General features: G+C 37.8%; 120 protein-coding genes (1 of these 120 only partly in view). 32 read left to right on the top strand and 88 right to left on the bottom strand.

Annotated elements, in window-relative coordinates; translation table 11 throughout:
• From ACVYAD_RS05905 to ACVYAD_RS05885, 5 genes are all read right to left on the bottom strand, one after another.
• Window positions 1-52: the beginning of an NCS1 family transporter gene (locus tag ACVYAD_RS05905; protein ID WP_349660799.1), read on the bottom strand. It extends 1,469 nt beyond the left edge of the window; only the first 52 of its 1,521 coding nucleotides appear in the window; the start codon lies at window positions 50-52; its stop codon lies beyond the left edge, outside the window.
• Between the two features lie 236 nt (window positions 53-288).
• On the bottom strand, window positions 289-1,551 hold the full coding sequence (gene preA / locus ACVYAD_RS05900) for an NAD-dependent dihydropyrimidine dehydrogenase subunit PreA (RefSeq protein WP_476425216.1): 1,263 nt from the start codon (window positions 1,549-1,551) through the stop codon (window positions 289-291).
• A 61-nt stretch (window positions 1,552-1,612) separates the two neighbouring features.
• On the bottom strand, window positions 1,613-2,989 hold the full coding sequence (locus ACVYAD_RS05895; RefSeq protein WP_476425215.1) for an NAD(P)-dependent oxidoreductase: 1,377 nt from the start codon (window positions 2,987-2,989) through the stop codon (window positions 1,613-1,615).
• 524 nt (window positions 2,990-3,513) lie between these two features.
• The gene (gene hydA, locus ACVYAD_RS05890) at window positions 3,514-4,917 is read right to left on the bottom strand and encodes a dihydropyrimidinase (protein WP_476425213.1); all 1,404 of its coding nucleotides are present in this window, start codon (window positions 4,915-4,917) and stop codon (window positions 3,514-3,516) included.
• A 59-nt stretch (window positions 4,918-4,976) separates the two neighbouring features.
• Complete coding sequence (locus tag ACVYAD_RS05885; protein WP_476425211.1) at window positions 4,977-6,221, bottom strand: allantoate amidohydrolase; 1,245 nt, start codon at window positions 6,219-6,221, stop codon at window positions 4,977-4,979.
• Between the two features lie 138 nt (window positions 6,222-6,359).
• Between ACVYAD_RS05885 and ACVYAD_RS05880 the strand changes: the two genes are divergently transcribed.
• Window positions 6,360-7,529 (top strand): PucR family transcriptional regulator, encoded by a 1,170-nt coding sequence (locus ACVYAD_RS05880; RefSeq protein ID WP_386827899.1) that lies wholly within the window; start codon window positions 6,360-6,362, stop codon window positions 7,527-7,529.
• 197 nt (window positions 7,530-7,726) lie between these two features.
• On the opposite strand, the gene ACVYAD_RS05875 is transcribed toward ACVYAD_RS05880, so the two are convergent.
• On the bottom strand, window positions 7,727-8,083 hold the full coding sequence (locus tag ACVYAD_RS05875) for a DUF378 domain-containing protein (protein ID WP_476425209.1): 357 nt from the start codon (window positions 8,081-8,083) through the stop codon (window positions 7,727-7,729).
• A gap of 581 nt (window positions 8,084-8,664) precedes the next feature.
• Here ACVYAD_RS05875 and ACVYAD_RS05870 point away from each other — a divergent pair.
• Window positions 8,665-10,470 (top strand): sensor domain-containing diguanylate cyclase, encoded by a 1,806-nt coding sequence (locus ACVYAD_RS05870; RefSeq protein WP_476425207.1) that lies wholly within the window; start codon window positions 8,665-8,667, stop codon window positions 10,468-10,470.
• A gap of 858 nt (window positions 10,471-11,328) precedes the next feature.
• On the opposite strand, the gene dinG is transcribed toward ACVYAD_RS05870, so the two are convergent.
• Window positions 11,329-14,100 carry an ATP-dependent DNA helicase DinG gene (dinG, locus tag ACVYAD_RS05865; RefSeq protein ID WP_476425205.1) on the bottom strand — a complete coding sequence of 924 codons (2,772 nt, stop codon included), beginning with the start codon at window positions 14,098-14,100 and terminating at the stop codon, window positions 11,329-11,331.
• Between the two features lie 246 nt (window positions 14,101-14,346).
• Here dinG and ACVYAD_RS05860 point away from each other — a divergent pair, with 246 nt between their 5' ends.
• Window positions 14,347-14,595 carry a hypothetical protein gene (locus ACVYAD_RS05860; protein WP_476425203.1) on the top strand — a complete coding sequence of 83 codons (249 nt, stop codon included), beginning with the start codon at window positions 14,347-14,349 and terminating at the stop codon, window positions 14,593-14,595.
• A complete protein-coding gene (locus ACVYAD_RS05855; protein WP_476425201.1) occupies window positions 14,579-14,938 on the top strand; it encodes a hypothetical protein in 360 nt (119 codons plus the stop codon). Before ACVYAD_RS05860 ends, ACVYAD_RS05855 begins: the two co-directional genes overlap by 17 nt.
• Before the next feature lie 411 nt (window positions 14,939-15,349).
• Here the strand turns inward: ACVYAD_RS05855 and panD are convergent, their stop codons facing one another.
• From panD to ACVYAD_RS05830, 5 genes are all read right to left on the bottom strand, one after another.
• Window positions 15,350-15,733 (bottom strand): aspartate 1-decarboxylase, encoded by a 384-nt coding sequence (gene panD / locus ACVYAD_RS05850; protein WP_349660811.1) that lies wholly within the window; start codon window positions 15,731-15,733, stop codon window positions 15,350-15,352.
• Between the two features lies 1 nt (window position 15,734).
• Window positions 15,735-16,589: a pantoate--beta-alanine ligase gene (gene panC, locus ACVYAD_RS05845; protein ID WP_476425199.1), complete on the bottom strand. Its 855-nt coding sequence runs from the start codon at window positions 16,587-16,589 to the stop codon at window positions 15,735-15,737.
• Window positions 16,589-17,425 carry a 3-methyl-2-oxobutanoate hydroxymethyltransferase gene (gene panB, locus ACVYAD_RS05840; RefSeq protein ID WP_476425259.1) on the bottom strand — a complete coding sequence of 279 codons (837 nt, stop codon included), beginning with the start codon at window positions 17,423-17,425 and terminating at the stop codon, window positions 16,589-16,591. The genes panC and panB overlap by 1 nt, the downstream gene beginning before the upstream one ends.
• 576 nt (window positions 17,426-18,001) lie before the next feature.
• Window positions 18,002-18,763: a CPBP family intramembrane glutamic endopeptidase gene (locus ACVYAD_RS05835; RefSeq protein ID WP_349660813.1), complete on the bottom strand. Its 762-nt coding sequence runs from the start codon at window positions 18,761-18,763 to the stop codon at window positions 18,002-18,004.
• Window positions 18,764-18,765: 2 nt separating this feature from the next.
• The gene (locus tag ACVYAD_RS05830; protein ID WP_476425197.1) at window positions 18,766-19,437 is read right to left on the bottom strand and encodes a TetR/AcrR family transcriptional regulator; all 672 of its coding nucleotides are present in this window, start codon (window positions 19,435-19,437) and stop codon (window positions 18,766-18,768) included.
• Between the two features lie 353 nt (window positions 19,438-19,790).
• Here ACVYAD_RS05830 and ACVYAD_RS05825 point away from each other — a divergent pair, with 353 nt between their 5' ends.
• The 3 genes from ACVYAD_RS05825 to ACVYAD_RS05815 are packed head-to-tail and all read left to right on the top strand — an operon-like array spanning window position 19,791 to window position 21,533.
• Window positions 19,791-20,111 (top strand): PadR family transcriptional regulator, encoded by a 321-nt coding sequence (locus tag ACVYAD_RS05825; RefSeq protein ID WP_349660815.1) that lies wholly within the window; start codon window positions 19,791-19,793, stop codon window positions 20,109-20,111.
• Window positions 20,101-20,703: a DUF1700 domain-containing protein gene (locus ACVYAD_RS05820; protein ID WP_349660816.1), complete on the top strand. Its 603-nt coding sequence runs from the start codon at window positions 20,101-20,103 to the stop codon at window positions 20,701-20,703. Before ACVYAD_RS05825 ends, ACVYAD_RS05820 begins: the two co-directional genes overlap by 11 nt.
• Window positions 20,703-21,533, top strand: coding sequence for a DUF4097 family beta strand repeat-containing protein (locus tag ACVYAD_RS05815; protein WP_476425196.1), 831 nt, complete (start codon window positions 20,703-20,705; stop codon window positions 21,531-21,533). Before ACVYAD_RS05820 ends, ACVYAD_RS05815 begins: the two co-directional genes overlap by 1 nt.
• Window positions 21,534-21,703: 170 nt before the next feature.
• On the opposite strand, the gene ACVYAD_RS05810 is transcribed toward ACVYAD_RS05815, so the two are convergent.
• The gene (locus ACVYAD_RS05810; RefSeq protein WP_476425194.1) at window positions 21,704-21,922 is read right to left on the bottom strand and encodes a hypothetical protein; all 219 of its coding nucleotides are present in this window, start codon (window positions 21,920-21,922) and stop codon (window positions 21,704-21,706) included.
• A 423-nt stretch (window positions 21,923-22,345) separates the two neighbouring features.
• On the opposite strand from ACVYAD_RS05810, the gene ACVYAD_RS05805 reads away from it, so the two are divergent.
• Window positions 22,346-22,975: a DUF7010 family protein gene (locus ACVYAD_RS05805; RefSeq protein ID WP_476425192.1), complete on the top strand. Its 630-nt coding sequence runs from the start codon at window positions 22,346-22,348 to the stop codon at window positions 22,973-22,975.
• A gap of 303 nt (window positions 22,976-23,278) precedes the next feature.
• Window positions 23,279-23,803 carry an N-acetyltransferase family protein gene (locus ACVYAD_RS05800; protein ID WP_476425190.1) on the top strand — a complete coding sequence of 175 codons (525 nt, stop codon included), beginning with the start codon at window positions 23,279-23,281 and terminating at the stop codon, window positions 23,801-23,803.
• A gap of 301 nt (window positions 23,804-24,104) precedes the next feature.
• Here ACVYAD_RS05800 and ACVYAD_RS05795 read toward each other — a convergent pair whose 3' ends face one another.
• The 6 genes from ACVYAD_RS05795 to ACVYAD_RS05770 all read right to left on the bottom strand — a co-directional run bounded on the left by ACVYAD_RS05795 (window position 24,105) and on the right by ACVYAD_RS05770 (window position 29,655).
• Window positions 24,105-25,088 carry a biotin--[acetyl-CoA-carboxylase] ligase gene (locus ACVYAD_RS05795; protein ID WP_386827885.1) on the bottom strand — a complete coding sequence of 328 codons (984 nt, stop codon included), beginning with the start codon at window positions 25,086-25,088 and terminating at the stop codon, window positions 24,105-24,107.
• Window positions 25,089-25,754: 666 nt separating this feature from the next.
• On the bottom strand, window positions 25,755-26,933 hold the full coding sequence (locus ACVYAD_RS05790) for a CCA tRNA nucleotidyltransferase (RefSeq protein ID WP_476425187.1): 1,179 nt from the start codon (window positions 26,931-26,933) through the stop codon (window positions 25,755-25,757).
• The gene (gene bshA / locus ACVYAD_RS05785) at window positions 26,920-28,065 is read right to left on the bottom strand and encodes an N-acetyl-alpha-D-glucosaminyl L-malate synthase BshA (protein ID WP_349661206.1); all 1,146 of its coding nucleotides are present in this window, start codon (window positions 28,063-28,065) and stop codon (window positions 26,920-26,922) included. Before bshA ends, ACVYAD_RS05790 begins: the two co-directional genes overlap by 14 nt.
• Window positions 28,066-28,098: 33 nt before the next feature.
• Complete coding sequence (mgsA, locus tag ACVYAD_RS05780) at window positions 28,099-28,503, bottom strand: methylglyoxal synthase (RefSeq protein ID WP_197141460.1); 405 nt, start codon at window positions 28,501-28,503, stop codon at window positions 28,099-28,101.
• A gap of 19 nt (window positions 28,504-28,522) precedes the next feature.
• Window positions 28,523-29,320 carry a 4-hydroxy-tetrahydrodipicolinate reductase gene (gene dapB / locus ACVYAD_RS05775; RefSeq protein WP_349661205.1) on the bottom strand — a complete coding sequence of 266 codons (798 nt, stop codon included), beginning with the start codon at window positions 29,318-29,320 and terminating at the stop codon, window positions 28,523-28,525.
• The gene (locus ACVYAD_RS05770; protein ID WP_349661204.1) at window positions 29,320-29,655 is read right to left on the bottom strand and encodes a nucleotide pyrophosphohydrolase; all 336 of its coding nucleotides are present in this window, start codon (window positions 29,653-29,655) and stop codon (window positions 29,320-29,322) included. Before ACVYAD_RS05770 ends, dapB begins: the two co-directional genes overlap by 1 nt.
• Window positions 29,656-29,770: 115 nt before the next feature.
• Here ACVYAD_RS05770 and ACVYAD_RS05765 point away from each other — a divergent pair, with 115 nt between their 5' ends.
• Window positions 29,771-30,640, top strand: coding sequence for a YitT family protein (locus ACVYAD_RS05765; RefSeq protein ID WP_349661203.1), 870 nt, complete (start codon window positions 29,771-29,773; stop codon window positions 30,638-30,640).
• A gap of 124 nt (window positions 30,641-30,764) precedes the next feature.
• Here the strand turns inward: ACVYAD_RS05765 and ACVYAD_RS05760 are convergent, their stop codons facing one another.
• The 36 genes from ACVYAD_RS05760 to sleB form a co-directional block, all read right to left on the bottom strand.
• On the bottom strand, window positions 30,765-31,439 hold the full coding sequence (locus ACVYAD_RS05760) for a zinc metallopeptidase (RefSeq protein WP_197141491.1): 675 nt from the start codon (window positions 31,437-31,439) through the stop codon (window positions 30,765-30,767).
• Between the two features lie 60 nt (window positions 31,440-31,499).
• Window positions 31,500-32,096, bottom strand: a complete 597-nt coding sequence (gene lhaT, locus ACVYAD_RS05755; protein ID WP_476425183.1) for a lipoprotein heptaprenylglyceryl N-acetyltransferase LhaT — start codon at window positions 32,094-32,096, stop codon at window positions 31,500-31,502.
• Between the two features lie 235 nt (window positions 32,097-32,331).
• On the bottom strand, window positions 32,332-33,126 hold the full coding sequence (locus tag ACVYAD_RS05750; protein ID WP_349661201.1) for a menaquinol-cytochrome c reductase cytochrome b/c subunit: 795 nt from the start codon (window positions 33,124-33,126) through the stop codon (window positions 32,332-32,334).
• Window positions 33,127-33,168: 42 nt separating this feature from the next.
• A complete protein-coding gene (gene qcrB, locus ACVYAD_RS05745; RefSeq protein WP_049666761.1) occupies window positions 33,169-33,843 on the bottom strand; it encodes a menaquinol-cytochrome c reductase cytochrome b subunit in 675 nt (224 codons plus the stop codon).
• A 14-nt stretch (window positions 33,844-33,857) separates the two neighbouring features.
• Window positions 33,858-34,364: a Rieske (2Fe-2S) protein gene (locus ACVYAD_RS05740; RefSeq protein ID WP_349661200.1), complete on the bottom strand. Its 507-nt coding sequence runs from the start codon at window positions 34,362-34,364 to the stop codon at window positions 33,858-33,860.
• 154 nt (window positions 34,365-34,518) lie between these two features.
• Window positions 34,519-34,968, bottom strand: a complete 450-nt coding sequence (locus ACVYAD_RS05735; RefSeq protein ID WP_349661199.1) for a DUF2487 family protein — start codon at window positions 34,966-34,968, stop codon at window positions 34,519-34,521.
• Window positions 34,969-35,132: 164 nt separating this feature from the next.
• Window positions 35,133-35,690 carry a ReoY family proteolytic degradation factor gene (locus ACVYAD_RS05730; protein WP_079559925.1) on the bottom strand — a complete coding sequence of 186 codons (558 nt, stop codon included), beginning with the start codon at window positions 35,688-35,690 and terminating at the stop codon, window positions 35,133-35,135.
• A gap of 14 nt (window positions 35,691-35,704) precedes the next feature.
• Window positions 35,705-36,973, bottom strand: coding sequence for a tetratricopeptide repeat protein (locus ACVYAD_RS05725; RefSeq protein WP_349661198.1), 1,269 nt, complete (start codon window positions 36,971-36,973; stop codon window positions 35,705-35,707).
• A 317-nt stretch (window positions 36,974-37,290) separates the two neighbouring features.
• Window positions 37,291-38,577, bottom strand: a complete 1,287-nt coding sequence (gene aroA / locus ACVYAD_RS05720) for a 3-phosphoshikimate 1-carboxyvinyltransferase (protein ID WP_476425179.1) — start codon at window positions 38,575-38,577, stop codon at window positions 37,291-37,293.
• A 92-nt stretch (window positions 38,578-38,669) separates the two neighbouring features.
• Entirely contained in the window at window positions 38,670-39,770 is a 1,101-nt protein-coding gene (locus tag ACVYAD_RS05715) for a prephenate dehydrogenase (protein ID WP_476425177.1), read from the bottom strand.
• Complete coding sequence (hisC, locus tag ACVYAD_RS05710) at window positions 39,767-40,867, bottom strand: histidinol-phosphate transaminase (protein WP_476425175.1); 1,101 nt, start codon at window positions 40,865-40,867, stop codon at window positions 39,767-39,769. The genes ACVYAD_RS05715 and hisC overlap by 4 nt, the downstream gene beginning before the upstream one ends.
• 18 nt (window positions 40,868-40,885) lie before the next feature.
• A complete protein-coding gene (aroH, locus tag ACVYAD_RS05705) occupies window positions 40,886-41,254 on the bottom strand; it encodes a chorismate mutase (RefSeq protein ID WP_349661194.1) in 369 nt (122 codons plus the stop codon).
• Window positions 41,251-42,342 (bottom strand): 3-dehydroquinate synthase, encoded by a 1,092-nt coding sequence (gene aroB / locus ACVYAD_RS05700; RefSeq protein ID WP_476425173.1) that lies wholly within the window; start codon window positions 42,340-42,342, stop codon window positions 41,251-41,253. Before aroB ends, aroH begins: the two co-directional genes overlap by 4 nt.
• Window positions 42,343-42,345: 3 nt before the next feature.
• Complete coding sequence (aroC, locus tag ACVYAD_RS05695; RefSeq protein ID WP_476425171.1) at window positions 42,346-43,527, bottom strand: chorismate synthase; 1,182 nt, start codon at window positions 43,525-43,527, stop codon at window positions 42,346-42,348.
• A gap of 359 nt (window positions 43,528-43,886) precedes the next feature.
• Entirely contained in the window at window positions 43,887-44,657 is a 771-nt protein-coding gene (locus ACVYAD_RS05690; protein WP_476425169.1) for a CheR family methyltransferase, read from the bottom strand.
• 84 nt (window positions 44,658-44,741) lie between these two features.
• Entirely contained in the window at window positions 44,742-44,972 is a 231-nt protein-coding gene (locus tag ACVYAD_RS05685; RefSeq protein ID WP_386827872.1) for a hypothetical protein, read from the bottom strand.
• A 226-nt stretch (window positions 44,973-45,198) separates the two neighbouring features.
• Complete coding sequence (locus ACVYAD_RS05680; RefSeq protein WP_476425167.1) at window positions 45,199-46,824, bottom strand: long-chain fatty acid--CoA ligase; 1,626 nt, start codon at window positions 46,822-46,824, stop codon at window positions 45,199-45,201.
• Window positions 46,825-47,030: 206 nt separating this feature from the next.
• Window positions 47,031-47,792, bottom strand: a complete 762-nt coding sequence (locus ACVYAD_RS05675) for a 3-hydroxyacyl-CoA dehydrogenase (protein WP_476425166.1) — start codon at window positions 47,790-47,792, stop codon at window positions 47,031-47,033.
• Between the two features lie 15 nt (window positions 47,793-47,807).
• Window positions 47,808-48,956: a thiolase family protein gene (locus ACVYAD_RS05670; RefSeq protein WP_476425164.1), complete on the bottom strand. Its 1,149-nt coding sequence runs from the start codon at window positions 48,954-48,956 to the stop codon at window positions 47,808-47,810.
• A gap of 353 nt (window positions 48,957-49,309) precedes the next feature.
• Window positions 49,310-49,726: a nucleoside-diphosphate kinase gene (gene ndk, locus ACVYAD_RS05665; protein ID WP_053482577.1), complete on the bottom strand. Its 417-nt coding sequence runs from the start codon at window positions 49,724-49,726 to the stop codon at window positions 49,310-49,312.
• A gap of 86 nt (window positions 49,727-49,812) precedes the next feature.
• Window positions 49,813-50,787 (bottom strand): heptaprenyl diphosphate synthase component II, encoded by a 975-nt coding sequence (hepT, locus tag ACVYAD_RS05660; RefSeq protein WP_349661186.1) that lies wholly within the window; start codon window positions 50,785-50,787, stop codon window positions 49,813-49,815.
• Window positions 50,788-50,806: 19 nt separating this feature from the next.
• Entirely contained in the window at window positions 50,807-51,511 is a 705-nt protein-coding gene (locus ACVYAD_RS05655) for a demethylmenaquinone methyltransferase (protein WP_349661185.1), read from the bottom strand.
• 15 nt (window positions 51,512-51,526) lie between these two features.
• Window positions 51,527-52,294, bottom strand: coding sequence for a heptaprenyl diphosphate synthase component 1 (locus tag ACVYAD_RS05650; RefSeq protein WP_476425160.1), 768 nt, complete (start codon window positions 52,292-52,294; stop codon window positions 51,527-51,529).
• Between the two features lie 514 nt (window positions 52,295-52,808).
• Window positions 52,809-53,027 (bottom strand): trp RNA-binding attenuation protein MtrB, encoded by a 219-nt coding sequence (gene mtrB, locus ACVYAD_RS05645; RefSeq protein ID WP_197141420.1) that lies wholly within the window; start codon window positions 53,025-53,027, stop codon window positions 52,809-52,811.
• A 63-nt stretch (window positions 53,028-53,090) separates the two neighbouring features.
• Window positions 53,091-53,660 (bottom strand): GTP cyclohydrolase I FolE, encoded by a 570-nt coding sequence (gene folE / locus ACVYAD_RS05640; RefSeq protein ID WP_079559906.1) that lies wholly within the window; start codon window positions 53,658-53,660, stop codon window positions 53,091-53,093.
• A gap of 561 nt (window positions 53,661-54,221) precedes the next feature.
• Window positions 54,222-54,494, bottom strand: coding sequence for an HU family DNA-binding protein (locus tag ACVYAD_RS05635; RefSeq protein ID WP_004232618.1), 273 nt, complete (start codon window positions 54,492-54,494; stop codon window positions 54,222-54,224).
• A 199-nt stretch (window positions 54,495-54,693) separates the two neighbouring features.
• Window positions 54,694-56,172 (bottom strand): stage IV sporulation protein A, encoded by a 1,479-nt coding sequence (spoIVA, locus tag ACVYAD_RS05630; RefSeq protein ID WP_349661183.1) that lies wholly within the window; start codon window positions 56,170-56,172, stop codon window positions 54,694-54,696.
• A gap of 91 nt (window positions 56,173-56,263) precedes the next feature.
• The gene (locus ACVYAD_RS05625; RefSeq protein ID WP_476425157.1) at window positions 56,264-57,043 is read right to left on the bottom strand and encodes a hypothetical protein; all 780 of its coding nucleotides are present in this window, start codon (window positions 57,041-57,043) and stop codon (window positions 56,264-56,266) included.
• A gap of 21 nt (window positions 57,044-57,064) precedes the next feature.
• Window positions 57,065-57,277, bottom strand: a complete 213-nt coding sequence (locus ACVYAD_RS05620; protein ID WP_079559903.1) for a DUF2768 domain-containing protein — start codon at window positions 57,275-57,277, stop codon at window positions 57,065-57,067.
• Window positions 57,278-57,723: 446 nt separating this feature from the next.
• Window positions 57,724-58,740, bottom strand: a complete 1,017-nt coding sequence (locus tag ACVYAD_RS05615; protein WP_349661181.1) for an NAD(P)H-dependent glycerol-3-phosphate dehydrogenase — start codon at window positions 58,738-58,740, stop codon at window positions 57,724-57,726.
• A gap of 141 nt (window positions 58,741-58,881) precedes the next feature.
• Window positions 58,882-60,192 (bottom strand): ribosome biogenesis GTPase Der, encoded by a 1,311-nt coding sequence (gene der / locus ACVYAD_RS05610; RefSeq protein ID WP_349661180.1) that lies wholly within the window; start codon window positions 60,190-60,192, stop codon window positions 58,882-58,884.
• 288 nt (window positions 60,193-60,480) lie between these two features.
• A complete protein-coding gene (gene rpsA, locus ACVYAD_RS05605) occupies window positions 60,481-61,617 on the bottom strand; it encodes a 30S ribosomal protein S1 (protein WP_349661179.1) in 1,137 nt (378 codons plus the stop codon).
• A 103-nt stretch (window positions 61,618-61,720) separates the two neighbouring features.
• Window positions 61,721-62,395 carry a (d)CMP kinase gene (gene cmk / locus ACVYAD_RS05600; protein WP_349661178.1) on the bottom strand — a complete coding sequence of 225 codons (675 nt, stop codon included), beginning with the start codon at window positions 62,393-62,395 and terminating at the stop codon, window positions 61,721-61,723.
• Window positions 62,396-62,730: 335 nt separating this feature from the next.
• Entirely contained in the window at window positions 62,731-63,390 is a 660-nt protein-coding gene (locus tag ACVYAD_RS05595; protein WP_349661177.1) for a flagellar brake protein, read from the bottom strand.
• Between the two features lie 85 nt (window positions 63,391-63,475).
• The gene (locus tag ACVYAD_RS05590) at window positions 63,476-64,759 is read right to left on the bottom strand and encodes a PepSY1/2 domain-containing protein (protein ID WP_349661176.1); all 1,284 of its coding nucleotides are present in this window, start codon (window positions 64,757-64,759) and stop codon (window positions 63,476-63,478) included.
• A 15-nt stretch (window positions 64,760-64,774) separates the two neighbouring features.
• Window positions 64,775-65,599, bottom strand: a complete 825-nt coding sequence (sleB, locus tag ACVYAD_RS05585) for a spore cortex-lytic enzyme (protein ID WP_476425152.1) — start codon at window positions 65,597-65,599, stop codon at window positions 64,775-64,777.
• Between the two features lie 118 nt (window positions 65,600-65,717).
• On the opposite strand from sleB, the gene ACVYAD_RS05580 reads away from it, so the two are divergent.
• Window positions 65,718-65,957, top strand: a complete 240-nt coding sequence (locus tag ACVYAD_RS05580) for a hypothetical protein (protein ID WP_476425150.1) — start codon at window positions 65,718-65,720, stop codon at window positions 65,955-65,957.
• Between the two features lie 280 nt (window positions 65,958-66,237).
• Here the strand turns inward: ACVYAD_RS05580 and prsW are convergent, their stop codons facing one another.
• Entirely contained in the window at window positions 66,238-66,912 is a 675-nt protein-coding gene (gene prsW / locus ACVYAD_RS05575) for a glutamic-type intramembrane protease PrsW (protein WP_079559895.1), read from the bottom strand.
• A 338-nt stretch (window positions 66,913-67,250) separates the two neighbouring features.
• On the opposite strand from prsW, the gene ACVYAD_RS05570 reads away from it, so the two are divergent.
• Complete coding sequence (locus ACVYAD_RS05570) at window positions 67,251-68,219, top strand: asparaginase (RefSeq protein WP_476425148.1); 969 nt, start codon at window positions 67,251-67,253, stop codon at window positions 68,217-68,219.
• Window positions 68,220-68,637: 418 nt separating this feature from the next.
• Here the strand turns inward: ACVYAD_RS05570 and ACVYAD_RS05565 are convergent, their stop codons facing one another.
• The 7 genes from ACVYAD_RS05565 to ACVYAD_RS05535 all read right to left on the bottom strand — a co-directional run bounded on the left by ACVYAD_RS05565 (window position 68,638) and on the right by ACVYAD_RS05535 (window position 75,134).
• Window positions 68,638-68,880 carry a hypothetical protein gene (locus tag ACVYAD_RS05565; RefSeq protein ID WP_476425146.1) on the bottom strand — a complete coding sequence of 81 codons (243 nt, stop codon included), beginning with the start codon at window positions 68,878-68,880 and terminating at the stop codon, window positions 68,638-68,640.
• Window positions 68,828-69,028, bottom strand: a complete 201-nt coding sequence (locus tag ACVYAD_RS05560) for a glycerol-3-phosphate acyltransferase (RefSeq protein WP_349661171.1) — start codon at window positions 69,026-69,028, stop codon at window positions 68,828-68,830. The genes ACVYAD_RS05565 and ACVYAD_RS05560 overlap by 53 nt, the downstream gene beginning before the upstream one ends.
• A gap of 287 nt (window positions 69,029-69,315) precedes the next feature.
• Window positions 69,316-70,281: a YpdA family putative bacillithiol disulfide reductase gene (locus tag ACVYAD_RS05555; protein ID WP_476425144.1), complete on the bottom strand. Its 966-nt coding sequence runs from the start codon at window positions 70,279-70,281 to the stop codon at window positions 69,316-69,318.
• Between the two features lie 350 nt (window positions 70,282-70,631).
• A complete protein-coding gene (locus tag ACVYAD_RS05550; RefSeq protein WP_349661169.1) occupies window positions 70,632-71,387 on the bottom strand; it encodes a metallophosphoesterase in 756 nt (251 codons plus the stop codon).
• 160 nt (window positions 71,388-71,547) lie between these two features.
• Window positions 71,548-72,297, bottom strand: a complete 750-nt coding sequence (locus tag ACVYAD_RS05545) for a LysM peptidoglycan-binding domain-containing protein (RefSeq protein WP_476425142.1) — start codon at window positions 72,295-72,297, stop codon at window positions 71,548-71,550.
• A gap of 365 nt (window positions 72,298-72,662) precedes the next feature.
• Window positions 72,663-74,105 carry a RecQ family ATP-dependent DNA helicase gene (locus tag ACVYAD_RS05540; RefSeq protein WP_476425141.1) on the bottom strand — a complete coding sequence of 481 codons (1,443 nt, stop codon included), beginning with the start codon at window positions 74,103-74,105 and terminating at the stop codon, window positions 72,663-72,665.
• A complete protein-coding gene (locus ACVYAD_RS05535) occupies window positions 74,106-75,134 on the bottom strand; it encodes a YpbB family protein (protein ID WP_476425139.1) in 1,029 nt (342 codons plus the stop codon). It lies immediately after the preceding gene.
• Window positions 75,135-75,244: 110 nt separating this feature from the next.
• Here ACVYAD_RS05535 and ACVYAD_RS05530 point away from each other — a divergent pair, with 110 nt between their 5' ends.
• The gene (locus ACVYAD_RS05530; protein ID WP_004232564.1) at window positions 75,245-75,493 is read left to right on the top strand and encodes a ferredoxin; all 249 of its coding nucleotides are present in this window, start codon (window positions 75,245-75,247) and stop codon (window positions 75,491-75,493) included.
• Window positions 75,494-76,057: 564 nt separating this feature from the next.
• Window positions 76,058-76,840: an enoyl-ACP reductase FabI gene (locus ACVYAD_RS05525; RefSeq protein WP_337991027.1), complete on the top strand. Its 783-nt coding sequence runs from the start codon at window positions 76,058-76,060 to the stop codon at window positions 76,838-76,840.
• A gap of 66 nt (window positions 76,841-76,906) precedes the next feature.
• On the opposite strand, the gene ACVYAD_RS05520 is transcribed toward ACVYAD_RS05525, so the two are convergent.
• Entirely contained in the window at window positions 76,907-77,548 is a 642-nt protein-coding gene (locus ACVYAD_RS05520) for a peptidylprolyl isomerase (RefSeq protein WP_476425135.1), read from the bottom strand.
• A 130-nt stretch (window positions 77,549-77,678) separates the two neighbouring features.
• Window positions 77,679-78,884, bottom strand: coding sequence for an MFS transporter (locus tag ACVYAD_RS05515; RefSeq protein WP_349661164.1), 1,206 nt, complete (start codon window positions 78,882-78,884; stop codon window positions 77,679-77,681).
• 286 nt (window positions 78,885-79,170) lie between these two features.
• Here ACVYAD_RS05515 and ACVYAD_RS05510 point away from each other — a divergent pair, with 286 nt between their 5' ends.
• Together ACVYAD_RS05510 and ACVYAD_RS05505 are read left to right on the top strand one after the other, a co-directional pair.
• Window positions 79,171-79,995: a methyl-accepting chemotaxis protein gene (locus tag ACVYAD_RS05510; protein ID WP_476425133.1), complete on the top strand. Its 825-nt coding sequence runs from the start codon at window positions 79,171-79,173 to the stop codon at window positions 79,993-79,995.
• Window positions 79,996-80,011: 16 nt separating this feature from the next.
• A complete protein-coding gene (locus ACVYAD_RS05505) occupies window positions 80,012-80,563 on the top strand; it encodes a GNAT family N-acetyltransferase (RefSeq protein ID WP_349661162.1) in 552 nt (183 codons plus the stop codon).
• Window positions 80,564-80,615: 52 nt separating this feature from the next.
• Here ACVYAD_RS05505 and ACVYAD_RS05500 read toward each other — a convergent pair whose 3' ends face one another.
• Together ACVYAD_RS05500 and ACVYAD_RS05495 are read right to left on the bottom strand one after the other, a co-directional pair.
• Complete coding sequence (locus tag ACVYAD_RS05500) at window positions 80,616-82,181, bottom strand: flotillin family protein (RefSeq protein ID WP_476425131.1); 1,566 nt, start codon at window positions 82,179-82,181, stop codon at window positions 80,616-80,618.
• 15 nt (window positions 82,182-82,196) lie between these two features.
• Window positions 82,197-82,727: an NfeD family membrane protein gene (locus tag ACVYAD_RS05495; protein ID WP_079559881.1), complete on the bottom strand. Its 531-nt coding sequence runs from the start codon at window positions 82,725-82,727 to the stop codon at window positions 82,197-82,199.
• Between the two features lie 562 nt (window positions 82,728-83,289).
• Here ACVYAD_RS05495 and ACVYAD_RS05490 point away from each other — a divergent pair.
• Window positions 83,290-84,363 (top strand): beta-propeller fold lactonase family protein, encoded by a 1,074-nt coding sequence (locus tag ACVYAD_RS05490; RefSeq protein WP_476425128.1) that lies wholly within the window; start codon window positions 83,290-83,292, stop codon window positions 84,361-84,363.
• Window positions 84,364-84,872: 509 nt separating this feature from the next.
• Here the strand turns inward: ACVYAD_RS05490 and ACVYAD_RS05485 are convergent.
• From ACVYAD_RS05485 to ACVYAD_RS05465, 5 genes are all read right to left on the bottom strand, one after another.
• Complete coding sequence (locus tag ACVYAD_RS05485) at window positions 84,873-85,607, bottom strand: hypothetical protein (protein ID WP_079559879.1); 735 nt, start codon at window positions 85,605-85,607, stop codon at window positions 84,873-84,875.
• A 180-nt stretch (window positions 85,608-85,787) separates the two neighbouring features.
• A complete protein-coding gene (locus ACVYAD_RS05480; RefSeq protein WP_476425126.1) occupies window positions 85,788-85,919 on the bottom strand; it encodes a hypothetical protein in 132 nt (43 codons plus the stop codon).
• An 18-nt stretch (window positions 85,920-85,937) separates the two neighbouring features.
• Window positions 85,938-86,729, bottom strand: coding sequence for a GNAT family N-acetyltransferase (locus ACVYAD_RS05475; RefSeq protein WP_476425125.1), 792 nt, complete (start codon window positions 86,727-86,729; stop codon window positions 85,938-85,940).
• Complete coding sequence (gene abc-f / locus ACVYAD_RS05470; protein ID WP_476425123.1) at window positions 86,722-88,524, bottom strand: ribosomal protection-like ABC-F family protein; 1,803 nt, start codon at window positions 88,522-88,524, stop codon at window positions 86,722-86,724. Before abc-f ends, ACVYAD_RS05475 begins: the two co-directional genes overlap by 8 nt.
• A 103-nt stretch (window positions 88,525-88,627) precedes the next feature.
• Window positions 88,628-88,768 (bottom strand): RAxF-45 family protein, encoded by a 141-nt coding sequence (locus ACVYAD_RS05465; RefSeq protein WP_166672191.1) that lies wholly within the window; start codon window positions 88,766-88,768, stop codon window positions 88,628-88,630.
• Window positions 88,769-89,078: 310 nt separating this feature from the next.
• Between ACVYAD_RS05465 and ACVYAD_RS05460 the strand changes: the two genes are divergently transcribed.
• The gene (locus ACVYAD_RS05460; RefSeq protein WP_476425121.1) at window positions 89,079-89,345 is read left to right on the top strand and encodes a hypothetical protein; all 267 of its coding nucleotides are present in this window, start codon (window positions 89,079-89,081) and stop codon (window positions 89,343-89,345) included.
• Window positions 89,346-90,454: 1,109 nt separating this feature from the next.
• Here the strand turns inward: ACVYAD_RS05460 and ACVYAD_RS05455 are convergent.
• Together ACVYAD_RS05455 and ACVYAD_RS05450 are read right to left on the bottom strand one after the other, a co-directional pair.
• Window positions 90,455-90,748 carry a DUF4306 domain-containing protein gene (locus ACVYAD_RS05455; protein ID WP_476425120.1) on the bottom strand — a complete coding sequence of 98 codons (294 nt, stop codon included), beginning with the start codon at window positions 90,746-90,748 and terminating at the stop codon, window positions 90,455-90,457.
• A 204-nt stretch (window positions 90,749-90,952) separates the two neighbouring features.
• Complete coding sequence (locus ACVYAD_RS05450) at window positions 90,953-91,981, bottom strand: AbrB family transcriptional regulator (RefSeq protein WP_476425118.1); 1,029 nt, start codon at window positions 91,979-91,981, stop codon at window positions 90,953-90,955.
• Between the two features lie 224 nt (window positions 91,982-92,205).
• Between ACVYAD_RS05450 and ACVYAD_RS05445 the strand changes: the two genes are divergently transcribed.
• The 6 genes from ACVYAD_RS05445 to ACVYAD_RS05420 all read left to right on the top strand — a co-directional run bounded on the left by ACVYAD_RS05445 (window position 92,206) and on the right by ACVYAD_RS05420 (window position 96,099).
• On the top strand, window positions 92,206-92,655 hold the full coding sequence (locus tag ACVYAD_RS05445; protein WP_049666943.1) for a LytTR family DNA-binding domain-containing protein: 450 nt from the start codon (window positions 92,206-92,208) through the stop codon (window positions 92,653-92,655).
• Window position 92,656: 1 nt separating this feature from the next.
• Window positions 92,657-93,061, top strand: coding sequence for a DUF3021 domain-containing protein (locus ACVYAD_RS05440; RefSeq protein ID WP_476425115.1), 405 nt, complete (start codon window positions 92,657-92,659; stop codon window positions 93,059-93,061).
• 5 nt (window positions 93,062-93,066) lie between these two features.
• A complete protein-coding gene (locus ACVYAD_RS05435; RefSeq protein WP_349661150.1) occupies window positions 93,067-93,987 on the top strand; it encodes an ABC transporter ATP-binding protein in 921 nt (306 codons plus the stop codon).
• Complete coding sequence (locus ACVYAD_RS05430) at window positions 93,987-94,862, top strand: ABC transporter permease (protein WP_476425113.1); 876 nt, start codon at window positions 93,987-93,989, stop codon at window positions 94,860-94,862. Before ACVYAD_RS05435 ends, ACVYAD_RS05430 begins: the two co-directional genes overlap by 1 nt.
• A gap of 123 nt (window positions 94,863-94,985) precedes the next feature.
• Window positions 94,986-95,741 carry a DUF2087 domain-containing protein gene (locus ACVYAD_RS05425; RefSeq protein ID WP_476425112.1) on the top strand — a complete coding sequence of 252 codons (756 nt, stop codon included), beginning with the start codon at window positions 94,986-94,988 and terminating at the stop codon, window positions 95,739-95,741.
• A gap of 16 nt (window positions 95,742-95,757) precedes the next feature.
• The gene (locus ACVYAD_RS05420; protein WP_079560350.1) at window positions 95,758-96,099 is read left to right on the top strand and encodes a GIY-YIG nuclease family protein; all 342 of its coding nucleotides are present in this window, start codon (window positions 95,758-95,760) and stop codon (window positions 96,097-96,099) included.
• A gap of 222 nt (window positions 96,100-96,321) precedes the next feature.
• Here ACVYAD_RS05420 and ACVYAD_RS05415 read toward each other — a convergent pair whose 3' ends face one another.
• Entirely contained in the window at window positions 96,322-96,690 is a 369-nt protein-coding gene (locus ACVYAD_RS05415) for an MmcQ/YjbR family DNA-binding protein (protein ID WP_476425110.1), read from the bottom strand.
• Between the two features lie 132 nt (window positions 96,691-96,822).
• Window positions 96,823-97,638: a YitT family protein gene (locus tag ACVYAD_RS05410; RefSeq protein WP_476425108.1), complete on the bottom strand. Its 816-nt coding sequence runs from the start codon at window positions 97,636-97,638 to the stop codon at window positions 96,823-96,825.
• 107 nt (window positions 97,639-97,745) lie between these two features.
• On the opposite strand from ACVYAD_RS05410, the gene ACVYAD_RS05405 reads away from it, so the two are divergent.
• The gene (locus ACVYAD_RS05405) at window positions 97,746-97,919 is read left to right on the top strand and encodes a hypothetical protein (RefSeq protein ID WP_476425106.1); all 174 of its coding nucleotides are present in this window, start codon (window positions 97,746-97,748) and stop codon (window positions 97,917-97,919) included.
• A gap of 12 nt (window positions 97,920-97,931) precedes the next feature.
• Here ACVYAD_RS05405 and ACVYAD_RS05400 read toward each other — a convergent pair whose 3' ends face one another.
• On the bottom strand, window positions 97,932-99,257 hold the full coding sequence (locus tag ACVYAD_RS05400; RefSeq protein WP_476425257.1) for a M48 family metallopeptidase: 1,326 nt from the start codon (window positions 99,255-99,257) through the stop codon (window positions 97,932-97,934).
• Window positions 99,258-99,312: 55 nt separating this feature from the next.
• Between ACVYAD_RS05400 and ACVYAD_RS05395 the strand changes: the two genes are divergently transcribed.
• The 3 genes from ACVYAD_RS05395 to ACVYAD_RS05385 all read left to right on the top strand — a co-directional run bounded on the left by ACVYAD_RS05395 (window position 99,313) and on the right by ACVYAD_RS05385 (window position 100,653).
• A complete protein-coding gene (locus ACVYAD_RS05395; RefSeq protein ID WP_476425104.1) occupies window positions 99,313-99,813 on the top strand; it encodes a hypothetical protein in 501 nt (166 codons plus the stop codon).
• Between the two features lie 121 nt (window positions 99,814-99,934).
• A complete protein-coding gene (locus ACVYAD_RS05390) occupies window positions 99,935-100,384 on the top strand; it encodes a PTS sugar transporter subunit IIA (RefSeq protein ID WP_349661143.1) in 450 nt (149 codons plus the stop codon).
• 5 nt (window positions 100,385-100,389) lie between these two features.
• Window positions 100,390-100,653, top strand: a complete 264-nt coding sequence (locus ACVYAD_RS05385) for a PTS sugar transporter subunit IIB (RefSeq protein ID WP_476425102.1) — start codon at window positions 100,390-100,392, stop codon at window positions 100,651-100,653.
• A gap of 106 nt (window positions 100,654-100,759) precedes the next feature.
• Here ACVYAD_RS05385 and ACVYAD_RS05380 read toward each other — a convergent pair whose 3' ends face one another.
• Window positions 100,760-101,278, bottom strand: coding sequence for a DUF3841 domain-containing protein (locus ACVYAD_RS05380; protein WP_349661141.1), 519 nt, complete (start codon window positions 101,276-101,278; stop codon window positions 100,760-100,762).
• A 114-nt stretch (window positions 101,279-101,392) separates the two neighbouring features.
• Between ACVYAD_RS05380 and ACVYAD_RS05375 the strand changes: the two genes are divergently transcribed.
• The 3 genes from ACVYAD_RS05375 to ACVYAD_RS05365 all read left to right on the top strand — a co-directional run bounded on the left by ACVYAD_RS05375 (window position 101,393) and on the right by ACVYAD_RS05365 (window position 105,633).
• On the top strand, window positions 101,393-102,661 hold the full coding sequence (locus tag ACVYAD_RS05375) for a PTS ascorbate transporter subunit IIC (RefSeq protein WP_476425100.1): 1,269 nt from the start codon (window positions 101,393-101,395) through the stop codon (window positions 102,659-102,661).
• A gap of 324 nt (window positions 102,662-102,985) precedes the next feature.
• Window positions 102,986-103,975, top strand: a complete 990-nt coding sequence (locus ACVYAD_RS05370) for a BMP family lipoprotein (RefSeq protein WP_476425099.1) — start codon at window positions 102,986-102,988, stop codon at window positions 103,973-103,975.
• Window positions 103,972-105,633, top strand: a complete 1,662-nt coding sequence (locus tag ACVYAD_RS05365) for a methyl-accepting chemotaxis protein (protein ID WP_476425097.1) — start codon at window positions 103,972-103,974, stop codon at window positions 105,631-105,633. The genes ACVYAD_RS05370 and ACVYAD_RS05365 overlap by 4 nt, the downstream gene beginning before the upstream one ends.
• Before the next feature lie 153 nt (window positions 105,634-105,786).
• On the opposite strand, the gene ACVYAD_RS05360 is transcribed toward ACVYAD_RS05365, so the two are convergent.
• Window positions 105,787-106,359, bottom strand: coding sequence for a helix-turn-helix domain-containing protein (locus ACVYAD_RS05360; protein ID WP_349661137.1), 573 nt, complete (start codon window positions 106,357-106,359; stop codon window positions 105,787-105,789).
• Between the two features lie 90 nt (window positions 106,360-106,449).
• Between ACVYAD_RS05360 and ACVYAD_RS05355 the strand changes: the two genes are divergently transcribed.
• On the top strand, window positions 106,450-107,415 hold the full coding sequence (locus ACVYAD_RS05355; RefSeq protein ID WP_476425095.1) for a DMT family transporter: 966 nt from the start codon (window positions 106,450-106,452) through the stop codon (window positions 107,413-107,415).
• Window positions 107,416-107,603: 188 nt separating this feature from the next.
• Here ACVYAD_RS05355 and ACVYAD_RS05350 read toward each other — a convergent pair whose 3' ends face one another.
• The 9 genes from ACVYAD_RS05350 to ACVYAD_RS05310 form a co-directional block, all read right to left on the bottom strand.
• On the bottom strand, window positions 107,604-108,044 hold the full coding sequence (locus tag ACVYAD_RS05350; protein ID WP_349661135.1) for a GNAT family N-acetyltransferase: 441 nt from the start codon (window positions 108,042-108,044) through the stop codon (window positions 107,604-107,606).
• A gap of 368 nt (window positions 108,045-108,412) precedes the next feature.
• Complete coding sequence (locus tag ACVYAD_RS05345) at window positions 108,413-108,826, bottom strand: DUF350 domain-containing protein (RefSeq protein ID WP_476425094.1); 414 nt, start codon at window positions 108,824-108,826, stop codon at window positions 108,413-108,415.
• 68 nt (window positions 108,827-108,894) lie between these two features.
• Window positions 108,895-110,160 carry a glutathionylspermidine synthase family protein gene (locus ACVYAD_RS05340; protein WP_476425093.1) on the bottom strand — a complete coding sequence of 422 codons (1,266 nt, stop codon included), beginning with the start codon at window positions 110,158-110,160 and terminating at the stop codon, window positions 108,895-108,897.
• 2 nt (window positions 110,161-110,162) lie between these two features.
• The gene (locus ACVYAD_RS05335) at window positions 110,163-110,471 is read right to left on the bottom strand and encodes a hypothetical protein (protein ID WP_100544670.1); all 309 of its coding nucleotides are present in this window, start codon (window positions 110,469-110,471) and stop codon (window positions 110,163-110,165) included.
• 17 nt (window positions 110,472-110,488) lie between these two features.
• A complete protein-coding gene (locus ACVYAD_RS05330) occupies window positions 110,489-110,950 on the bottom strand; it encodes a hypothetical protein (RefSeq protein WP_476425090.1) in 462 nt (153 codons plus the stop codon).
• A 347-nt stretch (window positions 110,951-111,297) separates the two neighbouring features.
• Entirely contained in the window at window positions 111,298-111,702 is a 405-nt protein-coding gene (locus ACVYAD_RS05325; protein ID WP_476425088.1) for an ANTAR domain-containing response regulator, read from the bottom strand.
• An 88-nt stretch (window positions 111,703-111,790) separates the two neighbouring features.
• On the bottom strand, window positions 111,791-112,657 hold the full coding sequence (gene eutC / locus ACVYAD_RS05320; protein ID WP_476425086.1) for an ethanolamine ammonia-lyase subunit EutC: 867 nt from the start codon (window positions 112,655-112,657) through the stop codon (window positions 111,791-111,793).
• Window positions 112,658-112,672: 15 nt separating this feature from the next.
• The gene (locus tag ACVYAD_RS05315; protein ID WP_476425255.1) at window positions 112,673-114,034 is read right to left on the bottom strand and encodes an ethanolamine ammonia-lyase subunit EutB; all 1,362 of its coding nucleotides are present in this window, start codon (window positions 114,032-114,034) and stop codon (window positions 112,673-112,675) included.
• Window positions 114,035-114,240: 206 nt separating this feature from the next.
• Entirely contained in the window at window positions 114,241-115,323 is a 1,083-nt protein-coding gene (locus ACVYAD_RS05310) for a sensor histidine kinase (protein ID WP_476425085.1), read from the bottom strand.
• Between the last annotated feature and the right edge of the window lie 20 nt (window positions 115,324-115,343).

Raw genomic sequence — 115,343 nt, 5'->3', positions numbered from 1 at the left:
GTGTCACTGGAAGTAAATCTGGGGATTTTAAATAATTCCCTTCACGTTCCATCTAATCTCTCCTTCTTTTATCAAATTTCCGTGACAACTTACATGAGGTTATTCCTTCCTTCAACGATGCTAAAGGAAGTTGGAATTTCAGTTATCTTCATTCGGCAAAGTGCACCCACCTTAGAAGGTAATGAGATGAAAACAGATATGGCTCCATTTAGTTAGTGTCCCAGCACATACGAATGAAGATTTAGCCTCCGAACACATTTACGCAAAGGCGAAATTGATTTTAGAGGTTTACTTAGATAGACTACTAATCAGAGTTTGACGTTCATTCCAAGTCATAGATGGAACTGTAGATGGACGTTCAACCATTGTAATAGCACCCTCTGCAGGACAAACGATTGAGCATAAATTACAGCCTACACAGTCCTCTTCTCGAACTTTCAGCATTGGGCGACCATCTTCTGTATATAAGTCGATACATTGATGCGATGTGTCCTCACATGCAATATGGCACTTGTTACAGTTAATGCAAACATCATTATTAATTTCAGCTACGATTTTATAATTTAAATCTAAGTCACCCCAATTAGAATATCTGGAAACTGAGCGACCTACTAAATCCATAACAGAGGCAATCCCTTTATCGTCTAAATAGTTATTGAGTCCATCAATCATATCCTCAACGATACTAAAACCGTGATGCATCGCTGCTGTACAAACTTGTACGCCCGTTGCTCCCATTAATATAAACTCAGCAGCATCTTGCCAGTTGGAAATACCACCAATACCCGAAATCGGAACATTGATTAATGGATTACGAGCACATTCTGCAACCATATTGAGTGCAATTGGTTTAACAGCAGGACCGCAATAGCCACCATGCGCACCCTTTCCTGCTACATGAGGCACTGTATTCCATGTATCTAAGTCAACACCCGCTAAGCTGTTAATCGTATTAATCATACTAATCGCATCTGCTCCACCTCTTGTGGCCGCTTCTGCTGTTACCGTTATGTCGGTAATATTTGGCGTTAGCTTCACTATTACTGGTGTTTTTGCTGCCTCTTTCACCCAATACGTTTGCTTTTCCACCAATTCAGGTACTTGACCAGAGGCAGAGCCCATTCCTCGTTCTGCCATCCCATGTGGACACCCAAAGTTAAGCTCAAGACCATCAACACCCACATCTTCGACTCGTTTAACAATCTCATGCCATTTTTCTTGCTTAGGCTCCACCATTAAGGAAGCGATTATCGCGTGATCTGGAAACCTTTTTTTCGTTTCATAAATTTCTTTTAAATTTACCTCTAGCGGACGATCCGTAATCAGTTCAATATTATTGAAGCCCGCTACTCTTTGTCCGTTAAAGCTAACTGCTGCAAAGCGTGAAGAAACATTTAGAATCGGATCTCCTAACGTTTTCCAAACAGCACCGCCCCATCCCGCTTCAAATGCGCGTTGTACCTGATAGCCTGAATTCGTTGGTGGTGCTGATGCTAGCCAAAATGGGTTCGGCGATTTGATGCCCGCTAAGTCAATGCGTAAGTCTGCCATATTAGTTCCTCCCTTATGCAATCTCACTTGGATTTCATAAAATCTGCATTCATCTCACCAACTATGGATGTGGGAGACTTTTGCTGAAAGAAGTTAAACGTTCATGGATCTTGTATGCTGCTTCTTTTCCTTGCTGTACAGCTGTTACGACCATCGCCTCGCCCTGGCCATTTCCGAAGACGACATCTCCACATGCAAATACTTTGTTATTCGAAGTTTGCATTGTCGTTTCATCAATATCGACAACGCCATTTGTATGCTGGAGCCCAAAAGCTTCAATCAGTGACACAAAACGTGTTTGCCCAATTGCCTTAATAACAGTATCCACTTCAATAATAAAATTGGAGCCTTCCACCTCTTCAGGCCTTTGTCGACCATCAGCACCCGCTTCACCGAGCTTCATTTTTACACATTCAATACCTACAACCTCACCTGACTCATTACCGACAATTTTTTTCGGTGCTGTCAGCCACTTAAACTCCACACCATCCTGCTTGGCAAATTCATATTCAAATTTGTACGCAGTCATTTCTTTTTGGGTTCTTCTGTAAAGAATTTGAACATTGTCAGCACCTAAACGCATTGCAGATGTAGCACCATCAATTGCGGTATTACCAGCACCAATGACAGCCACTCGCTTCCCAACAACATCTTTTGTAAGAGGTCCCATTTTTGTCTTTCTGACAAACTCTATCGCATCATGTACACCTTCTAAACCTTCTCCTTCAATGCCTAGATTCGGAACAGCTCCCATACCAACTGCTAAAATAATACTGTCATATTGCTCCAAGATCTCTTCAGCAGAAACATCAACGCCGACAGTTGTGTTTGTTTTGATTTCTACGCCAAGCTTTTCAATCTGTTCAATTTCCCAATCAACGACTTCATTCGGTAAACGGAACGACACTATACCATAGTTACCTAAACCGCCAGCTTTTGCTTCAGCCTCATAGATTGTGACATGATAGCCAAAACGACTAAGTTCTCGAGCAGCCGATAAACCAGCGGGACCTGCACCAATTATCGCTACCTTCTGCCCATTACTTTGCCCTTGCTTAAATAGCTGAGCATTCGTTTCCATTGCCCAATCTGTTGCATAGCGCTGTAGCTCTCCAATTTTAATAGGCTTTGTTGAGGAATTTAACACACACGCCCCTTCACATAGTTCCTCCGTTGGACAAACCCTTGCACAGCTTGCACCAATTGGATTTGCTTCTAATATAGTCGTAGCAGAGCCCTTCATATTACCAGAAGCAATTTTTTTTATGAAATTCGGTATTTGAATACTCGTTGGACAAGCTTTAATACATGGTGCATCGTAGCAATAAAGGCAGCGATTTGATTCCTCAATTGCCTCATTCTTTGTCATCCTGTTAGTCAATTCCATAAAATTACGTTTTAACTGTTGGGACATTGTATTTTCTTGATTCAGAACCATTTCTACATCCCCCTCATGTGTTCATTTTTTCCTTCATATAATGGCTCGTCACCGTAACGAGTGGTTGATTTCTGTTCCGGCTAGGCGCTTTGTTGTTGTTACGCTTTCGCACAGAAAATATCCGCTGCGCTGCAGGGTCTCGGGCCAACAGATGTTTTTTGCGCGAAAGCGTAGTGCTAACGTAGCGACAGCAGAGGATTTTGATTAAAAGCGCAGCGACAGCAACAGCACGATGTTGGTCACGAAGGCGTTTTCACAGGACGTGATGGTTTTAGCCTTCGTTCCTCTTTCGCTGATCCCCAAGGAGTCGCCAGCCTTCACTTCAATCAACCTATATACATGGCATAAACTTGAACATATGTCATCCATAACTTTTGGTAATGAGCTTTATTAATTACACTATTGAAAAAAGAGCTACATTCAACATTCACCCCACCATTAAAAAGGAAGATAGTCTTCAGTAGCTAAATGAAGATATTACGAGACCGATTGCTCTGTTCTCCACCAAAGCAATCGGTCATAAGCTAAATATTAAGTGCTTCGGCAGCAGTTGTTTTTAATGGGCGTTTTATATATTGCCCACTACCTAGTACACCAACAAATTCTTTATTTTTAATGACATATTCCCCACGAACTAGTACACTTACTGGTTCACCTGTTACTTCCCATCCTTCATATGGGTTGTAATCAACGTTCATATGATGGGTTTTAGCCGAAATTTCTCGTTTTACCTCTGGATCAAAAATAACGATATCGGCATCGGAACCGATTGCAATCGTTCCTTTTTGTGGGAATAAGCCAAATATTTTTGCTGCACTTGTGGAAATCATATCGACAAACTCATTGATAGAAATCTTTCCTTTTGCTACACCTTCTGAATATAAAATGCTGAAACGTTCTTCGATAAAAGGCCCTCCGTTAGGAATTTTTGAAAAATCATTTAATCCTAACTGTTTTTTACCTTTGAAACTAAACGAGCATTGATCAGAGCCAATTGTTTGTAGTTGTTTTGCTTTTAGAGCATTCCATAAATGATCCTGATGGTATTTCGGGCGAAGTGGTGGGGACCAAACATATTTTGCCCCTTCAAAACCAGGTTGTGCCAAAGCAGATTGATCCAAAGTTAAATATGGTGGACATGTTTCTCCGTAGACGTTATAACCCTTTTCACGGGCAGCAATGATCTCATCTACTGCCTCTTTACAAGTTACATGTACTACATAAAGGGTAGCGCCAGCAATATGGGCTAACTCTATTGCACGTTTTGTCGCTTCACCTTCTAATTCAGCTGGGCGAGTGAGCGCATGATAAATTGGCTCCTTATGACCTGCACGTCGCGCCTCTTCCACAAGCTCATCAATAACAGAACCATTTTCACAGTGCACCATAACAACAGCACCGAGGTCCTTTGCTATTTTAAAAGCTTTAAAAAGGGTGCGATCGGTTGCTTGAAATTCTTTCGCATAAGCCATAAACACCTTTACAGAAGTAATGCCCTCCTGCTCTAAAATTTGTGGCAATTCAGCTTCTGTTTCAGGCGTTAAATCACCAATCATTAAGTGGAATCCATAGTCAATAGCTGATTTCCCCTTCGCCTTGTCATGCCATTTTTCAACTGCAGCTGAAAGTTTTTCTTCGCCAGCCGTTAAGCAGAAATCCAAAATAGTAGTCGTCCCACCAAATGCCGCTGCAATGGTACCAGATTTCCAATCATCATCAGTCACAGTATTGTTAAATGGCATATCTAAATGAGTATGCGGATCAATCCCACCTGGCATCACGATCTTACCAGTAGCATCAATAATTTCTGCGCCTACTTCGGATAAATCTTTACCTATTTGAACAATTTTTCCGTTTTCAATTAAAATATCTGCCTCAAAAACATCTGCAGCTGTTGCTACTCGTCCACCTTTAATAATTTTTTTCATTCTGCCCCTCACCCTTCGTAAAATAATGGAGAATGCTCAATTAATTCATAAAACCTACTTTAATGTAACGTGTAGGTCTCCCCCATACTGAACTTTGTTTGCAGTGTCAACACGGTTTCAAGTAATACATCTGCTCCTTTCGCACAATCCTCAAACGTTGTTTCTTCTTCCTCACAATGACTCTTACCATGAATACTAGGTACGAAAATCATCGCTGATGGAACAATACTTGCCATATATTGCGCATCATGTCCCGCTCCGCTAAACATTCGATGAGCAGTATAGCCAAAGCTCTGACAAGCCATTGCCACTTCATTACAAATATGAGTATCAAAATAAACTGTATCTCTCCCCCAAAGCTTAACTGGCTTAATGTTACAGCCCATATCCTCTGTAGGAAGATGTTTCAGTATATCTTCAACTTTTTGCATAATCTCTGGTTTTTGATGACGTGAATCAATCGTAAACGTCACTTTGTTCGGTATAACGGTATGGATATTTGGAGATACATTCATTCGACCAAAAGTAAATACTAACTGTTCATCAATTTTTCCGAGTTCTTCATGTAAATACGAAATGATTTTTGAAGTTACGATCATTGGATCTTGACGCATTGTCATCGGCGTCGTTCCAGCATGATTGGACTGCCCTGTAACCGTAATTTCATAGCAAACCATTCCTAATACACCTTCAACAATCCCTATTTCAAGTTGCTTCGCCTCTAGAACAGGTCCTTGCTCAATATGCAATTCGATATAAGCAAGTGCATCCTTTAAACGATTTTCTTGATCTCCTTCATACCCACTCTCTCGCAGCGCTTCTTTGAAACTAGTGCCATTCTTGTCAACAGATTGCAGCATTTTTTCTTTTTCAAATTTAGATGAAATGACACCAGAGCTCATCATTGCTGGATCAAAACGAGCACCTTCTTCATTCGTAAAATTAACAATCATTATAGGGATATCTAGTTCAATCTCGTTTTCCTTTAACGTTCTAATGGCTTCTATAGCCGTTAAAACGCCTAATACACCATCAAACTTACCACCCTTTTCAACGGAATCTAAATGCGACCCCATAACAATTGGAGGGACATCCTTTTTCCCAGGGAGAATCGCATAAATATTACCCATATCATCGACTTTGATGTCCATTCCTAATTCATCACAACACTCACAAAAATAGTTTCTTGCGAGTACATCCTCATTCGAAAGAGACAAACGAGTTACGCCACCATTTTCGGTAGCTCCAAATTGACTAAATTGTTCAATTAACTCTTGCAATCGTCTACTATTACACTTATACATATGCAATTCCTCTCTTTCACAGTAGTTATTCACATTCTATAAAAGATAAAAATTATGAGATATAGCTAGCAAACTAAAAAAATATGTGCATCTGCACATAATATATGGTAAGTTATGTTCATAATAAGGGGGGAATAAATGGGGACAATTCGCAAAATTGTAGAGGGAGTTCAATTCCCAATGCTAACATTAGTAGCTGGACATAACGGAACGTATCGAAGAGTTACAGGGATTAACGTAGTAGAAAGCATCGATTTAATTATGTTTTGTAGACCTAATGAATTAGTCGTTACTACAGGTATTAATTTATCTTCTGGGGGAGATTCCTTAGAGCAGCTTGTAAAACTAGCGTTCTCTAAAAAGGTAGCAGGTTTTATCATTAATACTGGTCCATACATTCCAAAAATACCAGATTCAGTCATATCTTTTGCTAACGAATATGATTTCCCTATTTTTCTCATGCCATGGAATTATCGAATAGCCGATCTATTAAAAACAACATTTCAATTTATTGCTAATCACCATCAAGAGCTGTCTATCGAAGAAAAGGTTCTTTATAACTTACTTTTTCACTACAAACAAAACGCCAACTATATTAAGGATCAATTAGCACTACTAGGATTTCCACAAAGTAGAGAACTAGCCATCATTTCATGTACAACACATAGTGTACAAGCTAACATTGACCGTTACGAGGTCATGATCCAATTTGCATTTCAAAATAGATATAAACGCTTCTTAAAACTAAAGCATAAAAATCACCTCATCTTTTTAATCGACAAAGCACAAATCAATACACCTAATACTCCCTTCTCAAAAATTGTTGAAGAAATTTACGACAAAATTACACAAAAAAATGGTTACTTAGATATTATCATTGGTAAAGGAAATTTTCATAAAGAGCTTGAAAATGTTCGCAAAAGCTATGATGAGTCATTAACAGTAATCCAATTAGCAAAGCTTCATAACAACCGCTTCCTATATAAATATAAAGAAATTGGTGCCTATAAAATTATTATGGCTGTGCAAAATCAAACATTGATCAAATCATATAGCCAAGATATTTTAGGTCAGCTTTATCGCTATGATGAATTGCATAACACAGATTACGTACAATTTTTACGCATTTTTCTCGAGGAGAATGGTAGTACTCGTAGGATAAGTGAACGACAATTTATTCATCGCAACACAGTACTTTATAAACTAAAAAAAATAGAGACTCTTTTAGATATGGACCTAAGTAATCCATTTACAAAAACAAATCTCTATATCGCATTTTTGATTGAAGATATATTGGCACACCAATAAATAGTCAGCAAAAGACTTCCTTTTTGAGCAATCCATCGCCTAGTCCTTCGCCTTTCTAAGTAATAGCTAATATCCCCTTCACTGCCCTTCATAACCACGAACAAAAAAACCCCCGTAAAAATTAGATTGATGTCTAACTTTTACGGGCAGTTCACATTGTTCATAAGTTTTTTGGAGTAATATCATTAAACTAGGAGTTATTTTCTGTTATGGTGTTTATTTTTGCTATGTGAATCCTTTTTTTCTTCTTTTAGCACATCCGTTGTGTTGAATGCAGTAAAATCTTCTTCTTCACCAATCTCCATGCCATAGCTTGGATTCCTGTCTATGCGCGTATGAGGATCAAGGTCTTCATCCTCATCAAATCGCATAATTAGAATCGGAATAGATATTAGCCCTGCTAACCCGATAATAGCATAAATCCATCGAGACAATACTGCTGTTTGTCCACCGAATAAATAGGCAACTAAATCAATTCTAAAGAATCCAATAAGTCCCCAGTTGATTGCTCCAATAATGACTAACACTAGAGCGACTCTATATACTACGCTCACGTTTACACCTCCCTTATTTGTAAATATGAAGCCAGTTATACACTTGAAGTTCATTCTTCACATGTATGAAAAGCGTCGTTATTGCAAAAAAACTGTCATAACAAGCGAGAAAATAACAAATACTTATTGTAATTAAAACGCTCATTTTGACGGTCTTATTTTTAGCAATAACCGTTGTTTTATACAAAGTGCGTAGCAGGCTACAAACAAAAGGGATGCTAGTGAATCATATATAATAAATTGCTTTTTAAGGCTTAGCAGCATAACTAAATCCCACGTATTACCTATATATAAAAGCTCTTCAGCTGAATGTAGTTCATTGAATTCCTGAATTTTTCGTGTTCATTCTTGCTCTTATGGTCTTTGATAATCAAGGAATTCTAACCAATCTATCTTCCTTCGGTACCAATTCATTTAATTTTTTATTTTAAACCTTTATTTAGCACTTAAAAATCCTAAATATAGAATAAAGTGTGATATATTTACATAACACTCTATTTTTACAGCACTCTATTTAACTTTTCATCAGCATCCTTACAAATGACTGAAGAAAGGGATTGAGATAGGAGAAAGATTGAATGATGAAAAATAAAATTAAGAAAACCAAGCTGTTATTTTATTTTTTTATCGTACTTATATTTACTTTTACACAATTCAGCTTACCAGGTCATGCTGAAGAACGATCTGAACCTATTATATTAGGAAAACATTATGATATTTTTCGTGACCCTTCAAAAAAAATTACAATAGAAGATTTATTAAGTGGGACATATAACAAATCATTTGTCGCTAGTAAGGACGATTATGTATTTTTGGGGCATACGAATGATACAATTTGGCTTCGATTGGATACTGAAAAAATACTAAAAGATAAACAGAAGTCTTACTGGTTAGAGGTAACAGACAAACTAGATAGCATTGAAATGTATTTAGTGAAAGAAGATGGCTCCTATCGTGTTCAAAAAAGAGGAATATCAAATGTGGACGATCAAAACATTCATTATCGTTCGAATTTATTTCAAGTCCAAGAACCTTCCGTCAAAGAAATTTATTTAAAATTAGATGGAGAATTACCATTAAGTTCAATTTCTTTTCTTTTTGCAACGGATAGCTTCATCAATAAGATTATTGACTATAAATATTTAACAGGAATGTTTTATGGTTTCTTATTCGCTTTATTAATTTACAATTTATTTTTATTCTTTTCGTTAAAAGAAAGGGCTTACTTTTACTATGTTTTGTATATTTTTAGTTTTATCCTCTATCAGGCTACATTGAATTCTTTAGATGTTGAGCTATTAGGACAATTTTTGCCTAAATTGTTTTTTATAAAATCCTCCGCTATAAGTGGGAATCTTTTACTTTTGTTTATGATTCTATTTTGTAAAGAGTTTCTTGAACTTAAAAAATATTTACCTCGATTCCACAATTTCGGAAATTTACTATTATGGGGCACTGTACTTTCTTTAATTGCTTCATTCATTATCCCTGATGTGGCAATTACTAATAATGTCACAATTATTTTGGCTGTAGTTGTCTTTATTTTCCTTTGGTTATCAGGAATTTTTGTATTGTTAAAAGGTCAGAAAATGGCTAGATATTATATGGTAGGTTGGACTGTTTTACTTGGTTCTATCATTGTGCAAGCATTGGCTTTTTTAAGTATAATTCCATTCCATCCAGTTATATTTGAGGAAGTTCCTGCAGTTGGTGCTATTTTTGAATCTATATTTTTGTCATTAGCATTAGGTGATAAAATCAATATTATTAAAAAAGAGACTCAGGAAATACAACAAATACTAAATGAATCACTCGAATATAAAGTTAAAGAACGAACACAGGAGCTAGAAAATGCTAAACTTGAGCTTGAAAAATTAGCAAATACCGATCGACTTACTCAAGTTCCAAATCGTGTAAGGTTAGATTACGTGTTAGAAGAAGCATTTGAACAAGCTCAACATCATGAGACCACGTTTTCTATTATTCTTCTAGATATTGATTATTTTAAAGAAGTCAATGATGAGTTTGGCCATCAAGTAGGAGACTTAGTTTTAATGAACGTAGCCCAGATGTTACAAAATACGATTCGAGAGCAAGATACTGTCGGAAGATGGGGTGGTGAGGAGTTTTTAGTTATTTGCCCTCAAACTACACTCGATGAGGCTGTTAAGATTTCTGAAAAAATTCGTCAACAATTAGAAAATTATCAATTCCCTATTGTGCAGCGAAAAACTAGTAGCTTTGGCGTAACTAGCTATGTAAATGGAGATACACGAAATACATTATTATCAAGATGTGATAAAGCGTTATATCAAGCAAAAGAACAAGGCAGAAACTGTGTTGAATTTTTAATAGATGATGTCAATGATAAGATTTCTTGTACGTAATAGATCACTCATTATGAGTGGTCTATTTATTTAACTAAAGAACTTCACTACATTGAATAACAATATTTCACTTCACACTGACATTGGTCCAGATACCAATTGAAGTGTATATGTAATCGCAATTTTAGGCGCAATACAATATCGACCTTTGCAAAAATTCCAAACCTGTGTCTTAGTCTAAGCCATTTCATTGATTGAACATAGCCTATACTATATCAATTGAAGGGAGTTATAAAAATGGTAAATCCAATGCGTTTTAATGACGGACGTCGATTTTCCCCAGGCATGGGCCCATTTTTCCCAGGCAGAGGCCCATTCTTCCCAGGAAGACCGTTTTTTCCTGTTAGCCCATTTTTTCCAGTAAGCCCGTTTTTCCCAATAAGCCCATTTTTCCCGTTTGGGAGACCGTTTTTCCCCGGCTTTAGACCTGGTTTCCGTAGATGGTAGGAATCCTTTTTTGAACTACCGGTTTATTAGACAAAAATTTAAAACAAAGCTATAGAACTAGACTTTGTAAAAGCCCAAGAGAAGATACAAAAGATTCTATAGCAATTATTAGTGGAAAGATCAATAACATTACTGATGAAGGTATGATGATTACGGGATGTCTAGTCCTTTCGGCAGACCAAAGAAGTTTTATAACAGCAACTAGCCCCCGCAAACGTCGAGGGCTTTTTTAATGAGTAAATCTTATTCTCTGCTTGCAGACTATAGAGCTCAGAATCTCTGTTTTCTACTTTATATCCGCTCGAGTCACCTGGCTTTTACTTTCTTCAAAATTCGCTCAGGTAGCCTTTCTTTCGGGATAAATCCCACCAAAAAAATCCCTTTTAGCAAAACTACTAAAAGGGATTTCAACTATTTCTGCCAATTATTAAGTTCCTTTAACAACTCCGGTAGCTGCAATTTCTTCACATCAATCGGTGGTAATGCCTTAACAAATTCCTTGCCGTACGACTTTGTTGAAATACGGCGGTCCAAAACTATAAAGGCTCCTTTATCCTGTGATGAACGGATTAAACGACCAAAGCCCTGTTTAAAACGCATGATGGCTTCTGGTAATGAAAGCTCATTGAAAGAATTGCGACCTTGTGCGGTAATATGTTTTGCTCGCGCTTTAAATACAGGCTCTTCCGGTGAGGAGAATGGCAGGCGTACAACGATCACCGATGCAAGAGCATCACCCGGAACGTCTACACCCTCCCAGAAGCTGTTTGTACCAAAAAGAACGGCATGGCTAAACTTTTGGAATGATTTCAGAATTCGCATACGGCTACCACCCGTAACTCCTTGTGCAAAGAGCATATAGTCATCAAGGAGTTCACTATCTTGAATAAGCTCCACTGTTTTTCGAAGCATGTCCTGAGCGGTAAATAGGACAAAGCAACGTCCTTCAGTCATTCTCACGGTACGTGTAATTGCATGAGCGACCGCTTCAATATATTCGTCCTGAGTCACATGTTGAATTTCAGGCATATCGGTGACAATAAATGCCTTCGCACCTGCATAATAGGATGGTGGTGCTTGGAGCTTTATTACTTGCACACTATTAGAAATACCAAGTTGACTCGTTACAAAACGCTCATTACCTGGCACCGTTAAAGTACCTGAAGTCCACACAATACTTGCCTGCTTACGAAGAGGCGTAAGTACTTTTTCAATGATAGATGTGACATTAACAGGCTTCTTATAGACGTGTAAGCTGCCAGGAACGCTCCTTACATCAAATTCTAGCCAAACTGAATTATCATCCTGTGACGATAGAAAAATTTCTTCCCATTCCGCGATTTTTACTTTTAATTCACGAATCCAATAATGCCAATCAGATAAAATAAAGAGCTCATTTTTATCTAATTGCTCAATATTATTTTCAAAGGCCTGCCCTACTTCTGTAGCAAGATCAAGCCATTGCTGTGTAAGCTTACTCACTTGTAGAAGCGGTTCTTTTGCTAGTGTTACATCCTCTAAAAACAAAGTACATTTACTACTAACTTGCTTCCCTTTTATTTGTTGCTGCATTTTTTGTACAGCCCGTTGCATAGTTTCATCGAATGTCCGTTGTAGACGTATAAATTGTGCATCTAGTCGCTGCAAACTTTGCATAGAAACACGGTGTTTTTTCTTAGCGGCCTGACTAAATTGCTGGAACAAAGCAGTTTCCTCCATCGTTCCGATTTGGCCGAAAATGTACTTCCACTGCGTATAGGAGAAGACAACTTCATCTTGCTGCATAGCAGATTGTATAAATTGATGTGCTTCGTCAATGATCCATCCGTCAATTTGTGTAAATATTGGTGTTTGACGGACTAAATCACTGAGTACCATAGAATGATTCGTTACAATACAATCAGCAAATTCACTATTTTTTAACGCTTGCTCATAAAAATCAAAGCCCTTTGAAGGTTTTTCATCAGGCATTTTACGGATTTTCTCTAAAAATAGTTGCCCGCCCCCTGATACATTGAGCTCACTTAGCACACCTGTTTCAGTTTTAGTCAGCCAGACAAGAATTTGCAAAATCGTAAATGTATCATCATAAGTTTCATCAGCATATGCCATACATTGCTCAAAGCGTGCAACATCAATATAATGCTGCATTCCCTTAAGCACAGCGATATTTACTTTAGTGCCAAGGATTTTTTCAATCTTTGGTAGCTCTTCCTCAACAAGTTGCTCCTGCAAGTGTGACGTATATGTGCTAATTGCAATTTTTTTATCGACTGCTCGAGCATACAAAATCGCTGGAAGTAGATAGCCTGCTGTTTTACCAATACCTGTTGAGGCCTCTATAACGCATTCCCTTTTGTCATTGAGCGCTTGCCAAATCGTGTCCATCATCTCGAATTGCGCTGGTCGTTGCTCAAAATTCGACATGGCTTTTGTCATTAATGCAGTTTTGTCCGCTGCTGTTTGTGGATATGATACAACCTCCGCATGATTTGTATACTTTTTTCGTCCATCACAAATAGCCAAATTGCGGTAGTAGGAGACATTCTCATTAGCAGTTACATGCTGTCGTTTAATTTGAAGAGCCTCGAAGAAAAGCTGAGATAAATTTGACTTCAATCTGAATGAACGTTTATGCATTTGTTCTAGGGTTAGCTGAGGGAGACCGAGTAACTCCTTCCAGCATCGTTTAAAGAGCTCCGCTGTTGCACGGGCATCGTCATCTGCTCGGTGTGCATTTGTAAGCTCTATATTTAAATCTGCCGCTAAATCACCTAACTTAAAGCTGAGTGACATTGGGAACAAAATTTTGGCAAGCTCAACAGTGTCCATCTTTTTACCCTGCCATTTTGATAAACCCGCACGCTTGAACTCTGCTTGTAAAAAGGATAAGTCAAAATCTGCATTATGTGCGACGAATACACAATCGGCAAGCAGTTCATATATGTAGTCGGCATGTGCCTCAAACGGCAAGGCATCCTTTACATCCTCATCCGTAATATGCGTTAAATCCTGAATGAAAATTGGAATAGCTTTACCTGGATAAATAAACTTCGTATACGTTTGTTCAATTTCCCAATCTTTCATAATAACAATTGCTATTTGAATCATTCGGTCCCCATTTGCCGGTGAATGACCGGTCGTCTCTAAATCAACAATTGCATACTTTTGACTTTCCATCATACATCTCAACTCACAGTTCACATTAGATAGATGAATTTTATCACATATTTGGCTCAGCGGCATCCCTTCACCACTGTTGATTGTTCATAAAAAAAGACTTCTGAACGATTATCAGGATTCACAGTAAGAATTTTCAAATTAATTCATAAGATGTGCCCATCACCATAGCGTGTAGTTGATTTCCGTTCAGACTGGCATCTTCCTGTGGACGTCCGATGAGCCACTTCACTCCAATAAACTTCAGAAATGAAACAAATTTTCGCATATGAAAATATAGAACAATATCAAAATAATATACAACCAACTCCATTTTTTATTGAAAAATTAGAGAATTATCGTCAACTATTAGAAAAAGAATATGACCTCCATGATATCCCTAAGGCGATTGTATGGACTTCAGAAGAAATTGCGACAAACATCTTTTCAGCTGTACCTATTCCTGCTTATACAAAAAAAGATATTATCTATATGAACCCGAATGAACCCGAACCTTGAGAGTTGGAGACAGTTATTTTTAAGACAATTAGAAGGTCTACAACACGTTGAAATTGAGGAATACTATAAAACGATTAGCAATGATCATATTTTTTGCATTTTAGCCCATGAACTAACACATCATTCGGATTTATTTCTCGATGAATTTGATGATGATCGACTGGATAGCATTTGGTTTGAAGAAGGGATGTGCGAATATTTATCAAAAAAATTAACTCTCATTGAAAATCAATTCGATGAAATTGCCAAGAAAGAATTAGAATTGATTCATTTGTTTAAAGATAAATACGGTAAACATTTATTAGATGATTTGGTACTGCTAGTTATGAAGCAAAAAATTTAACGAGTATTATGTATGACTACTGGCGTAGCTTCCAAACCATCAAATACTTAGTTGAGGAACGTTCAAATAACAATATACATCTTGTATTTGAAGTCTATCATCGCTGGCACAAAGAAGGTAGGAAGGTATCGTTAACGCATTATTTTAATTTGGACAACTTTCTAAATTCTCTAGAGTGTTCATAGGAAATCAATGAAACACAGATTTTTTCATTTCAAATCTATGATACGCCTTTTCTTTAACATTTTTTGACATAATAAAAAGTGTACATCACCTAATTATGCCTCGGCATAATGGCGTCCGAAGGCTTTAATTTAGTAATGTACACTTTCAAATTTGATGCATTCAATCATCTTATAAAAAAATTATCTTTAAAGTTTCAGTTTCAAAGAAGTAGCCACTTTTATCACACTACATCACTGTTGCTTCTGGCTCAAAGGCAATCATTTCTTTAATTGAATTACCCTCGCCCATAATAGCTACTGTTGGCTTATGATCTTTTGCCTCTTCGTTATCTACATACACGTAAGAAATAATAATTACAATATCTCCACGTTGTACTAGGCGCGCTGCTGCTCCGTTCACACAAATAACGCCTGATCCACGTTCCCCTGCAATAATATACGTTTCAAAGCGTGCGCCATTATTGTTATTAACGATATGCACCTTTTCGTTTGGTAGCATTCCTACTGCATCTAAAATATCCTCATCAATCGTAATAGAACCAACATAGTTTAAATCTGCTTGTGTCACTGTAGCTCGGTGGATTTTACTGTTCATCATCATTCGTAACATTTTACAATCCTTCTTTCACATTAAAGATACAATTATCAATTAAACGAGTTTTACCAATATAGACGGCTGCCGCTATAAGCACTTGCTCCGTTTTAGGAAATGCGGGTGTTAAATCTGGATACGCTAACAGTTCAATATAGTCAATTTCCCCATGTGTACGTGCTGTAATGTGTGCCTTTGCTATAGCAAGCGCACTCGCTGCATCACCATTTGCTAAAAAGCTATTACGAGCAAGCTGTAGCGCTTCATTAATGGCGGGTGCCTCAAGACGCTCCACTTCACTTAAATACACATTACGAGATGATTTCGCTAAACCGTCCTCCTCACGTACAATGGGTACTACTCGCATTTCCAAAGGGAAATTAAAATCGCGTACCATCGTCGCAATAATTGCCACCTGCTGTGCATCTTTTTGTCCGAAATAAGCTCGTGTCGGCTGTGCTAAGTGAAATAATTTTGCTACAACCTGTAAAACGCCATCAAAATGTCCTGGACGACTCGCCCCACAAAGAATGGTTGCCTGTTCACCCGCATGTATACGAATACCGCCATCATGAGGATACATTTCTTCCACACTCGGTGCGAAAACAATATCTACACCGACAGACTCTGCTAAAGCAGTATCGCGTGGCAAATCACGCGGATAACTTTCAAAGTCTTCGTTTGGTCCAAATTGAGTTGGGTTGACAAATATACTCATGACGACTAAATCATTTTCGTCGCGAGCTGTTTTTGCAAGGGTTAAATGGCCCTCATGTAAATAGCCCATCGTTGGCACGAGTCCAATTGTTTTTTGAGCTTGTTTTGCTGCTTGAATTTCTATAGTTAGCGCTTGGATAGTAGTGACGACTTTCATTACTTTACGCCTCCGTATAACTGGTCCAATGTTTCTTCTTTCATCGTAAAGAAATGCTTCGGTGCAGGGAATGTACCCGCCTTTACAGCTTCTACGTAACTAGCAATTCCATGGCTTGCTTCTTGGCCCATATTCGAAAACTGTTCCACAAATTTTGGTACATGATGTGAACCATAGCTTAACATGTCATGATAAACCAATACTTGTCCATCAGCCTCCACTCCAGCTCCAATACCGATCGTTGGAATAATAAGATTAGCGGATACCATCTCTGTTAGCTGATGCGGAATACATTCTAAGACGACAGCACACGCTCCAGCCTCTTGACATTTTTTTGCATCTTCAATGAGTTTCGTTGCCTGTTCGGCTGTTTTACCTTGAACCTTGTATCCGCCAAGCACGCCTGCTGATTGAGGTAGTAAACCTAAATGAGCAACCACTGGAATGCCAGCTGACGTTAATTTACGAATTGCTGGTAGAACATCGTCTGCTCCCTCTAACTTTAGTGCATCTGCTCCTGTTTCTTGCATCATGGATACAGCCGTTTTCAACGTCTCATGTACATCACCATGGTATGAACCAAATGGCATATCAACAACAACAAACGTATCCTTTGCGCCTCGGCGCACTGCTTTTGCATGATGGACCATGTCTGCTACTGTTACTGGCATTGTAGAATCATAGCCTAGTACTACCATACCTAGTGAGTCTCCCACTAGAATCATATCGACATTTGCTTCCTCGGCAAATTTTGCAGCAGGATAATCATATGCCGTCAGCATAACGATTTTCTCCCCTGCTACCTTCATCTTTAAAAAATCTGAAGTTGTTTTCATCATGTAGTCCTCCTTTTTTTAAGGAAAGAAAACAGAAAAACCCTTCTGTTCTTTAAATAGACAGAAGGGTAGTGTTTCGTTCGTTATCAAAAATCACCTCTAATTCTTGAATAGAGGCTATAACTTAATAAAAGAATCGTAATCAAATCTCATTATGAGAATTGCCCATTCCATTGAATTAAGTTACATTTTTGAACGCTTGTTTTCTTCCGTCCCTGTCATTAAAAGATCAAGGCAGATATTTATTATCAATTATGCCCCGGCATAATTGCGTCCGGAATCGGCTTTGTGCTTAGGCCTGCACGATGCAGGTCAGTTAGCCGTTATCGCATGGATGCGATGATTTTAGGCTAACATCCCCTAAGAACTCCTTTCCGATTCCGTGACAACCGCCGGAGGCTTTACCTTCTTTCAGCGGGTGTTTTTGAACACCTGCTGAAAGAAGGTAAATTGTTCTAACGTTTTGAAGGTGCCGTTCACAAAAGGATACTGCCCTTCGCACATACTATAACAGATTCCCCTAGTAATCTTCAAATATTATTTTCTAATAATTACGATCAATCAATAGTACCAAATTCAAACCATTCGTTTCTGAAAGTTTGATTTTCGATAAACTTCAAATACCGTAAATAGGAACAGGGCAAATAAAAATGTGAATAAACCAGATGATACATGTGTAACCGGTACAAAGACAACCCAAAATGAATTAATTAAAGCGTGGAAAATAATACAGAGAAAAATACTTTTAGTGGATAGGTAAATGATTGTTAATAAAAAAGATAGCGCTAAAGATGTTAAAGAAAACCAAAGGAAGTTCATGTTTATTTGGTTTGATCCAAGAACAAACCATAATGGCAAATGCCAGACTGCCCAAATAATACCCACAATAATTGTACTCGTGAAGGGAGACCATCTTTTTTGTAATGTCGGCTGTAAAAAACCACGCCAGCCAATCTCTTCCAATCCTCCTCCGATAATCATGATTGGGAATTCAAGTAAGACCAGATACATTGGATTCTCCATAGTTGCTCCGCCCCAGAGAGTTGGTAAAAAACAAGCTACAAATGCTAATCCGATTGCAAATATGTACCAAGATACAGGATGCTTAGGATTTTTCACATTATGGATAAATGATTTGAACTCTTCTTTAGTTGAATATTTCTTTTTCAACCAAATCTCACAAATTGCCGGAGTAATTCCGCCTAGAATAAATAAAAGCATTGATGTTGCATTTCCAAACTTCAGCAAATTTAGTTGCGTTAATAACGCTAAACTGCCCCATATTATCCAAGACGTTGCAAAGGTATAAAATAGAAATCTTCTAACCTCTATTGCCAACTTTAATCCTCCCCTTCTCTTGTACCCAATAGTAATAATACGGATTTGCAAAGTGTATTCATCAAACGAATCTCATCCAACTGCACTTGATCATTCGAGAACACCCCATAACATTTTTGCAAGACAACGTCCCTCACAATGCCATCAATGGACGTCATTACAAAAGTAGATAGATCCTTTATCGATATCTCAAGCTGAAAACATCCTGAAGAAATACCCTTTTGGATTGAATGAAAAATTTGTTGCATCAAATATTGCCCACTTTCATTCTCATAAATGTTCGATAAAATTTTCTTTTCTCTATCTGGTTTGTTAGCAAATAAAATCGTAAGCTCAAATTGAATTTTGCCAACTGTTGATATATTTTCCTTCATGTACTCTCCAAGAAAATTAAATAACTTAATGATTGTCTTTGTGGGAGAATTACTCGTATCCATAATTTCATCGATAATATGTTTATAGTCTGCATTAATATTTACATGATTAATAACCTCAATAAGTATTTCATCTAAGTCTGAATAATAACGATAGATCCCACCCTGACTTACTCCTGACGCTTTAATAATATCCCTCATCGAAATGTCATAAAGTGGCTTAACTTTACATACTGCTATAGCTGCTTCTAAAATGCTGTTTTTCTTTTCCTGCACATATTCATGGCTTACCTTTGGCATTATCTTTACCTCCAAAAATTTAAAATGACACTATTGTCATTTTTATCATACTTAACATACCTTTTATTGTCAATTAAAAAATGACACTATTATCATCTTTATTTTCCGCTTGAACTTTTTAACTTCTTTCAGCAAATGTATAAACATCCGCTGAAAGAAGTTAAAGCCTCGGATGTCACGGAAATCGGAAGGAAGTTCTTGTGCAGGCACAAAGCCGATTTCCGACGCAATTATTCCGAGGCATTATTGATTAAAATTTGACAATCCAACGTGATATGTAATATACTTCCACCATACTATACAGCATATAATATAAAATCTTGTATAGGTATAACATTGTGAGGTGAGAAAAGATGACATTTCAGCTTGGCTCAGCTTTACTTGACGCTTGTGTACTTGCCATCGTCGATAAAGAGGATGCATACGGCTACTCGTTAACACAGCAGATACAATCTGTAATGGATATATCAGAATCTACGCTGTACCCTGTATTACGTCGTTTACAAAAAGCAGATTGCTTAACAACCTACGATCAGCCCTACCAAGGGAGGAATAGACGCTATTACCAAATTACTGAACAAGGTCGGATACGATTACTGGAGCTATTAAAAGAATGGCAAAAGTATAAAGAGATGGTTGATTGTGTACTTATAGGAGGGAAATATGATGAATAGAGCTAGCTTTCTGAAAAAGCTACGGGGGAAATTACAACGTCTTCCAGCGCATGAGATTGATATTGCGCTTGCCTATTATGAGGAATATTTCGATGAAGCAGGAGAAGAAAACGAACAGAAGGTCATTCAACAGCTAGGTTCTCCTTCTCATGTTGCATCACAAATAATGACGGATTATGCATTAAAAGATTTAGAAACAACTTCAACTTCGACTAAGAAAAATATATCTGCGATTTGGATTATCATTCTAGCAATATTATCTGCCCCACTTTCATTACCATTACTTGCAGTTGCTATAGCACTTATTTTTTCATTTGGAGCAGTTATATTTAGCGTTATCATTGCGATTATTGCAATTGTATTAAGTATCTTTTTTGGTGGAATCGTTGCACTTATTTCAGGCTTCTTCATTTTAACTCAGCACTGGCCGACAGCGATTCTCTTTATGGGGGTTGGCTTTATTGTAACTGGTCTCGGTATCCTGCTATTCCCAATTTTTGCTCGTTTGATCAAAACAATCGTTGTTGTTTGTGTTGAAGTATTAGGTAAACTATTCCATAAAATAACGAAGAAGCGGAAGGAGGGATACTAATGACGTCTCGACATACCCATATCGCCATTACTATGATTGCTTTCGGTATACTGCTAGCTCTCGTCGGTTATTTCTCTGGTGGAAAATGGAGTTTTGAGTTAACTGATGAAGGCATTCAATTGCCAGAAAACAATACACTAGTAAATAATTCCTATAAACTAGATGATTTCACTAACATCAATGTTATCAATCACTATGGAGATGTTGAAATTGTTACTAGTGATCGTTTTGCATTAGAAACAAATGTTATTAAAAATGATGATGTGACGTACAGTGTTAAAGATCATACATTAACTGTTGAAACAAAGAATCAGAAAAAGAAATTACAATTCGGATTTGGTAGCTTCAGAACTCCTTCCATCAAAATCTATGTTCCTTCAGATGTAAAATTGAAAAACGTCGTCCTTAATAGTAATTTCGGGGATACAACCATTCGGGGTCTAAACTATCAGGAGTTAACTATAATTGAAGATTTCGGGGACATTATAATTAAAGACACTACTGGTGATAAAACAGAGATTACACAATCTTTTGGTGATATAAAGCTACAACAATTTTCAAGTAATGGCTTCGTTGTCGAAAGTGAACATGGTGATATTAACATAGATGGTACATTAAATGGTCAATCCACTATTACGTCTAACTTTGGAGATACTACGCTTCGCTTACAAAATAAAAAAGATGAGCTTGGCTATGAATTACAAACTGACTTCGGGGATCTTACAGTTGATAAGAAGGAACAAAACAGCAAAGTATTACAATCTTTTAAAGGTGATAACCAGTTAAAAGTAACTGTTTCTCATGGTGACTTACAGTTAAAGTTGAAATAAAGTTGACTACAAGATTCATCTATTTTAGGTATTAGAGTGAGTTCCTCTTTTTCAGCGGGTGTCCAAACACCCGCTGAAAAGTAGTTTAAATCCGCATTCATCTCACCATCTTTAGAGGTGAGAGACTTCTGTAACTGCCGAAAACATTTGTAGCTGACATTTCACTTTCGCTACGAACACACTTGTAGCTGACATTTCACTTTCGCTACGAACACACTTGTAGCTGGCGTTTCACTTTCGCTACGAACACACTTGCTGAAAGAAGTTAAACATACGACTCCTCCACTTTCATACTCCCTTTCATCCCCCTTTATAATAAAACCTATTCCAGTAAATAATTTGTGGGTTACATCTTCGATAATTTCAATTTGTACATATTCATTTTTCATTTTTTCCGCTTCCTGAATATAAATGCTAATTTAACTATGTACATGCCTGCTTGAACAAAGATGTACAAAAATTGCTCATCCATTTCATACTATTACTGAGGTGTTAGTATACATATTCTATTAGAGATTCGTCTTGAACTACCCACCACTTATCCAAAACTTGGCTTAGGCAATTCCTACGAATACCAGTGTATCCACTTGTTATTGAGTAGGCCAAACCTGTAGTAAATATTTTGAACGTTTACGTGACTTCCACTACACTGTAACTCGGGCGTTTTTACAGGATGTGAAGGTCTTAGCCTGTGTTCCTCTTGCTCAGAGGACGTTTGGGCACCTGCTGAAAAGTAACTGACGTTTCACTTTCGCTACTAAAACATTTGCTGAAAGGGGTTAAAATGAAATTGAAAGAGGAGGGTTCATGATATGTCGCAAACCATCATTCCTAGAGCAGCTGTGCGCGGGACAGCTTCTGGCGTTATCTTCATGGCATTTTTCGGTACTCTGTGGGCAGGAATTGGAATTAGAGGAATGCAGGGCTGGGGATTTCTCTGGCTGTTGATCTTATCCTTGTTAGTTGGTGTTGTACTGCTTGTTGGAGGAATCGTATTGATAATGAAATCTAAAAGATTATCAAACGAGATGATGGGAGAGGATTCCCATCGTTGGAAACGAAAAAATAAGTGGTTTGGTATTATTTTCGGTTTAGAAGGCGTTTTGATAGCCATTGCCGCCGTAATTTGTCAATCTACTAATCACTTGGATTTGTTTGTTCCTGTTATGGCTCTCATTGTTGGTGCTCATTTCTTTCCCCTAGCCCACCTTTTCCAGGTCAATCTCTATTATATTTCGGGTTCATTTCTTTGCCTGCAATCGGCAATCACATTGTTTACTTTACCTGTAAGAGTTACCTGGGGAGATCACCAAATTATGGTCTGGTGGACATCTGTGGGTTTTAGCTCAGCTCTAATATTATGGGGGACCGGGGTAGTAGTTTGGATTACCGGCCATAGATTACTGATCAGGGCTGGGAATAATGGATCCAAAGTAGCTTAGACCAAAGGCTTGGACAGAATTCCTCACTCCTAAAAGCAGTACAACATCCATAAATATTTCCTTCCTTGACCATTTTGTTTTTCTATACCTAGAAGGTAGAATTATACCCTTGTAATAATACCTTTTTAGTAAGAATTTTATATGATTACCCCTTGTATTATTAATTAATTCCCATTAATTGTATAACAGTCATGCTACTATGTAGTGCTAAATTTTTTGTAAGTTAAAGAGGAATCAAAGATGAACCGGGTCAGAAACGTCCGTAATCATTGGAAATAAAGTGCGACTTTCGAGGTGATCAATATGAAGATTAGAAAAGCAAACATTCAAGACGCTCAAAGTATTGGAAAAGTACATGTTGACAGTTGGCGAACAACTTATAAAGGCATTTTGCCAGATGATTTTTTGAATAGATTATCTTACGAGCAGCGAACAGAGCTATGGAAGAATAATATTTCAGATGCTACAAAATATGTATTGGTAGCTGAAAATGAACAAGGAGAAATAATCGGCTTTGCAACTAGTGGTACACGAAAGAGAAATTCAGTAGTAAATTCAACTGATTTAACTTCTATATATCTTTTAGAAGAATATCACGGAAAGGGCATCGGGAAACAACTACTCAAAGAAATATTCACCTATTTTAATCAAAAAGGATACGAAAAAGTATTTGTCGAAGTATTAGCAGAAAATAAAACACGTTATTTCTATGAATATTATGGTGCACAATATGTAAATAACATCGAAGTAAAAATTGGCGGAAAAATAGTAGAAGAACTTATTTATGTATGGAATGATATTGATAAATTAATAGAAAAAATAAAATAAGCGTTTTTGGGAGGCATGTAATGAAAACTATAGCGGGAACGATCTCTTTATCCGTCTCTTTTACATTATTCATTTACTTGTTCGGGCTAAAAATGGAGCATTCAGTTAAATATGACTCTGGGTTGTTTTTTCTTCCAATAATTTTACTAATACTTTCTCTGTTCTTCTTTAGACAAGACTACAAACGAGAAAAAAATATATAGAACTAAATGTATTCGAAAAATATGAAAGAACGTATACTTTCAGATTCGAAAATATACGTTCTTGCTAGATAAGTGAATGCACATTGTAGTTTATGTTCCTATAAAATTCTTATATCTCCAGCATAAATTGTCCGAACTGTGCCATTATCCTCTGTTAGCTGTAATACACCTTCATCCGTTATCCCACTGGCAATACCTTCAAAGCGCCCACGTAAAGTCGTTACTTCAATACGTTGTCCAATCGTACATGACATTTGTTCCCATAGCTTTTTAATGCTGACAAAACCTTCCTTCACGTATAATTCCGTGAATTGTTCTAAGTATTGTAAAATTGATGCGACAAGGGCAGCTCGATTAATTTCTTCACCCGCTTCTAAACGTAAAGATGTAGCAATATCCGCGATTTCTGGTGAGAAATCTGATGCGACTTGATTCGCATTAATACCTATGCCTACTAGCAATGCTTGTACACAGTCTGCCTCTGCTTGCATTTCGGTTAATATACCTGTACATTTTTTACCTTTAATAAGCAAATCATTTGGCCATTTAATGGCTGGCTCAATATGTTTATATAATGTTTTAATAGCCATCGTAACCGCAACTGCTACGACAAGTGTATAAGAAGAAGCTTGTTGAGGAGTGACATCAGGTCTCACAATAACAGTCATCCAAATACCTGTGCCATTTGCAGATTCCCATGGACGCGCCATACGACCACGACCGGCAGTTTGCTCCTCACCGATTATAATCGTGCCATGTGGAGCGCCTTCTTGTGCAAGCTTGTGGGCGATTGTTTGTGTTGAATCTACAATATCAAAATAATGAATTTCACGTCCAAAGCGTTCCGTATTTAAAAATAGTTCAATTTGTGTTGGACTTAAGCTATTTGGTACACCCGTCAGTACGTAGCCCTTTTTCTTTACCGTTTCAAATGTATAGCCTTCCTCCTGTAGCGACTGCATATGTTTCCATACAGCAGTACGTGATACTCCAAGGGAATCTGCTAGCTCCTGACCCGAAACTGCTTCACCATTAGCAGTTAATATTCTTTTTAAAATTTCATCCTTCATAGAAATACTCATGCTAATCAATCCTTTAGTAAACTCTTATTTGCTTGCAAAATATTGATTCAATTTGTATTTATCATACTGTATATTATGACAATTGACCATAATATCATCAAATATCTTATACACACTATTTCTTCGTTCTTTTTAACTATTTTACTTCGTATCGCTGGATCACCGTCATATCGTAGGGTTGATTTCGGTTGGGCGCATTGTTGCTGCCGCTTCGCTTTCGCACAGTTAAAACATTTGTTGCTGACGCTTCGCTTTCGCACAGTTAAAACATTTGTTGCTGACGCTTCGCTTTCGCACAGTTAAAACATTTGTTGCTGCCGCTTCGCTTTCGCACAGTTAAAACATTTGTTGCTGCCGCTTCGCTTTCGCACAGTTAAAACATTTGTTGCTGACGCTTCGCTTTCGCACAGTTAAAACATTTGCCGCTGACGCTTCGCTTTCGCGCAGATAAAAAATTTGTTGCTGCCGCTTCGCTTTCGCGCAAAGCAGAGCTTTCTGGAGTCGCCAGCCTCCACTACAATCAACTTAGTACATCGTATGCGTTTTAACAAATGTCACATTCAACTTTTAAAGATAAGCAAAAAAAGAGCTTAAATTAATAAGGAACCGTCTTATTCTTTTTAAGACGGTTCCTCATCATACAGAAATGATAAAAATCAACGTTTATCATTCTTTTTTGAAATAATCATGTTCTATCCAATTCTTTATGTGCTGTCGGTCATTTTGAAGTTCGCCATTGACAACCGCTTTAAGCATTGCCTGCAACGCCTCTTTTACCCATGGTCCACCTTTTATTCCAGACCATTTTAATAAATCCGTCCCGTTTACAATAAGCTCTTGCTTGTGTCTAATGGGAAGCTTTTTCTGTATTTCTTGGATACTTTGCTGTGGCATTTGAACGTCAAGCTGTCTCAGCTCCGCAAAATAACAAGCTGCCTCGAGTTCCTGTTGTGTATGCGAAAAGTAATCCATATTCGTCCAGCCATTTTTCAAAGCCTTAAAAGCTGCTAACACAGCTTTTACAAATGCTATCTCTTTATTCGATAAACGATAGTCACCTAGCACTTCTAGCCAATGATCACCCTGTAACATTGAAAAATATGCCCAGCCTAATAGCTTGTCCTGCGTGTTAAATTTACACCAGTCCTCTGCTTGAAAAGTACCACTTAAATGATTCACTAAGCTACTTTCCTCAAGCTTTCTAATACCATTAAAAACATCTTTCCCTACCCATAGCTTATCGAGCTCTGCCTTTTTACGCTCCTTTGCAATCCAAGAAATAGTATTAGCCTTGTCCTGCATTGCTTGCAAGGTCTCTGATTCAATTAGAAAACCTAGTTGTGCTGAAAAACGTACGGCTCGAAGCATTCGTAATGCATCTTCCGAAAAGCGTTTCTGTGCGTCACCTACTGCTCGAATGACACCAGCCTCAATATCTTGGCGCCCCCCGTAAAAATCAACAAATGAGCCATCACGACGCATCGCAATGGCATTCATCGTAAAGTCTCGGCGCTGTAGATCATCTTTTAGCGAACGTACAAATTGCACTTCCTCTGGTCTACGGTGATCCGTATATTCCCCATCTGTGCGATATGTCGTTACCTCCACCGATCCAGCTGGCACGATAACAAGTACCGTCCCATGCTGAATTCCTATATCAACCGTGTGATTAAAGACAGATTTTACTTCGTCTGGCATGGCATTTGTTGCAACATCTACATCATGGGCAGGGCGACCGAGTATGGCATCTCGTACCGCACCACCGACGATTACTGCTTCAAAGCCGGCGTTTTCTAGTTGTTCAATAACTGAATAGGCCGCTTGCCATTCTTTATTGTTTTGCATGATTTCTTTCAGCAACCTTTTCATACAATTTTTCATATTGTTCTACAATTTTTGATGAATGGAATTTTTCATCAACAGCACAAATGGCTGCTTCACGGAAACGTTGTAATTTCTCTTCATCATTCAAGAGGTTCACAGCATATTCTGCCACTGCGTCTGTATCTCCTAATTCCACTATAAAACCGTCCACACCGTGTTCAATGACTTCTGGAATACCGCCTACAGCTGATCCAATACAAGGTACACCACAAGCCATTGCTTCAAGTAAGACTAACCCGAATGATTCTTGCTGTGATAGTAATAATTTAAGGTCACTGATTGCATACAATTCAGCTAAATTTTCTTGTTTACCTAAAAATAGAACATCCTTCATGTAAGGACTTTCCTTTACTTGATCCATTACACGATGCTTTTCAGGGCCATCTCCTACAAGCAACAGCTTTGCCTTCATGTTTGCGCGAATCTTCATAAATGCGTCTATTATATGAGGAAGATTCTTAATTTTACGGAAGTTAGATACGTGAATAATAACTTTTTCGTCTTCTTCAATTCCGAATTGTTCCTTTAGGCTTCCTGAATTGCGCGGGAAGTATTCACGTTCATCAACAAAGTTGTAAATCGTATTAATCGGCTTTACTGTATCGATAAGCTCATAGGTTTGTTGCTTTAATGCTTCTGACACTGTCGTTACGATATCAGATTTGTCAATACCATACTTAATTGCCTGTGAAAGAGTGGAATCCTGCCCAAGCACAGAAATATCTGTACCATGTAGTGTTGTGACAATCCCAATGTCACGACCACTCATTTCACGAGCTAAGACAGCACAGACCGCATGTGGTATTGCATAATGCACATGAAGCACATCTAGCTCTTCATCCTTAATCACGTCCGCCATTTTACTCGCTAATGCTATATCATATGGCGAATATTGAAATACTGAATAATTATTAACTTCTACTTCATGGAAAAAGACGGTTGGATAAATTTTATTCAATCGAAATGGTACGCTTGAGGTGATGAAATGAATCTCGTGTCCTCTCTCTGCAAGCATTTTTCCTAATTCTGTTGCAATAACACCAGAGCCTCCAACAGTTGGATAACAGGTAATGCCAATTTTTAGCTTTTTCATTCGATTATCATCCTTTCTAAATCACGTCTTTTTTTAATCTCGTCTTTCTTGAATCAGTCTCCAATCCACAAAGCCTTCCTGTAGGCCTTTTAGTAATATTTCTGCAGTTCCCATATTTGTAGCCAGTGGCACTTGGTAAACATCACAAAGTCGGATCAGTGCAGAAACATCTGGCTCATGTGGTTGTGCTGTTAAAGGATCACGGAAAAAAATGACCATGTCCATATCATTATTGGCAATCATTGCGCCAATTTGTTGATCACCACCGAGTGGTCCAGAACGGAAACGTGTTACCTCTAAGCCTGTAGCTTCAATAACACGCTGTCCTGTTGTCCCTGTAGCAAACAACGTATGCTCATTTAAAATATTTCGGTAAGCAATAGCAAACTGTACTAAATTATCTTTTTTGCGATCATGTGCAATTAATGCGATTTTCATAAAGCTTCCATCCCAATCTTTAGATGATGTTTTCTAAACCATATACAAGTTGATCCATTTTCATGACTTCTTCTACGCAAAATGCTACACCAGACATAAAAGAATTACGGTTTAATGAATCATGACGAATTGTTAAAAGCTGTCCGTCTCCACCAAATAACACTTGTTGGTGTGCCACTAAACCTGGTAAACGAACAGAATGAAGGCGCATGCCGTCCAATTCTGCCCCTCTTGCACCCTCAAGTGTTTCTTTTTCCTCTGGATGTCCTTGCATTTTTTGTGCCCGCACCTCTTGAATCATTTGTGCTGTTTTAACAGCTGTTCCAGATGGTGCATCTAACTTTTGATCGTGGTGCATTTCAATAATTTCAACATCTGGTAAATATTTTGCCGCTTCCTTAGCAAACTTCATCATAAGGATTGCCCCTATCGCAAAGTTCGGAGCAATAATGCAGCCAAGCTCTTTTTCTTTAGCCATTGCTGATAATTCCACTAGTTGTTCATCTGTAAAGCCCGTTGTACCAATCACAGGGCGTACATTTAAATGCAAGGCTTCTTTAGTATGTTTATATACTGCATGCGGGTTTGTTAAATCAACTAATACATCTGGTGCAGTTGCCTCTACAAGCTCTGACATATCTGTAAAGATTGGAGCAGTATAACTTGTTGGAAACATCTCCAAATCAGCTAATGTTTTTCCTACTTCCTTATAATCTAGTACAGCTACTAATTCCATTTTGTCATGCTTCATGACCGTATGTACAGCCTCAGCCCCCATCTTCCCCCTAGGTCCTGCAATAGCTACACGAATTGACATTATTCTTCATCCTTTCTAGTCCAGCGATCTTTATCCCTTGTTTCAAATTTATGTATAACGCGTAAAAGTGCTTCATCTAATTTAATGCCTTGTGCATTTGCAAAGCAAACTAAGACAAAGAAAAAGTCACCTAATTCTTCTTCAATGCTGTTAGCATCCTCTGTACTCTTTTTCTTCTTTTGCCCGTAAACGTCCTGTACCTCGCGAGACAATTCACCAAGTTCCTCAGTTAGACGAGCCAATAACTCAAATGGTGGGAAATAACCTTCCTTAAATTGTCCTATATAATCATCCACACGCTGCTGTAAAGCTTGCATTGTTACTTTTTCAGTCATTTAAATCACACTCCTACTTACCATCGTATAAAATTTACACCATTGTTGTCAAAAACAATAAAATGTCAGATAATAGATAGCACAACTTCAATTGTTTGGGACTACAGGAGGTCATATGCTAAAACAGATCAAAGTCATCAATATCATCGCAATAATGCTCGGAGCTGCAATTTTTAGCTTCGGCTTCGTCCACTTCAACATGCAAAATCAACTTGGTGAAGGTGGCCTAAGTGGGATTACACTCATACTTTATTTTACACTAGGCTGGGACCCTGCCTTCATGAATTTACTATTAAACATTCCTATGTTTATTATTGGCTATCGTTTACTTGGGAAAAAATCATTTATTTATACGCTCGTTGGAACTTTATCTGTTTCAGTTTTCCTGAAAATTTTCCAAAAGTATCAATTTACTATTCATTTAGAGGATGATTTACTACTTGTTGCACTTTTTGCAGGGGTTTTTGTTGGACTAGGACTCGGGATCGTCTTTCGCTTCGGTGGTACAACTGGCGGTGTAGATATTTTAGCTCGCCTTGGGCATAAATATTTTGGCTGGAGTATGGGTAAAACGATGTTCATCTTTGACGCAATTGTCATTACACTGTCATGGATAACGTTTTTAGATGCACGCTCTATGATGTATACCCTTGTCGCGGTATTTGTTGGCGCGCGCGTTATTGATTTTGTTCAAGAAGGAGCATATGCAGCACGTGGAGCACTTATTATATCTGAAAAATCTAGCGCCATTGCTGACATGATTGCATTACGAATGGAACGCGGCATTACTATACTTGAAGGCCATGGCCATTTTACGAAGCAACAAAAAGAAGTTATTTATTGTGTCATTGGTCGCAATGAAGTTGTACGTTTAAAATCTATTGTTTATGACGTCGATCCTCACGCTTTCGTATCAATAATAGAAGTACGAGATGTGGCAGGAGAAGGCTTCACGCTCGACGACCAAAAACAACCACTCCATTAAAATGAACAATTTGCCTGCTCTCTCGAATAAAAACATTCGTTGAGGTAGGCTTTTTTTTACATATTACAGTTTGACGGATTAAAAAACTTGCTATAGTGAAATACCACTACAACAAGTTCTTTAATTAGTCGTCACTTCGCATATTTGTAAAGATTAATACTAAACGTAATAATTCTAATACAGCTACTGCTGCTGCGGCAACATATGTTAATGCTGCAGCGCTTAACACTTTACGCGCTGGACGCTCTTCTTCATTTGTAATAATACCTAGGGAATTCATTTGTACTAACGCACGCTTTGATGCATCAAACTCTACTGGCAATGTTACTAATTGGAAAACCACACCTGCTGCCAATAATATGATACCTAAAAGTAACATATTTGTACTACTTGCAAAAATACCAATCATAACAAATATCCAAGACATATTTGATGAAATATTTGCAACCGGCACTAGCTTACTACGTAATGTTAGCATTGAATAAGCTTCTTTATGCTGGATTGCATGGCCAACTTCGTGGGCAGCAACTGCAGCTCCAGCAATGCTTGCTTCGTAGAAGTTACTTTCCGATAAAGCAACCGTTTTTGTCGCCGGATTATAATGATCAGATAACACACCTTGTGTTGGAACAACTCGTACATCATATAAGCCGTTTGCATCTAAAATCGTACGCGCTATCTCTGCACCGGTTTGTCCCTTCATTGTACGTTCTTTTGCAAACTTATTATACGTGCCCTTTACTTTCATCTGTGCGTAAAGCGGCAGTAGCATTATTATTGCAAAATAAACAATATACATGGTTGTTGACAATTTTCTAACCCCTTTCTATCTCGATACTATAATTCTATAATCAATTACCTAATTCGGCAAATATTTGCGCCATCTAATTGAGAAAATCGCTAAAAAAATGCATGCGACCGATAACCAAAAAGTAAAATAGCCAATATAGCTTGTGTAATCAGCTAAATCACGGTACATCGGCATTTGGCCAAATACATAATCAATCACATCATTATGCAATGTCCATACGGCTGCTACGGCAATATGCCAATATGAAAAAACATATTTACCAATGTATAGAACTGCTTGGAAGGCCATCATAAAATGCGAGCCTACAAGCATCCAGCCTTGCCAATCAATAGATCCAGTTTCAATCAACGTCCAAATATTCATCACATCAGCCCAAATTCCATACTTTACTAATGTTATCAGTGCTAGTACTTCCATTAGAGGCCATTTCTTCCCCATAATCCAAGCTAACAATACAAAGCAAAAGAATAAGCTTGCTGTCGGACTATCCGGAACAAAAATATAAAAAATTGGTTCCGTTATAGCAAGCTGCCACCCGTACCAATAATAACCGTAAATAGTTCCTAATAGATTGATAATAAGTAAAAGTATTAAAAATGACTTATGTGTAAGGAGATACCAGACGTTTGCACGTGTAATTTGCATAATTAAAACTCCTTTTTCTTCTGTCTTTACTAAGATGCCTTTTTTATCTGTTATTATGTATTAAATAATCTTTAATTAGCCACGTTCTTTCAATGTTGAATACTGGCATTATGTATATCCTAACAAATATTATTGTCTCAATAATATATTGTACGGGAACTTTTTTGAAGCTGTAACAGTCACAATATTAGACTAGAAAAAAAGAGCCAGTTTCCTGACTCTTTTAAAACAAAGCTTATTCCTTAGCCTTTAAGCTCGCAATAAATTCAGCTAATTGCTTCGCTTCTTCATCTGTACCAGCGAAAGCACCAGCTGGCATATTGCCACGACCGTTGTGGATAATCTCTTCTACTTCTTCAGCTGTTAGTTTATTACCAACTAATGCTGGAGCAGCTGGACCACCTTTTAAGTCAGCAGCATGACAACCGATACAAGTTTTAGCTTGTTCACCAGTGTCACCGTTCCAAATTGCAAATCCTGGTAGAGATTCATCAATATCAACCTCAACCTCTTCTACAATTGCACCCATAGCTTTTTGAGCTTCCCAGTCATGGTTAACAACTGACTCCCAAGTTAAGTAGAACATAGCAGCCAATGTCAATAACATAAACGCAGTTGGTAATGGGCGTTTAGATGGACGACGTTCTGGACTTTTATCTAAAAATGGCATTAATAATAGCGCTCCAAATGCAAGACCTGGAATTACAATTGCTCCAATAACGTTATATGGACCTGAAGCATATGAGTATTTTAATAATTGATACATGAATAAGAAGTACCAGTCCGGTAATGGCACGTATGCTCTTGTTGGATCAGCTGGTCCTTCAAGAGGTGATGGATGTGCAACTGTTAATAGTAAATAAGCTATTAAAAATACAGCACCAACCATCCATTCTTTTAGTAAGAAGTTCGGCCAGAAAGCTTCCGTCTTACCTGGATATTCGGAATAATCCTTTGGAACGTTCGGCATTTTGTGATTCGCTTTAATACGAGAATCACCAACAAATTTCATTCCTTTTCCGCGATGCATTATGTCCCCTCCTTTAAAAAATCATCGAACCGTCAAGAACTATTACAACGGCCCTGAAATTCCTTGACGACGAATCATGATAAAGTGTGCTGCAAGTAACCCAAACAATACTGCAGGTAAGAAGAATACATGAATCGCAAAGAATCGTGTTAACGTTTGAGCACCAAGAATAGTTGAGTCACCCGCTAATAAGATTTTAATCCATTCACCGATAAACGGTACAGATGCAGCAATTTCGATACCTACTTTTGTAGCGAATAATGCTTTCATATCCCATGGTAATAAGTATCCTGTAAAACCAAGACCCATCATTACACCAAAAATACCTACACCAACCATCCAGTTTAATTCACGAGGTTTCTTATAAGAACCTGTGAAGAATACACGAAGTGTATGTAAGAACATCATTACGATTACTAATGAAGCTCCCCAGTGGTGCATACCGCGTACGATTTCACCAAATGCTACTTCGTTTTGTAAATAATAAACTGATTTCCATGCATTCACTACGTCTGGTACGTAATACATTGTTAAAAACATACCTGATAGTATTTGAATTACCGTGATGAAGAAAGTTAATCCACCGAAACAGTAAACGAATGCTGAAAAATGATGTGCAGGGTTCACGTGCTCTGGCACTTCGTGGTCGGCAATATCACGCCAAATAGGTGTAATATCTAAGCGTTCATCGACCCAATCATAAATTTTATTTAGCACTGTTTTGTACCCCCTTACTTAACTAGAGTATTTGCTTTAGTTGGACCAAGCAATAAGTAACCATCTTCTTCTTTAACTTCATATTCATCCAACGGACCTGTTGGTGGTGTTCCTGGTACGTTTTTACCATTCTTCTCGTAACGTCCAGCATGACAAGGACAGAAGAATTGATCTGGGTGTGCAGAATCTTCTCCCCAGTTCACCATACAACCTAAGTGCTTACAAACAGGAGATAACGCAACGATTTGATCGCCTTCTTTGAAAACCCATGCTACGTTTGTTACTTCTGATTTGTACCATGCATCAACTTGTTCAAATTTTAAGTCAACTTTAATAGGTTCTTTAGTAATATCAGCGATTTTATGCTCTGTCTTTATAAAGTCCCCACCAGTATGTTTTTGTAGTACTGGGTCAATTGCAAAACGAAGCATCGGCATCAGCATACCTGCCGCCATAAAGCCACCTACACCAGTTAGTGTATAGCTTAGGAATTGACGACGTGAAACTCGATTATTACTCATTTTTTTCCCCCCTCTAACTTAAAGGTCAGTCCAACGGACATTCTTTTACAAATAGTAATACTAGGACATATCTATGATATATCAACTCCATAGCTTGGTCAATATAGCATTCTGTGGAAAGCTGGAGAATGTGAACATTTATTGAAACAAATTGTTAAATCTGTGCCCATTTGGTCGAAAGCATCGGAATAACTTGTCGCAATTGATCTTCAAGAATAGAGTTTTTCACACCTTTATCCATACTTTCTAACGGAATCGCTGGTAGCCAAACAACATTTACTTCCTCTCCAATATTTGTCCAAAAATGGTCACAAGTAATGAAGAACACATGCTTAAAACCAGCATTATGTAATTGTGTCTCTAATTGCTTCGGCATATCTTCACTTTTTAAAGTTGCACTATACGAAAATGGTGGCATCAGTAATAGACGGCCTTTAAACTGTTGTTCAATAAAAGATGTAAGCGATAACAAAAAATCTGCCTCTGTACCACTCTGTTTCATTTTTTCAGGAGATAAATCGACGGTTACGAGTGGAACAATTGCTGTATCGATAAATTCCTTCTGTGCCATAAACGATGTCACATCGCTTGCATTAAAATACATCTAACAAACCTCCTCATGTTACATATAACGTAATTGCGTTATGAAAATAAAAAAATGCCCTTCTCCACTCTTCAATAGGATATCCAATAAAAAGTGAAAACAATCATTCACTTGTTATGTTATCATATTGAGGTAGATAAAGGACATTCAATTTTTGCCTATAACTAATGTAAATTAGCTGTTTCCTTTAGAGCTTGTAACAAATTAGACAATTCATAAAACCGCTCTTCATCTCCTTGATCGAGAGCTTCATCAATTTGTGCGAGTAATTTTTCTTCTTGGAATACGAGTAAGCTGTTGGAAAGCAGCTCTTCTGCCAGTAAGCGATCTTTTTCACTGACAATTAGTGCTTCCGGCATATAAGGGTTTTCTTCAAGAACTGCTAAGTATTGTGCACTTGGAGGTACATTAGGAAAATTCAATTGTATATACATATCTTCATGTTCATGTAAGCGTAAATCATGAAAAGATTTCTCAGCATCTGCTGTCATTACATTACCTTTGTAGAAACGAAATGGCACACCTGTTGAGTCAACTGTTGACATTACCATTGCTCTAGGGCAATAATGAGCTTCTTCAACAAATCGAATTCGTTTTAATAACTCATCGTTGCTTAATAAGTAATTCAAAATCCATACACACTCACGACGTTTCAATTGATAATTCTTTAAAAACCATCTAACAAATGCTTTTTTATCGACAACTGATACAGAAGCAGTCATACCCACTCCCTCCTTTACTCAAATTCTAAGGTTTCTAACTTCTCTTGCCACTCTAGTTCACCAGGTTGAATAGTTATTAATTGGCCAAGTACTTCTTTTGCTTCTGAACGCTTTCCTTCTTCTAATAAGAAATAAACATATTTTTCTAAAAATGCTGCGTCTTCCTTAAAATCATTATATGCCAAACGGTAAAATTCGTATGCACGGTCGTACAATTCTAAATTTTCATATGCAACCGCAGCAAATGGGTATAATGTGCTCCATTCAAAATCATTTTTTTGCAACTCTTCAAATAATTCTATTACATCCTCATGACGCTCTTGCTGTGCCAACACAGAGATTAATGCCAATACTGCCTCCATGTATTCAGGATCTAAGGCAATAGCTTCACGTAGATGTTGTTCACCCTCATCTGGCAAACCAATTTTTAAAGCCATTTTACCTGCAAATAAATATAAGGACTTATCATATTCATCACGCTTTAATCCTTCTAGAATGGCAGCATAAGCTTTTTTATTGTCCTCCGTCATGGCATAGCTTTCAGCAAGCAATAAATAGGCAGAAAAATAATCAGGATCTAATTCTTTTAATTCTTCTAATTGTTTAATGGCCATCTCATATTTTTGTGATTGAAAGGCCGAATATGCAGCACCAAATAAAACATCTGGCTTTATTTCATCGTCAAGTGCTTTTAAATAGTAATCTAAAGCCGTTTCATAGGCAGCTCCAGCACGATACACTTCAGCAAGTCTTTCAACAAGACTTATCCCTGCAAATTCAACTTGTTGTTCATATAATTCTTCATATAGTCTCGCAGCCTCTAAAAAACGACCCGTTTCAAATAAAAGTTCCGCTTTAGCAAATTGTAATAATGGCTCGTCTGGTAATATAGATAGGGCCTCATTAATACGCATTTCTGCTACTTCGAATAATCCTTGCATTTGATAATAATCCGCTAATACTAATAATGCTTGGGGATATTCTGGAGATGTCTCCTCTATTTCTAATAAAAAATCTAGCGCTTCATCTTCAGCGCCAAGCTCCATTAAGACGTTTGCACGATCAATTTTCAACTGTGCCTCTTCTGGGAATAAAAATTGTAAATGCTCCAGTACACGGTCAGCTTCCTTCATATACCCATACTGCATAAACATTTCTGCTAGCGTATAAATTTCCTCAGGTAGCTCCTTCGTTAAAAATGATTCAAGTAGCTGTTCAATTAATGCTAAGTCTCCTTGTTCAAGTGCTTGCATCATTTCAGTCATCGCATTGTTCACAGTCATTCACCTATTCTTTCATTTATATCTTTATGCTACAAAACATTTTCTTTCGAAACAAGAAAAAACTCCCCAAAAGACTTGGAGAGTCAGGATTAATTTCGCATTGGCGTAATTTTGTCCAGATTTTGAATTGTGCCCAGGTCTGCACACGATGGCCGACACGATGTCTGCCATTTCGGTATTGGCACAGAACGTGGCATGCTTAAGACTGAGTTCCTACATTTCAGTAGGCGTTTGGTACATCCACTGAAAAGAAACCTCAACCGCAATCATCTCACCACAGTCAGAGGTAGGAGTCTTCTGCTGAATAAAGATAGACTTTACTTTACTTCCTCTATGTGCTCGAAAAACGATGGATAAGAAACTGCAATACATTCTGCATCATCTAAAGTTACAGAACCATCTGTTATTAGTGCAGCAACAGCGCCCATCATGCCTATACGATGATCACCGTAAGTTTTTAAGCGAGCACCACGTAATGGAGTTGGTCCTTCAATAATCATTCCATCCTCAGTCGCTTCAATTGAAGCACCTAGTTTTTTCAATTCATCCACTACAGCCGTTATCCGATCTGTTTCCTTCACTTTCAACTCCTCGGCATCTTTAATAATCGTTTTGCCGTTCGCCTGCGTTGCTAATAAAGCTAGAATCGGGATTTCATCGATAAGACGAGGAATAATATCTCCTTCAATTGTAGTTCCTGTTAATGCTGACGTTTCTATTGTAATTGTTGCTGTCGGCTCTGATTGGCTATCTTCATTCGGCATAACTGTTATCGAAGCGCCCATATTATGAAGCACTTCGATGATACCATCTCGTGTTGGATTAATTCCGACATTTTGTAGCGTTATTTTACTACCTTCACAAATAGCTCCTGCTACTAAGAAAAAGGCCGCTGATGAAATATCACCTGGTACAGAAACATGCGTCCCTGTTAAAGTTTGCCCTCCTTGTAATGCAATAACACCATCCACCTCGTCAACCTGTGCACCAAATTGACGTAGCATTCTCTCAGTATGATCTCGAGATACTTCCGTTTCTCGCACAATTGTAGTACCTTCAGCACGTAAACCGGCAAGTAAAATAGCTGACTTCACCTGAGCACTCGCAACAGGCATGTTGTAATCAATAACTTGTAATGTTGTACCTTGAATAGCTAATGGTGTATATTGTCCATTTGTCCTTCCAGTAATGTGTGCACCCATTTGACGCAACGGATCAATAACACGGCGCATCGGTCGTTTTCCAATGGACGCATCCCCTGTCATTACTGAATGTACATTAGACCCTGCTAGTATCCCTAACATCAAACGCGTCGTCGTACCAGAGTTTCCTGTGTATAGTACTTCAGTGGGCTCTTGCCACCCCTCTATACCTGGACTGTCGATAGATACATTTGTTCCTTCCACCTCAATCTTCACACCAAGCTTTCGGAAGCAATCAATTGTACTCAAACAATCCTCCCCTAATAAAAAGCCATCAACTGTCGTTTTACCCGTTGCAATCGCTCCAAACATAATGGAACGGTGAGAAACAGATTTATCACCTGGAATCATTAAAGTCCCTTGTAAGGAAGGTTTATCATATTGTAATACTTTTTCACTCATCGTTTTCTTCCCCCCAATATGAAGATAGAAAGCGCCGTAATTTCGACGCTTTCTTTAAAAAATGCATTTCTTATTAAGCTTTTCTAGTCTGCCTATGAAATATATGTTTCATATTTAGCACGCTTTTGTATACACGCTGCTGCTCGTTCACGGTCACTTTCGCTTTGTAAGCTAATAACAAGGATTCCGAACACGTCCTCCCGTGACTCTACGATACGTAAATTCGTAATACTAATCGCTTCATCTGCAAGTAAGCCTGTCACCTCAGAAATAACACCCGGATAGTCAGGAACATCAACATATAAGTCAAATGATGTAAACATTGCTCCAGCACTAATCGGTAATTCATCTCTTAGCTCTTTGGCAACTGCAAAGTATTTTTCAATGTCCTCCGAGCTACCATTTAAAAGGAGCTCCTTAACACGACTCATTTCCTTTTCCCAGCCATCTAGCTGTGCAATAAGCTCATCTCGATTTTGCAATGTAATATCTCGCCATAAAATCGGATTGGATGACGCAATACGCGTTACATCACGGAAGCCCCCTGCAGCAAGTGAACGCGTCATCGGATACTCACCATTTTCTTCGCCCAACTGGTGCACAAGAGAAGCAGCAACGACATGTGGGAAGTGACTAACTACAGCTGTCATATGATCATGCTCACGAGCAGATACACTTACAACCTTTGCGTGTGTAAACTTTAATAAGCTTTCAAGCTGTGCCATATGGACAATTTCTTCACCGGCAAGCGGTGTTAGCATATAATACGCATTTTCAAAAAGGTGAGCCTTTGCAGCTAAAACACCGCTTTTATGTGAGCCTGCCATTGGATGTCCTCCAATAAAGGTAATGCCTAACTCACGTAGTTCCCCAGCCTTTTGCATAATTCTCTTTTTAGTACTACCTGTATCTGTTACGATTACTTTATTTTTCAACGGCCATGTTTTTAATTGTTCCATCCATTCAAGTGTTGCGTTAACGGGAGTTCCAAAAATGATAACATCTACTTCGTCCGCCACTTCTTTTGGATCTGTCACAATATCATGCACAATATTTAACGTTTTCGCATATTCACGTGTTTTCTCATCCATATCATAGCCAATAATTTTTGTCTCGGGTGCCTTTTGTAACGCTAGGGCAATTGAGCCTCCAATGAGGCCTAGCCCAATAACGAGCACTTTACGGGTCGTCATGCAAAAACTCCTTGCTCTTTTAGGACGTTTTCAAGGTGACCTAGCAACGCTTCATTTTGAGCCTCTGTTCCGATTGTCACGCGGATAAACCCAGGTAATCCTAACGCATTTCCACTACGGATGATAAAGCCTCGTTTCATTAGCTCATTGAAAACAACATCGCTATCGGCATTCGTATTAAAGAAAATAAAGTTCGTATCAGACGGGAAGTATTGCAAATTATGCTTTTCACAAAATTCAACATATTGTTTTTTACCTTTTTCATTTGCTTCTCGGCAAGCCTTTATAAAATCTTGATCACTTAAAGCGATTGTCGCAACCGCTTGGCTTAGAATTGTATTATTAAATGGCGATCTTACGGGATCTAGTTTAGCAATCACGTCTGGTTGCCCAATTGCATAACCAACTCGGAAAGAAGCAAGACCATATGCTTTTGAGAATGTACGCAACAATAGTACATTTGGAAACTCGTCAATAAAAGGTAGAGTATCTTTGTGACCAGGATGTGTTACGTATTCGATGTAAGCTTCATCTAATACTACTAGCACATCACTTGGTACTTTAGCTAAAAATGCTCGTAATTCAACATCTGGTATCACAACACCTGTTGGATTATTTGGACTACAAACCCAAACGACCGATGTGTTTTCATCAATTGCCGCTATCATTGATGCTAGGTCATGTGTACCTTCGATACAAGGGATTTTACGTACCTCCGCGCCTTCTATTGCAGCATTGTGCCAGTATTGAGAGAAGGATGGGTCTGCCATCACTGTGTTTACACCTGGATACAACAATGCACGAGTAATAATCGCAATGATATCGTCAGAGCCGTTACCAAAAAGAAGCTGTGTTTCTTTGACACCTAGATAATTTGCAACAGCTGTACGTAAATTTTGCGCATAGCCATCTGGATAGATAGCATGATTTACTGAATTATTTTGTAAATAAGCAGTTACCTTAGGTGAGCACCCAAATGGGTTTTCATTAGATGCTAATTTTACGACTTCTTGTAAGCCATATTCTCGTTGTACTTCTTCAATTGGTTTTCCAGGCTTATATGCTTGCATACCGTCCAGTTGTTGTTTCCATTTCATCTTAAACATCTCCTCTAATTATTTAGCTTGGGCTAAATCTGGTCTTAATTTCACTGCATCATTGAGATACAAGTGTTTTACATCTTTTTGTGCCACTTCAACATTCGCATGTATTAATACACGAATACAAAGTGGCAATGCGTTCGGCACGTCCATTTCATGCGTACACATGACAGGTACATATTGCCATCCGTCCATTAACCGTACAGCACGTGCAGGAAATGCTGACGTAATATCAGGTGTTGTGGAAATTAGTATGGAAGCAATATCATCTACTTCCACATTATTTGCTGTTACTACTTCACGCACTAATCTTGCTGTCTCATCCCATACAAGCTCTTGCCTGTCAGATTCTATTGTAATTGCTCCTCTAAGTCCACGAATCATACAAGCACCTCCGCTAATAGCTGTCGGAATTCGGTGTCTACTTCTCTGCATTCTGCTAAATCAATTGGTTGTACGAAAGGTTTACCAATTTCATCCAATAACACAAATTGTAAAATACCATACTCCGCTTTCTTATCTTTCATTAAATATTCTGTTAACTGGTCAAAAGTATACATTTTCACCGAGTCAAATGGATAGCCATTCTTCACTGCAAAATGCAAAAATGCTGTAGTGAAGTTACGGTCTAATTTTCCATATCTTTCACTTAATAATAAACAATACACGAGTCCAATCATTACAGCCTCGCCATGCGCTACTTTTCCATAACCAGCTGCCGCTTCAACGGCATGACCATAAGTATGACCTAAGTTTAAAAATTTCCGTACAGATTGCTCGGTTTCGTCCTCTGCTACTATTTGCGCTTTTACTGCAATTCCTTTTCTAAGCTGCTTTGCTAATTCTTCTGTGCTGAAATGAATAACTGCCTCTACAGCCATTAATTCCTCTAACCACGCTGCATTCGAAATCATTGCATGCTTGATCACTTCTGCTGTTCCTGAACGTACTTCACGCTCAGGTAAGCTGTCGATAAATATAGTATCGTAAATGACTCCCTCAGGTTGATAAAACGCACCAATCATATTCTTACCTAGTGGATGGTTAATAGCTGTCTTACCGCCTACCGCTGAGTCATGTGCTAAAATCGTTGTTGGAATTTGAATAAACGGCACCCCACGCATATATGTGGCCGCAACAAAGCCAGTTAAATCACCTACAGCACCCCCACCAAATGCAAAAACAAATGATTTACGTGAGCATTTTTGTTCAAGTAAAAACGTTTGTGCCGCAAAGTATTGTTCGAAGGTTTTACATGCCTCACCACCTGGTAAGACAAAGACCTCAAAATGATAAGGGAAATTAGCCTTGAAATAATCTCCTTGCGCTGCCCACACATTAGCATCTGTAAAAACAATGAGTTTATCGGCTTTTTGAAGCTGATCATCGAATTCTTTTACTGCTTCTGCCAAAAAATTATGACCAATGACAACCTCATATTGATGTGATTTCGTCGCTACTGGTACTCGCATAAATTAGAACCCCTTTGTAGATCGACGTTGTTCGTCGATTTGAGCTTTTAGTTGAGGTAATTGATCGCTATGGAATTGTTCTACAATCGCATTCGCTATTTCCCAGGCAATAACGTGCTCAGCAACAACTGATGCTGCTGGTACCGCACAGCTATCAGAGCGTTCTACACTAGCTTTAAATGGCTCTTTTGTTTCAATATCAACACTTTGTAACGGTTTATATAATGTAGGAATTGGCTTCATTACACCACGTACAACAATTGGCATTCCAGTAGACATTCCACCTTCTAAGCCGCCAAGTCGATTCGTTGCACGTGTATAACCTTCTTCCTCTGACCAAATAATTTCATCATGGACTTCAGAGCCTTTACGGCGTGCCATTTCAAATCCTATTCCAAATTCAACACCTTTAAATGCATTGATAGATAACATGGCAGCTGCTAATTTCGAATCTAGCTTTCTGTCATAATGAACATAAGAACCGACACCGGCTGGCATTCCTTCTACAATGACTTCAACAACACCACCTATTGAGTCTCCTGCTTTTTTCGCTTCATCGATTGCTACCACCATTTTTGCGGAAGCCTCTGGGTCAACGCAATAGCAAGGATCAGCTTCAACAATGGCACGAATTTCATCTGCTGATTTCCCTTCTACTAAGGAAGTGTCTGCTTTAATACCTATGATTTCTGTTACATGTGCCACAATGGAAATACCTAATTCATTCAAAAGCGCTTTTGCAACAGAACCTACAGCTACACGAACTGTTGTCTCACGCGCTGAAGAACGCTCTAACACATTACGTAAATCACGGTGTCCGTATTTCATGCCTCCTACTAAATCTGCATGTCCTGGACGAGGACGTGAAATTTGACGTTTAATATCTTCAGGATTCACATCTTCTGCTAATGGTTCTGCTCCCATAATTTTTGTCCAGTGCTTCCAGTCATCATTCGTGACTACTAGCGCTACGGGAGAACCAAGTGTTTGCCCATGACGAACACCAGCAACGATATCTACGGTATCCGTTTCGATTTGCATACGGCGACCTCGCCCATGTCCTCCTTGACGACGCTTTAAATCGTGGTTAATTTTTTCTGCTGTAATTGGTAAGAGCGATGGTAAACCTTCAATAATTGTTGTTAATTGGGGGCCATGTGACTCTCCCGCTGTTAAGTAACGCATAAACACTTTCTCCCTTCAACTCGCTAAAGTATGTATTTTTCACTATAACATATATTCTCTAAAAAAACAGTCCTTTTGCAAATGTCTTTCAAGACTCGTTTCAATTGTTTGTAAATTCCGAATTACCCAGCAACTTCACCCATTGTTAAATTAGAATATTCTGAACGATGTACATAGAAAAAATCTCCACTAATTTTTAATTTTCACCAACCATGCTTTTATGATAACTAATAAAAAAATACGCTTTTTGCTTATGGCAAAGCGAAAAGCGTACGATTCATCTATGTCTAAAGCTTTTTAAAAATATGTACATGCTATTTATACTACCTTCTGTACGAATGCTTTTCTCATATTATTAACTAGGTCCTTCTATAGAAGAATGTATCCTCGACTTCAAACTCATAACGAGATGGGTTAAAAATTTGCTCAGTAGATCCAACAAATAAAACCCCATCCTTGCGCAATGCTTTACTAAAATTCGTATAAATCTGATCTTTCGCTTCTTCAGTAAAATAAATCATCACATTACGGCAAACAATTAAATCATAATTAGAATCGTAATTGTCATTTAGTAGATTATGCTTCTTAAACGTCACACAACGTTTAATTTCATCCTTGACCCTATAAAAGGAACCTTCTTGCTCGAAACATTTAGCTTTAATATCACTCGGCACTTCGGCTAATGAGCGCTCTGGATACACACCTAATTTTGCCTTTTGAATGACATTCTCATCTAAATCAGTAGCAATAATTTGAATTTGAGATAATGGCATTAGCTGAGATAATACCATAACTAAAGAATAAGGTTCTTCACCTGTTGAACAAGCAGCACTCCAAATTTTTAAACGCTTATTAGATTGCAGTAATTTCGGAAATATTTTTTTCTGTAACACTTCCCAACGCTTCCCATTGCGATAAAATTCGGAAACATTGATCGTCATGCGATCTAAAAACTCATTCATTAAATCACGATCTTGTTCAAGTGCCTTTAGAAAGTCCACAAAATTACGATATCCTTTTTTCTCATACAGAGATGTTAATCGTCTTTTCATTTGCGCTTCTTTATATAGCGCTAAATCTATTCCTGTTTTGCGCTTTATACCTTCTATAAACTGTTCATAATCAGACATCCGGTCTTCTTCCCCTCTAGCGTCGTATTTCCATTATAGCGGAAAAGTGCCATTCCTGAAATACTCTTTCACATGTAATCCAAGTTACTTAGTTGAGTTTTGTTTTTCCTCTAATAATAACACTTTGGATTGCTCTAATTCTAGACGTAATTTTTCTGTTTCCATCGTATACGTTTCTAATCGAAGCTTCTCTAACTCCGTTTCTTTCTCAATAGCCTTTAATCTAATTTTTTCCTTTCTTGTATGAGCATCAGTAAAAATCCCTGCTAAACAAATAACTACTCCACCAATAATAGCAACTATTGCAATTGACAATACGTCCACATCCTCTCATTAATAATGATTATACGGTAAAATTGAAAAAATAGTTTCACTTTTCTTTTCATTCTTTCACTATTTTAGAAAAAATATTCCATTAGTTGTATCATGTTCTTGGATAACGCATTGTCGAAAGGGATATTATCCCACGCTATGGAGATATTCCTATATTTTAAATAAAAAAATGAAGGTAGTCAGTCACCACCTTCAAAATTTTTGCCTCTTAAACCTCTACACGATAACCTTTTAAATCTTCTCGCAATTTTACCTTCATGAACTTTCCTACAGAAGTTTTAGGTATCTCATTTAAAAATACAACATCATCAGGAATCCATGTTTTATGGAATTGCGATTGTAAATCTTCTAATAGCTCTGATTTCGAAATGGAATCTTTAAATTCAGGCTTCGATACAACACACGCTAGAGGTCGTTCTATCCATTTTTCGTGAGGAATAGCTATAACAGCTGCCTCCAACACTTTAGGATGTGACATCAAGGCATTTTCAAGGTCTACCGAAGAAATCCATTCTCCACCACTTTTTATTAAATCTTTCGTACGATCTGTAATTTTAATATAACCATCTACTGTCACTACAGCAATATCACCAGTGTAGAGCCAGCCATCTTTAAAGGCTTCATTTGTTCGTTCATCGTTATAATACTCAGCAGCAATCCATGGACCCCTAATTGTCAATTCACCCATTGTTTTGCCGTCCCAAGGTACTTCACCTTTTTCATTGACTACACGTGTTTCAATGAGTGGCACTGTTATTCCCTGCGTAGTACGAACATCCATTTTTTCATCCAACGAATAATCTTGCATATGCGTTAAATACGTCGATATACTAACAAGTGGCGACGTCTCGGTCATACCGTAGCCCGTCATATAAGGAATTTTAAGCTCCTCTTCAAAACCACGAACTAGACCGTTCGGCGACGCTGAACCACCACAAACAATCAACCGTATTGAAGACAAATCACGAGGATTTTTACGTTGCTCCTGTAATAGCCCAAGCCAAATTGTAGGTACTCCTGCAGTCAGCGTTACCTTATATCTTTCAAATAAATCAAGTAATAGCTGTGGTGTAAACATTGGCCCTGGGAGCACCTGTGTAGCACCAAATAATACACCAGCAAACGGAAATCCCCAGGCATTCGCATGGAACATTGGTACGACAGGTAATACAACGTCTGTCTCGCTAATAGCTATACTATCAGAAAGTCCTGCTGCCATAGTATGGAGGACAATACTACGATGAGTATACACAACACCCTTTGGCATTCCTGTAGTTGCGCTTGTATAACACATACCAGCAGGTGTATTTTCATCTAAATCATTTGGGAATTTAAAGTCTTCATTCGCCTCATCGACTAATGCCTCATAAGACAGAGCATTTGGTAGCGGGATATTTTCTAGCACAATATCATCTCCCATTACGATAAAGTGCTTGACTGTTTTAAGCTGAGAGACAATTGGTGCAATAAGTGGAACTAAGTTATCATCAATTAGTAATATTTCATCTTCTGCGTGATTAATAACATAAGCAATATGCTCAGGCGCTAATCGAATATTAATCATATGCAATACGGCTCCTGCGCATGGCACTGCAAAATATGCTTCTAAATGACGGTGGTGATTCCAAGCGAAGGTTCCTACCTTCATCCCTCTCTCCATTCCCAGCTTTGTAAGGGCTTCTGCTAGTTTACGAGTTCGTTTTACATATTCTTTATAAGTAAACTCGTGAATTATTGTAGGGCTTGTCCGCGAATATATTTTTTTCGAATGAAAAAATCGTTCTGCTCGATCCAAAAAACTTGTTAATAATAAAGGTGTATCCATCATATGCATAACAACGCTCCCCTTTGTTTATATAATTTTCGAATCGTCCAAGGCTTCTGCCGCTACCAATAATTACAGTCGAAATAAGCTAATTCTTCGCCTCACTATCCGTAGACAAGCATTTTTTCACGAAAGCTACTAACAGGAAAATGGTTTTAGCCTTCGTCATTCTTTCTGGCTAATTTAGCAAGAATCAACCACCTTTATAATCCCTCTTACCTTGGCTGCAAACGAATCGCGCCGTCCAAGCGGATGACTTCACCATTTAACAAACCATTTTGGATAATACTTTCGACCAGCAACGCATATTCTGTTGGTTTTCCAAGTCGTTTAGGGAAAGGCGTCATTTGAGCAAGTGCTGTTCTTGCTGGCTCTGGCAGCGACGCAAACATTGGTGTTTCTATTAATCCTGGAGCAATCGTCATGACACGTACACCGATTTCAGCAAGCTCTCGAGCAATCGGCAACGTCATCGCTGCCACACCACCCTTTGAGGCACTATATGCTGCTTGTCCTATTTGCCCATCAAACGCCGCCACAGATGCAGTATTAATAATAACGCCGCGCTGACCATCCTCGTTTTGCTCATTCAGTTGCATCTTCTCGGCTGCTAGACGAATCACATTAAACGTACCAATTAAATTCACAGAAATCACCTTTTCAAATAAACCTAGTGCATGCACACCACGCTTTGAAAGTACTTTACTTGCATCAGCAATTCCAGCACAATTCACTGTGACATTAATGGAGCCCAATGTTGCTACTGCTTGCTCAAGCCCTGCCGCTACATCAGCTTCTTTTGTCACATCAACGCGTGCATATTGGACATTCTCCCCTAACTCCTCTACTAGTGCATGTCCTCGCTCGTCATTAAGATCAAAAATAACTGCTTTGCCACCCTTAGCAACAATTCTACGAACAGTCGCCTCTCCTAAACCAGATGCTCCCCCTGTTACAACCGCTTTTACTTCAATCATCAAACACAACCCCTTTTACATTTTTTCAATGATAGTAGCGTTCGCCATTCCCATACCTTCACAAATTGCAAGTAAGCCATACTGTAAATTTTCTCGTTCCATTCTGTATAGCATCGTTGTTAACAGTTTTGTGCCCGTCGCTCCTAGTGGATGCCCTAAAGCAATTGCTCCACCATCTGGATTTAACTTATTTGGATCTGCTCCAATTTCACGCAACCAAACAAGTGGTACTGGCGCAAAAGCTTCATTTACTTCATACGTGTCAATTTCCTCGATCGTAAGACCTGAACGTTCTAGCGCTTGTCTAGTAGCCTCAATTGGACCAGTTAGCATTAACGTCGGATCTGAGCCAACTACAACTCTTGTAACAATTTTTGCAAGCGGTCGGATGCCAAGCTCTTCCGCCTTTTCTAAAGACATAATAACTACAGCTGAGGCACCATCACTCATTTGACTTGCATTACCGGCTGTTATCACACCATCTTCTTGGAAAACAGTTTTTAATCCATTTAATTTATCAACTGTCGTTTCTGCCCGTGGTCCCTCATCAACAGAAAATGTTTTCACCGTGCCGTCTTCTTCTGTAACTTGGACAGGCAGTATTTCCTTTTTAAAATGGCCTGCCTCAATTGCACCTAATGCTCGTCTATGACTATTGTAAGCAAAGTTATTGAGCTGCTCCTTCGACAAGTTCCATTTTTCCGCTATTTTTTCGGCTGATAACCCTTGATGAATAATTGTATAATTGTCTTGTAATCGTTTACCTGCGTGGGCACCCTTCGTGTTAGAACCCATTGACACCCTCGTCATGCTTTCAACTCCACCAGCGATAACAATGTCCATATCGCCTGCTAATATAGCCTGTGCAGCGAAATGAACAGCCTGCTGACTTGAACCACATTGACGATCAATTGTCACACCTGGTACACTCTCCGGAAAACCTGCCATTAATAGGGCCGTACGGGCTATATTTGCTCCCTGTTCAGCAGTTTGCGTCACACAGCCAAAAATAACATCTTCCACCTGACCCTTATTGATCCCCGCTCGTTGTACCACTTCTTGCAGTACATCAGCCGCTAAGTCATCTGCACGAACATTGCTTAATGCCCCTTTACTTCTGCCAACTGCTGTACGAACTGCTGATACAATTACCACTTCTCTCATAAAAAAACCCCTTTGCGCTGTCAATTCTCTCATTTCCTATCATCCAATGTATTTAGATGCTATGAAATATATTCTTGATTATTAAGCTATTCAAAAACTATAATTATCAGAATATTACATCTTTTATTTTACATGACTAAGAAGTATTTAACAATTCTATATGTATTTAGAAAATTTCCACACTGATTTTATATGTCTATTTTTTTCTATTTATTAAGTAACCGCACTCCATTTTCAGAGCAATAAAAAAAGCAATCTCAAATTGAATTGAGATTGCTTAATCTATTTGCAAATTCAACTATGCCTTAGCATAATTGTCATCTCACTAAGTCGGAGATAAACGCTGAAAGAAATTAAACTAAATCTTCACCGAAGAATAAGCCGATTTCACGCTCAGCAGAAGCAAGTGAATCAGACCCGTGAATGATGTTGTGAGAAACAGTTGTTGCATAGTCACCACGGATTGTACCTGGGTTAGATTCTTCAGGTTTAGTTGCTCCCATCATTGTACGAGCAAGCTTAATTACGTTTTCGCCTTCCCATACCATAGCGAAAACAGGACCAGAAGTGATGAAATCAACTAATTCACCAAAGAATGGACGCTCAGCATGCTCAGCGTAGTGCTTTTCTGCTAATTCTGTAGGAATTACCATTAATTTAGCACCTTTCAATACAAAACCGCGACGTTCAAAACGATCTACGATATCTCCTACTACTTGACGTTCTACGCCATCAGGCTTAACCATTAAAAAAGTTTGTTCGATTGCCATGTTTAAAACACTCCTTAAATTCGTATAACAGGTTTTACACCTACCGATAAATATTAACAAAAAATCGGGCTTTGTACAACAAAAAGCTAGAATTTACGCTTACCCATAAATAAAGCGACATCACGTAGTTTTTTCTTGACGGGATGTTTTGGTAATGCATCTATTTCCTGTAATGCCTTTTTCAAATATTTATCACTCATTTTATTAGCTTGCTCAATCGCGTCGGATTTACGCACATAGCGTAACATATTTTGACGTTCTACCTCTGTCAAAGTACCTGCAAATACTTTTGCCAAATAAGGTTGCATTCCAGGATCATCTTTTAACAGTAGAATCGGTAATGTAATATTCCCCTGCAATAAATCACTACCGGCTGGCTTCCCTAATTCTTTATCTGTTGCCATTATGTCTAAAACATCATCGATAATTTGGAAGCTCATGCCTACAAAATAGCCGAAACGTTTCAAATGTCTCACTGTTTTGGGATCGACACCTGCTGCTACTGCACCAAGTTCACAACTAGAAGAAATTAGTAATGCCGTCTTGCGTTTGATTCGTCTAAAATAATCCTTTAAGCCTTGATCTAATCTAAATTTATCTTCGATTTGAATGACTTCACCGTTACAAATTTCCACCATAGTACGTGCTAAAATTTGATGAACTAATGGGTCTTCAAGCTTTGTAATATATTCAAGTGCACGCGCAAAAATAAAATCGCCCGTGTACATTGCAACTCTATTATTCCATTGTGATTTGACAGTCGGGCGTCCTCTTCGCATATTGGAATCATCAATTACATCATCATGCACAAGTGATGCCATATGAATAAGCTCTACTGGCACGGCTACATCCTTCATCTTTTCGATATTATAGTCGCCAAATTTCGCGCCAAGCAACACAAAAATTGGTCGTATCCGTTTACCACCAGCTTGCAATAAATGGAGAGAAGCATCATTGATCAAACCTGAAGAAGAGTTCACTGCTCTTTCTAATTCTTTTTCAATGATTTCGATATCTGATTTCAAATCGGAATAGAGTAGTTTTAACTTCATCTTTTCCACTTGTGAAAACCTTCCCCCATTAACGTACCTTTTTAAAGCCCATATGCATTGCCGCAGCACCGCCACTGTATGCTTTGTACGTTACTTTTTCTAAACCTGCCTGCTCAAACATTGCCGCTAACTTCTTCATACCTGGGAAATCATTTGCTGATTCCTGTAACCAAGAATATTCTTTATAGCTTTTCGCAAATATTTTACCAAATACCGGCATTATATATTTAAAATAAAAACGGAATAATTGTCGATAGCCGGGAATTTCAGATTGAGATGTTTCTAAACAAACAACCATTCCTCCAGGTTTTACAACACGATTCATTTCCTTTAAAACTTGTAAATAATCTGGTACATTGCGAAGCCCAAAACCAATTGTTACATAATCAAATGTATCATCTGGGAAAGGTAATTCCATAGCATTTCCATGTATTAGTTCAATTTGTGGGTATGGCTTTACTTTTTGCTCACCAGCCTTCAGCATGTTTTTACTGAAGTCTACCCCTTTTACTTCTCCGCTTTCACCAACTGCCTCAGCTAATGCAATTGTCCAATCTGCCGTACCACAGCAAACATCCAGTGCTTTCGCTCCAGGTTTTACTGCCATACGCTTCATCGTATCATTGCGCCAGCCAACATGCATCTGGAAGCTAATAACACCATTCATTTTGTCATAGCTTTGCGAAATACTTTCAAATACTTCGTGCACGTGCTCTTCTTTCGTTTTAGCCATTTCGAAAAACCTCTCTTATCCATTAGTAGAAGCAATGGATGCCTCTACATGTGCTTGTAGAGCTTGTTTTACATCACCTTGTAAAAATGATGCCTCTTCTATCACCTGTAACAGCTCTGTTTTTAATTGCACAATTTTATCCTGTATAACGTTGCCATAGGTCACTCCAGCATATCTCGCACTTTCTTCAAGAACCCTACTCATTACCGTTACTTGTCCACGTTGATAAGTCGCCCATTCTCTTTCTAAACGCAAGGTTAATAAGCTCTTTTCCACAATTGGAATATAGTTACCAAACGAATAGAGCTCAAAAAATTTTGAGATTAATCCCGATTCAATGTTAGTTATTGAGGCATACCATTGTTCGAGTGTTCGTTTTTCTGCCTCATATACTTTAATTTGGTGTTCACAACGTTGCACAATTCCTTGCGACAAATTTCTAATCAATGCGACATTTCCCGACTTCGCTAAAATCTCATAATAACGACCACTATAAAAGTCCCCAGCTAAAACGGTTAGCTGCTGCTCTTTTGATGTGGCATTTAATTCTTTAATATGATCGTGCGCCGCTAAAGCTGCGTACACAATCCCAACCGTGATTGCAGCTTCTCTTTCCTCTTGTTGCCACTCTTCACCATTCAAAAAGGGAACTAACAAGTAAAATAATTGATTTTCATCGAGCACAGGCACTCCTGTGTATTTTTGCAAAGTTCTATGACGAACATCCATGAAAATCTCTGTTTTTAATTGTGCAATTGAATTTTGAATGTATGTTGCATTCATAGACCTTACTCCATTTCACTTTCAAATACGTTAGCCACTTCATGGATCTAACGCTTGCTTACTGAGTCATTATAGCACACGCGACGATTCGGAATAAAAATTTTTTGCTTTATTCAACATGACAGGCAGTAGAGTTTCCCCAATCAAACATACCTCGACATAATCGATTCCGGAATCGGCTTTGTGCTTAGTCCAACACGATGTCGATCATTTCAGTAATACCACGGGTCAGTTAGCCGTTATCACATGAATACGATGATCTTAGAGCTAACAACCTTTATTGAACTCCATTCCGATTCCATGACATCCGAAAGCTTTAACGTTTCTGTACCCGTCGTTGCACTGATGCTTTCGCTACATAAAGACAATTGCAGCTGACGCTTTGCTTTCGCTACATAAAGACAATTGCTGAAAGAAGTTAAAAACAGTTTTACACATTTAGTCGATTTATATGTGCATCACTAATTTGCCATCAACACAAATCCAAAGCACTTCTGCCTGTCATTGTTCTTCATTACTTTTTCGTTTCGCTATTTATAACACCATGAGCTGTATGAATCTGTGCTTTCCCACGTATTTTCACGGCAGATGTATGTTCAGTAAATTGAGCAATCATAACTTCGCCTGCATCTAATTTTTCAGAATGATGGAACTTTGTATCTGTACCTCGAGTTAAACCGATTACATGCACGCCATCTTCCTCTGCTTGAATAACAATATAATCTTGTGACATTGTCTTTACACTCCTTAAATCCGACAAATTCTTAGTCCATCATAACATAATTAGACATGCATATTAAGACATTTGAATAAATGATAAAACTTCTCTACGTTTTACTTCATCTTCTTCGTAAATACCACGTGCAACCGATGTCACAGTTTTAGATCCAGGCTTCTTAAGCCCTCGCATCGTCATGCACATATGCTCTGCCTCAATCACTACATAAACACCTTTCGGAGAGAGCATTTCCATAATTGTCTCTGCCACTGAAGAGGTAATACGTTCTTGTAATTGCGGACGACGAGCAATAGTTTCTACTGCGCGTCCTAATTTACTTAGTCCAGCAACAATGCCATCGTTTGGTATGTATGCGACATGCGCTTTTCCGTAAAAAGGCACAAGATGATGCTCACACATCGAATAAAACGGAATGTCCTTTACAAGTACTAATTCCTCATGGTCTTCATGAAACACTGTTTTAAAATAATCTTTTGCGTCTTCATGTAAGCCACTAAACATTTCTGCATACATTTTTGCTACACGTTTTGGTGTATCGAGTAAACCTTCACGATTTACATCTTCGCCTACCGCCTCTAATATCATTTTTACTGCTTCTTCTATTTTCAATAAATCAACATTCGACATCCGTAAAAACCCTCCTGCGTATCAATACATTACACATTTCCTTATGCATCGTAGCATATCCAAAAGGTAAGCGCAAAATGACTTACTTGATTCAAAAGAAATTCAACACGATATAAGCAAAATCGCCACTTCACACTTACTAATTAGTAGTATATTTTGCAAATTTTAGCTCATCATAATGACGTCAGGTTGACCATTCCGACAGGACGCTTCTTTCTCGAGAAGTCGTGCTGACAGTTTTTTTCTGCGAAAGGTCATGACAAATATGATGATTTTAGCATTCGTCCCCCAACTTGCTTGCGTCCCAGCGACAGTGACCCTCTAAGGAGATGCCCTTTCTCCAGCCCAACCTACTAAGTATATCTACAAGTTTCAAAAAATAAATCTCGACTTTCATCGATAGACCTACATTGTGCATAGGAAATCTATTTTGCTTACACTGACGTTTATGTGATCTTTCTATGTACAGTTATCTATGCAACACTCGCTGAAATAAGTTAAAAAGAGCAGCCTCCATGTTCGTATACATGAAGACTGCTCTATGTAACTACTAGACGTGTATTATTTTACAGCATCTTTAAGCGCTTTACCTGGTTTGAAAGCAGGTACTTTGCTAGCAGCGATTTCGATTTCTTTACCAGTTTGTGGGTTACGACCTTTACGAGCCGCACGTTCACGTACTTCAAAGTTACCAAAACCAATTAATTGTACTTTGTCACCCTTTGCAAGAGCATCTTGAATTGTATCAAATACAGCTTCAACTGCTTTAGAAGCGTCTTTTTTAGAAAGACCTGCAGCTTCAGCAACAGAGTTTACTAATTCTGTTTTATTCACACCATTCACCTCCTCTCAAAGGGTCATGAACCAATTCTGTAAAAAGATTAACACATAGAAAACCGCTACGCAACTGTATTCATTCATGATTATAACCAAAAAATTAGTTTTTCACCCAAAAAACAAAAATAACAGGACTTTTCGCATAAGAACGAAAAGCCCTGTAGTATTTTTTTGCGCTTTATTTTTCTTTTTATCACTACAAAATAAATGTAACTAATCCTCTATCGCCTTCGTTCACCATACGTTCAATTGTTTGTCGCATCCGTTTTTTAGCTGTATTTGGAACTGCATCCATTTTATAGCGTATTCCTTCTTTTAACACTTCATGAAGCGGAGTTCCAAAAAGTTGCGTGTTCCATAAAGCATCACGATCATGTAAATAAGCATGATTTAAGTCCTTAAGTAATTGTTGACTATGGAATTCTGAGCCTATTAGTGGCGCGAATTCTGATTCCATATCTACACGAATAATATGATATGATGGCGCTTTTGCCTTCATACGCACACCATAAAAATTATTTTGTTTAATGAGTTCTGGTGCTGTTGGTTCAAACTCCTGCATCATTGGCAATGTGACACCATAACCAGTCGAATCTGCTTGACTAATAGCAGTTTTAAAGCGTTTTTGTGCCTCTTTTGCTTCTGCCGCCTCTTTAATAAAGAGTAGCCAATCACGCTTCGTCTCAATTGGTTCATCTAGCCATTCATTACAAACCGACTTATATAGCTCGCCTTGTAATGATACTCGAATGACCGCAGTTCCAATACCAGCATCCACATGTACCACTTCACTTTGATCAATAAAATCAATGGCTTTAAAAGCATCTGACGCCTGCTGCACATCTCTAATTTTCATAATAGATGACAACACTTCTTCCATCGAATCAATTAATGCAACATTTAATGGATGTGTTGCATCTAAAACATCTAACCAATCTGGCTTTTCCACCTCAATTGTTCGAATTGGAAATTCAAATAATGCTTCTTGCAAAATATACTGAATATCAGATGCGCGCATTTGATCAATAGAAATGGCAATTACTGGAACATTATAGCGCTCAAATAGCTCATTTCGAAGCTGCACCGTTTCCTCCCGAGCTGGCATTTGGCAATTTAATACAATAACAAAAGGTTTTCCAATATCCATTAATTGCTCTACAATTTCCTCTTCAGCCTTCTCCGCCGCACGACGACTTATACCATTGACCGTGCCATCTGTTGTTACAACAATTCCAATATTGGCATGGTCACGAATTACTTTATCCGTGCCTATTTTCGCCGCTTCCTGGAAAGGGATAGGCTCTGTATGCCAAGGTGTATGCACAAATTTCGGACCATTTTCATCCTCATAGCCCTTTGTACCGTCAATGACATAACCAACGCAATCTGCTAAACGAATTTGGAAGGTCATTTCATCTTCACCGACAGCAATACGTGTTGCTTGGGCAGGCACAAACTTCGGCTCAGCAGTCATTATGACTGGCCCCGGCGAGCTTTGTGGCAACTCGTCTTGTGCACGCATTCTTTCTGTTTCATCCACAATATTTGGTAACACGACCGATTCCATAACCTTTTTTACAAATGTTGATTTACCTACACGTACTGGACCGACAACACCAATATAAACATCGCCATTTGTGCGCTCTGCAATTTCTCTAAATACTGCTTCACTCAAGGTTTCTGCCTCCTTTATCTACGCTTTTTCACTATATGCGATCGGTTAGATAAATATGAAAAGCCCCTCACAAATGTAAGGAGCTTATTGACTAATCATTTTTATTTTTGGATTCATACTCTTGAATTAATTTTTCTCTAGCTTTTTTTGCGTCACTATTATAGGCGTCCATAAAATAAATCGGCTCACCTTTTTCATCTACTGTATATGGTAATGAATAAGCTGGCACTACTGGATATTTATCGATAAGTAGCTGACGAATATCATCTCCAGGTTTTACATCATGCTTTTCTTCTTTTAGTAGTTGCCCTAAATCTACTGAATAGTCGACATGCATTTCGCCATCGCCTGTCATAAATATTGGTAATTCAGCACCAGAATAAGGGCTCTTCACAGTTACATCTGTTTTATACCCCAATTTTTCAAAGTTAATTTGAAATACATTATCAGAAGATACACCCTTTATCGGTAAATATTCGCTTGAAAGTTTACGAATATTAATTTCACGAATTCGCTCTGCGGCATTTAAATCTACCAATTTTACTTTAGCTTCATTTTCAGGTTCCCAAATAATATACTGGAAAACCCCACCCTTTTCATAGGCGTTCCCAGGAATTTGCGCAAGATATTTAGGCATTAATTTTTCAAAATCAATTAAATATTTTATATATATATCTGTATCTTGCTCGCTATTTTTAATTGGAACTAGTCCACCAGTTGCTTCACGATATTCATCAACCGCACGCTGAACCGCAGCTAAATTATCAGCATCCGGCACTACTTTTGCCCTTTTTTCGTCTTCTGGATATGCACAACCTACTAGAAGTACAGCGGTTACAATTACCAAAAGAAAAGCACTTAGTTTTTTCATGTCACTTCCACCTCATCATTTTTATGCTGGCCATGTGGCTACAATTAGAACCATTAAAAATGTGCCAAGTCCAAACAGTATGTATGCAATTAAATTTACGATTGTACGTAAAAAAACGTTCGAAATCTTATTACGACCGAGATAAATTAAACCAATAGATATAATCAAAAAGCCAATACAATAAAACGATACCCACATTACATCAAGCGCAGGTAAATGTGCTAACGGACCCATTTAAAACAACCACCTTTCTACAACGTCACGAAACAATCAAAATATATTATACTATGTGCTTTCGCTAAAAAGAAATAGTTGTCCAATAACTATCAATTAATTATGCCACGGCCTAATTGCGTCCGAAATTGGCTTTGGGCCAACATGATGTTGGTCACTCAGTCATTGCCACAGGACGTGGCGTTCTTAGACTGGGTTCCTTTATTTCAGCGGTTGTTTGGACATCCGCTGAAAAGTAGCTTAAAACCGTATCATACCACCGTCTATAGAGGTAGGAGACTTTTGCTAGAAGTTAAATGGACATCCTGTTTAAAATAATTAATTAAAAGCACACAATAAGGCGTCTCAGATATTCTCTGAGACACCTTATTTATGTCCATTTTATGACAAAACTAATCAAATAGATTAGGTATATTGATTAACCTTATTTATCCATTTCCATTAATTTAGTATATCATGTCATCGATTTCTGGTTTTTTCATACGCATCATTAATGTATCAACCGCTATTTTTGGTTCGATATTATTAAATAGAACACTATAAAGCTCCGCAGTGATTGGCATAGCAACATCATATTTCTCTGCTAGCTGATATGCCGCTTTTGTTGTGCGTACCCCCTCAACAACCATGCCCATTTGATCGAGTACCTCTGGTAATTTCATTCCTTGCCCCAATAAATTACCTGCGCGCCAATTACGAGAGTGTACACTTGTACATGTTACAATTAAGTCCCCCATGCCTGAAAGTCCTGAAAATGTGAATGGATTCCCTCCCATTTCAACACCAAGACGTGAAATTTCAGCTAAGCCTCGAGTAATAAGTGCCGCTTTAGCATTATCACCATAATTTAATCCGTCTGAAATACCTGCCGCTAATGCAATTACGTTTTTTAATGCGCCACCAATTTCTACGCCAATCACATCTTTGCTTGTGTAGACACGGAAATATTGGTTCATAAATAAATCCTGCACTTTTTCTGCGGCTTCAATGTTTGCACAAGCTGCTGTAACCGTTGTCGGGTGGTGTAAGACAACTTCCTCTGCATGACTTGGACCTGATAGTACTACAACTTCTTCTACAAATTCTGCAGGTAGACTTTCTTCTAAAATTTCTGAAATTCGTTTTAATGTATCAGGCTCAATTCCCTTCGATACATGCACAAACAGTATTTTTTTATCGAGAGTTACGCACATTTTTTCACATACTTCTCGAATAGCCTTAGTTGGCACTGCTACGATAATTGTTTCCGAATGAGCAACTGCCTTAGCAATATCACTTGTCGCATACAAATTTGTCGGCAGTACAGTTTCAGGCAAATACTTTCTATTAGTATGCTGGTTGTTTATTTCTTCAGCTTGATCTGTTCGATGAGTCCATAAAAGTGTATCATGCCCATTTTCTGCAAGCACCATCGCAAGTGCTGTACCCCACGAGCCTGCTCCTAACACACAAACTTTTTCCATTCAAAATCCTCCCTTGTTAAGAAAAACAATTCACTCTTATTAGTTACGAAAAATGCTAGAGAAAATTATACTTTGCTCTTTTGTAAAAAGACGCCACCCAACAATATTGTCGGGCTGGCGTATTGTATGTGTATATTTTTCCTAAGCACGAGCACGGGAAATTAATCGAATTGGCGTTCCTTCAAAATCAAATGTTTCTCGGATACGGTTTTCTAAAAATCGTTCGTAAGAGAAATGCATTAGCTCTGGTTCATTAACAAATACGACAAATGTCGGTGGCTGGATCGCAACTTGAGTAGCATAGTAGATACGAAGACGGCGTCCTTTATCAGCTGGTGCTGGGTTACGTGCCACAGCATCCTCAATCACCTCATTAAGGATAGATGATTGAATACGCATTGCATGGTTTTCACTTACACGTTGTATAATCGGTAAAATTTGATGTACACGCTGCTTTGTATTGGCCGATACAAAAATAATCGGTGCATAGTCTAAGAATAAGAAATGCTCACGGATTTGCTGTGTAAAGACGTTCATTGTTTTTTCGTCTTTTTCAATAGCATCCCATTTATTAACTACGATGACAACAGCTTTTCCTGCTTCATGCGCATAGCCTGCAATTTTTTTATCTTGTTCTTGAATGCCTTCTTCTGCATTTAGAACGACTAAAACAACATCAGAACGTTCAATTGCTCGTAATGCACGTAATACAGAGTATTTCTCTGTCGTTTCGTATACTTTCCCTTTTTTACGCATACCTGCCGTATCAATAATGACATATTCCTGATCATCATACACATACGGAGTATCAATAGCATCTCGAGTAGTCCCTGCGATATTACTCACAATAACGCGGTCTTGGCCTAAAAATGCATTTACTAACGAAGATTTTCCGACATTTGGACGACCAATTAACGAGAATTTAATAACCTCTTCTCCATATTGCTCTTCATCTTCCTTAGGGAAATGATTAGCACATTCGTCCAATAAATCCCCTAAGCCTAAGCCGTGAGAACCAGAAATTGGCCAAGGCTCACCAAAGCCAAGCGCATAGAAATCATAAATCATTTCGCGCATGTCCGGGTTATCAATTTTATTAACTGCTAAAACGACCGGTTTTTTTGTTTTGTATAAAATTTTAGCTACTTGCTCATCAGCAGCTGTTACACCTTCACGACCATTTGTCATAAAGATAATAACGTCCGCTTCATCAATGGCGATTTCCGCTTGTTGACGAATTTGTTCTAAAAACGGCTCGTCCCCAATCTCAATACCACCTGTATCAATAATATTAAAGTCATGTGTTAACCACTCTGCCGAACTATAAATACGGTCGCGTGTAACGCCTGGAATATCTTCCACAATCGAGACACGTTCTCCAACGATACGATTAAAAATCGTCGACTTACCTACGTTCGGACGACCTACGATGGCTACTACTGGTTTCGTCATCTGTACTTCATCCTTCCAACTTCTTGTCTTTCGCTATTATACACGAAAAATGCCATTATATCATATCATATCCATGAATGTGCGCGCTATGTACCGTTCTTTAAGTCTATTTAGAAATTTTTATATCATTTCGGCTGAGCTGTTTGAATGTTCGATGTGATGTAATTATCTTCGAGTCTGATTTATTCTATCCGTTTTACTTTGATTGTTCTTCCCATCGTTTTGGCTTTTCTATCCGTTTCCTCCATAAAAAAGCGAGGACACAAACCGTATCCTCGCTTGTCAAGTTTATTTAAAGTTTTTCAGCTTATCGCCAATGACATCACCGAAAGAGAAACCTGTGTTTTCTTCTGGTAATTCATAGTCGATTACTTCCTCTGCCTCAGGATTTTCAAGTAAATCTTTAATGCTTAATGCTAAACGGCCATCTGCAGCATTTACGTCAAGCACTTTCACCTGTACCTCTTGTCCTTCTTTTAAAGCTTCATGAGGCGTATTAATGTGCTTATGCGCGATTTGCGAAATATGCACTAAACCTTCTACTCCTGGGAAAACTTCCACAAATGCTCCGAAAGAAGTAAGACGTTTTACTTTTCCATCTAACACTGTACCTTTAGCTGCACGCTCTTCAATGTTCGACCAAGGACCAGGTATCGTCTCTTTAATAGATAATGAAATACGCTCATTTGCTGGGTCTACAGAAAGGACTTTCACCTTCACCTCTTGTCCTTCTGATAAAACCTCACTCACATCACTCACATGCTCATGAGACACTTGTGAAATATGAACAAGGCCATCAATACCACCAAGGTCAATAAAGGCACCAAATGATGCAATACGCTGTACTTTACCGTCTAAAACATCGCCAGTTTTAATTTGGTTAATAACATCTTTCTTTTGAGAAGCTTTTTCAGCTTCCACTACAGCACGGTGTGATAAAATCAAGCGATTTTTTTCTTTATCAAGCTCAACAATTTTAAAGTTAAGAGACTTACCTTTATAGTCTTCAAAATCATCAACAAAGTAGTCTTCTACTAGGGATGCAGGAACGAAGCCACGTACCCCTAAATCTACGACAAGACCACCCTTAACAATATCTTTTACTTCCGCTTCGAAAATTTCCTCTGCGTTGAATTTTTGCTCAAGTGTATCCCATGCTTTTAAAGCATCTACTTTACGTTTTGATAATACATAGTTTTCTTCTTCAACCTTTGTAATCATCAACTCCAACTCATCTCCGACAGAGATGACGTCAGACGCTTTTTCAATGTGTAAGCTTGATAATTCACTTATCGGTACAATACCGTCAAATGGTGCACCTGGGATCGAAACAGTTACCGCTTTTTCATCAACCTGCTCAGCAATACCTTTGACGATATCACCTTCGTTAAACGTTTGTTCTACATTGTTCATTTCTTCAGACATATGTAACCCTCCTTCGCATCTTCCCTTACTATTTTATTCGATATTGAAGACAAAGACAAAAATAAATCCTTTAAATTCAAAAAATTGTCTGAAATTTTCGGATTTACAGCATTTTTTCTTGCGCTAATTTTAAAATGGCCTGTGCTGCATCATCAATTGACAATGCTGTCGTGTCTAAAAATATGGCATCTTCTGCTTGAATTAGTGGTGATGCTTCACGCTCGCTATCCATTTTATCGCGCAGGGCAATTTCTTCTTGAAGCTTTTCAACGGTAGATTCAATTCCTCGCTTTTGATTGTCAATAAAACGACGTCTTGCTCTCTCTTCTACAGTTGCAGACATAAATATTTTTAGTTCTGCATTTTTTAATACATGTGTAGCAATATCGCGCCCATCCATCACTACACCGCCATTAGCTGCCAGCTTTTGTTGCTGTTTTACTAATAGTTCGCGTATTTTAGCATGAGCTGCTACTTGTGAAACAGATGAAGTGACCTCATTTGATCGAATTTCAGCAGAAACGTTCTTTCCATCTAAAAAGACAAGTTGTCCTTGAGAAGAAGGCTTTAAGTCAATTGTGCTAGATGCAAGCATTTCTGCTAATTTTGTTTCATCATCTAAATGTATGTTTTGTTGCATTGCTTTATACGTGACAGCACGATACATAGCACCTGTATCGATATAAGTAAATTCAAGTGCCTCTGCAACGATTTTTGCGATTGTGCTTTTCCCAGCGCCAGCCGGTCCATCAATCGCAATTTGAATGTTTTTCTTCATATTTCCCCCTACTTTCTATCACACCATATTGTATCATAAAAAAGCCCTCTTCAAGGAGAGGGCTTTCTAAAATCTAATTACTACTCGAGTTGAAGGTGTGTAAACTTCCTATCAATTATTCCTCGGCATAATTGCTTCAGAATCTACTTTGTGATTAGTCCTGCATGAGGGACGAATGATATCGGTCATTTCAGTAAAATTTCACTGGACGTGGCGTTGTTAAACCGAGTTCCTCTTTTTCTGCGGGTTTTTGGACATCCGCTGAAAAGCAGCTTAAATCCGCATTCATCTCACCCACCTATAGCGGTTGAGAAAACAATTAATAAGCGAAAAAATTAATCATCAAAAGGATTTATTTCTTTACGACGATTCACTAACTGACGTTCAAAACAGAAACGAACAATATGCTGTTGGTCTACATCATCAGTATCTGTTAGTTGTATAGTGGCAATTTTTTGGGCATCTTTTTCGAATATACGAACAACCGTCGCATCCGTAATCACGTATTTAACATCTCCGTTGGCATATGGTAAAACGATTGTTAACTGAACATCATCACCAGCTTGGAAATTAATTACCCCTTTCAAGAGAACTGCCAATCCACCTGCGCTAATATCCGTTGTTACTAGCTGATATTTGGCATCTTGAAACTGTATCGCTATATCTACAGGCGTTTCCACACGTACATATTCACGACGCTGAATTTTAATAAAGTCATCTTCCTTTGGACAATGCAACATAATCATAGGAATGTTACCAGCTCTACGCCCAACCACTTCAGTACTAAAAGCAAATGATAGTTTATCATCCGTGTGAAAAGTTGCTCTAAATTCAGATCCATCTATTAAAAAAGCTGTTTTGTTTGTGGCAACATTTATTGGATAATCGATATAAATAATATTTTCAGTTTGTTCTACAACTTTACAGCGAAATTTTTCAACACTCTCTGTATAAGTTGGTTCAAGTTCTAATTGAGTACCAATTTTTATTTCCATGAGCATCTCCTCGAACACAAATATACTTTATTATCGCATGAGATGCCCATTCTGGCTATATAAAAACTGGTAGTTTTTTCTTAGATTACGTTAAATATTCCACTTTTAAAACATTGTGATTTTCTGCGTCAATAACAATTCTGAACGTTTCTTGCGTATTTTTATCACGTACCGCAATTACCTCATAACAAAGGCGCTGTTCAAATTGACCATTATCTGTATAAATATTTCTTACTTCTTCTACTTTCACGTCGGCATCGAAGAAAGTTTTCCAATCAATTGGTTTTGCTGTTTGTTGTTTAATCGTCTCTTCCTGAATATATTCCATCGCATTTGCACCAAGTAACTCGCCTGTATCCTTAGCAAGTTTTAATTGCACCCCATCCGCATATACCAATGCATTATCACCAGGGTGAACCCGTGCAAATGTCACATGCCATGCCTGATGATTTTCACGAGTTTCCACAAATGCAACATCATTCATTCCAAGTCTTTTTACATATTCTTCAGCTTTTTTCATAATTTCATCCTGCGATACCCTTGCTTCATCTACCGGACGTTCCACTAAGTAGGAAATTAAATGCCCGCCTTTTTCTGTTAAATCAACATATCCTAAACGAATGCCTTGGTGGAATTGGATATGATAAAACGGATATGGTGCAGTATCGCTACTTTTTGTAACAGTAAATGTTGCATCTTTTATGATAGGGAATAATTGTTTTACTTTTTCCAATGCTTCTTTTTCAGTAATGACTGAATCTTGCAATGCTTTAAGTTCTATTTTTTTCTGCCAATCCGATTCACTTAATGTAAGCGGGAAATCTTTTTCGCCGTAATCCTTTAATGTCTTTTGCACATTATCAAATGTTGTATTAGGGTTCTTCGTATCTACTTGTCGTAACCAGACATCCATTTTACCGTTATTTTTATAAAAATCTACTGTTGCAGCTGACCATTCATCTGAAAGAGATTGTAAATTTGTAGAGACTTGTGGCATTTTTTCTCGCCAAGCTTGGTAATCACCTGTTTTAGATGTTTTCTTTGCCTCATCTCCGAGGCGCCCTAAGTAATTTAGCCAGTCGTTCGACATTTCCTGCCCGATAGGAATATTAGACATAGACGTTCGAACGTCAGAGCTTAGTCGCCAAACAGAATCTAACTCATTGTGAATCGCTTGATCATCTCGAAACAATAGAGATTGTGAAACAGCTCTTTGTAGATGCGATAATTTTTCAGATGCATCCGTTAAATTATCTGTGTACTGAGCTAGCACAGTACGTTGTAAACTTTTATTTTCTCCGTACATATTAATGCTATATGCCCCTAAGCCAATAACTGCCGCAGTGAGTATAACGAGCATAGTTCTCATTTGTTTTCCTCCTTTCTATGAACAGAAAATGTGTTCTCCAATTCGTTTAATTTGAGGTCTTGACCAAATCCACTTACTTGTAGCTGTTTTCGGATTAAAATAATAAAGTGCATTTTCTGAAGGATCCCATCCATTCATAGCATCAAGAACCGCTTCTTTTGCACGTTCGTTTGGTTCAAGCCAAATTTGTCCATCTGCCACCGCAGTAAAGGCTAGCGGTTGGAAAATGATACCTGAAATAGTATTTGGGAAATCAGGACTCTCTAAACGATTTAAAATAACAGCCGCTACTGCTACCTGCCCTTCATAAGGCTCTCCCCTAGCTTCACCATAAACAGCATTCGCGATTAACTGAATATCTCTGTCAGTATATTTTGGAGGTATTTGAGTTTGAGTACCATTATTATTACTACTACCACTGCTTTTACCGCCACCGCCACCGCCGCCGCCAGTGTTTGCTTTCACTTGCTGATCAAGTGGAACTCCACCAAAATAGGTGAATTGATTTCCTGCATTTAATTGCGCTTTGACCCATCCTTCATCGTAATCTGAATAACCTGATAAAGCTTTTTTAGTTTTAGCACCAGCTACTCCATCTATTGGTAAACCATATTTTTCTTGAAAATTACGTAAAGCCCAATATGTGTTATAGCCAAATTTGCCATCAATTTTACTTTTATAAAATCCTAAGTATTGTAGCCTTGCTTGTAGCTCAATTACATCCTCTCCATAAGCACCACGAGAAATTTGTTGCTCGGTAAATGCAATGGCATCATTTTGCGGAATAGCAAATATACTAACCCCCAAAATCAAAGCAAAAATTATGCTTACTAAACGCACTATCATCACTCCTTTTTTTCATAGCTTGAAACAAACGACTCATTTTATACATATCAATTTTGCTTCAGCGAAATTGCGTCCAGAATCGGCTTTGTTCTTAGGCCTGCAGATGTTTTTTGTGCGAAAGCACAGTGCTAACGTAGCTTCAGCAAATGGTCTTGGTTTTGTCTTTGCGAAAGCGAAGCGTCAGCAACAACACGAGGGCCGACACGATATTGGTGATTTCGGTAATGCCACAGGACGCGGCGTTTTTACCTATGCAGGTCAGTTAGCCTATATTGAACTCCCTTTCGATTCCGTGACATCCGCTGGGGGCTTTGGGCCAACAAATGTTTTCTGTGTGAAAGCGCAGTGCTAACGTAGCGTCAGCAACAACATGATGTTGGTCACTCAGTCGTTGCCACAGGACCTGGCGTTTTTAGATTGAGTTCCTATATTTCAGCGTGTTTGGACCCCCGCTGAAAAGTAACTTAAATCCGTATTCCTCTCACCACCTATAGAGGTGGAAGATTTCTGTAACTGCCGTTTTACTTTCGCTACGAAAACATTTGTAGCTGACGTTTCACTTTCGCTACGAAAACATTTGCTGAAAGAAGTTAAAAAGAAAAGCGCAGAAATCTTTTTTAGATTTCTACGCTTTATATTTTTTTATGCATATGCAAATGTTGTACTAGGTGATAATGAGCAAGCTTGACTTTTCGTAGCCCAAACCACCACAAAAATAGCATAAAAGGTATCATTAAATATACCCAATATCCTTTAAATGATAAAATTGTATTATATAAAATGTGTAATACTACCGGTGCACAAAGCGCCATAGCAATCATTTCTTTCGTCTTTGCAAACTTTGAAAACTTGGCACGTCCATAATAATAGCCCATTACAACACCGAACAAAGCATGACTCGATACAGGTAATAATGCACGCATAAAAGCAGTATCTAAACCGAAAGAAAATAAATAAAGAACATTTTCAATTGTGGCAAAACCAAGAGATATGCTTGCACCATACAGTATGCCATCATAAGGATCATCGAATTCTACATGATTGTAGATTGCGATTAACAGAATAAACCATTTAAAAAACTCTTCAACTACACTCGAAAAAACTACATCTTGTAGATAAAGATATCGAAAGACCCCTTCCTCTGTTAGTACATATTGTAAGAACAAGATTGGGAACGTTAAAAATGCGCCATACAAAAACGTTTGAAGTAAGGTTCTTCTTGGCTCCGTTGCCATCTGATTGCGCAAATAAAAGTAACTAAAAAGCGCTAAACCGGGAGCAATGGCAGCTGATAATAAGATGATCATGATGCCGGCCCCTTTCAAAAATCAATTTCACCTTGACATAATGATGTTAAGATTTTAAAATTCGTGACATCCTTCTGACTTTTCCAACAATGTTTTTTATACGAAAGTGAAGCGTCCGGATCACAATGTTGGTTAACTTTAGCATTTTTGCAGGATGTAAAATTTCATAGCCTATGTTTATCTATTCTGTCGGTTAATGGACAAAAAGTATATCGTATGTCATAGGCGGAAAACTTTTGTGACATTTTCCGACAAAAAACATCTATTACATGAAGATAAACTGCTATTATTATACCATGTTATGACACAAAACTTTTTAAAAGGAGATATTATTTTTTATGAAAAAAACAATTTTATTAATTCATACAGGTGGAACAATATCTATGGCGATGAGCGATGAAGGTGCCGTTATGCCTAACAAGGAAAATCCTCTTATGAAGGAAAGTAGTAAACTTGATGCGCTTGCCACAATTATTGAAATGGAGGCATTTAACCTCCCATCACCACATATTACTCAAAAAGAAATGCTTAAATTACGTAATCTTATTATCAAAAAAGTTGCAGAGGAGAAAATTGATGGCGTTGTTATCACCCATGGTACTGATACATTAGAAGAAACAGCATACTTTTTAGAGTTAACGACTGATTTATCAATTCCTATTGTTTTAACAGGTGCCATGCGCTCCTCAAACGAACTTGGTGCAGACGGGGTTTATAATTTAGTAGAAGCCGTTCGTGTAGCTGTAGATGAAGAAGCTCGCGAGAAAGGCGTTCTTGTTGCCATGAATGACGAAGTCCACCTTGCTGTTAATACTACAAAAACAAGCACTAGTTCAGTAAATACTTTCCAGTCACCTCAGTATGGCCCGATCGGACTTATTACAAAATCAAGAATATTATTTCATCATGCTCCTATCCGCCGTCAATATGTAGATATAGATGGATTATCAAAACGAGTAGCCATGCTGAAAGTGTACGCTGGCATGGAAGTTGATTTACTTGATGTAGTACTCGCATGTAAATATGATGGCGTTGTATTAGAGGGCCTTGGACAAGGCAACGTCCCTCCATCAGTAGTGAAAGGTATTGAAAGTCTTATAGAACGCGGCATTCCAGTTATACTCGTATCCCGTTGTTTTAATGGTATCGCAGAAGGTGTATACGGCTATGATGGTGGTGGCAAAATGCTCGAAGACCTAGGAGCTATATTTGCAACTGGCATTAATGGTCAAAAGGCTCGATTAAAATTATTAATTGGGCTCAATAAAGTTGGAGCGCCTATTGATTTAAAAGAATTTTTCATGTAAGGCTAATGTATTCGATATTCACGTTGGCTTATGCATCTAAAATTTGCTTATAATAACCTAAAATATTATGTAACTGATCGATTGCTATATCAAAATCTGGCTGAATAACAGACAGCTGTACGAAATTTCATCGACGTAAGTATTGGCTATCCGCATGAACATAAAAACCATTTAAATTTAAATCTCTCTGTAAATTTGCCAAATCCTTAGAAAGCTGTAAAGTGATGAGCATCGGATACTGTCTAGTTGAAACTTGATAGTGCTTGAATCGTAGCTGCTGCAATGTTATGTTATCAATTATGCCTCGGCATAATTGCGTCCTTAATCGGCTTTGTGCTTAGGCCTGCACGAGGGCCGACACGAGGTCGGTCATTTCGGTAATGCCACAGGACGTGGCGTTTTTACCGATGCAGGTCAGTTAGCCGTTATCGCATGGATGCGATGATTTTAGGCTAACATCCTTTGCGAACTCCTTTCCGATTCCGTGACATCCGCCGGAGGCTTTAACTTCTTTCAGCGGGTTTTTGAACACCTGCTGAAAGAAATTAAAACGTTGCTGTAGCTGTCCATATCTTTCTGGATATGCTTGTAATACTGCAACAACATTATCAACAAGTACTGCTGGTAATGCAAACGGAATCGAACTTTGTTGGTAAAACAATGAGAGCACCTTTTAAAGTACCCCCTAAAAAGGTCCAAATAAAAGCATCTTTTCCAATCATACTACCTGCATTTCTAGCCCCTATGTTTTTACTTCTTTCTTCCTGTAATTTAACACCATATACTTTTCCAACAAAATAAACCGTCATAAAGCTCCCTACAAAATAACTAAGTAACCAATATTATCCAAGTGCTCCTTCACACCTTTTTAACAACTTCGATTTGATTAGAGAAATTACTTATCATCATTATAACGCGGGGTTGATTTCCGTTTCGAGTGGGCCTTTCTTAGGGAGCATCAGATGAGCCGCCTTACTCTCAATCCGTCACTTCAGCCCTTTTTTCCTTCGCTTGGACTCTTTGATCCATCGCTTCAGCTCTTCTTTCCGAAAAAAAAACTGTATAAGCAGCTTACTTGCCTATACAGCTCCTATTGCTATTTTTCTTTTTCTACAATTGTCTTCGCAATACAATCGCCATGGTAACGACCATTTTCAATAAAAATTTCATTGGCATTATTTCCAGCTGCAATAACTCCTGCAATGAATAATCCTTCTACATTCGTTTCCATAGTTTCTGGATTAAAGAAAGGACGACCCGTTTCATCATCAATAGAGACACCCATTGCTCGAATAAATGAATGGTCAGGATGATAGCCTGTCATCGCAAAAACAAAATCATTTTTGAATGTTTTTTCGTTACCATCCATTTCTACAACGACCTCATGCTCACGGATTTCCAGTATATTTGTATTGAAATGCATTTGGACTTCATCATTTCGTACTAGACCTTCAAATTCTGGTAAAACCCATGGCTTGATGCTAGGTGAATACTCACTACCACGGTAGACAACAGTAACGCGAGCTCCAGCCTTATTCAACTCAAGCGCTGCATCTACTGCCGAATTTTTCCCACCGATTACAAGAACATCAGTATCAAAAAATTCATGTCCCTCTTTAAAGTAATGGTAGACTTTCTGTAATTTCTCACCTGGAATGTTTAAATAATTTGGATGGTCATAGTAGCCTGTTGCAATCACAACATAAGGTGTTGTATAAACCTCTTTATCTGTCGTTACTGTAAACATCTCTCCATTTTTTACAACGCTATCTACTTTTTCGAAGCGATTTACTTGAATATCCTTCAAACGCACAACTTCTCGATAATAAACTAGTGCTTGGTTTCGCTTTGGTTTACGACCTTCAATAATAAAAGGGACATCGCCGATAGCTAGTCGTTCACTCGTACTAAAAAAAGTTTGATGTGTAGGGTAATTGTAAATCGCATTTACGATATTTCCTTTTTCAATAACAATTGGCTTTAAACCAATATTTTGCAAGGCTATTGCTGCTGCTAAACCACATGGGCCTCCTCCAACAATAATTGCATCTACTTGCTGCATTTCTTGACACTCCTATCAACTTTGTATTAGCAAAATACTAATACTTTACTTTTAACTTCTTTCAGCAAATGTTTTCGTAGCGAAAGTGAAACGTCAGCTACAAATGTTTTCGTAGCGAAAGTGAAACGTCAGCTACAAATGTTTTCGTAGCGAAAGTGAAACGTCAGCTACAAATGTTTTTGTTGGCCTAAAGCCTTCGCCGGATGTTACGGAAATCGGAAAGGAGTTCTTTGTGCATGCACAAAGCCGATTCCAAACGCAATTATACCAAGGCATAATTGATTAATTGGGCATTTACCGAATAAATCCTTATCGCTTCCATTATACGCCTTCTAAAGAGTTTTGGTTGTTTATTTACCCGAAACTTCAATGTCAATAATATGACACTGCGGTCTCGCACCAAGCCGGAAAGGTAATAATGTCGTACCGTAACCATTGCTTACTAACGTCATCACACCTTCACGCTCCCGATATGAGCCTTTAGGATGCACTCCATATGGGCCAATTCTAATTTGACCACCATGTAAATGCCCACCCATCATTAAATCTGCTCTAAATTTTGCACGGACTTCTGCAAAAACACCAGGGTTATGTGCGATAAAAACAACTAAGTCTTTCTCTTCGACCTTTGCAAATGCTTCATCAAACCTACTTTTCATTATAGATGTATCTTCAATTGCATTAAGCCAAAAGCGGTTTTTCTTAGGGAGTAATACAGCATCATTGGCAATAATCTGAACACCATGGTCCTGTAAAATACTTCGAAATCGCTCTTCGCCTACTTCTCTGTCATTATTACCCCATATAAAATAAGTTGGTCCTAAAGGCGTTAATAAATTTAGGTTGTCATGAATACGTTGAATGGGTGTGCGTCCATCTGCAAAATCTCCACCAATAATAACAGCATCAAATGGACCATCTAACTGCTCAATCATCTGGCGGTTAATTTTGCGTAAATGGGTATCCGAAATAAAAAATAGTCGTATTTTTTCCTGTTCACCCTTTAATTGTAATTGATGATGTAAAACATTATTTTCATGTGCAACCTTCAACATATAAAGCACGAACGCGATGACTACTAAAATAAATAGTCCAAAATAAATCATTCTTTCACTTCTCCTTACGAAAACAAAAAGACGATTCATTTAAAATAAAGAATCGCCTTTTCACTAAATAAGACGTACGCCTTAACCCTATTTGGTGTTAACGTTTGTCCATTATTTTATACTCGAAAAACATTATTGCCAAAGAATGACATCCGTTTTCTTATGGTAACTTAATCACTTGCCCAACTGATAAATTATTAGAAGACATACCGTTGGCTGCACGGATTTTTGCTAGTGTTGCTTCACTGCCATCACCGTAGTGATTCAATGCAATACGATATAGGTTTTCATTTGCTTTTACAGTATGTGTACTTGCATTTGCAGATTGTTTTGCTTCTTCTGCTTTTCGTGCTTCCTCAGCCTTACGTGCTTGTTCAGCTTTTCTATCTGCTTCGGCTTGTGCTCTTCTAGCTTCATCTGCATTTCTAGCTTGCTCTGCATTCTTAGCTGCTTCGGCTTTTCTAGCTTCTTCTGCATTCTTTGCTGCTTCGGCTTTTTTCGCTTCCTCTGCTGCCTTCTGTTCTGATGCTAATTTCTCTGCGTCTTTTTTAGACGTTTCCTTTGCTTTATCGCCATCTTTGTTTTTGTCAGTTGACACAGGTACATCTTTATCCCCTGACTTATCAATTTCTACAATTTCTTCCGAAGAATTTTTTTCAGCTTCTTCAATCGTTGATCCAGGTTCATAGAATTTTAAGAAATAGACTAATATTGATAATGGAATTAAGATAAAAATTACAAAAAGAATCGTCATTAATGGCGTTTTTCGTTTTGTATTTTTTGGCTTTTTATTATTACTTCCATTTTTATTCATTCTTGCAACTCTAGATAAAGCTTCCTGTTCTTTTTGTTCTTCTTCAAAAGATTGACGATGTTCTTCGATTTTATCGCGATAATCTTCTTTACTCATTCGTCTTTCCTCCAACCTCACTACGCTTTCTATCATTCTATTATGACGAATTTTGCGAAAAAAGTAAATGACCGTAAATTATAGTCTAAAAAGGGCATATCACCAAAGCTTGGAGTCTATCCGTTCTGACCGGACACTTTCTTGAAGGCATCCGCTAAGCCGCTTCTCTCGCAAGACTTGCCCTGGGTCTCTGGCCAACAGATGTTTTTTGTGCGAAAGCGAAGCGACAGCACGCTGTTGGTCGCGAAGGCGTTATCAAGGATGTGATGGTCTTAGCCTTCGTTCCCCTATCGCTGATCCCCAAGGAGTCGCCCAGTCGAAACTACGTTTATCAAATGTCATCCACAACTTTTGGTGATAAGCCTCTATAAACCCATTAAGAGTTGTTTTAACCGACTTTCCCATGGAATCATTTCTATTTTTTTCTCTTCCGCCAAGCGTACCTTATTGATTTCATCATAATGGATTCCGCAATTTTCACAACAGTTTTCCGGTTTTTTCAGCAATTTTTGCCCAAAATACCCGACTAATTTTGTGCGTATACAGTCTTTTGTCTGAGTCATTTTATGCATTTTATCGACAGCATGATATTTTTCTAGTGCCAAATGATTTAAACGCACTTTCACTTGTTCCATCGTTTCTTGTTGCAGCCAGTAATCAAGCACACGAAAAGCGGTCTCACTTAGTTCTCCATTTTTCAACATTTGAGAAGGGTGTACTTGTTGATTTAGTAGTTCCTGATAACGATCAACATGACCAACTGTTGGCAAATCGCCTGTTACAACAAATTTCGCAAGTTCCTCGTCGCCATCACTATATAGTAATATAGCGAGCGCTGGTTGACCATCACGCCCTGCACGGCCAATTTCCTGCATGTAATTTTCTACATTAGCAGGCATCGTTTCATGGATGACCTGACGAATATCAGACTTATTGATACCCATTCCAAAAGCATTCGTAGCCACAATCCAGTCAAGCTCTCCGTCAATAAACTGTTGCTGAATAAACTGACGGTCCTCAGCAATATAGCCTGCATGATACGCTGCAGCTCTTATACCTGCCTGTATAAGCGCCTCACTATATTGTTCAGCACGCTTCCGCGAGGACATATATAATATACCCGGTCCTGCAGTCTCTTTAACATGTTGCATAATCCAATGTGCTTTATCTGCCCTATCCTCAAATACAACACGCCCAAGGTGAATATTAGGCCGATCCACATTGTACAAAAACTCAAATGGCGTATCCAATGACAATGTTTCTCGTATATCATTGACTACTTTATTCGTCGCAGTCGCTGATAAAGCTAAAACTGGTGGCCGATTCACTTGTGAAAACCATTGTCCAATTCGTAAATAATCTGGTCTAAAATCAAAGCCCCACTGTGAAATACAGTGTGCCTCGTCCACTACGATAAGACCTAGCTGCATTTGTGAAAGCTTATCTTGAACCTGTTGCTGTAAAAGCATCTCTGGCGAAGTAAAGATAAAGCGAAACTGCTCTAAGAAATGTAACGCATATCGTTTTTCACTTACGGTTAAAAATGAATTTAAGGCAACTACCCTCTTTTCACCAAAACGTTTTAGCTCTTCTACTTGATCCTGCATAAGAGAAAGCAAAGGAGAAACAATTAAAATCGGCTTCTGCAAAATATATCCTGGCAACTGGTAACAAAGTGATTTCCCCATTCCTGTTGGTAATAAAGCAATAACATCTTTTTTTTCTAAAATTGCTTCAATGACCTCTTTTTGGCCTGGACGAAATGTTGTATAGCCAAAATACTTTGCTAACGTTTGTTCAAGTTCCATTTATACTTCTCCTTTCGCAAGGACAAGCCTTAACTGAAAATAACTCATACCTTCAACTACTTCATGCAATGTTTTCAATTTTTTAGTTTGATAATGTTTCGATGCCTGCCAAACTTTTTCCGCTTCTTCATAAGAGACGAACGGACCAATCGAAAAGTTCGGTTCATTCATAGCTAATTCTACCAAATGATCCTCAATTGTACTTTGTTTTAATTTCCTTATTTGCACAATCTGTTCAATTGAATAGCCCTGCTCATATAAATGTGCTGTTTGCTGCGCTGAATCGGTTAATAATGCTTTTACTCTTAATCCCTCTGTTATTTTACCGAGCAAGGGACAATCATTTGTCTGATGAATTTCATTTAAATACGTATGTAGCAATTCTATAAACGCTAATTGACAATCTAAAACTGTTTCCTGGCGTTGACTAGCGAGCTGCTGCCACGTCCATCCTGGTAATCTATGACCACTTAACCGATAGAGGACGAGTTGCTTATTAGCATCTGACAAGGGTAACACAGACAGTACCTGTTCACATTCCTGCAATAATTGTTGCTGTAAATGTCCATCTTGATAGTGATGCTCAACTAAAAAAGATCTTACCCAGGATTGAATATTCGTATCCCTACTAATAGGAGAAAATGAACGAACCTCAGCACTTTGATAAGATAAACTTTGTACAATTAACGAGAGCCTTGCAAAAAATACATGCTCATTACCCCTATAGTGCCATCCGTCAAATAAAAAGTCAGGCGTCTGCTCCGCTCGCTGTAAACCTAGTTTTTTCATGGAATAGTGACCAGATTCTTGTATTGTTAACCAACTATACTGCAAAAATAATGATACAGCTTCATCAAATGTCTTCCGTGGTAACTTAGGTAATAATCCAAAATAATTATGTAACTTAAATAGGCCAATGTCTTGAATAGTCTGGCCTGAGCGCTTTCCTCTTAATACATGATAAGCAGCTGAAATAGTTCGTTCGTTATTTAGTTTTTGAAAGATTTGCAATAAAATTTGATGAAACATAGACGCAAATTCCTCCAATTTAATAGTATTTATGTTGAAATGTAAGATAAACATCTTTAAAATGAGTATGAAGCTTTGATAGGAACATGTAAAAAGGAGAGAAAAAAAATATGGCTAAATACACAATTGTTGATAAAGATACATGTATCGCTTGTGGCGCTTGCGGAGCCGCAGCACCAGATATTTATGATTATGATGATGAAGGTATCGCCTTCGTTATTTTAGATGATAACATGGGAACAGCTGAAGTTCCAGAAGATCTACTAGAAGACATGCAAGATGCTTTCGAAGGCTGCCCTACTGACTCAATCAAAGTAGCAGATGAGACTTTCGATGGCGACTCATTAAAATTCGAATAGGTTTAATTGTATCTTTAAAGGCATCCTTAACTGGGTGCCTTTATTTTATCTCCTCATGTATTAGTTGATTGAAGCGGTGACTGAGCGACTCCTTAGGGATCAACAATAGAGGAACGAAGGCTAAGAGCATCACATCCTGTAATAACGCCTTCGTGACCAACATCGTGTTGGCCCGAGACCCTGCAGCGCAGCGGATGTTTTCTGTGCGAAAGCGTAGCGACAGCAACAAATGTTTTATTTGTGCGAAAGCGATGCGGCAGCAACAAATGTTTTATCTGTGCTAAAGCGTAGCGACAGCAACAACAAAGCGCCCAGCCGGAACGGAAATCAACCAAACGTTATGGTGATGAGCCATTTTTCCAAACGAACCACTTAGTAACAGATGCTTATACCACGATTCATCTCTAACATAATGGAGATGGATTTTTTTATACTTTTTAATGTAAATTCGGCCACTCTTTTCAACTTATTATTGCAACCATTTTTTATGTATGATAAGATTTTAGTAGTTGGTACTAATAACAGATATTATTTCATAAACATAAATAAAGGGGTTCTTATTAGATGATGGATAATTTATTACAATTAAAAGATAAGAATATTGTCGTAATGGGCGTGGCAAACGATCGAAGTATTGCTTGGGGTATCGCAAAACGTTTATTTGATGTAGGTGCAAATGTTATTTTCACATACCGTCAAGAACGTTCATTAAAAAAATTACAAATGCAATTAGAGAAAATCGGACAATCCGATTCACTGATCGTACAATGTGATGTCAACAGCGACGAGAGTACAAAAGCAGCTTTCGAAGAAATCGGTACAAAAGTAGGCGTAATCCATGGGATTGTCCACTCAGTAGCGTTTGCTAATGCAGAAGATTTACACAATCGCTTCTTAAATACAACTCGTGATGGCTATGCATTTGCGCAAGACACTAGCGCCTATTCTCTTATTTCAGCAGCAAAGGCCGCACATCCTTATATGACTGAGGGCGGTTCTATCGTAACAATGAGTTACTTAGGAGCAGAGCGTGTACTAGATGGTTACAATGTTATGGGTGTAGCAAAAGCTGCATTAGAGGCATCTATGCGCTATCTTGCTGCAGATATTGGTAAAGATAATATTCGCGTTAATGCGATCTCAGCAGGAGCGATTCGCACACTTGCTGCAAAAGGGGTTCCTTCTTTCAATACAATTTTACACAAAATCGAAGAAACAGCTCCTTTAAAACGTAATGTTCAACAAGATGAAGTAGCAGACATGACAATCGTTATGCTTTCTCACTTATCTCGCGGTGTAACAGGCGAAACGATTTACATTGACGCAGGCTACAACATTATGGGTTAAATACAAAGAAGCATGGAAGATCAAAACTGATCTCTCATGCTTTTTTGTTTCGGATTTATAAATCTGTTATTTTATTACCTTTGGGGCAGGGTAATCAAAGCCCTTTGTATCTACTTCGACCTTTTTCATTTGTTGGTCTTTTATTGGTTTTTCACCTTCTCGTTCAACAGCAGCGATAGCATCTACTGTTTCCATCCCCTCGATTACTTTCCCAAAAGCAGCATATTCGCCATCAAGTTGCGGAGTATCCTTTACCATAATGAAAAATTGAGATCCCGCAGAATTCGGATCATTTGAACGAGCCATTGAAATGACACCACGTTCATGCTTTAAATCATTTTTAAAATCATTTGATGTAAACTCACCTTCTATCGAATAGTCCGGTCCTCCTGTACCATTACCTGAAGGATCTCCACCTTGAATCATAAAATCAGGGACAACTCGATGGAAAATAAGACCATCATAAAAGCCTTTTTTAGCTAAGGAAATAAAATTTGCTACCGTATTCGGCGCTGTAGAAGGCTCTAATTCGATGACGATTTTTTCATCATTGTTCATCGTAATCGTCACAATTGGATTTTCCTTCACCTTTGATGAATAATCTACATTGTCTTCCGATTTTTCTTTAGCAGCTCCACAACCTGTCAAAACTAAAACTGCCGCCAGCATAGCAAAGACAAAAGAAAATCCTTTATTACGTGTAAACATATCTTTCAACTCCTCTTTATATCCAGTCTACTCATTATACTATCAAATAGTTTAGGACAAATCATTTTTTATGAAGATCATGTAAATGAAGGAAATAAACTCAATAACACACCACAAAGACAAAAGATTCCTAGTGCCCTGCTACAATGCGTTGTTTAGTAATGATCCTCTTTAATAAAAATGAAAGTAAGCATGCTATGACTAAAAATACCGCAATCATACATATAACGCCTCCCCAGCCAAAGTGCATCCAAAACACACCCCCAACCGTTCCTCCAACACTTGAACCGAAATAATAAAAAAATAAATAGAGAGAAGAAGCTTGTGCTTTATCATGAGTGGCTCGCTTACTTACCCAGCCACTAGCAATCGAATGTGCTGCAAAGAAGCCAAATGTAAAGATTGTAATCCCTAAAATTTTTAAACTAAGTAGCCCATTTAATGTTAAAATCGCCCCTGTAAACATGATCGCAATAGACAATAACAGCATCTTTAGACGGCCATATTGATCAGCTAGACTTCCGAACCAAGCAGAGCTAAAAGTACCTACTAAGTAAATAACAAAAATCCAACCAACAATCGTAGCACTTAGATTATAAGGGGGCGCCATCAATTTAAAACCAATGTAGTTATAAAGAGTCACAAAGCTCCCCATTAATACGAAGCCAATACCAAAAAGACAAAGCATGGATGGGTCCTTTAAATGTTGTAAAAGAGACGTCGCCAATGATTTTATCTGTAATGGTCGAGCTGTAAAACGCTTGGAGTTAGGAAGCATCCAGATAAATAACACACTAATCATTAGACTGATAACACCTAGTACAACCATCCCCACTTGCCAATTGTAAAGATCCGTTAATGTCCCTATAATAACTCGGCCACTAAGCCCACCTACCGAATTACCACTTATGTATAAGCCCATTGCAATACCTAAACTAGATGGATCCATTTCCTCCCCTAAATAAGCCATCGCAATTGCTGGCAACCCTGCAAAAACAATACCCTGTATAACACGTAACACTAATATCGTTTCAAAATTAGGAGAAAAGGCAAGGGCAAGCGTAATTATAGATGCCGCAAAAATAGAAACCGTCATCAAAGACTTCCTTCCCCATGCCTCTGATAATGAGCCAACAATAATCATACTGATGGATAACGCAAAGGTTGTCACAGAAAGCGTTAAACTCGCAATAGCTGGTGATACATGAAACTCCTTCGCAAATGTTGGTAATAATGGCTGTGTCACATATAAGTTGGCGAAGGTAATAAAGCCCGCTAAAAATAAAGCCCAGTTTGCTTTATGAAACGCCTTTGTCCCTTTTTGAATGTAATCCATTTCTCTCTCTCCTTAACGTACTTCCAATGCTACTATTATTCTAATACAATAATATTCAAAATTCACGATTGTTTGTCATAAAACAGACAAATTTATCTCTTGTATGCACGATTTCATTTAACATCCAACCCATGACTATAGTCACATTTTCTTCATATAAATTTAGTTTTTATCTATTTTGAGTTGGCAAATATTGTGTTACAGTGAAAGTAATCATCTTGCAATCATTGGCAATTAGGCTCCGATGACCAAACTATTTTTGTTGCACAGACTTGGAGGAATTTTCATGAAGATTATTGAAGCTTTAGCCCTTTCAGTACCCTATATCCACCTTGCATTAAAGGAAGAAGCAATCGTGGCTGTCGTTGAGAAGGAAAGTGAAACAGTTATAAAATACTTAGCTGGCAAACGTGTAGATTCAGGCTATCAAGATGGTCAAAAAGTAAATGCTAATGACCAAAATGTTTTCATTGCCTTTAGTGGAAAAAATGCTGATGTTGTTATACCAGAGGATGTATACGGCGTTGCCATCAATGCGTTTTCTTTTCCAATCCGTGAAAACGGGAAAGTCGTAGGAGCTCTAGCGTTTGGACTGCCAATCGACAATGAACTTAAACTCGAGGATTATATGGGAACAATGGATAGCATCGTTAACAGCCTACAGGACAAAGTACATACGATCGCCTCACATTCAGAGGAATTGGCAGCAACAAGTGAGGAAATTAACAAACAAGCACAGCACGCCCTTGAAGATTCAGAGAAAACAAATGAAGTCACAGATTTAATAAAAAGCATTTCTCGCCAAACCAATTTACTCGGCTTAAATGCTTCTATTGAGGCGGCTCGCGCTGGACAGCATGGCGCTGGTTTTAACATCGTAGCGCAGGAAGTTAGAAAGCTATCTTCCGAAACATCAAGCGCAACTGAAAACATTGAAGCATCCCTAAGAAATATAAATAGAAACCTTGATAACCTGAAGCAAAATATGGGGCAAATCAATGACGCTACAAACGAACAGGCTCAACTCGTTCAAGATTTCAGTGAAATTATCGAGGAGTTAACAGTTCTTAGTCGTGAAATGAAGGGCTTTATGCATGATGCTTTAAAATAATGAAGGGGGAATAACATTGCAAATTACTATTAATCCAGAACTGTCTTTACGTACTATCGAATTAGAAGATGCTCATGCTGTTTTTTCCTTAACAGATGCATCACGAGCATATTTACGTGAATGGTTGCCATGGTTAGATTTCACAAAAGAAATAGCCGATACAACAGCATATATAGAGGGCTGTATTAAAGGACATGAAGCAAAAAGTAGCCTTTCTCTTGTTATCATTTTTCGAAGTGAAATTGTTGGCGTCGCTGGCTTCAACACGATAAATCATAGCAATAAAATCGCTGCTATAGGCTATTGGCTCAGCGAAGGAGCTCAAGGGCACGGTATTATGTCGCAGACCGTACTAGCATTATTACAATATGCTTTTGAGGATTTACAGCTCAATAAGGTCGAAATCCGTGCTGCTGTGGGCAACGCAAAAAGCCGTGCCATCCCTGAGCGCTTAGGCTTTACAAAAGAGGGAACGATTCGTGCGGCAGAATGGCTTTATGATCATTATGTCGACCATGTTGCTTACGGTATGCTCGCTAGTGAATGGAAACAAATGAAAGAAAAATAAAAACTTCTCAAAAATAGCCGCCCGATATTACAACTATCAGGCGGCTAAAATTTTATTTTTGTTCAACTGTTTCTTTTATTTCTTCTTGCGTTTCATGATCTGTAGTTTGCACTTGCTTTCCTAAGCCTACTGCTATTTGCTCTAATTCAGGACGTAATGTATGCTTCCCTGCGTAGCTTTCAATTAGTTCTTTAACGTCAATCCCTGAAGTTTCCTTCAACGATTCCTGTAACGTTGACATTAAATTAGTTGCGTAGGCAGTTACTTTATTGGCACCGCCGCTTCCTTCCCCACCGCCAGTATCAACAACAGTAATCTTATCAATATTGCCAAGTGGACTCGCAAGCTCTTTCGCATATTCTGGCATCATACGTACAATCATATCAAGAACAGCTGCTTGACCATAGTATTCGAAGGCTTCCGCAATTTTACGTTTCGCCTCGGCTTCTGCTAGACCGCGAAGACGAATAATATCCGCATCTGTTTCCCCTTTTGCACGCTCAGCATCCGCTTTTGCAAGACCATCCAAACGAATTTTCTCTGCTTCGGCTTGTGCTAATGATTCAATACGGTATTTCTCCGCATCTGCCTGTGCTAGTTCACGCATTTTAGCCGCAACTGCATTTTGTTCTACAGCGTAACGATCAGCGTCAGCCTTTTTCTTAACTTCTGAATCATATTGCTTCTCACGACGTAAAATCTCTTTTTCCTCTAATTCAATTTGCTTTTGACGTTCAATAATGCGAATTTGCATTTCTTGTTCTGTTACTTCCTGTTTTGCACGAGCCGTTTCAAGTTCATATGCTTGGTCAGCACGTGCTTTAGCGATATCTTGCTCACGACGGAATTCTGCTACCTTTAATTGATTTTCTTTTTCCGCTTCTGCAATTTCAGTCGCACGTTCAAGCTCTGCCTTTTGTGCTTCTTTCGATGCTTCAGCACGCTTAATACGTGTTTCCTTTTCAGCATCTGCAGTAGCAATATCCGCATCACGTTTAACCTGTGCAATACGTGGCTTACCAAGCGATTCTAAGTAGCCATTTTTATCGCGTACATCTTTAATCGTAAAAGAAACGATTGTCAGACCCATCTTCGCCAAGTCATTAGATGCTACACGTTGTACTTCTTGAGAGAATTTATCACGGTTTTTATAAATTTCCTCCACCGTCATTGAACCTAAGATTGAACGTAAATGACCTTCCAACACTTCACGTGCCTCATTTTCACGCTCATCCTTTTGCTTCCCTAAAAACTGTTCTGCTGCCGTAGCAATTTCAGAAATAGAACCACCAATTTTGATGATTGCTGTTCCATCTGCCATAACCGGTACGCCTTGTTCCGTATACACTTCAGGTGTAGTCACATCAAGTTTACTAGATAATAGGCTTAACGGCTGTGCTTGTTGGAAAATCGGGAATACGAATGTACCGCCACCACGAATAATTTTTATACGATTTCCTGACTCATCTTTATGTACATTTTTTGAGCCAAGATAGCTACCTGTCACAATCAGTGCTTCATCAGGACCCGCTGTACGATACTTTGTCACATACAGTGCAACTAGTGCGATTAAAACAAAGGCTACAATCCCTAATACAATTAAAATCTCCATTGACATATAAATATCGCTCCTTTATAAAAATTTCTTATCATAAGATCTCACAAAAAGTGTTCCTTCCTTTACTTCTACAACAAGTACTGTCGTATCGTAATCGATAGCCTCATTGTCAAAACCTGTTGCTCGCTTCGAAATCATACCGCTAGTCGTTTCAATAACTACTTCTCCAAAACCGTCTGTCGGGATTGGGACAATGACCTTTCCTAACTGGCCACCAAGCGATTCTTCCGTATAAGCTAAAGAAACATCGGCCGATCGTAGCGGAACAAGAACGAATAAATAAAATAGTGCACTTAAAATAGCTCCGATGATACAAGCAGCAACAATGTTCCAAACGCTAGGGAAAAAGGCTAATTTTTCTAAAATAAACCCTGTTGCTGACATCAACGTAATGAAAGATAGAATGACACTTGGATTAAAAATCGGTAGCCCCTCTCCAATGCCCTCGACAGCATCACCAAAAAACATAATTAAAAGAGTTGCAAGACCCCCGAAAATTAATACCACTAAAAAGATCTGCTCGAGTGAATAGCCAAATAGCGTCAAGTTGTTCACCCCTTTTCATTGTATTACCTACTATACGGATGCAGCTTGCAAAAAGTTTCGTAATTTTTTATATTTTCTTAATTTTGAATGGTAGATTGCGACACAGGTAACCTCTTATAGTATTAAAGTTCTCTAGAAATAGAACCGTGTTACCATAAAAAGACAATGGCAATTAAGGTGATATCGCATATTCTTACTCATCATCAAAAGTTTGGATGCCTTTGCTAAAACATTACAATAATATTAGTTGAACTTCGTGCCCAACCTCGGTACTGTTGTTGCTGGCGGAACGAAAATGAACCCACGTTATGGTACTATCTCCGATTTCTATTTACAAAAATAAAAGCATGTCACTGGTCGAGCTTTATTTAGAAGCTCCAATCAGCAGACATGCTTTTCTTATATTCTGTACATTTAATGTGGTTAAAGAACCCTTCTAAGAATGCTCGGCAACTCATATGACCAACCATTCGACACAGAAATATTTGGTTTAGGTAAAACGTGCAAGCAATATAAATCTGTTTGCATATAGTGTCAATATATGATAGGAAGGGTGTGTATCGTGAGAAACGAACATAAAAATAATAAAACGTTCAGGTTCAAGTTTAAATCAAATCCAAGTTGTCATTGTCGTTGTTGTGGTTTTTGTTGCCCTTGTCGTTGTAAGCCACCATTTATACCAGAACCGCCAATTCCTCCACCTTGTCATTTTTTAGTGTACGTTACAGACGCTGGTCAGTTAGCTACTCCTGATAATAGAGTATCAGTAATTGATACAGCGACAAATACGATAGTCGCTGACATTCCAGTAGGAACGGCTCCACTTGAAATAGCGATTACACCAAATGGAGCATTTGGTTATGTCCCAGCTCTCTTCTCGAATAATGTTACGGTTTTTAATACTGCAACAAATGCTGTAGTCACTACCATTCCAGTAGGATTTCAACCTCTTGGTGTAGCGGTTTCACCAGATGGAACACTTGTTTATGTATCAAATCATGGAGCTGGAGCTAACTCTGTATCTGTCATTAGTACAGCTACAAATACCGTAATTGCTACTATCCCAGTAGGGCTCCAACCTCAGGGCATAGCTTTTACTCCGGATAGTGCGTTCGCTTACGTTGCAAACGAAAACTCCAGTTCAGTATCCGTTATAAATACAGCTACAAATGCTGTGGTTGCTACTATTACTGTGGGAATTGGTATTCGCCCAAGATCAATCGTTATTACACCAAACGGACAATTTGCTTACCTTACAAATGAAAATAGTAACACTGTATCTGTCATTAGTACTGCAACAAATACGGTAGTTGATATAATTCCCGTTGGAACAGGACCTGTTGGAACAGCAATTACGCCTGATGGAGCATTTGTTTACATTGTAAACAAAGGTAATAATACTGTATCTGTCATAGATACAATAACAAATTTGGTAATTGCTACAATCCCTGTAGGAGTATCTCCTGACCAAGTAACTATCTTGCCGGATGGTACACTTGCTTATGTCACAAATCAACTTGACAATACTGTGTCTGTCATAGATATTGAAACAAATACAGTAATCGATACAATTCCAGGGTTTAACGGTCCAACTGGCATAGACACAGGGACAATCTGCCTAGTTTCGGAGCTCTAGAGTTTTATCAATTATACCTCGGCATAATTGCATCCAGAATCGACTTTAACTTCTTTCAGCGGGTGCTTGAACACCCGCTGAAAAGTAACTTAAATCCACATTCATCTCACCACCTATAGAGGCGGTAGACTTCTTTGCCTGTAGCTTCACGATCAGCACAAAAGACATTTGTAGCTGGCGCTTTGCTTTCGCTACCTAAAACATCTGTAGCTGGCGCTACCAAAGACATTTGCTGAAAGAAGTTAAAACAAACATCCCTAGTTCATCTGCTTAAAAGCAGACATACTTTCAATTGCCATTGGCGCAATTGAAGTATGTCTTTTTGATATTGTTATGTGTTTCACCCAGGGATTATCAGTTCCTTGCTGTTCACTGCCTTTTAAATATATAGGTATTTCTTCTGAGTCAACCCGACATATTTGACCACACTATTGGAACTGGGGCTAAAAGTGGGGCCAGCTCATAGCTAACCCCACTTAAAACACATTATATAGACATTAACAAAGCCTTTAAGATTCTAATACATTTAAAATAGCATCGAGATCATTGACAGCAATATCTAGGCGTTCCTTTGCATCGATATTTTGCTGTTTTAATTGATTAAACTCTAGCAAATTTTTCTCATGCTTTAATTTGATAGACGACAAGCGTTCAATTCGTGATTCAACCTTTTCTATAGCTTGCTCACAAACTGTTGTCCATAGCTTTTCTGATTGCTGCATTTCAGTCGTTGATGGGTTGTGTTGACGCATAATTCGTGCATATACAGCTTCAATTTGTTCTATTAATTCTGAATAAAAATGTCGCTCAACACGAGTTGTTTGGAATGTTGGATGCTCAACCTCTTTTGCATATGGGGTAATTTGACGTAGTAGCTTCCCAGCATTTTCTCCAAAACCATGTGATAAATTTAAAACATTCATTAGCTGTAAAAGTAAACGAATTTCTTCTAGATTAATAAGCTGTGAATCGATGCTTTCCTTTAGCTTTAAGGATTCTATATAGCGTCGATCAAAGTGCTCAATTTCACCGTTGCGTTGCTCTACTAAATGATCACTTGCATTGTCTTTTAAGCTTTTAATATAGCGAATGGCGTGGCTTTTTAGCTCTTCCATCGACAGCAAATTGTCATTGTCTTGTTGTGGCTTCCCTCGTTGAACATACGCAAATGCATCCATTTTTTGGGGCCATTGTGCTGCTGAGGTTTCTTCTGAGACATTATAGCGTATATAAATTCCGTGCATTCTATATCCTCCAAGTCCATTAAACAAGTATCTCTAAAGACAATAAATCGAATACGCTATTTTTTCAAGTAAAAAACTTTTAAAGATTAAAAATCCATCTTTCGAACAATTATTAGAAAATTCTGAGTAGTCGTTACTGTTCAGGATTGCAATATTTATTAAACGGGCGATTTTACCACTTTATCCTTTACAAGCTGTTCTTACACGGTATGAGACATATTCTACGACTAAAATAAGCACAACTAAAAGTGGCTCTTGCCTTGCACCACAAATAGACATTCCTAATTGATCACCCAAGATAGATGCTAGCATTTTTATTTTTCATCCTAATTAAGCATCTTGTCGTATTTGATGAATGCTTTTTCCTTCAGTAAAGGCATGAATCGATTTTAATTTACCTATTGATTTGAAATTTGCCTTGTCATAAACCTTTGCAACCTGCTCATTGATTGGCAAGATCCAGAGATATTCTAATCCCTGTTTTACCGACTCTTGCTGAATGTGTTGCAGAATATATCCAATCAATCCTCGTCCTCGGTAACTTTCAATCGTCGCCACACTCTCAATTCTTCCTTGATTCCCTGAGATAAAAATATTGGCAGTACAGCAAGCTTTACCATCCACTCTTAATAAATAATACGTAAAATGCGGAGAATGATAGGTTTTCTCAAAAGCTTGTTTGATTAATTCAGGCTCCCCAAATGTAGCAATACTCATTTCTACGGCTAATGCTTCCTCCATATTGGCATCTGTTACACGTTCAATTTGAATGGCTGGATTATGAGATAATTGCACGTATTCACCATTCCAACACTGTACATCATCTGTAAAACTTTCATAATGAAAGCCATAATCCTCTAATGCTTCTATACACGACTGATTTTCCTCCACGTTGTATAAATACAATCTTGGGATAAGCGATTTTGACTGATAGAAGTCTTTTATGTTCTTTAAAAGTATATTTGGCTCGACAACCTTCCTCCAAATATGTGCATGATTGGCGTCGTAATAGGTTGGCATTTCCTTATTATAAAATAATACTCCTTCATTACATGTTTCTATCTCACTAAAACTTTTAATATAGTCAATATCTAGCTGCATGATATGTTCAATTTTATGCATGTTCTGTTCCTCCCTCAATCCAACTTTCATATAAATCCTCTAACTGCTGTTCAAGCTTTTGACGTTGCTCCTTAGCTAGTGTCGGCTCCTTTAATTTCATTTCAAGCTTTTCAATTTGTTCTTCAATGGGTATCTCTTTTTTAGTCGCGTAGATCTTTTCAGGAGCTTCTTTTATAACTGGTTCATTTACTATTTCTAAGCGGCGTTTTTGTCTTGCCCATTCATAATCCCCTTCAAACACTTGAATCGTTTCATGCTCAATCCATGCAACTTTTGTAAAAATCTTTTGTAAAAAGTAGCGGTCATGCGAAACTCCAATAATAGTTCCTTCAAAGGATTCCAATGTATCCTCCAATACCTCTCTTGCTTCAATGTCTAAATGGTTGGTCGGCTCATCCAGTATTAATAAATTAATATCCTCATGCATTAACTGCGCTAGACGTAAGCGCATTTTTTCTCCGCCACTTAAATCCTTCACTTTTTTAAAGACGTCATAACCATAAAATAAAAACTGAGCAAGAATATGACGTGCTTCAGCCTCTGACACAGAGACGCTCTCACGGAAGGCATCTATTAAACGAATGGCAGGATTTCCATGCTCAAACTGTTGCGATAAGTAGCCAATTTTAACACTACTGCCGACATGACAAACACCTTCATTTGGTTCTACTTCACCTAGCATCATTTTTAATAACGTTGATTTTCCACTGCCATTGCCACCCACAATCGCCAGTCGTTCTTCGAAGTAAACCGATAAATCACTTTCCTTAAATAATGGTTTTTCAAATGCATGGCTAATGCCCTTCATTTGTACAACCTCTTTACCACTACGCTCAGCCATTGTTAAAGCTAAATTCATTTTCTTTTTCGTTGTAGGCTTCTTCACACGCTCTATACGGGCTAGTGCTTTTTCCATACTTTTGGCGCGTCGATGCAGCCCTGCATTTGGCGGATTCGCTTCATTTGCCCATTGCTTTAAACGCTTTATTGTTTCCTGCATTTTTTTTATTTTCTTTTGCTGTTCTTCGTATTCAGCAAACTGCTGTTCAACCTTTGCTTCTTTTTGTGCTACAAATGCATCGTAATTTCCGATATACGTAAATGCCTCTCCATCCTCAATCTCAATTATTTTGTGAGCCATCTGATTCATAAATTGACGATCATGTGAGACTACAATAACTATTCCTACAAAGTTTCGGACATAATTTTCTAACCATTCAATTGCCTGCATATCTAAATGGTTAGTCGGTTCATCTAATAGCAAAATAGAAGGATTGCTTAACAAGATTTGCCCAAGCATCACCTTTGTTTTCTCCCCACCGCTTAACCTACTAAAAGACTGCTCAAGTAATGGTGTAATACCTAGGCCATTTGCAATCATGGCTAATTGCGCATCCATTTCATAGCCACCCTGCAGCATAAACTGTTCCTGCACATGACCATATTGCTGGAGTACCTTATCTGTTACCGCTGACAGCATCTCTTGCTCCAGTTTTGTCATGTGTGCCTTCAATGCATATATTTCCGCAAATGCATCCTCCAGTACTGCTCTTACTGAGTACGTAGGATAATGTGGAATTTGATGTAAATACCCAACTGTTGCTTCCTTGCTTTTTATGATTCGTCCCTTATCTGGCATATCCAAACCAGCTAGCAACTGTAATAAAGTCGTCTTCCCACTGCCATTCACGCCAACAACGGCAACATGCTCCCCTGTATTAACTTCTACTTGAAGTCCTTCAAATAAAACATTTCCACCAATAATTTTTTGTATTTGTTCAGCCTTAATTTGCATCGTTTTCTCCTCCAAAGAAACGTGCGAAAAACATCTCTAGACACAAAAAAGACTGCTCGATTAACAAGCAGTCTTTTCCTCATTAGTTTGTGAAAAAGAATGGTTAATTCGCTACGTTTGATATTTGATTTTGCTTAAAAATGGACAGACCTATCCCGTTGTTCGCAAAATCGAAAGTAATCACACGTGCAAAATACATAGCTGTATCTACTTTTACACATGTCTTCGTAGCGTTTTTATTCATTCCTTTTCACCTCCGTTCATAATAGTTAACTTTATAATACCATAATTCCGATAAATTGGAAAAGAAAAAATTTTCAGAGGTTAAGACAGTTGTTTCAAATGTGTTCTTTATAAAAAAACACATAAAAAATCATCATTTAATAAAGATGAAATTATTATCATTTTTATAACAATGAAAACAAAAAACGATAGTAACTTTTTTACATAATAATAGGAAAATGATATATAATGAAACATACTTTGAATTAAATTATTAGTTCAGATAAGGAAAGAGGTGTTTAGTTATAATTTATTTTCTCTTAGGAGGAGTATTGGCATCTTTATTCATTGTATTAGGATGTATCCAACCGGTTAGAAAAAAGGGTTATTTAGTTCTCTTCATCGGTTTAGCAATTAATGCATTTATTGCTCCAATTTCATTCGCTTTTGGCGTTATGGCAACAGATGACCCCAGCGCAGGATTACTTGATTTTATTCTAGGCTTTTTATTTATTCAATCCATTCCATTACTAATACTTTTTATATGTGTTGTAGTAACTTTTATAATGAAAGGTGTCAATCAAACCATTTATAAATGAGTTTGAAATAAAAGCGATTCTCACAGCTGCTACGCAAGAATTAGCGAGTAGCGGAAGCACACGAAACTTATTATCAGTAAAAAACACAGAAGCTATGCAAAGGATAGTATACATACTATTATATAGCGTTGCCTAATATATAGTAATTTTCATATCATAATAATAGATAAATGATATATAATGAAAAATACTTTGAATTATTAATTTAAATATACATATTTTAACAGCAGAGATGTTTAGATATTTCAGAAATTCTCGTTTTCGGATTGGCATTTTTAATTGTAGTTGTAATTATTATATCGGTTGGAAAGAAGAGTTTCTCATTTTTCTTCATCGGTATCGCTTTAGCAATTAATGTAGTTGTTGCTCCACTTTCATTTTTTATTGGCCTTATGGCAACAGATGACCCCAATGGAGGGTTCCTTGCATTTATTAAAGGCTTTATATATATTCAATCCATTCCATTACTAATACTTTTTATAAGTGTTTTAGTAAGTTTTATAATAAAACGATATGTAAAACAAAAAAATTCTAAATGAGTTTGGATAAATAGCGATTTTCACAGCTAATATACAAGAATTAGCGAGTAGCGTAAGTACGCTAAAACATAGTGCTAGTGAAATGCGGAATCTATACAGGTTAGTATTCATGCTAGCTGATCAAACAAAATAACATGTGCTGAAGTGAAGGTAAAAGCTTTCCAGCTAGAAAGATTGTTCATTAGGGTAATATCTAATGGGCAATCTTTTTTTATCCGTCATATGACGGTATTTCTTTTAAGGCTATCGATACTGCTATGCCTCATTACTTACACAAAATACTTTTAACACGATCATATCCTCATTTTGTTCAATATTAAATTGAGTAGCTATAAGATTGAACAAATGCGAGCACTAGTACAAATACTTATGTACTAGTGCTCGCACGTAAACATTGTATTTTTTTCTTGTACCATAAACTTATTGTATTACATATAAAAATTAATGCACCGACAGCTGTAATCCAAAAGAATATATCCCCTCCACTGGTTGTAGAGTTAAGAAATATACCACTACTAACAATACCTACACAACTTATTATTCCTGACAAGATAATGGCTAATTGACGATTTAGTTGGTAAATGAAAAAATAAGAACTGCAAAAATATAAATAACACTTACGGTCATAATAGTCGGGAAAAATGGTTGAAATTTAGCCGCATAGACAAAATAATCAAGCTGGCTAATATCCCGACCAGTGTTTATCTCAATATTAAATAACTGAGAAAATGGTGTTGAACACTTCCATTCCAGTGAATCGTCAACGATACACACCTTTACAATACTAGGATCGATACCATAACGTGTGGTTGATTTCCGTTCCAGCTGGGCGCTTTCCTGGGGGCGTCCAATGAGCCGCTTCACTCGCGTTGCTCGCTCCAGGGTCTCGGGCCAACACGATGTTGGTCACGGAGGCGTTATCACAGGATGTGATGCTTTTAGCCTCAGTTCCTCTATTGCTGATCCCCAAGGTGTCGCCCAGCCTCCACTCCAATCAACTTATATACATGACAGTGTTAATATTTTATAAATTTTTCATACAATAAACTGGTGATATCCACCCGTACCCTACGTTTTCACTTTTTTCACAAACATTTTCACAAACGGTACGAGGAAAACGGATATGACCAGCACTCGGAACAGCTGAAATGCGGTGACGATCGTGACATTTGCATGCACAGAAGCCGCGATAATCCCCATTTGATCAAGCCCGCCTGGTACGATACTTAAAAAGCCTGTCTTAAAATCAAGGCTGTATAAACTTTTCATAATAAATGTTAAGCCATAGGCTGCGCCAATAAAAATACTTGCCGATACAAATGCGTAAAATACATGCTTCTTCGATAAATGTAAATCGTCTTTTTTCAATAAAAGTCCGATGTAAATCCCAAGCATTAGTTGAGCAATATGAAGTAGTGACAATGGCAATTTCGGCACGTCGATCCCTGCTATATTGATACCCATTAATAAAAATACCGGGCCAAGCATATAGCCTGTCGGAATTTTTGCCTTTTGCGCTAGCCAACCTGCTACTCCACAGACAGCAAGTAATCCTATTAAGCTCCATGAATACGCTCCGTTGACAACTACAGCAGTTCCCCCAGCGCCTGACACCATTAATGGCACAAAGCCGACAATTATAAGAACCCTTAATATTTGGAAAAACGTAATCACGACCATATCCATGTCCCCTTGCTCCTCGGCAAAGGCAACAACCTGGGACATGCCACCAGGTACACAGCAAGTCAACGCGGTCGCAAAATCTAAATCCGCACGTTTGGCCACTATATAACTAACAACAAAAAACAGTGCGATAAATAATACGTTTAAAACAATCATACTTCCTATAAATTGTTTAATATCCTGCACCGCTTCTGGAGTAAACGCAAAACCAATGGAATAGCCCGCAACAATTAAGCCAAAATTACGGAAATATTTATGCCATTTTAACTGTACTTTCGTCGATAACTGTATAGTTAGCACTGCTGCTATTGCTCCAAGTAACCACGGCATTGGAATATGTAATAAATTAAATAAAATCGCACCTGTTAAGCCAATACATAAAGTAATAAACATGTGCTTGTCAAAAATAAACATAGAAGCAACCCCTCATGACTGTATAATTCTATTATGCCGTGAACTTGCCTACTTTTCTACTTCATCACTTTTTTGCAAAGTCATATATCGTTCAAATTGAACCTGTTATCGATAAAATTTAACCTCTTATCCAAGATTTTCTCCAAGCCAAAATTTTCTATGATACATTATTATTACCTGATTCAGTGTTTCTCCATAGCGGGGATATGTAAAGGAGGCCTCCCATGAAAATTCATTTAACAATCAATAGTGAGCTAGAAGAAACTGAGATTCATATACATGCAAAGGAATACACCGAGCAAATTGAACGCCTAATGAAGCAGCTTCAAGCTTCACAAACAACAATGCTAGATGGCTACTTTCAACAGGAAATTCATATGCTAAAAATTTCGGATATTTACTCCATTTACGCAGAGGGTGCAAAAGTTTTTTTGCAGACGGAGGAACAAGAATTCGAAACGAAGCGGAAATTATATGAGCTAGAAGCACAATTAGCGAAAGACTTTGCCCGTGTTAGCAAATCGACACTCGTCAACATTAATAAAATTGCCTCTATTCAAATGGGTAAAATCGGTACAACAGAACTGATTTTAGAAAACGATGTGTCCGTCCATGTTAGTCGCAAATATTTAAAAGAACTAAAACATCACTTAGGTATTGGGAGGGACTCATAATATGAAATTTATTCGCATGATGATTATTGGAATACTCATATCACTTAGCTCTTCCTACGTCTTAGTAACATTAAGTGTCATATCTAATAACGCTATGATATCAGGGCCGGAATTACTTGAACAAATTATCATCGCCGCTATCCTTGGAGCTGTAATAGGTCTGCTGTCTACCATCTTTGATATTGAGCGTTTACCTTTTATTGCTCAGTTTATTTTACATGTAATTGCAGTTACGCTGTGTGTGTTGATTGCAGGCTATTTCGGGGGTTGGTTTGAACATTCCGGCATTCCGTATATTTTTATAAGTGAAGCTATTATTTTCTTTATCGCTTGGTGCATCATTTATGTGCTTCAAAAAAGTGATATTGCAAAAATCAATCAAGTAATTCAAAAAAGAAAGGAATAAACAATATGACCTTTGCTATACAAGTTGAAAATCTATGTAAGCAATATGGCAATCATCAGGCCGTAAAAGGTATTTCATTTACGGTTGAGCAAGGTTCCCTCTTCGCCTTTTTAGGTGCAAATGGTGCGGGGAAATCAACGACCATTGAAATACTCTGTACATTATTAAAAAAATCAAACGGTACAGTAAACATTAATGGCTACACACTTGATGCAAGCAATGACAATGCCGAAATTCGAAAATCTATAGGTGTCGTATTCCAGCAAAGTTTACTAGATGAACGTTTAACGGTGCAGGAAAATATACTTCACCGCGGTAAAACATATGGCTTATCGAAAAAACAATTAACCGATAACTATCAATTCGTTTCAACATATTTGCATTTAGCTGATATTGAAAAGCGCAAATACGGGACTTTATCAGGTGGTCAAAAAAGGCGTGCTGATATCGCTCGAGCCCTTATCCATCGACCAAAAATATTGTTTTTAGATGAACCAACAACTGGACTTGATCCACAAACGCGTCAATTCGTTTGGCAAGCCATTAAGCAGCTTCAACTCGAAACAAATATGACTGTTTTTTTAACAACACATTACATGGAAGAAGCGGCTGTCGCTCATCACGTCATCGTCTTAAAGGAAGGAGAAATTGTTGCAGAAGGAACACCAGATGCTCTAAAAACAAAATACGCCTATGATTCAATGGCGCTTGTTTTTCATAATAGTTCAGAAGGGATACAGTGGCTCGAAGACAATGCCATCTCTTATACAGAAAAGCTAGGTATTTTCTCCATCCGAGTCGACTCGACACTTCATGCTTTAACACTATTAAAACAAGCGGAGTCGCTTATTGTTTCGTTTGAAGTCATCAAAGGTACGATGGATGATGTCTTTCTTCATATTATGGCCGAGGGAGGTGCAGCTTAATGGAAGCATTATTTAGCTTAGTACAACGAAATAACAAGGTTTTTAGACGTGATAAAACACAAGTCTTTTACTCGCTGCTTTCCGTCATTATCGTCATTATCCTTTACGCAGTATTTCTTCAAAAAACGCAAGTAAATGCAATAGAACAAATGACAAAGTCTACTCCCGAATTGGTAACGATGGTCAATGAATGGATTGTCGCTGGTTTACTCTCTATGACTGCTGTTTCGACTACACTTGCCGCGTATGGAATTGCTGTTAAGGATCTTGAATCAAAAGCACAAGCTGATTTTCTTACTGCTCCGATTTCGCGAGCAACCATTCAATTTAGCTATGTATTAAATGCCTTTATCATTGGCTGTATCTTTTCCTTCATCGCCCTTATTGGCTGTGAAATTTTTATCGCAACAACTGGCGGTCAGCTATTGAGCTTAGAGGCTTTCATCAAAGTAGTAGGATTACTATTTATATCCGTGTTACTGGCCAGTGTTTTTAACCTGTTCCTTGTATTACTTGCTAATACCCAACATTCATTTTCAACACTTAGTACAATCGTCGGTACAGCACTCGGTTTCTTTTGTGGTGTTTATGTACCTGTTGGTGCACTTCCAGCCTTTGCTCAAAATCTTATTATGTATTTTCCTATCAGCCATACAACGCTCCTACTACGCAATGCCTTTATGGACAACTCAATTTCTAAGGTTTTTGAAGGTGCTCCTGCTTCACAGGTAGAGGACTATAAAATAATGTATGGTATTGTCTATGACCTTCACGGAAATATACTAAGTACCTCAACAAGCATTATTATTATTTTCGTCACTATTATTGTGCTAGCTATTTTATCTATCATTATTTTTAAAAAGAAAAATAAATAAACATTTTCGCACATCGTTTATAAAACGATGTGTTTTTTATTGATTTTATTCAAACAATTTGTTATTTTAATAATAAATAAACAAACAAAACTATTAATCGTTTGTTTTTCAGGAGGATTCCCAATGGATGTAAATGAATTATTTTGGCAAGCTTCAATCCATGACATAAAAAAAGGCTATAACGATGAAGCAACACACTTCACTTGTTTACTTTGCGGCGAAAAAATTGAAAAAGGTATTATTTATCCACATGAAGGCGTTCTATTCGAGGCAGAAAAATTTATGCAACATCATATTACCGCTGCACATCGATCTGTATTTCATTATTTAAATGGCCTTCATAAAAAAATGACAGGACTCACTGATCATCAAAGTCATATTTTACGCTTATTTTATGAAGGAAAAACCGATCAAGAAATTAAAGAAGAGCTGGAAATTGGTAGTGCAACAACGATACGTCACCATCGCTTTACTCTTAAAGAAAAGGAACGTCAAGCGAAAACGTTTCTTGCAATGATGGAGCTATTAAAAGAACAGAATGAAAAGGAAGATAGCTTTGTACCTATTCACAAAACGGCAACGATGGTCGACGATCGTTATAACATTACAATTTCTGAAGAACAGCAATTACTTGAAAAGTACTTTCCAAACGGCATAGGCCAGGAGCTTGTCCGCTTTCCAAAACGTGAAAAGCATAAAATAGTAATACTACGTGCAATCACAAAGATTTTCGATGAAACAACACAGTATTCAGAAAAAGAATTAAACGAAATAATTCAGCCGATATATGAGGACTATGTGCAAATACGTCGCTATTTAATCGAATACGGCTTCTTGGATCGAAAAGAGGATGGCAGTGCTTACTGGATCAAAAAATAAGAAAGCAGGGTTACTAATGGACCATAAAAAAGAATTAAAGGAACTGTATAAAGAAATAAAAATCGAAGCTGGTGTTTTCACAATGACCAATAAACAAAATGGTAAAGTGTTTGTAGGTAGCTTCAATAATTTAAAACGCTTAAACGGCTTTCAGTTTATGTTAAAAACAAATACACATACTAATAAAGAGCTACAAGCCGACTACAACACTTTCGGCAACGATGCTTTTGATATTGAAGTTGTGGAATATTTGAAGAAAAAAGAAGAGGGTTATTTCGATGCCAAAAAGGAGCTAGAAAAACTAGAACAAAAATGGCTCGACAAGCTTCAGCCATTTGGTGAACTTGGGTATAACTAGGTATGCACGGGTGCTACAAAAAAGAATCTGCTTTCTCCGTGGTTAAGCTGGAGAAACTTGCAGATTCTTTTTTAATTTCATATATTGTGTTATTTCGCGCGGGTATTCATATATTCCCTTTAGGCGGTGGATTAAATATCGGCTGGATCGGAGTATCTTCTGGCTGATTCTACACCCATTTCTTTGCCTAGGGCCTTAATTTGACGCACCGGTATTTATACTTCATTTTTTCAATAAGTGAATTTCCTGTTGAGCTTTTTTTGTTAACTTTCCTAAAACTAGCTCATAAGAATGTTGGATTAAATTTTCAACTAAATCCATAGGTACATCATCTACATCCATATAGATTGAATTCCAATGTGTTTTATTCATATAGTAGCCTGGAATAATACCTTCATAGGCTTCTCTCAACTCTTCAGCTCGAATCGGTTCACATTTAAACGTAAGTACCGGTCTACCAGTAGCATCGCCGCCCATCATCCCATACATTTTACCCCCAATATGATAGCGATCCGCCTGCCATTCTTCTTTGTAATCATACGTTGTTCCGTGAAGCTTTAAGCAATATGCGTGAATTGTTTCTTTGTTCATGATTTAACCCCTCCCAAATACAAAAACACACGTTCGATTATATTAATTATAATCCACAACGTGTGTAGAAGGAATACATATTTATTTGTTTCTAGCAAGACATCCGTTTTTTATGCGAATCCAGGTTATCCTTTACTTTATCCCCCTATCAAACACACCGATGACCTCGGTAGTTTGCAATATATTGACGAAGGCTTTGGCGTCTGCTTCCTTTATCAACCCTTTTACTTCAGCAAGCTGATAGCGTGTAATGACGGTAATTAGTACTTTTCGCCCTTCTCCTGAATAAGCGCCTTTCGCATCCATAATAGTTACACCTCGATGGAGCTTTTCCAGTAGTTGCTGTTTGACTTCCTCACCCTTGCTCGTAATAATCATCAGTGTCAATTTAATATGACTCGTATGAATCGTGTCGACAACCTTCCCTGTGGCATAAATCGATACGAGCGTCAGCAATGCCGCATCCCAGCTAAAAACGAATCCGGAGATAGCTACAACAATACCGTTCATCGCAGAGATTAATGTACCTAGTGGAAAATCCCGTTTGCGACTTAACAGCATCGCTATAATATCAAAACCTCCCGAGGAACCTGCCGCACGAAAAATCATACCCGTCCCTAAGCCCACAATAACCCCCCCGAATAATGAGGCGAGAATTGGGTCTTGGGTAGCTTTATGGATTGGAATAATATACAAACTTGCTGACAAAACAACTACTGAAAGAATGGTATATCCTATGAATCGTTTCCCTAGCTTTAAGACCCCTATAATAAGTAAAGGCAAGTTCAATAGTAAATTTATTACCCCTGTATTTAAAGGCGTAATAATACCAAGCATGATAGCAATCCCACTTAATCCCCCACTTAAAATCTCATGTGGAATTAACAAAAAATTATAGGCAAAGGCGACTAATATCGATGAAAGTGTAATAACCACAATATTACGCATAACAATTCCCCTATCATTAACGAACAGTTTTAATCTTAGAATACCCAACTTATTCGTTCAAAAAACCTGGAGTATCGCAGTTGCGTCCAGAGGCTTTGAGCCAATAGATGTTTTTTGCGCGAAAGCGTAGTGCTAACGCAGCGTCAGCAACGTGTTTTGTATGTGCGAAAGCGAAGCGACAGCACGTAGTTGGTCACTCAGTCGTTGCCACAGAACGTGGCGTTCTTAGACTGGGTTCCTCTTTTTCAGCGGATGATTGGACAACCGCTGAAAAAAGTTAAAAAAAACGATATTTATTTCTTCTGATATTCTTTTTTCTGCTCCTCTTTTATCGGCACTTCTTTTAAAGGCTCCTCTTTATTCTCTTCTACATTCTCTGCAACCCCATAAATACGTTCAAGCATTGGCGGATGTGTATAACGAAACCACTTTACGAGTAACTGTGGATTCACTTCACTTAACCCAGATATCGTTAGCTTTTGGAATGCAGTAACTGCAGACTCTCGATCACCCGTTAATGAAATCGCATATTGATCAGCTCTCGTTTCCTGATACCGCGAAATATAATTCGACAGAGGGCTTGAAGCAAATAATAAAACGGATGTTATGAGTAAAAATAATGGATAAGAGCTTATATCACCGATTTTTTTAATTTTTAATACCTGTCCGTAACGTCCAATCATCCACCTTAAACATTTCGCTGATAGCCATAACCCTAGCAATGTCAGCAAAAGATATCCCGCAATCCCAAAATAAATATGCTTCTCAACGTAGTGTCCCATTTCATGAGCCATAATATATAATATTTCATTATCTGTTAAACGATTTAACGTTGTATCCCAAAGCACAATTCTCGAATTACTGCCAATACCCGTCACATAAGCATTTAAGGCATTTGTTTTTTCTGCCATATTGACTTCATACACATGCTCTGCTGGTATATTTGCCTGTGCAGCAATAGACAAAATTTTTGCCTCTAGCTCTTTATTTTTGAGCGGATAAAAATCGTTATATAAAGGATCAATAACTACAGGTTGAATAAACATTACAAAAATTGTAAACGGAATCGTTAGAAACCATGCATAGAGCCACCATCTTTTGGCACTTTTTTGGATGAGCCAATAAAGGACAGACACGATAATTAAGCTCATGCCAAAGTTGACCCAAAATTCAATAATGCCATCCCGCATCCATGATGAAAATCCTTGTGTACTTATTCCGTAGGCTTTACTTAAATTGTAACGATAATAATTGAGTGGAAATAGTACAACATATAGTAAAAGTGATAATAAAAATAAGTAACTTGCATTTTGTAATAGCTTCCATTTTGCTTGTGACGTCGCTACCTTTTCGAAATAACGTGATACGCCCATTATTAATATCATGAAAAAGACTAACCATTCCAAAGGTGTAGCAACAAAGAATAGGAAGTTCCGTATTTTCGAATATTCACCACTTAAATATAATTCTTTTTCAGACATAAACATCACTGGATCGGCGGCTGTCCCCTGCATCGCTCGTGGTATAGTACCACCACCGCTATGGAATATATACCAATACATACACAGCACATAAACACCGAATATAAGTAGCGCGACAATTCCCATTTTTTTCGCTATGTCATTTCCTCCCTTGTTCAACACTAAGTTCGTCCTATAGTAAGTGTAAGCTAAATTGAAAAAGTTAGAACAAAATTTTCTTTGTTTTTATTTACCTTCTATTATAACTCACACCAAATATCCTCTTTGCGTGAGGGTTTACCTTGCTTCCGCAGGTATTCACTTTGCTTCCGCGGGTATTCTCCTTGCTTCTGCGGGTATTTCTCTTGCTTCCGCGGGTATTTCTCTTGCTTTCGCGGGTATTTCTCTTGCTTCCGCGGGTATTTACCTTGCTTCCGCGGGTATTCACTTTGCTTCCGCGGGTATTCTCCTTGCTTCCGCGGGTATTCACTTTGCTTTCGCGGGTATTCTCCTTGCTTCCGCGGGTATTCTCCTTGCTTCCGCGGGTATTCTCCTTGCTTCCGCGGGTATTCTCCTTGCTTCCGCGGGTATTTACCTTGCTTCCGCGGGTATTCTCCTGCTCAGCGGGTATTCACTTTGCTTTCGCGGGCTATTTAAAATAGAAAGATTCGACTTATTAATCATAAATCTTGCCTATACAGCTAAACGAAATTGAATGTAAAAGATTCACTTTATGTTTTTCCAAATAAAAATATATCCTCTTATGACATAATTCCGTAATCAACAATAATAACATGGAATGGGGATTGTTTATCCCTATGAAAGGAGGGTTGTACTTGCTAACTGAGTTACTGACAAAAGATACTATACAACTCGCAAATTTTGTAAATACTTGGCAGGAGGCTATTCATTTAGCTGCTAGTCCACTATTAAAGCAGAATAAAATTGAAGAACGCTATATTGAAGCAATGATTCATTCCATTGAAAAACATGGTCCTTATGTAGTCATTACACCAAAAGTAGCGATTCCACATGCACGGCCCACGGAAGGAGTTAACGCGTTAGCCATCAGCCTATTAAGTTTACAAAAACCTGTCTTGTTTGGACCAAAAAAACCTGTTTTCTTAATTATTGTCTTAGCTACGACCGATCATGCGTCTCATCTACAAGCATTAGTTGACTTAACAAAGATTTTGCAAGAACCAAATCAAATTGATAGTATCATCGCCTGCCAGCATAAAGAAGAGATTATTAAAGAAATTCAACAAATTGTCGCAAAGGAGTAACCTTGATGAAAATTTTAGTAGTGTGCGGGAATGGCTTAGGCAGTAGCTTTATTATGGAGCTAAATGTAAAAAAAGCATTAATTGAACTGGGGAAAGTTGCAGAAGTAACTCATACAGATTTAGCATCTGCCAAGGGAGAGAAAGCGGATATTTATATTGGTGCGGACGATATTGTCAATCGATTGCCTGAAGAGAGAGGTCACATCGTTAGTATTGTTAATATGATGAGTATTTCAGAAATTAAATTAAAGCTGAAGCCGCTGTTATGAAGTATTGATCTTTTTGTAAGGCTGTTTTCTAAAAAATTGTTGCTGTTAAAACAAAAAGGCAAATTTAATCTACAAAGAGGTAACTTCCAATCAGACAATCAACTAGTTATTTAGCTGTAAAATGCTCAATATTCAATATCTGTTCTTTGTGAATGACTGTTGTAACACCTTGAACAATTTGGCTATTCCCGTTCCACATCTCTGATTTTTGTATTTTTTCTAAGTCAAAAATTCTTTCCCAACTTTGTTCCTTTGTGATATTTAATTTATCTTGTTCAAATAATTTACTTTCTTCATCTGTCATTGAACAAAACCATTCATTTAATACACAATGCCAAGCCTCAAAATCAGATAGAAGAACATTATTATCGGGTACTTCAACTGTCAAACTTACAGCATCCGTTCCTTTATAAAAGTGTCCTTCATCATTCAAATTTGGTTTTTTTGTCCAAAGCCAAATTGGAAATGAACCGTCATTGTTAATCCTTCTGTCCATTTGTTTAATCATCCATTTATATGAAGGTAAGAAATCTTCATCAACAAAATCTTCGTTCCCTGTTAGAATCCCTTGTTCATTTATTAGATTAAATGCTTCAATTGTTTGATTCGTAAAGTAAACTCCCATATATCAAACTCCTAGTCTTATGTATTTTGAAAAATTATATCAAAAAACTACAAACTTTACGAAAACAGACTTTTGAAAAAACGAATGAAAAATTGGATAGGATGAGGTGTTAATATGTTAGATGTTATAATGAATGACATTTTAGGAACACCAGCTATATTAGTCGGCCTATTCGCTTTTGTCGGTTTATTAATCCAAAAAAAGTCAGCTTCAACCGTTCTTTCTGGTACGTTAAAAACGATTATGGGCTTTGTTATACTTGGCGCGGGTGCAACCGTTTTAATTGGTTCTTTAAATCACTTTAGTAATATGTTTGATCATGCATTTAATGTCCAAGGAGTCATCCCAAATAATGAAGCGATTGTAGCAGCCGCACAAACTAATTTCGGAACATCCACTGCCATGATCATGGTTTTTGGTATGATAATGAACATTTTATTTGCGCGATTTACGCCTTTAAAATATATATTTTTAACTGGTCATCATACATTATTTATGGCGTGTTTAATTGCAGCATCGCTTTCAGTCGGCGGTATGAATGGCTTTCCGCTTATTATTGTTGGCTCTATACTACTAGGTATTTGCATGGTTGTATTCCCTGCCATTTTACAACCAACAGTTCGTCAAATAACAGGTAGTGATGATTTTGCTGTTGGTCATTTTGGAAGCATTGGCTATTATGTATCCGCTAAAATTGGAAAGATCTTTGGCAACAAAGCCAAATCAACAGAAGATATAAATGTCCCGAAATCTCTAGGTTTTTTAAGAGATACATCTGTAGCTGTTTCGTTAACTATGAGTCTATTTTTCATAATCGTTGCCCTATTCGCAGGTCAAACTTATATTGAGGGACAATTATCTGGCGGTTCAAACTTTATCGTCTTTGCCATTATTCAAGCTATTACCTTTGCCGCTGGTGTCTATATCATTTTGGCAGGCGTACGGATGCTAATTGCCGAAATAATCCCTGCTTTTAAAGGGATAGCAGATAAACTTGTACCAAACACAAAGCCTGCATTAGACTGCCCTACGATTTTCCCGTTCGCACCAAATGCTGTTATTATTGGCTTCCTGTTTAGCTTTGTAGCAGGCCTAGTATCGATGTTTATACTTCCTCTCATAGGGCTAAAAGTGATTGTACCTGGGCTTGTACCACATTTCTTCACAGGTGCGGCTGCAGGAGTATTTGGCAATGCAACTGGTGGTAGAGTCGGTTCTATGATAGGAGCATTTGCCAACGGCTTAATTATTAGCTTTATCCCTGCGATTCTATTGATCTTTATGGGTGATATCGGCTACGAAGGCACTACATTTGGAGATTCAGATTTTGGCATTGTGGGAATTATAATTATTAATGTATTAAAATTATTTGGTGCAGTTTAATATAAACAATTGGCCTCGCAAACGCTTTAAATGTTTGCGAGGCTAGTTTAATTGACAAAGAAAAGGGTTATTTTTGCAAAATATATAAATATTTCGCAATATCCTCCTACCTTTTTCACTATACACATAGAGAAAATTCATTAAAAAACGAACTAAATACTCAGTGCTTTGAAAATATCGAGAATGATTTAAACCCATTTCCCTCTAGTAAATTACAAAAAATCTGATAGTATTTAATGGTAAAATAAAAATCCATTGTCTGACATCTGACTTAGAAAAACTTTTCGCCGATATAAATCATACATATAATTGGAGGTACTCATTTTGAAAAAAATATTGATTGGCTTTTGTTTAATAGTTTTGTTACTAGTAGCAGGCTGTTCAACAACTCCGTCTAAAAAAACGCAAGATGACTATAAAATTGGGATCTTACTCTCAGATGCAGGGCTTGGAGACGAATCATTTAATGATTCGGCTTTTAAAGGGCTTGAGAAAGCACGAGATGAGCTAGGTATTTTGTTCGATTATAAAGAAGCTCCTGATGGCAATTACGAACAGAAGCTAGAAGAACTAGTAGCAGAAAAGTATAACGTCATTATCGGTCTTGGATTCTCTGTACAGGAAGCTTTAGAAAAGACGGCGAAGAAATATCCTGATCAGCAATTTATCCTTATTGATGGTCAATCAGATGTTGCAAATATCACTTCCATAACCTTTAAAGAGCAGGAAGGCAGCTTTTTACTTGGAATGGTTGCATCGATGACGAGTAAAACTGGAAAAATAGGATTTATTGGTGGTGCAGATGTTCCAGTTATCCATCATTTTGAAAACGGCTTTATTGAGGGAGCTAGATATTTTAATCCAAACATCGAAATTATTAGTGAGTATGCTGGCACATTTGATGATACCAATGCAGGTGCCGCAATAGCAGAACGTTACATAAAGAACGGCGTAGATTTTATTTATCATGCAGCGGGATTCACAGGTTTTGGCTCTATTAAAAAAGCTGAAGAAATGGGCGTATATGCGGCGGGAGTTGATACTGATCAATTTTACATAGCCGAAAAGACGGTCGTAACATCGATGTTAAAAAATGTCGACCAAGCTGTTTTTAAAATGGCTAAAACATTAGTTGATGACGGGGAAATTTCTGAAAAATCTTTTTTATTTGGTTTAGCTGATAACGGCGTCGGGCTTGCGGATATACGTATTATTAAACTTACACCTGAGCAACAGACTGCCATTGAAAAAGCAAAAGAAGGTATTGTCTCAGGTAAAATAAAAGTTACTGCAGAAAAGGGGAACAGCCAGTGACACTTCGAAAAAAATTATTTATGAACATACTTATACCCATTGTCCTCGCCATGGCAATGATTGGCTTTATTATCGTACAAACATTTGATATACAAACAACCGCAGAAGATGATACAGAGCTCTTACTGGCAGTGAAAGAACTTGAGCAAAGTTTAGTTGTAGCGAGCCAATCACTAAATAATTACACATATTTAGCTAGTGAGGCCAATAAAAATGAAGCTCTTTCCATTTTAAAAGAAACAAAAGTAAATTTAGAAAAACTCTCAACGATTGCAAAAGTAGCTGATCATAAGGCTATCATCAAAAAAATCGAAGGTAAATACGACGAGTTAGCAAAAGCTTCTGAAGCAGGGTTTCTTGCTCACAATCGTCCTGAAATAAAAAAACAAGCAATAAGAATATCTGGTATTTTGAATGATATGTTTCTACTAAAAAAAGACACAAATGAATGGTATAAAGAAACGAATGAATTAGCAAAGCAAAAAATTTCGTTCATTACTACAACAACAATTATCGGAAGTATCCTTTTAATTATTGCTACAATTATTTTTTCGTATGTCGCAACGAAAAAAATTACAAATCCGATTAACCGAATTGTGGATTATGCACAATCGGTGGCTGCAGGGAATTTGACAATTGACACCTCTGCCCTCTCCTTTAAAAAAGGCAGTCGAAATGAAGTTGATCAATTAACTGAGAACTTTTCCACAATGATTGTTAGCTTAAAAAGCACCGTACAATCCATTGATATTGTAGGGAAAAATGTTGGTCTCTTCACTAAGGATGTCACAAGCTATATTGAAACGATTAATGAAGGCAGTCTACAAATTGCAACATCAACGGACGAATTGGCGAAGGGAAGCCTCACTATTTCAGAAGATATCCAGTCAACTGCGATCCTTATGAATACGATGGCAGATCAATTTACTACTGTTCAGCAGACAAGTGAACAATCAGCCATAAACGGCAACCAGGCACTTACTGCTGTCCAAAACGGTCGTAGTTCACTTGAAAAGCAGTCCTCTATTGCGAAGGATATTTCATCCACTTCGATTAACATCAAAGAGGCTGTTACTCAATTCTCTAAATTTACAACAGAAATTGAAGGTGCCGCTAATGCAGTCCATGCTATTGCTGATCAAACAAATCTCTTAGCATTAAATGCTGCCATCGAAGCAGCTCGTGCTGGAGAAGCCGGAAAAGGATTCGCAATTGTAGCAGAGGAAGTCAAAAAACTATCTCATGAAACTGAAAAAGCAACGGCTTTCATCTCTTCTATGGTGACACATATACAAGATGGCATTACGCTCATTCTTTCTACGGCAGAGCAGGGACATCAGCTGTCAAAAGAACAATTACAATCGATGACCGATACAGAGAAGTCATTTGAAGCAATTGCAACTCATGTGTTAGACATTAATGATCAGTTACAGCAGCTTACCGAAGATATGGAACAAACAAGTGAAATGAGCCAGCAAATGAACAGTGCCATTGAAAACATTTCAGCTATTACGGAAGAAACTGCTGCAGGAACAGAGGAAATATCCGCTTCTACCCAAGAGCAGCTACACTCCTTCCAGAAAATTAGTGAAAAGGTTTCAGAACTTCAAGACATGACAAATACATTGTCTGTAGAGCTTAAAAAATTTACATTATAATGATGAATGCACTTTACGAAAAATGAAAGACACATAATAAGAAAAGCAAAATCCCGAATAACGTTCAATATTCGGGATTTTGCTTATTGAAATATTATAAAGTTAAACTACCATCAACTACAATTATTGATTCTACCTCTTCCAGCTCTTATTTCAAGATAAATATTTCATTGTTAAATGGAGAACTGCAATTTCATCTCCTGTGTTTTCATAGCTATGCTTTCTATTTGCTTCAAATTGAATCGAATCAAATTCGTTTAATGCATATATTTCTTGTCCAACTTGAATCGAAATTTCCCCTTTCATTACTGTTACATATTCGATAGCTCCTTCATGATGAGGTTCTGCCTCATATATGCTATTCGGTTGCAAACAAGCACGATGCATTTCCAATCCTGTTTCTTTTTTGTAACGAAAAATAGTCTCTAATCGCCACATTTGGTTTTCTTCTATAATAAATCCTTCTCCGAAGCGTGCGACATTTACTATATCTTCAATAACCATAAGCCGTGATAACGGAATAGATAATCCTTTTGTAATCTTCCAAATGACGCCTAATGTAGGATTCGTCTCTCCCCTCTCAATTTTTCCTAATGTTAATTTACTAACACCCGTTTTTTTCGCTAACTCTTCTAAACTTAATTTCTGTTCATTCCTTATTTGTCGTAACAGTTGACCAACTTGCAGAATTACTTCTTTTGTTTGCATATCCTCTTGTTCTTTCATACAAACCCCACTTTCGGTATATTATAATTTACTTTTAATCTAAATAATTATATTATAATATATATACATATTTAGAAAGGAGCGAACGAAATGCGTGCTATCTTATTAGGTATTTTATCATCTGCGTTTTTTTCAGCTACATTTATTATAAATCGAGTTATGAACGTATCAGGAACAAGCTGGGCTTGGACTGCTTCCTTCCGATTTTTATTCGCTTTACCCATTTTATTCTTTATCGTCCTATTTCGCAAAAACCTTCGTCCACTATGGGTAGAAATGCGTAAACATCCTTTAGCATGGATTGGCTATGGCACAATAGCAGGGGTTGGATTTTATTCATTATTAAGCTATGCTGCTGTATTTAGTCCCGCATGGCTCGTAGCAGGTACATGGCAAATAACCATTTTAGCTGGTTTGTTATTATCTCCATTATTTTTTATTACATTGGAGACAAAGTCAGGAGTTAAACGCGTTCGCGGTAAAATTCCTATGCGAAGCTTACTCGTTTCCTTATTTATTTTAACAGGTGTCATTTGTATGCAATTAACAGAAGCTGGGGATATTTCTGTTTCTCAATTTTTAACCGGCTTCCTCCCTGTCGTCATCGCAGCATTCTTTTATCCTTTCGGTAATCGAAAAATGATGGAAATCGTTGATGGTCGCTTAGATACATTTCAACGCGTGCTAGGCATGGCAATTGGTAGTCTTCCTGTCAGTATTATATTAGCTATTTATGGTTGGACTGCAACTGGCATACCAACATCTGGGCAAATCATGCAAGGATTCTTATTAGCATTATGTTCGGGTGTTATCGCCACAATGACATTTTTCTTCGCTACTGACTTAGCGAAAAATAACCTTTCTTTATTAGGGGCTGTGGAGGCAACACAAGCTGGAACAATGGTATTTACTGTTCTTGGTGAAATGCTTTTTTTAAACGGTTCTTGGCCTGTTGGAGTATCCTTAATCGGTATGATCATTATCATGATGGGCATGGTAGCCAATAGTATTTTAAATCGGTCTGTTCCTGTACCCATACAAAAGAAAACAGCATAGTTTTCCTTTCTTCAAGTAGCATTTTAGTTTGTGTAAAATGCTGCTTTTTTCTGATGACATAGATTTATAGTTATAATTCAAGCTATTGCGACATGGGAGCAAAAAGGATGTTCTTAAAGCCATTTATAGACTTTAAGAACATCCCACATAAACATTAGATACGCAATATTTATATTCATTTAGTCATTCTAATGAAAACTATATTTTGCTAGCATTTCTCCCCAAGGTGCCATTCCTGACTCTTTAAAACCCACACTGGCATATAGTTTTCTTGCTTGCTCGTTGTCCGGCTGATACCCGAGCCAGATGATGTCAGTGCGATCATCTCTACTCCGGATGTCTTCAATAATCAATTTCATTGCGCTCTTGCCATATCCACGCCCTTGAAATTGCTCATCAATCATAAATCTATACACCCAATAGTTTCTATCATCCGAATCAATCCCGTACATTGCAAAACCGATAAGTATTTCTTCAAAATAGATTGCATTGATCTTCATGTATGGTAAAAATTTACTTTCTGCAATTGAATACAGATTCGAGGCAATAAACCCTTCTTGTTCTTGCTTAGGCTTCAGTTGAATACAAGCTTCCCAATTACTTTGATCAATTGATCTTAAACTAATCAAACTTCAGATTCCTCCTCTAGTAGTAGAGAAATCCATGATCACGAACTCTCTACTAAATAAGTATTCCCCTACTGATAAAACAACCTGTTTTTTTATATACATACTACATCACTCCTCATAAGATGGTAGTCATCGTTAAATTGTACAATTATATAGAAATATTGCTCTCTGTTTGTACTTTTGTTTATTTCGGCATACAGGGAATTATCCATTCTATATTTCTACTCATCACCATAACGTGTCGTTGATTTCCGTCCGACTAGGCGCCGTCAGATGTGAACATTAAATATAAAGAGAGCATGTCTTTTCATTCATAAAAAAACATGCTCCCTTTAATGTATTATTATAGTGTTATCAAATATACTTTATTAATACGATAAACTTCCTGCTATAATTAATCCTACCGTAATGCCCACTGCAAATAAGCTGAAGCCTACTGCAGTATTTCCTTCTTCCACTTTTTTCTCCAAGCTTGTTTTTGGTGTTAACACATATTCAATAATTAAATACACAACCACTTGTGTAGCAATTCCGACTAACCCCCAAATAAAAGCATCAAGAATATGAACACTTGAAGACCATACTGTATATAATGTGATGCCTAATCCAATCACTTTTCCCCATAGCTTTAATGCAACGGCCATATTGCCTTCTTTAATTAAGTTCCACTCTGAAAATTTTGTTGTAAAAGCAAATGCAACAATACCAATCAAAATGAGAATTAACCCTGTCCCTGTATATAATAAAAAATTTAAAAAACTATCTAATGAGAAATATCCCATTCCAATACACACTCCTTTTATCGTGCTTCAGTTTGTTTCACTTTACTCTCTTAAAATCTTACAATTTTCTAATATCCTATTGGTAGAAAATAAGATCCGTTATCTGTAATTTGTCCCCCTGCGCGAATACCTATTGCACTTGCCTTACCATTAATATAAAAGCAACCATACATATAATGCGCTCGTTTTGGACCTTGTTCTGTTTGAATCATAGTTTGTGGTAGCTCTATAAATTGTTGATAAACAGGAAGTTCATCTATATATGTTTTATGAATATCTTCCGCAATTTTTTTACCTGTATTTGAAAAAATCTCGACAGTGTCTCCTTCGCGACCAAATGAAGGCTTTTTTACAAAACTTTGTCCTTGTTGCCAAAAAACATCTGGATCTAGATAAGTTGGTAAAAAATATTTATGTATTGCGTTATGTTCTTCAGGTGTATAAAATGAATGTTCTTCCTCATGTAGCCCCCAAATGAGCGCCATTATTGCCTTAGATTGTAGTAAAAAAGCAGAAGGAGGATTCACAATGGCTAAGTCTTTTTGTTCCACTAGCTTCATTAACGATTGACCAACTTTTTCCTTCGTTATTGGATCTTCATCATATATCAAATGTTCAATAGGATACGTCTGTCGATATAAAACATCGATTTTTTCTCCGCTTCTATCATAAAGACCTTGTGGTAGGACAACTTCTTCATTTTCTAAAATTGGCTCATCGACAAGTTGTAAGTGATTAAAGTCCATATACTGACTTTTTAATCCAGAGAGTTCCTTTAAATACATTGTTGTCAATTTATCTTCTTCATGTTCCGAGTGTGCTGCGAAAACAATATTGCTATCTTCATATTTTCTCCTCGTACGAAACGACAACGTTACAGCTTTCAAAATTGCTTGTTTTAACTGGTCTTCGCAGCCTTCGTTTGGATTTTGCATCTTAAACTGTTCACACACTTTTCCATTCACAAAAAAAGATTCCTTTATAAATGTAGGTGTATCTGCGTTTATTTCAAGCAATTTTACTTGTTCATCGGTCACTACTAAATCTAAACGAGCAATGACACTTTCTACTGGAAGTGTTTGCAAACGGATGAAAGAGTGAGTTTCAGTGGGAAATCCAAGACGCAAAAGTGTGTCATCATCTACCATACGCAACAAAGTAGCCGACTTATAAATAATATGGCCTATCTGGTCAGTTGCTTGGCGAATCCTATTAATCGTTTCTGAACTTTCTCTCTTAATATCAAATAGAGCATATTCCATCCCATAAATGTCATGCCAAAAATCCTTTATTTGGCTAAAAAATTGTTGTCGATTATCTCGAAATCGGTTCATCTTTACCCTCCAAAACCGCCTTTTGAACCACTGCCTATTCCTGATTTATAATTCGATACATATGTTTTATAGTCAGCACTTTTTTGTAATGATGTTTTTGTTCCATAATATTTCCCACCATGGTAGTAACTACGCGCATAAGTTGAATCATTATCATCGCAATAATACGTACCCGTTTCCTTATCCCAATCCCAATCATCGCAATCCGTTCCTGTTGGCTCTGCATATCCCCTTTCCTCTCCACAAGCAGTTAACGTTACCAAAGCCGCAGCTGCTAATGCTCCTGTCATCATCTTCTTTGTTTTCTTCATGTTAAAAATCCACCTTCCTATGTTGCAAGCGTATATCCTGTTGGCGTAACATATAAAATATACACACCTCGATCTTCATCAATTTCAGCTGAGTCACGCTCCCACTCCTTGTCTTCGATATATGTATATATACTGCCGATCATGCTTAAAATATCTAAATGATTCGCCATATATTCAAATGTGATAAGCGGATGATTTTTATAGGTATTTAATTCACGAATTTCAAGTTTAATACCTTCACATAAGAGCTCTTGCATTTCCATTGGTGTTTCTTCATACAACTCTACATAAATCACGAATAACTCACCTTCAATAGCAGAAGACAATTGTTTATAAGTCTTACCTTCTTTAATAAAAAATTCACATTCTCTTCTTGTTAAAATTTGTGGCAAGTCAATATTAGTATAATAATAGATTGGTTCAAACTTGTCTTTACCTTTTTGCAAACGATATTCTAACATTGCACCTTCGAATTGCATAACACACTTCCCTTTATAAATATTGTTTTTATATTCATCGTAGATTTTTCTATCCAGAAGCTCCTTATTTTTTTATACGACTGGGATTTATAATTAGTTTCATTTTATTCTACTAAACTTCAACTTAGGTATCATTAGGGTTTGTACCTACCTGCATTATTAATTCCCATAAAGTTATGTGTTTTTTTGTAGAGAGAAACTTCATACATCCGAGTACTCCCCCACAATGACATGTATTTATTTTTGAATATAAAAATCTCACTTAAACTAGAAAGATTTAACCATTCTAGTTTAAGTGAGATTAAGTTTGTTACTACTTGCTTTACTTCAGCGTTTTATTTAAAACTTCATCCTTCAAGTTGCCCTTTTGTTCGTTCAATCATCTTTCGCTTTTGAATTTTTGCTTGTGTAAGTTGTAAAGATTGTTTTAATGTTTGTGTCCTCTTAGCTTGTTGAAGTGCAATGACTATTGCGGGAATTAAGCTACCTTCAGTAACGGGTTTCACTAAATAGCCCATAATATTATCTTGCCTAGACTTCTCTATAAATTCTTTTTGACTATATGCAGTAATCAACAACACTGGTATATCTAACTGCCGGCCTATAACTTCGCTTGCTTTTAACCCATTTAATTTTGGCATTTCTATATCCATTAACACAAGATCCGGCTTCAATTTAAAAGCGAGCTCGATCGCTCGATCACCATTTCCTGCTTCCCCGACTACCTCATAACCGTTTTTCCGAAGCAACATTTTTAAGTCCATCCTGATAATTGGTTCGTCCTCAGCAATTAGAATCCGTTTTTTTCATCACACCACAACCTTTCTTGCAGGAAGTTTTCTATATGTTGATATTCCTTTGTTGCGCAAAAGACACGCCTGTACACTTAGCTAAAAGCATTTGTTCGATTAAATCTGATAAATAAGCACCCGCTTCAAGTGAAGTTAGTCCATCTTTATGAATATTTGAAATGACCGTCCGATCGGCTTCAACTGTTTTTTCAGTCGGCCGATAAATCATGTAAGCACTCAGGCTTTCATCTGTATTTAGACCTGGCCTTTCGCCAATTAACGAAATAACAAGGTCACAATTAACAACAGCTGCCACTTCGTCTTGCACCCACACACGCCCTCGCTTAATAAAAATTGGTTTTGCGATGCTTATATTTTTTAATTTTAATCCTTGTATTAAAGCAGGTAGTAAATCAGCTACATTGGCTTCTACTGCCGAGGAGCTCAAACCATCACAAACAATAATTTGAACATTTTTTCCTTTATCCCCATTTTGTTCAAGATACTTCATAGATTCATCTGATAGCTTTCGGCCAGCATCTAAATCCATTAAGTAAGATTTCATATCATTAGCTTTTGTTTCCAGCTTGTGTAAACCCATCTTTTGAAGAAAATCATCACTGACATCTCTTAATACAGCATCCTGTGCGGCTGCATGGTCAATTAAAAATTGCAAATAACTTGTCGTCAACATTCGAGTGCCAGTTCGACCAATACCTATACGAGCAGGTGTAATGCTCTGTGCTCGTTCAATAGATGCGGCGTTATGCGGCTTGTCAATCCCTTTTATACGTCCTTCCGGAAAATGTATGACTTCTTCTTTATTTTGAGCGGTATCGTTTTTGGGCGAATTCATATTTTTCTGTACTTCTTCTACTACTCTCTGAACAATATCTTGAATTTCTTGAATATTCATTTTGATCTCCCCTCCTCAATCAAAAATTGATAAATCTCCCGCACGTTTCGTCAACTTTCCATTTTCCATTAGGCCTATATTCTCCAACCATTTTTCAAATTCTCGAAGTGGTCTTAATCCTAGAATCTCACGCAAGCTAGCATCATCGTGATAGCTTGTATCTTGATAATTCAGCATGACATCATCTCCACCCGGTACTCCCATATAAAAATTCGCTCCTGCAACTGCCGTTATGATACCGGCAACTTCCTGATCATTTTGATCGGCATCCATATGATTTGTATAAGTTGGGGCAATTCCCATTGGTAAGCCATGCAATTTCCCCATAAATCCGTCTTCAAGATCCGCTCTAATTAATTGGCGCCCATCATAAAGTGTCTCCGGTCCAATAAAGCCTGAAACAGTATTCACCATGAAAGGCTTCCAGTGACGTGCATAACCGTAACTTCTTGATTCAAGCGTTTGCATATCTACCCCAAAATCAGCATTTAAAGATACTTCCGAACCTTGTCCAGTTTCAAAATACATAAAGTTTGGACCTGTAGATGTACCATATCGAGCCATCATCTCATAGCCATCATCAAGAATTTTTGTAGATATACCGAACGCTTCATTCCCTTTTTGTGTACCTGCTAAACTTTGAAACATTAGTGCGATAGGCGCCCCCTGTTTTAAAGCCTCCATTTGTGTTGTTATATGGGCTAATACACAATTTTGAGTTGGAATTTGCCATTTCTCAATAAATTCATGCGAAAGTGTCAAAAGTTTTTTGACGGATTCAATTGTATCCACATTCGGATTGATACCAATGACTGCATCACCTGCTCCATAGGATAATCCTTCTTTTATTGAATACAAAATGCCTTCCGGGACATCATTTGGATGGTTGGGCTGACAACGAAAAGCTAAGCGACCAGGCTCTCCAATTGTCGTATTACAATGTGCTTGATATTTCATTTTCTGTGAAGCAAGAACAAGATCAATGCTCGACATCAGCTTAGCAACTGCTGAAATCATTTCACTTGTTAGTCCTCTTGAAAGCTTCAATAATTTATCTGTACCTGTATCGGATGACAGAATATAATTTCTTAGTTCACCGACTGTCCAATTTTGAATATCTTTGTAAATCGTGTCGCTAATATCATCATAAATCAAGCGTGTTACTTCATCGATTTCATAAGGAATAACCGGATTCTCATAAATTTCTTTCAGCTGCATCTCGCTAAGTACTACTTTTGCTGCCATACGCTCAAGTGATGATTCTGCTGCTACACGAGCCATCACATCCCCGGATTTTGCTTCACTAGCTTTTGCAAGTACCTCCTTTACCGACGAAAACGTATAATGAGTTCCCTTTACTACGCAAGACAATTTCATCATTTAACACCCCTTTTTATTATGTTAAAGATTGCAATCAAACAAAAAAAAGCGCTTCCACATATCCCTGAAGAAAATTTTCTTCGGGCGTGAAAGGCGCCTTTGCCTTAGCTATTATTTTAGTTCATTCTACACTACTAGCAAATATTTTGTAAATAGTTCGAAAACAATATCAATTTCTGTGATCTTAGTGACATTTAGTTTTATTAAACCTCATTAGATACAATCGGAAAGGTTATTGAAACTTTTGTCCCTTTCTCAGAAATAGGGAATGAAAAAACGCCTTGTAGCTTCTCTTCAACTAACATTTCTACAAGTTGTAATCCTAAAGATGACAGATTGCCTATCGAAAAAGGATTACCAATTCCACATCCATCATCCATTACTGTAATCGTAACCATTTGCTTTCGTTGTCTCAAATTAATAACAATTTCCCCATAATTTCTTGAAAGAAAAGCATGCTTAATGCTATTTTGAACTAACTCATTAACAATCAGTGCTACAGCTGTTGCTTTATCTGACGGACAGAATATCGACTCTCCTTCTACAGACACAGCAATATGTTGATCTGGAATAATAGACGAGGACACTAACAAAGTAGAAATTTGTTGTATTAAAAGTTTAATATCTGCTTCCTCAATTCCACGCTGGGCCAAATAATCATGCACTAAAGCCATACTAGATATACGAGATATACTATCGTGAAATACCTCAGCTATTTCTTCCGAGTGAGTGCGTTGCATTTGTAATCTCAATAAACTAGAAATAACCTGTAAATTATTTTTAACGCGATGATGAATTTCCTGAACGACAATAGCTTGAAAGACACCTTGCTTGTCTTCGCTATTAGTCGCTTTCATAAGCTGCTCTATATTTCTTTCGTTCTGCACTACCTGTGAAATATCTCTTTCTTTTATTAATACCGCGATGGTCTCCCCATACAGGTCTTTTATAGGAACAATATCTTGTTGCATGACTCCACGCTCTTCCGTAATTCCTCTTGATCCAAATACTGGTTTCCCGGTTTTCAAACTAAATAATACACCTGGCTCCATTTCTTCAAATGCTATTTTCCCTAGCAAACTTTTTTTATATAAAGATGCGATAGTAGTAGGCTTTGCCTCAGCTACAATTAAAGAAGCGTTATCTTCTTCTAAAAGACAGTTGATAAAAATATCCGCTTGAGAAAGGTCAGCTATTATTTGAAGGTTTTTGGCCACACCTAAAATAATTTCACACTGTTCATTTGATAAATTTGTTAATCGTTCTATATCTAAAATTCCCATCATAATAACGCACTTACCCTTTC

It is taken from the genome of Lysinibacillus sp. G1-3 (genome assembly GCF_056322905.1).
This window is presented reverse-complemented; position numbering and strand designations above follow the sequence as displayed.

What these genes read in the sequence shown, in the direction of transcription:
- ACVYAD_RS05465 (WP_166672191.1), bottom strand. Translation starts at nt 88,768, where the DNA reads ATGAATAAAAACGCTACGAAGACATGTGTAAAAGTAGATACAGCTATG.
- ACVYAD_RS05560 (WP_349661171.1), bottom strand. Translation starts at nt 69,028, where the DNA reads ATGACGGTTTATTTTGTTGGAAAAGTATATGGTGTTAAATTACAGGAA.
- ACVYAD_RS05690 (WP_476425169.1), bottom strand. Translation starts at nt 44,657, where the DNA reads ATGTCTGATTATGAACAGTTTATAGAAGGTATAAAGCGCAAAACAGGA.
- dapB (WP_349661205.1), bottom strand. Translation starts at nt 29,320, where the DNA reads ATGTCAATTCGTGTAGCTATTGCAGGACCTAGGGGGAAGATGGGGGCT.
- ACVYAD_RS05375 (WP_476425100.1), top strand. Translation starts at nt 101,393, where the DNA reads ATGTTAGATGTTATAATGAATGACATTTTAGGAACACCAGCTATATTA.
- ACVYAD_RS05500 (WP_476425131.1), bottom strand. Translation starts at nt 82,181, where the DNA reads ATGTCAATGGAGATTTTAATTGTATTAGGGATTGTAGCCTTTGTTTTA.
- ACVYAD_RS05590 (WP_349661176.1), bottom strand. Translation starts at nt 64,759, where the DNA reads ATGAGAACTATGCTCGTTATACTCACTGCGGCAGTTATTGGCTTAGGG.
- ACVYAD_RS05430 (WP_476425113.1), top strand. Translation starts at nt 93,987, where the DNA reads ATGGAAGCATTATTTAGCTTAGTACAACGAAATAACAAGGTTTTTAGA.
- ACVYAD_RS05360 (WP_349661137.1), bottom strand. Translation starts at nt 106,359, where the DNA reads ATGAAAGAACAAGAGGATATGCAAACAAAAGAAGTAATTCTGCAAGTT.
- ACVYAD_RS05880 (WP_386827899.1), top strand. Translation starts at nt 6,360, where the DNA reads ATGGGGACAATTCGCAAAATTGTAGAGGGAGTTCAATTCCCAATGCTA.
- bshA (WP_349661206.1), bottom strand. Translation starts at nt 28,065, where the DNA reads ATGAAAAAGCTAAAAATTGGCATTACCTGTTATCCAACTGTTGGAGGC.
- ACVYAD_RS05525 (WP_337991027.1), top strand. Translation starts at nt 76,058, where the DNA reads ATGATGGATAATTTATTACAATTAAAAGATAAGAATATTGTCGTAATG.
- ACVYAD_RS05740 (WP_349661200.1), bottom strand. Translation starts at nt 34,364, where the DNA reads ATGAGTAATAATCGAGTTTCACGTCGTCAATTCCTAAGCTATACACTA.
- rpsA (WP_349661179.1), bottom strand. Translation starts at nt 61,617, where the DNA reads ATGTCTGAAGAAATGAACAATGTAGAACAAACGTTTAACGAAGGTGAT.
- ACVYAD_RS05380 (WP_349661141.1), bottom strand. Translation starts at nt 101,278, where the DNA reads ATGGGAGTTTACTTTACGAATCAAACAATTGAAGCATTTAATCTAATA.
- folE (WP_079559906.1), bottom strand. Translation starts at nt 53,660, where the DNA reads ATGTCGAATGTTGATTTATTGAAAATAGAAGAAGCAGTAAAAATGATA.
- ACVYAD_RS05415 (WP_476425110.1), bottom strand. Translation starts at nt 96,690, where the DNA reads ATGAACAAAGAAACAATTCACGCATATTGCTTAAAGCTTCACGGAACA.
- ndk (WP_053482577.1), bottom strand. Translation starts at nt 49,726, where the DNA reads ATGGCAATCGAACAAACTTTTTTAATGGTTAAGCCTGATGGCGTAGAA.
- ACVYAD_RS05535 (WP_476425139.1), bottom strand. Translation starts at nt 75,134, where the DNA reads ATGTTTCATCAAATTTTATTGCAAATCTTTCAAAAACTAAATAACGAA.
- ACVYAD_RS05385 (WP_476425102.1), top strand. Translation starts at nt 100,390, where the DNA reads ATGAAAATTTTAGTAGTGTGCGGGAATGGCTTAGGCAGTAGCTTTATT.
- ACVYAD_RS05625 (WP_476425157.1), bottom strand. Translation starts at nt 57,043, where the DNA reads ATGAAAAAACTAAGTGCTTTTCTTTTGGTAATTGTAACCGCTGTACTT.
- ACVYAD_RS05310 (WP_476425085.1), bottom strand. Translation starts at nt 115,323, where the DNA reads ATGATGGGAATTTTAGATATAGAACGATTAACAAATTTATCAAATGAA.
- ACVYAD_RS05475 (WP_476425125.1), bottom strand. Translation starts at nt 86,729, where the DNA reads ATGCATAAAATTGAACATATCATGCAGCTAGATATTGACTATATTAAA.
- ACVYAD_RS05725 (WP_349661198.1), bottom strand. Translation starts at nt 36,973, where the DNA reads ATGACTGTGAACAATGCGATGACTGAAATGATGCAAGCACTTGAACAA.
- ACVYAD_RS05425 (WP_476425112.1), top strand. Translation starts at nt 94,986, where the DNA reads ATGGATGTAAATGAATTATTTTGGCAAGCTTCAATCCATGACATAAAA.
- ACVYAD_RS05595 (WP_349661177.1), bottom strand. Translation starts at nt 63,390, where the DNA reads ATGGAAATAAAAATTGGTACTCAATTAGAACTTGAACCAACTTATACA.
- cmk (WP_349661178.1), bottom strand. Translation starts at nt 62,395, where the DNA reads ATGAAGAAAAACATTCAAATTGCGATTGATGGACCGGCTGGCGCTGGG.
- eutC (WP_476425086.1), bottom strand. Translation starts at nt 112,657, where the DNA reads ATGAATATTCAAGAAATTCAAGATATTGTTCAGAGAGTAGTAGAAGAA.
- ACVYAD_RS05570 (WP_476425148.1), top strand. Translation starts at nt 67,251, where the DNA reads ATGAAAAAAACAATTTTATTAATTCATACAGGTGGAACAATATCTATG.
- dinG (WP_476425205.1), bottom strand. Translation starts at nt 14,100, where the DNA reads ATGATGGAAAGTCAAAAGTATGCAATTGTTGATTTAGAGACGACCGGT.
- ACVYAD_RS05545 (WP_476425142.1), bottom strand. Translation starts at nt 72,297, where the DNA reads ATGAGTAAAGAAGATTATCGCGATAAAATCGAAGAACATCGTCAATCT.
- panB (WP_476425259.1), bottom strand. Translation starts at nt 17,425, where the DNA reads ATGAAAACAACTTCAGATTTTTTAAAGATGAAGGTAGCAGGGGAGAAA.
- der (WP_349661180.1), bottom strand. Translation starts at nt 60,192, where the DNA reads ATGACGAAACCAGTAGTAGCCATCGTAGGTCGTCCGAACGTAGGTAAG.
- ACVYAD_RS05680 (WP_476425167.1), bottom strand. Translation starts at nt 46,824, where the DNA reads ATGCATATGATGGATACACCTTTATTATTAACAAGTTTTTTGGATCGA.
- ACVYAD_RS05420 (WP_079560350.1), top strand. Translation starts at nt 95,758, where the DNA reads ATGGACCATAAAAAAGAATTAAAGGAACTGTATAAAGAAATAAAAATC.
- aroC (WP_476425171.1), bottom strand. Translation starts at nt 43,527, where the DNA reads ATGCGTTACTTAACAGCGGGAGAGTCACATGGCCCCCAATTAACAACA.
- ACVYAD_RS05335 (WP_100544670.1), bottom strand. Translation starts at nt 110,471, where the DNA reads ATGAAGAAAACAAAGAAGATGATGACAGGAGCATTAGCAGCTGCGGCT.
- abc-f (WP_476425123.1), bottom strand. Translation starts at nt 88,524, where the DNA reads ATGCAAATTAAGGCTGAACAAATACAAAAAATTATTGGTGGAAATGTT.
- panD (WP_349660811.1), bottom strand. Translation starts at nt 15,733, where the DNA reads ATGTTACGAATGATGATGAACAGTAAAATCCACCGAGCTACAGTGACA.
- ACVYAD_RS05325 (WP_476425088.1), bottom strand. Translation starts at nt 111,702, where the DNA reads ATGTTGCTTCGGAAAAACGGTTATGAGGTAGTCGGGGAAGCAGGAAAT.
- mgsA (WP_197141460.1), bottom strand. Translation starts at nt 28,503, where the DNA reads ATGAAAATCGCATTAATTGCACATGATCGCAAAAAAGATAATTTAGTA.
- mtrB (WP_197141420.1), bottom strand. Translation starts at nt 53,027, where the DNA reads ATGTCACAAGATTATATTGTTATTCAAGCAGAGGAAGATGGCGTGCAT.
- hydA (WP_476425213.1), bottom strand. Translation starts at nt 4,917, where the DNA reads ATGAAAAAAATTATTAAAGGTGGACGAGTAGCAACAGCTGCAGATGTT.
- ACVYAD_RS05815 (WP_476425196.1), top strand. Translation starts at nt 20,703, where the DNA reads ATGACGTCTCGACATACCCATATCGCCATTACTATGATTGCTTTCGGT.
- ACVYAD_RS05885 (WP_476425211.1), bottom strand. Translation starts at nt 6,221, where the DNA reads ATGTATAAGTGTAATAGTAGACGATTGCAAGAGTTAATTGAACAATTT.
- prsW (WP_079559895.1), bottom strand. Translation starts at nt 66,912, where the DNA reads ATGATCATCTTATTATCAGCTGCCATTGCTCCCGGTTTAGCGCTTTTT.
- aroA (WP_476425179.1), bottom strand. Translation starts at nt 38,577, where the DNA reads ATGAGTGAAAAAGTATTACAATATGATAAACCTTCCTTACAAGGGACT.
- ACVYAD_RS05670 (WP_476425164.1), bottom strand. Translation starts at nt 48,956, where the DNA reads ATGAGAGAAGTGGTAATTGTATCAGCAGTTCGTACAGCAGTTGGCAGA.
- ACVYAD_RS05830 (WP_476425197.1), bottom strand. Translation starts at nt 19,437, where the DNA reads ATGCCAAAGGTAAGCCATGAATATGTGCAGGAAAAGAAAAACAGCATT.
- ACVYAD_RS05480 (WP_476425126.1), bottom strand. Translation starts at nt 85,919, where the DNA reads ATGCTAGCATCTATCTTGGGTGATCAATTAGGAATGTCTATTTGTGGT.
- ACVYAD_RS05805 (WP_476425192.1), top strand. Translation starts at nt 22,346, where the DNA reads ATGTCGCAAACCATCATTCCTAGAGCAGCTGTGCGCGGGACAGCTTCT.
- ACVYAD_RS05485 (WP_079559879.1), bottom strand. Translation starts at nt 85,607, where the DNA reads ATGCACGGAATTTATATACGCTATAATGTCTCAGAAGAAACCTCAGCA.
- ACVYAD_RS05800 (WP_476425190.1), top strand. Translation starts at nt 23,279, where the DNA reads ATGAAGATTAGAAAAGCAAACATTCAAGACGCTCAAAGTATTGGAAAA.
- ACVYAD_RS05435 (WP_349661150.1), top strand. Translation starts at nt 93,067, where the DNA reads ATGACCTTTGCTATACAAGTTGAAAATCTATGTAAGCAATATGGCAAT.
- ACVYAD_RS05895 (WP_476425215.1), bottom strand. Translation starts at nt 2,989, where the DNA reads ATGGTTCTGAATCAAGAAAATACAATGTCCCAACAGTTAAAACGTAAT.
- ACVYAD_RS05315 (WP_476425255.1), bottom strand. Translation starts at nt 114,034, where the DNA reads ATGAAATTGTCTTGCGTAGTAAAGGGAACTCATTATACGTTTTCGTCG.
- ACVYAD_RS05770 (WP_349661204.1), bottom strand. Translation starts at nt 29,655, where the DNA reads ATGACTGAAAAAGTAACAATGCAAGCTTTACAGCAGCGTGTGGATGAT.
- ACVYAD_RS05550 (WP_349661169.1), bottom strand. Translation starts at nt 71,387, where the DNA reads ATGATTTATTTTGGACTATTTATTTTAGTAGTCATCGCGTTCGTGCTT.
- ACVYAD_RS05790 (WP_476425187.1), bottom strand. Translation starts at nt 26,933, where the DNA reads ATGCAAAACAATAAAGAATGGCAAGCGGCCTATTCAGTTATTGAACAA.
- ACVYAD_RS05730 (WP_079559925.1), bottom strand. Translation starts at nt 35,690, where the DNA reads ATGACTGCTTCTGTATCAGTTGTCGATAAAAAAGCATTTGTTAGATGG.
- ACVYAD_RS05440 (WP_476425115.1), top strand. Translation starts at nt 92,657, where the DNA reads ATGAAATTTATTCGCATGATGATTATTGGAATACTCATATCACTTAGC.
- ACVYAD_RS05715 (WP_476425177.1), bottom strand. Translation starts at nt 39,770, where the DNA reads ATGACGACCCGTAAAGTGCTCGTTATTGGGCTAGGCCTCATTGGAGGC.
- ACVYAD_RS05735 (WP_349661199.1), bottom strand. Translation starts at nt 34,968, where the DNA reads ATGTATTTTAATGCAAGCGATGTGACATCGTTTATGGCACAGAAGGAA.
- ACVYAD_RS05540 (WP_476425141.1), bottom strand. Translation starts at nt 74,105, where the DNA reads ATGGAACTTGAACAAACGTTAGCAAAGTATTTTGGCTATACAACATTT.
- ACVYAD_RS05760 (WP_197141491.1), bottom strand. Translation starts at nt 31,439, where the DNA reads ATGTATATTGTTTATTTTGCAATAATAATGCTACTGCCGCTTTACGCA.
- ACVYAD_RS05825 (WP_349660815.1), top strand. Translation starts at nt 19,791, where the DNA reads ATGACATTTCAGCTTGGCTCAGCTTTACTTGACGCTTGTGTACTTGCC.
- ACVYAD_RS05855 (WP_476425201.1), top strand. Translation starts at nt 14,579, where the DNA reads ATGAACCCGAACCTTGAGAGTTGGAGACAGTTATTTTTAAGACAATTA.
- ACVYAD_RS05555 (WP_476425144.1), bottom strand. Translation starts at nt 70,281, where the DNA reads ATGCAGCAAGTAGATGCAATTATTGTTGGAGGAGGCCCATGTGGTTTA.
- ACVYAD_RS05405 (WP_476425106.1), top strand. Translation starts at nt 97,746, where the DNA reads ATGTTTTTTGCGCGAAAGCGTAGTGCTAACGCAGCGTCAGCAACGTGT.
- ACVYAD_RS05765 (WP_349661203.1), top strand. Translation starts at nt 29,771, where the DNA reads ATGCTAAAACAGATCAAAGTCATCAATATCATCGCAATAATGCTCGGA.
- ACVYAD_RS05675 (WP_476425166.1), bottom strand. Translation starts at nt 47,792, where the DNA reads ATGATTGAAGTAAAAGCGGTTGTAACAGGGGGAGCATCTGGTTTAGGA.
- aroB (WP_476425173.1), bottom strand. Translation starts at nt 42,342, where the DNA reads ATGCGAGTACCAGTAGCGACGAAATCACATCAATATGAGGTTGTCATT.
- ACVYAD_RS05515 (WP_349661164.1), bottom strand. Translation starts at nt 78,884, where the DNA reads ATGGATTACATTCAAAAAGGGACAAAGGCGTTTCATAAAGCAAACTGG.
- ACVYAD_RS05820 (WP_349660816.1), top strand. Translation starts at nt 20,101, where the DNA reads ATGATGAATAGAGCTAGCTTTCTGAAAAAGCTACGGGGGAAATTACAA.
- ACVYAD_RS05445 (WP_049666943.1), top strand. Translation starts at nt 92,206, where the DNA reads ATGAAAATTCATTTAACAATCAATAGTGAGCTAGAAGAAACTGAGATT.
- lhaT (WP_476425183.1), bottom strand. Translation starts at nt 32,096, where the DNA reads ATGCAAATTACACGTGCAAACGTCTGGTATCTCCTTACACATAAGTCA.
- ACVYAD_RS05355 (WP_476425095.1), top strand. Translation starts at nt 106,450, where the DNA reads ATGCGTGCTATCTTATTAGGTATTTTATCATCTGCGTTTTTTTCAGCT.
- ACVYAD_RS05410 (WP_476425108.1), bottom strand. Translation starts at nt 97,638, where the DNA reads ATGCGTAATATTGTGGTTATTACACTTTCATCGATATTAGTCGCCTTT.
- ACVYAD_RS05795 (WP_386827885.1), bottom strand. Translation starts at nt 25,088, where the DNA reads ATGAGTATTTCTATGAAGGATGAAATTTTAAAAAGAATATTAACTGCT.
- aroH (WP_349661194.1), bottom strand. Translation starts at nt 41,254, where the DNA reads ATGATTCGTGGACTTAGAGGAGCAATTACAATAGAATCTGACAGGCAA.
- hisC (WP_476425175.1), bottom strand. Translation starts at nt 40,867, where the DNA reads ATGAAATGGAAACAACAACTGGACGGTATGCAAGCATATAAGCCTGGA.
- panC (WP_476425199.1), bottom strand. Translation starts at nt 16,589, where the DNA reads ATGAAAGTCGTCACTACTATCCAAGCGCTAACTATAGAAATTCAAGCA.
- preA (WP_476425216.1), bottom strand. Translation starts at nt 1,551, where the DNA reads ATGGCAGACTTACGCATTGACTTAGCGGGCATCAAATCGCCGAACCCA.
- ACVYAD_RS05750 (WP_349661201.1), bottom strand. Translation starts at nt 33,126, where the DNA reads ATGCATCGCGGAAAAGGAATGAAATTTGTTGGTGATTCTCGTATTAAA.
- ACVYAD_RS05650 (WP_476425160.1), bottom strand. Translation starts at nt 52,294, where the DNA reads ATGAATGCAACATACATTCAAAATTCAATTGCACAATTAAAAACAGAG.
- ACVYAD_RS05330 (WP_476425090.1), bottom strand. Translation starts at nt 110,950, where the DNA reads ATGCAATTCGAAGGTGCAATGTTAGAATATCGTTTGCAAAAAGGTAAA.
- ACVYAD_RS05530 (WP_004232564.1), top strand. Translation starts at nt 75,245, where the DNA reads ATGGCTAAATACACAATTGTTGATAAAGATACATGTATCGCTTGTGGC.
- ACVYAD_RS05340 (WP_476425093.1), bottom strand. Translation starts at nt 110,160, where the DNA reads ATGAACCGATTTCGAGATAATCGACAACAATTTTTTAGCCAAATAAAG.
- ACVYAD_RS05860 (WP_476425203.1), top strand. Translation starts at nt 14,347, where the DNA reads ATGAAACAAATTTTCGCATATGAAAATATAGAACAATATCAAAATAAT.
- ACVYAD_RS05655 (WP_349661185.1), bottom strand. Translation starts at nt 51,511, where the DNA reads ATGGCTAAAACGAAAGAAGAGCACGTGCACGAAGTATTTGAAAGTATT.
- ACVYAD_RS05450 (WP_476425118.1), bottom strand. Translation starts at nt 91,981, where the DNA reads ATGTTTATTTTTGACAAGCACATGTTTATTACTTTATGTATTGGCTTA.
- ACVYAD_RS05510 (WP_476425133.1), top strand. Translation starts at nt 79,171, where the DNA reads ATGAAGATTATTGAAGCTTTAGCCCTTTCAGTACCCTATATCCACCTT.
- ACVYAD_RS05620 (WP_079559903.1), bottom strand. Translation starts at nt 57,277, where the DNA reads ATGGGTCCGTTAGCACATTTACCTGCGCTTGATGTAATGTGGGTATCG.
- ACVYAD_RS05810 (WP_476425194.1), bottom strand. Translation starts at nt 21,922, where the DNA reads ATGAAAAATGAATATGTACAAATTGAAATTATCGAAGATGTAACCCAC.
- ACVYAD_RS05615 (WP_349661181.1), bottom strand. Translation starts at nt 58,740, where the DNA reads ATGGAAAAAGTTTGTGTGTTAGGAGCAGGCTCGTGGGGTACAGCACTT.
- ACVYAD_RS05870 (WP_476425207.1), top strand. Translation starts at nt 8,665, where the DNA reads ATGAAAAATAAAATTAAGAAAACCAAGCTGTTATTTTATTTTTTTATC.
- ACVYAD_RS05520 (WP_476425135.1), bottom strand. Translation starts at nt 77,548, where the DNA reads ATGTTTACACGTAATAAAGGATTTTCTTTTGTCTTTGCTATGCTGGCG.
- ACVYAD_RS05345 (WP_476425094.1), bottom strand. Translation starts at nt 108,826, where the DNA reads ATGGGATATTTCTCATTAGATAGTTTTTTAAATTTTTTATTATATACA.